Raw genomic sequence first — 115094 nt, 5'->3', positions numbered from 1 at the left:
CATTGCGCGTCGGGAATGCCTCCCGCCAAGGCTTTTGCATCGTCGACGGTCGTTACCGCATCCTCATGTCCGGCGATAACCAGCGTCGGAACGCGGATGCCTGCCAGCTCGGCGCGTAAATCGGCGGTCGCCAGCGCGTCGCAGCAAGCGGCATAGCCCTCGGGATCGCAGGCGGTGAGCTGTTGCACGACGGTTTGCACCTTGACGGGGGCGGATTGGCAAAATGCCGGGGTGAACCAGCGCGCTGCCGCGCCATCGCTGACGGCGGACATGCCGCACTGGCGCACCCGCGCGGCGCGTTCTCGCCAATGCTCCGTCACCCCGATTTTCGCGGCGCTATTGGCGATCGTCAGCGTCAGCAAGCGATCGGCATGAAAGCGCGCCAGCCATAACCCCGTCAGCCCCCCCATGGAGATGCCGCAGAAATGCACCCGATCAATCGCCAGAGTGTCCAGCAGGGACAGCACCTGTTCGCCCAGTCGCGCCAGCGAGCCGGGCTGTTCATCGGGCGCAGAGTCGCCGTGGCCGGCAACGTCGTAGCGCAGAATGCGATAGTGGGCGATGAACGCGTCGCGCTGCGGCTGCCACATTGATAATGAGGTGCCCAGCGAGTTGCCAAACAGAATAACCGGGGCGTTTTCAGGCCCCTCAAGGACATAATTCAACATGATTGCTCCCTCTCGGCCATCGCCAGGACTTGTTGAATGAAACGCTGCGTGCTGCCGGTGGCATTGGCCGGATCGAGCAAGGTTTCCAGGGTTTCCCGGCTGAGTCGGGAAGAGACTTCCGCATCGGCGCACAGAAGGGTTAACAGGGGTTGCTGGGTGGCCAGGGCTTGCCGGCAGCACCGTTCTATATGATGGTGAGCCTGTTGACGGCCGAGGGTGGGGGCTAAGGCCAGGGTAACCGATTCAGCCATGATCAGCCCCTGCATCAGCGCCAGATTGCGCCTCATCGCCGCTTCATGCACCTCCAGACCGTTAATGAGATCCAGGCTTTGCGCCAATGCCGCCCCGCTCAGCACCAGGAGCTGCGGCAGGCTTTGCCACTCGGCCTGCCAGCCGCCCAGCGCGCGTTCGTGCTCCTGCACCAGGCCAGCATACAATCCCGACATCAATGCAGGCAGACGGTTGGCCGCGCTGAGGATGGCGGCGCAGAGTACCGGATTTCGCTTATGCGGCATCGTGGAAGAGCCGCCGCGTCCGGGGGCCGACGGCTCGCTGATTTCAGCGACTTCGGTCTGCATCAACAAAGACATGTCGCGCGCCAGCTTGCCGAGCGAGCCCGTCAGGCCGGCATACCAACTCGCCAGCTCCAACAACCGATCGCGTTGGGTATGCCACGGCGTGGCGCTGCGCGGCAGGGCCAGCGCTTGCGCCAGCGCCCGCTCAACGCGCTCACCCTGTTCGCCGAGCGAGGCGAGCGTGCCGGCCGCGCCGCCGAATTGCAACGCGAGCACGCGTGGCCGCATTTCAGCCAGACGAGCCCGATAGCGCAGCAAGGCGTCCAGCGTGCCGGCCAGCTTCAGCCCCAGCGTCGTTGGCAAAGCGTGTTGCAGCCAGGTGCGGCCCACCATTAACGTTGCGCTATGGCGTCGGCATTGCGCCGTCAGCGCCGCAATCAGCTGATTGAGCAGCGCGTCGGTTTTATCGAGCGCGCTGCGCAGTTGCAGCATCAGCCCGCTGTCAATCGCATCCTGACTGGTCGCCCCCCAGTGAACGAAACGCGCCGCTTCCGGTGAGGTTTGCGCCACCAACGCCGTCAATTGTTTGACGAGGGGAATGGCTAAATTGCCCGCCAATCCGGCGGACTGCGTCAGCGCGGCGGCGTCGAGCTTTTCCGCCTGGCAGTGGCTGCGTATGATCCGCGCGGACGCGTCATCGATAATCCCTGCAGACGCCAGGGCCTGCGCCAGACCGGCTTCGAAATCAAGCATGCCCTGCAGCAGCGCCGTGTCGCTGAAGCAGGGCGTTAATGGCGAAGCCATAAACATTGCGCTATAGAGAGACATTCGTTATATCCGTTCCAGAATCAAGGCGACACCTTGCCCGACACCGACGCACATGGTGCACAGGGCAAAACGCCCGCCGGTGCGCCGCAGTTGATAAGCGGCGGTCATGGCCAACCTGCCGCCGGATGCCCCCAGGGGATGCCCCAGCGCGATAGCGCCGCCGTTAGGGTTGACCTGTTCCGCGTCATCCGGCAGTCCCAGGGCGCGCGTCACGGCCAGCGCCTGGGCGGCAAAGGCTTCATTCAACTCGATGACGTCCATTTGCGCCAGGCTCAAACCGGTTTGCGCCAGCACTTTGCGGACTGCGGGAACCGGCCCGTAACCCATGATGCGCGGCTCTACGCCGCAGGCGGACATGCCGACCACACGCGCCAGCGGGGCGAGTCCATACTGCACCGCCGCGCGTTCGCTGGCAATGAGCAGGGCGCTGGCCCCGTCGTTGATGCCCGAGGCGTTGCCGGCGGTGACGCTCCCCTCGGGGCGCACGACGCCTTTCAGGGCGGACAGCGCGGCCAAAGAGGTGCTGCGGGGATGTTCGTCGCGAACCAGGCTGAGCGGCTCGCCTTTGCGTTGCGGAATGCTGACGGCGATCAGTTCCTCATCAAACAGGCCCAGCTCCTGAGCGCGGGCGGTGCGCTGTTGGCTGCGCAATGCAAAGGCGTCTTGATCGGCGCGGCTGACGGCGAAATCGCGAGCCACATTTTCGGCGGTTTCAGGCATGGTTTCGACACCGAACTGCGCGCGCATTTGCGGGTTGATAAAGCGCCATCCCATCGTCGTATCTTCCATTTTCAGCGATCGGCTGAAGGCGCTGTCCGCTTTGCCGGTGACAAAGGGCGCGCGCGACATGCTTTCCACGCCGCCCGCGATGATGACCTCCGCTTCGCCGCATTTAATGGCGCGCGCCGCCATGCCTACCGCGTCCAATCCCGAACCGCACAGGCGATTGAGGGTGGTGCCCGGCACGGTGTGGGGCAATCCGGCCAACAGCAGCGCCATTCGCGCCACGTTGCGGTTGTCTTCACCGGCCTGGTTGGCGCACCCCAGAATAACGTCATCAATGGCGTGGGGATCCAACTGCGGCAGTCGGGCAAGCAGCGCCTTCAGGGGCAGAGCGGCCAAATCGTCGGCGCGCAGCGCGGATAATGCGCCGCCGTAACGGCCGAATGGCGTACGAACGGCATCGCAGATAAAAGCCTGTTGCATGGCGATTTCCTCAAGCGGGGATCAAGTCAGATTGCAGTAAACGTATCGGGGTTAACGCTTGCAGCGCGTCAAAGGTGAGCCCCGGACACAGCTCCAGCACCTGCGGGCCGTCCGGGGTGATATCAATGATTGCCATATCCGAATAAATGCGGCTGACGCAGGCCAATCCGGTCAGCGGGTAGCTGCACTGTTCCACCAGCTTGCATTCGCCGGTCTTGGTCAGATAGTCCATCATCACATAGACTTTGCGCGCGCCGATGGCCAGATCCATGGCGCCGCCCACCGCCGGGATCGCGTCTTCGGCGCCGGTGCTCCAGTTGGCCAGATCGCCGGCAGCCGAGACCTGATACGCCCCCATCACGCAGATATCGAGGTGGCCGCCGCGCATCATGGTAAAAGAGTCGGCGTGATGGAAATAACTGCCGCCGGGCAGCAAGGTCACCCGTTCTTTACCGGCGTTGATGAGTTCCGGATCTTCTTCGCCCGGCGCGGGTGACGGCCCCATGCCGAGCAGGCCGTTTTCGCTGTGCAGAATCACCTCTTTGTCGGCGGGCAGGTAGTTAGCGATGCGGGTCGGCAGCCCAATCCCGAGGTTGACGTAGGCGCCTTCCGGAATATCGCGCGCTACCCGTTGGGCTAATTGGTCGCGGGTTAATTTTTGCATGTTATGACTCCTCAGGCAGAGAGGGAAAAGGTCGCGGGGTGCGCCACCGCCACCAGGCGCTGGACGAAGATGCCCGGCGTTATCACGTTTTCCGGATCCAGTGCGCCAAGCGGCACCAATTCAGCGACCTGCGCTATCGTCGTGGCGGCGGCCATCGCCATCACCGGGCCAAAATTACGCGCCGCTTTGCGGTAAACCAGATTGCCCCAGCGGTCACCCCGATGGGCCTTTATCAAGGCGAAATCCGCCTTTAAGGGCGTTTCAAACACGTAATGCCGTCCGTCGATTTCACGCGTTTCTTTGCCTTGCGCCAGCGGCGTGCCAAAGGCGGTTGGGGTGAAAATGCCGCCCAACCCGCTGCCGGCGGCCTGCATGCGGGCGGCAAGGTTGCCCTGAGGCACCAGTTCCAGTTCGATCGCGCCGCGGCGATAGAGGTCGTCAAAGACCCACGAATCGGCCTGGCGCGGGAAGGAGCAAATCATCTTTCGCACACAGCCGGTCTTGAGCAGCGCCGCGAGGCCGCTGTCGCCGTTGCCGGCGTTATTGCTGATTACCGTCAGCTCGCGGGCACCGCGTTCAATCAGCGCATCGATCAGTTCCAGCGGCTGTCCCGCGGGGCCAAAGCCGCCAATCATGATGCTCGCGCCGTCCGGAATGATGGACACGGCGTCTTCCAGGGTGGCCACACTTTTATCGATCATCTTTTGTTCCTTTCATTCGGCGCCCGCCGGGGGAGTGTTTATCGTCAATGGGAAAGTAGATCGTCCCTTTCAGGCAAACAATACCGATTATCGAAAAAGTGTGCGATTATCGGCTATTCTTTGAGAGGCATTCGCAGGTTGTGATCGTCGGCACACCGATATTTCAGGCAGACAGCGGGGTAACGAGAATGGAAAAAGAACAGGAAATTACGCGCAGCAGCACCGATCCCTGGAAGGGGGATCCCGACTTTATGGCCTCTTTGGCGCGAGGATTGGAGGTCCTGCAGGCTTTTACGCCGCAGCGGCGGCTGATGTCGGTGTCGCAGATTAGCCAGCGTACCGGCATTCCGCGCGCGGCGGTGCGCCGCTGCCTTTACACCCTGAGTAAGCTGGGCTTTGTGTACGCGGAAGACGGCAAGAATTATGAGCTGCGCCCGCGCGTCTTGTCGCTGGGTCACAACTGGCTGGGGGCTTCGCCGTTGGCCAACGCCGCGCAGCCGGTGTTGAGGCAACTCAGCCAGACGCTCAATGAGTCCTGTTCCATGGCCATATTGGACGGCGATGACATTCTTTATATCGCCCGCGCATCAACTTCGCGGATCATGACCATCGATTTGCACGTCGGCAGCCGCTTACCCGCCAGCACGACGTCGATGGGGCGGGTGCTGCTCAGCGGGCTCGCCAGTGAGACGTTGAATGACTATTTGGCGCGATTGACTCAACTGCGTTACACCAGCCATACCCTGGTGAGCGTCAGCGCATTGCGGGAAGAGCTGGCGCGCGTGCGTCAGCAGGGATATGCCATCAACGATCAGGAACTGGAGATTGGCCTGCGTTCACTGGCGGTGCCGCTCACCACGCCGGACGGCCGCATCGCCGCGGCGTTGAACGTCGGCGTGCATGCCGGTCAGGTTTCCGCAGAGCGTTTGCACCAGCACCACCTGCCTTTGTTGCGCTCGGCCGCCGAAGAGATATCGCTGTTGTTGCACGACTCACCTTGAGCGAGCGCGCAGGGGGCGTATGCGCCCGATTTTTCCGCATCTTGCGGCGCGATGCGGTGTTGTATTGTGGGCTGCGGGTAAGGTAATTTGCTGAGGGCATGATGACTGACGCGGGGGCCAACGGACATGAACGAAAGAATCGACTACCACATCGAGAAATACCATTTCGCGCCGCTGGATGAAGCCCCGCGGCTTGCGCGCCAGTGGAGCGAGGTGTTGAACGAGTGTCGCCAGACGCAGGCGGGCGCGGAAGAGCGCCTGCGCATTGCGTTGCTCAACGTGGACTATGTGACCAGTTTCGAATTGCCGTTTCGCTTATTGCTGGTGCGGGCGCCGCAGCTGATTGCCGGCCTGCGTGATGAGCTGTCGATCAGTCAAAAAAATGTGGTGTTCAACGGCAAGCGCTTTGGCTGCGTTTACAGCCTGAAGAGCGATTTAAGCGACGTGCCCGAGGCCTTCCAATACGGTCTGTCGACCCGCATTCACCGAACCTCGGCGTCGGGCGTGGACGCGCTGCCCTACCGTGAAATCGCCAAGGCGCTCAAGGCGCCGCGTGAGCGGCTTAAGCTGGCGCTGGAGCAGGGGCTGCGCGTCACGGCGCTGGACGGACTGTTCTGGTTCGGCATACAGCGCATCGCCGCCGAAGTGCGCAGGCTAAGAAAAACCGGCATGACGATCGTGACGGCGGAAACGGAGATTTTCGACACCCTGACCGGCACGACGCGCAAGGTACCGGTTTACCGGCTGGCCGACCGTTAATGGCCGTTATAGATAAAGAGGAGGCTCAGACCAGGAACCTCCTTATTGATAGTTGATAGCGTGGTTTATCGATAGGCTTCATTGCGCGCGATGGCATACTTCCCGCTGCCCAGCAGCAGTATGGCGACCCCACCCATAAAGAACACCAGTTCGTTTTCAATGCCCCAGGCGCCGACGTCGGTGACGGTGAAGACCTTGCCGGTGCCCACCATCAAAAACGCCACCACCAGCGTGAGGGCGTAAACCCCTGCGGCGGGGCGGGTGAACAGCCCCAAAACGATCAGTATCGGCGCCAGGATCTCCCCAATATATACGCCATAGGCGATGAAGGCGGGCAGCCCTTGTTGTTGTAACGCATCGGCGATCCAGCCGACGCCATGCTGAACTTTCGCGACGCCGTGAAACAGCATCAGCCCGCCGAAGGTTAGCCTGAGCGCCAATTTGCCTGCGTCCGGGTGGTCAAAAAAGCGAGTGAATGCCGCATTGAGTGACTTAACCATGGCTTTTTCTCCTGAATAGGAATGATTTTCAATCAATATATCAGTCGGATGAATGCGAAAGCTGTTCTGGATCAGGAAAACGGCGGGCTCGGCGTTAAATCGCCGGACGAGGCCGGCGATGCGGCCTGATTTTTAGGCGGAATAACCTGTGCGCACGGGCCGAACCGGGGATGAGAAAAGTCATCGGCAGGGTTGGCCCATCGCGTAGCCCATCTCTTTTCTGTATGTGTTGGCTACCTGATTTGCTTTTTCATCAATGATTGTCAAAGGACAGGCAACGTAAAGATTCATAAGGTTTTTTTGCAGCAATGAAAAGGTGCGCGTTTTCGCTTTAATAACCCAATAGAGTTACCTTTATTTTTATTTTGAACCGCTAAATCATTAACGCTTTTTTTCGGCCTTTTTATTGGGAATTATCTTGCTTATTTTGCCTTGCGAAAGTTGATCCTGTGGGACGCACGGCCAGTGGCGGGTTTTATTTTTATAGATTTTCTTATTTTTTGATGACAATTCAATGCCGAAGAGAATGAGTGAGATTGACTGAGGGGGTTATGAGTGGGTGTAAATTTCCATGAACTATTTTTCCTGGCGTAAAAGTAATCGATTCAGCGCTGTTTTAAGTTGTTGAATTGTTTGTTTTATGTATATTGATTTGTTATTTTTTTATTAAAAAAATAATATTTTTTCTTGATATTGGGTTTGCCTTTGCTAGTATCAAATTAGTGGTCTTATCAGTTAGGGAAACATTTCTTGTATATGGAACAGATCGCTGGTCTTAACACGGTTACTGTCGTTGCAGCGCTTACGTGGTTATTTTGCGGTTATAGTAAATGATATCTCTAATGCCACTTTAGTCTGCGAGACTCTTTACCGCAGTGGTGCTTTTGCCGCGATAAGCCGTATGAGAACACACATGAAGGGGAATTGAATCTTAAATTATTCTGATCATTACCCTGAGTTAACTATAAAAGAACGATGCTTTATCCACCAGGCTGTTTGTGTATCAATAGGTATTCGGTGCACCACGGCGGAATGTTAATCTGTGCTTTAGCTTTAAAATTAATAATCAAAACTCTCGCCAAATTGTTTATTTTCACACCAGGTTTCGCATGTGTAAGTACTGAGTGCTGGAAATGAAAGTCACACTGCCATCGTCTTCTATTGATCATTGCGTGCTACCCGCTTGCAAGAAACGACTGGCTGTCATGGTTTTATGAAAAAATTTCACTATTTACTGTGGTTATCATTTGCTAATTAAATTATTTGTATCCAGTGGTATTACTGGAATTATCCTACCAAGGATGAAACGTTGTTTTTAGGGCAGTTTTTGATTTTTTTCCTATTCTTAGCTTGCATAATTATTGTTTGCAATTTATTGATTTTAAAAGGAAAAAATAAATATGTAAATGTAAAATAGTTTAAACCGATCACTGCGATTCTATTGATAGGTTCAATCTATTATTGTTGTTAATATTAATACATCTAAACAATTTGCGAGCTTGGTGACGACTAACTTACGCTAAAAGGACTCTGGGAAAGACTGGCGAACGTAAAAGCCCGCTTTATTAGGCTTTATGTTTCTAGTGCTGATTGAAAAGGATATCAGGCCATGAATGAAGTCATCTCAACGGAAGTGAATGGCGTCGAATTTGATCCACGATACAGTGAAATTGAATTCACGCTTTCGGAATATGACAGCCAAACCGATCCGCTTAATGCCGTAGACAATGCGCGTGATATCAATTGGCACGCCATTCGCGAGCAGTCTGCCGCGTTGCTGGAACAGTGCTTCGATTTACATGTCGTGCTGTGGTTTATGCGTGCCAATCTTCATATCGACGGTTTTTCGGCCTTCTACCAGGGCATTAAGGATATTGACGCCAAATATGCCGAGGAGGGCGCCACCATTTTCCCTCAGGCGGATATGGAACCCTCATCGGACAGCTTTCATGCGGCCGCATTAGGGTGGCTCGCCACATCGTCCTGTCTGCACGAAATCAAGAACAGCAAGATTTTTCCCGACACGCCGTTAACCACCGACGAGCTGCTGAATATGCGGCTTGACGAGCAGGAAGGCAAAAGCCTGCATTTTTCGGAGGTGGTAAAGGTGCTGGGGCAAGCCGACAGTTATTTTGCCGGCAGAAATCTGCCTTCGCTGAAAGAGCAATTGGCGCTGGAAATCGATGCGCTGGAGCGCGTCGAGAATTACGCCAATCTGCAGGCCGAAGATTATCGTTTGGACTGCCGGCAGGTGCGCGACTATTTGAAACAGTTCAACCGCCAGCTGGCTTCACTGGAACAGCAGGAATTGCCGGCTGAACGGGATGACGCGGAGATTGACTCGCCGGATGCTGACGCGCCTGTCGCCATGCCCGGCAAATATATCCGTTCCCGGCAGGATGTCATCTTGCTGTTGGATCAGGTTTTGGACTATTTCCAAAACTATGAGCCCAGCCATCCGGCCCCCATTCTTATTCGACGTTCACAAAAAATGATCGGTATGGACTTCGCGACGATTGTTGAGGAGCTTTTGCCGGAATCTCTGGCCTCGTTAAATCAATTGTCCGGGAAGTAATTTTTATCACAAAGGAGTTTTCCAATGGCTAAGGACTCAAGCTCTCAGAAATTTATCGGTAAAAATAACGCGCCGCGCGTGCAAATTGAATATGACGTAGAGCTTTACGGTTCACAAAAGAAAGTGGAGTTGCCCTTTGTTACGGGGGTCATGTCCGATCTCTCTGGGCATCGGAAAAAGCCTTTGCTGCCGATCGAAGAGCGGAAATTCCTGACCTTTGATCAGGACAACTTCAACGATCGTATGCGCGCCATCAAGCCTCGTCTGCAATTTTACGTAGAGAACACCCTGAGCGAAGACGATGCGTTGCTGGACGTGGAATTGGAGTTTGAATCGATGGATGACTTCACGCCTGGCGCCATCGCCAAACGGGTTCCGCAGATGCAACGCCTGCTTGAAGCCCGGGAACATCTCACGGAGCTGATCACCTATATGGATGGTAAATCCAGCGCGGAAGAAGTGGTGAAGAATCTGCTGGAGAAACCCGATTTTCTGCATCGTTTGGTGACGGATGCGCGTAAAACGGTCGCGGATGCGGAACAGGATGTGCAGGATTCCGGCAATAAAGGAGATGAGGAATGAGAGCGAGGCAACGACGCTATTCGGCTAAGCAGCAGGCTACGGCAGTCGCTGAAGTTGAAACGCAGGAAACGGAAAATGAGCTTGACGGTTTGCTCAAGCGTTCATTCCGGCCCAGAACGAACGAGGCTTCGGAAGCGGTTCGTCGGGCTATCGGCACGCTGTCCGAATATGCCAATAAAGGCAAGGTCAAGGTCAGTCAGGATGTCGTATTGACCATTGAATCGTTGATTGCCCAGATCGACGAACAGCTTTCGCAACAGATGAACAATATCTTGCACCACAAGGAGTTCCAGAAGCTGGAGTCCGCCTGGCAAGGTTTGAGTTATCTGGTCGATAACACCAACGTCAGCGAAACGCTCAAGATCCGGGTGTTGAACATCAGTCAGGATGAGCTGACGCGCAATTTGCGCCGCTATCGGGGCTCCGCCTGGGATCAAAGCCCGGTGTTCAAACAGATTTACGAACAGGAATATGGTCAGTTCGGCGGCGAGCCGTTCGGTTGCATCATCGGCGATTTTGAATTCGATCACAGCCCGATGAGCGTTACGCTGCTGACCGAGTTGGCGAAAATTTCCGCGGCGTCGCACTGTCCGTTCATTTCCGCCGCGTCGCCGTCGCTGCTGCAGATGAGCAAGTGGAACGAACTGGGCAACCCGCGGGATATCGGCAAGATTTTCACCACGCCGGAATATGCGTCCTGGCGCCGCCTGCGCGAAAGCAACGACTCGCGTTACCTGGTGTTGACGATGCCGCGTTTCCTGTCGCGTTTGCCTTATGGGGCGAAAACCAACCCGATCGAAGAGTTCGCTTTCGAGGAGTCTGTCAGGCCAGATGTGGATGATGATTTTTCCTGGGCCAACTCGGCGTATGCGATGGGCGTCAACATCAACCGCGCGTTCCATGAGTACGGCTGGTGTTCGAAGATTCGCGGCATCGAATCCGGCGGCTCGGTGGAAGAACTGCCCGCCTACGCGTTTCCATCCGATGAGGGCGGATATGAACTGACGTGCCCGACGGAAGTGGCCATTTCCGATCGGCGCGAGCAAGAGCTTTCCGACGCCGGGTTCTTGCCCCTGGTCTATCGCAAGCATTCCGATTTCGCCGCTTTTATCGGTTCTTGCACCATGCACGCGCCGGCGAAATACGAGGATCCCGACGCGACGGCCAACGCCAAGCTGTCTTCGCGCTTGCCTTATATTTTCGCCACGTGCCGATTCGCGCACTATTTGAAATGCATCGTGCGCGACAAAATCGGTTCTTTTCGGTCCAGGGACGATATGCAGCTGTGGCTGAATGACTGGCTGATGAACTACGTCGATGGCGATCCTTCCGTCTCGACCGAGGCGACCAAGGCGCGTCGTCCATTAGCCGCCGCCGAGGTGCGCGTTGAGGATGTGGAAGACGATCCGGGTTATTACCGCGCGCATTTCTATTTGCGCCCGCATTACCAGTTGGAAGGCATGACCGTGTCCTTGCGACTTGTATCAAAACTTCCGTCAGCCAAAAAAGATGGGAGCAGATAAGTTACGGCTGGTCATTGGTTTGGATATTGCCGACGTTAATTATTAAATGGCGTTGGTGGGAATTGATATTTCATTGAAATTTAGTGGCGCTGTTTTTTACGCTATTGCTATTTATTAATGGCTAATGGGTTCTCATTGTCGCTATTTCAATGATCGCGTAGGCAATATAACGACTTATCTGAATAGACTTTTCAATTAACGAAGTAGACCTATCAGTCAAGGAGACAAAAAATGAGCACGAAAGCTTTAGTAGACTATTTTTTGAAAATTGAGGGTGTTGATGGTGAATCACCCGACCAAACCTACCCTGGCTGGATTCAGCTGCAAGCCTGGCAATGGGCGGAAGAAAACGCCGGCCGTTGGGGGTTCGGGAGCGGCGGTGGTTCAGGCAAAGTCGAGATGAAAGACTTTGAGTTTCGCATGGTGAGCAATAAGGCTTCGCCGAAACTGTTCCTGATGTGCGCCACCGGCGAGCATATTCCTCAGGCAAAACTTGTTTGCCGTAAATCAGGCCAGGGTCAGCAAGACTTCATTGCCGTGACCTTCAGCAACTGCCTGGTTTCCTCATTCAAGACCGTGGGTAATATGCCGCTGAATTCCACCATCGGTACTGAAATCGATACCGTGCTGCCAACCGACGTTATCAAGCTGAATTTCGCACGTATCGAAGTTGAGTACAAAGAGCAAAACAATGATGGCTCCATGGGTGCGGTAATTAAGACGGGGTATGACCTCAAGCTTAATGCCCGTATCTGATCATTGATGTCACAACACTAATTGCAGGCTGTCTGCCCGCAGCGATTGCGGGCAGACATAAGCCTTATCGCGAGGTGTTAAATGAAAGCGTCATTGCCCATGCTATTCGATAAGCTCAGCGTGAGACATCAAAGCGCCAGCGCCGATAATTGGCGGCGTGTTTTGGTGCGTGATATCGAATTTTTACTGAATGACGCATCGCGCAGCGCTGATTTGAAACTTCATGATTATGCGCACAGCGAAAGTTCGGTATTGAATTATGGCCTGCCGTCGCTGAGCCAACGCATACCGATTAATACCGATCCGTTAACGCTGGCGAGACATATACAAAGAATCATTACTTCGTTTGAGCCGCGTCTGGATCCGAAAACGATTCGTGTGGTGCCTGTAGTGAATGAACGCCAATCGTATGTGCTGGCGATTTTATTCGATATTTATGGCACCTGCTCATTACCGGGTGACGAAATGCTGGTTAATTTGCGCATCGCTCTTGATTATTCCTGTGGCGCCGTACACGTATTTGATTAATAGGGGTGACTATGTTCAGTGAGCGCTTTCTCCAATTATATAATGATGAGCTGCGTTATTTTCGCGAGGCCGGTCGTCAGTTCGCCTCTTCTCATCCCCAGGTCGCCCAGCATTTAGGCATGCATATCGACGGCGTGCTGGATCCTTTCGTTGAGCGTCTGTTGGAGGGCTCCGCGTTCCTTTGCACCCGCATCCAGGAAAAGCTGAACAATGAGCAGCCGGAATTTGCCCTGCAAATGCTCTCACGCCTGGCGCCGCTGTGGTATACGCCGGTTCCCGCGATCGCTACCGTCGCGATTAAGCCCGATCTCTCTTTTCCCCAGTGGCACAGCCAGGTTGACCTGCCGCGCGGGAGCCGCATGACCCTCAACGATATCTCGCTGAACAACAAACCCGCCACGTTCACCACGGCGCGGCATATTAAAGTGCAGCCCGTTGAGATTTCACTGGCGGAATGCGAGATTTTGCCGCCGCACCATTTGCCTGACGGCGCCGCCAGACACATGCAGGATTGCTCGGCCTACGTCAGGATATGCCTGACGACGCACGGCGTGCTTCCCGTCTCGGAGCTGGATCTCGAGCCGCTGCACCTGACGCTGGCGGAAGATACGGTGCGGGCCAATCAACTGCTGGCCGCGTTGCTTAATCGCACCTTGCGCATCGTGCTATGGGCGAAAAGCGACGACCGGCCAATCGTCAAAGTCTTGCAGCCGGACAGCTTGCGCTTGGGCGGCGTCAGCGATGAAGAAGCCTTGTTGCCCACCGTGGTGGGGGAACTGCCCGGCAACCGGCTGATGCGCGAATACTTCGCCGCGCCAAGCCGCTTCTTCAGCCTGGAGCTGCATGGCGTGCAGGATTTTCTGCGCCAATGTGAACGCGTTCACGAGTTCGAGATCTTGTTCGCGCTGGAGCAACGCCCACTCACTCTGATCGGTCGCGTCAACGCCAGGGATTTTCATCTTTTCGCGACCCCGGTCATCAACCTGTATCGCCGCCATTGCTCGCCGGTGCTGCTGACGGATGAGCGCACGGAGCACCAGCTGGTGGTCGATCGTTTGAACACCTCGCTGTATGAGATACACAGCGTAAAACAAGTGAAAGGCATGCTGCCCGACGGCAACCCGGTGATTTTCTCTTCGCTGCAGGCCGACGTGCAGTACGACTGCGAGCGGGAGCCGGCCGGTTATACGCTGCACCGTCGCCGGGAGCCGTCGCCCTCCAAGTACAACAATCCGCACCTGCCCAACGAAGATACTTTCATCGCCATCTCGCCGGGCAAAAGCGGCATCGACATCGACGACATCACGTCGCTCAGCGTCGAGGCGCTGGTATGCGAACGGCATCTGGTGCCGGCGCACCTTCAGCAGCCGCATTTCCAGCTGGAAACGGCGATGCCGATCCACCAGGTGGAGATCGTCCGCTACCCGAGCAACCCGGTCGCGGTGCCGAACATCAGCCAGGCGTGGCAGGCGATCCAGATGCTGGCCTCCAATCCTTTGCGCCATGCGCGCCCCGACGTTCAGGATTGTTCGGCGCTGTTGCGCGACTGGCTGTCGTTGTTCTGCCATCAGGATGACTCCAGCCAGCGCAAGCGCATCGCCAGCATCAAAAACGCCTGGGTGGAGCACCACTTCGAACGCAATCAGGGGCCGGGGCCGCTGGCCTGGATCCGCGGAGCCGAGATCGCCGTCAACTTAAGCGCCAACCATCATGCCGACCACGGCGCCTATCTGTTCGGCAAAATATTGCACCACGCGTTGAGCCAATACGGCGACCTGAACCAAACGTTAAGCATGAAGCTGTTGCTGGATGGGGAAACCCACGCCGACTGGGGGGCGCTCTACTATGGCTGATATGTCGTTGATGCGTGAAACGGCGCTCTCGTTGGAGCCGGCGCCGACGCCGGGGGCGCAAAGCGAAAGCGCGGGCCAGGCCGAAATACGCGGGCTGTCCAATCGACAGGATTTTTTCGAGCTGCTGCGGCGTATCGAACGCGCGCAGCCGGATGCGCCGCGGCTCGGCGTCTCCAACGATCGCAGCCGCGAAAGGCTCTGCATTACCCAGCCGGCGGATATGGCGTTCGCTTCGCGTGAAATCGCCTCTATCGTGCAGCGCCCTAAGCAAGTGCTGATTCAGGCGCGGCATTTCGGCATGTTCGCCCCCTACGGCCCGCTGCCGATCCATGTGACCGAGCACGCGCGCACCGAAGTCATCGCCAGACGCAACCAGGCGTTCCAGCAGTTCGTCGGCATCGTCAGCCAGCGCTTCGCCGTATTGCACTACCGGGCCTGGGCGCAGCTGAAGGCGATGATCGGCCATGAGCATGACGATGACAAAAACCCGTTCTTGCGCCATTTGCGCCAGACGGTGGGCGTCGATACGGCGCTGACGGTGAACCCGCATATCCAGCGCCTGCGCGAGGCGTACCCCGGCACTTATCTGCCCGGTCGCCGCTCGCTGCGGCAGCTCAACAAGATGTTGGCGGCCTATTTCGCCGTTCCCATCACGATTACGCCGCGCTACGCCAAGTGGATCGACGACGGCAAGCAAAGCGGCAGCCAAAAGCTGGGCAAGTTGGGCAGCACGCGCATCGGCAGCCGCTTTTTCGATGCCCAGTACGGCGCGCATATTCAGATCGGCCCGCTGGGGGCCCCGCAGTATCAGCAGTATCAGCGCGGCAGCAGGCGGCTGCAGGCGTTGGTGAGCATCTGTCATGACTTTACGAGCCATCAGCTGATGCTGGATGTCAGCCTGCTGATTGCCACGGAGCCGGGCATGGCGGCGCAGCTGGGCGGCAAGTCGCTGAGTAAAGACAGCTGGCTGAAACCTAAGACAGGGACGTTTAGGCAGCTGGTTTATCAATCAACAACTTAATATAAGGAAATTTAAGGTGTATCAACGAGAACGTCTTTTTTCGCGATTGGGCCACTTTGCCTATCAGTCGTTCGTCGAAGCGACCAAGCTGTGCCGAACCTTCAGGCACGAATACGTGGAGCTGGAACACTGGCTGAAAGTCCTGGTGGACAAGGAACGCGGCGACTTGCCGATGATCCTGGCGCACTACGCCATCAACAGTCAGCGCATCAGCGATGCGTTGGATCGCATTCTTCATACCTTGCCTAACCGGACGAATGCGGTGGTGGACCTGTCGACGCAACTGGAAACGGTGGTGGAAAGAGGGCTGCTGATGAGCCAGCTCGCCGAAACGCCGTCCGGCGGGGTGCGCACCATTCATATCTTGGTCGGCATTCTGCAGGATCCCACGTTGCAGCGCAGCCTGTACCGGCTGAGCGACGAGTTCAAAAAACTGCCGATCCCGCAGCTGTTCGACGATTATCCGGCGATTCTGGCGGAGTCCGTCGAGCATGAGGAAGAGGAAGAAGAGGTCTACAGCGCCCACGGCGATGCGCCGGAGGCGTCCGAGACGGTCGATATTCTCGATAAATGGTGCGCCGATCTGACCCGCCAGGCGCGCGACGGTGAAATCGACCCGGTGATTGGCCGCGAAGCGGAGCTGCGCCAGGTGATCGACATCTTGCTGCGTCGCCGGCAGAACAACCCGATTTTGGTGGGCGAAGCCGGGGTCGGCAAAACGGCGGTGGCGGAAGCGCTGGCCTGCAAGATAGCCCAGGGGCAGGTGCCGCCGCTGCTGCAGGGCGCCCGGCTGCTGTCTTTGGATCTGGGGCGCATGCAGGCCGGGGCGAGCATGAGGGGCGAATTCGAATCGCGCCTGAAAGCGCTGATCGACGCCATCGCGCATTCGGCGGTGCCGGTGATCCTGTTTTGCGACGAGGCGCATACGCTGGTGGGCGCCGGCGGGCAGGCCGGCACCGGCGACGCCGTCAACCTGTTGAAACCGATGTTGGCCAGGGGGGCGCTGCGCATGGTGGCGGCGACGACCTGGTCGGAATACAAACAGTTCATCGAGCCGGACGCCGCGCTGACGCGCCGTTTCCAGTACGTGTTGGTTTCTGAACCCGACGAAGAGAATGCGGTGAACATGATGCGCGCCATCGCCCCGCATTTTGCGCAGCACCACAGCGTCAAGATCCGTGAGTCGGCGCTGCAGGCGGCGGTGCATTTGTCGCTGCGCCATCTGCCGTCGCGGCAACTGCCGGATAAAGCCATCAGCTTGCTGGACACCGCCTGCGCGCGGGTGGCGCTGAGCCAGCATGCGCTGCCTGAAAAAATCGAGTCGCTCGAGGCCGGGTTGGCGGTGAAGCGCACCGAAATGAACGGCCTGCAGGAGGAAAGCAAATTCGACGATCTGGCGCTCACCCGCATCACTGAATTGCAGCAGACCCTCAGCGATATGGAAGGTGAACTGGATGCGCTGCGTCAGCGGCAGGCGCAGGAGCAACAGGCGGTCACCACCTTGCTCGACGCGGAGCGGCAGTCGCCGGAGCGCTTGCCGCAGTTGGCCTCCGAGCTGGGAGCCTTGCAAGACGGCGGCCTGCCGTTGGTGTATCCGTGGGTGGACGACCGCGTCGTGGCGGAGGTGTTGTCGGATTGGACCGGCATCCCCACCGGCCGCATGCTGCAAAGCGATCTGGACAATGCGCTCAATCTCAACCAACTGCTGAGCCGCCAGATATTCGGCCAGCAGACGGCGATCGATGAAATCGCGCAGGCAGTGCGCATCTCCCGCGCCGGCATTCAGGCGCACGATCGGCCATTGGGCGTTTTCATGCTGTCCGGCCCGAGCGGCGTCGGCAAAACGGAGACCGCGTTTGCGCTGGCGGAGGCGATGTACGGCGGCGCGCATAACCTGATCGTCTTCAATATGAGCGAGTTTCAGGAATCGCATACCGTTTCCACCCTGAAAGGGGCGCCGCCGGGCTATGTCGGCTACGGCAAGGGCGGCAAGTTGACGGAGGCGGTGCGCCGCAAACCTTATTCCATCGTCTTGCTCGACGAATTCGACAAGGCGCATCCCGATATCCACGAGGCGTTTTATCAAGTCTTCGACAAGGGCGTGATGGAAGACGGTGAGGGCCGCATGATCAGCTTCCGCCAGTGTTTCATTTTAATGACGAGCAATATCGGCGCCGGCGAAATAGAAGCGACGCTGGCGGAAACGCCGGATCTGAAAACCGAAGCGCTGCGGCCGATGCTGCATGACGTGCTGGCGCGCTTCTTCCCGGCGGCGCTGTTGGCGCGCATGAACGTCATTCCCTACGTGCCGCTTTCTACCGAAGCGATAACCCATATCGCCACCAAACAGATTTCGCGTTTACAACAGCGTTTGCACAAAGAAGTGGGCGTGTCGCTGGTGCTGGAAGGCGACATTCCAGGCTGGATAGCCAAACGCATCAGCGCCCATCCTTCGCGCGGCAGAGCGGTCGAGTCGCTGCTGCAGCAGGCGATTTTGCCGCCCATCAGCAATGAAGTGCTGCAGCGCAAACGGACGGGACAGGAACTGCAGAATATCCAACTCATGGTCGAGAACGATAGTTTAAGTGTTTATTTCGACTGATTTTTAATTTGCCGCCGGCCCGCAAACGCGGGGCGGGGTTCGATATCGGATCAGAGAGGTTGTTATGCCTTTAATCGAAATTGATAACCCGGTGTTAGCCGAATTAAATGCGTTTCCACTCAGCTTCACCACCAAAGAAGGGTTGTCGAGCAACTCGCAATATACGCTCGAATTCGAATGTGAACAGGCGGACGTTGATTATGAATCTCTGCTGGGTCAAGGGATCAGCATTCAAATAGAAAGGCCGGATTTCGGCGCGCGGCCGTTTTACGCTTACGTGATCGGCGCCTCCGATTCGGGGCAGCATCAGGATAAGTTCGTTTATAAGCTGGAGCTGAGCACCTGGCTGTGGTTTTTGATGCAGAACCGCAACAGCCGCATTTTCCAGGATTTGAACGTGCTCGACATCATCGAGCAAATCTTCTCGCGCTACGGTTTTGCCGACTACCGTCTGGATATTCAAGGCACTTATCCGACGCGTGAATATTGCGTGCAGTTTTCCGAAACGGATTTCGCGTTTATCAGCCGCCTGCTTGAAGACGAAGGCATCTGGTATTACTTCGATCACGCCGAGGATAAACACACGCTGGTGATCACCGACCGGCAGAATTTCGACGATCTGGATTTCGGTTACGCCGTGTTGCCGTTCATGCCGGACAGCGAAGAAAACCGCGCCATCCGCGAAGGGATCCAGCGCATCCAGCGTTCACGCAAAGTGCGCCCAAATGAAATCGTGCTGCGCGACTTTGACTTCCAGAACCCGCGCAAGAACCTGCAAACCAAGGTGGAAGAGAGCCGCCTCGGCCTGCAGAACACCCCGTTGGAGTGGTATGACTACGCGGCGGGTTATGTGGATACCGAACGCGGTGAAAACCTGGCGCGGCTGCGCCTTGAAGAAATGCAAAGCGACGGCCATCTGCTGTTTGGCGAGAGCAACGCCGTCGGGCTGATGGCCGGCAAGGATTTCTCCTTGATTTTGCACCCGGACGCCAACCGCAACCGCCGCTTCAAGCTGACTCGCTGCGACTATGTGTTCGTGCAAGACGGCCCGGACAGCAGCAGCGACGGCCGCAACGTCACCTGCCGTTTCAATGCGTTGAACGACGACGTGCCGTTCCGCCCGCTGCGCGAAACGCCAAAGCCGCAGATGCCGGGCATCCAGAGCGCCACCGTGGTCGGCGCGCCCAACTCCGAAGTGCATACCGACAAATTTGCGCGCATCCGCGTGCATTTCCACTGGGATCGCTACAAAACCACCGAGGAAGACAGCTCTTGCTGGATCCGCGTGGTGCAGGCCTGGGCCGGGAAAGGCTGGGGCGTGATCGCCATGCCGCGCGTCGGTCAGGAAGTGCTGGTGACCTATGTCGACGGCGATCTCGATCGTCCGATGGTGACCGGGATTGTGTATAACGGCGACAACCCGCCGCCTTATCAGTTGCCTGAATACATCAACTACTCGGGCATGGTGTCGCGTTCGCTGCGCTTCGGCAAGCCGCAGCATGCCAGCCAGTTGACCTTCGATGACAACCGCAACAACGAACGCGTCATGCTGCATGCCGAACGCGATCTGCAAACCACGGTGGAGCGCAACCAGGCCACCGAGGTGGGAATGGACAAGTTCGACATCATCCGCCGCACCTTTACCGACTGGTTCACCAACCACGTCTCTTACAAGGATTACGTCTTCAGCATTACCGGGTTTGACGCCTCGATTAAAGGCGTCAGCGCGTCGATGACCGGCGTCAGCCTCACCGCCACCGGCGTGAGCACCTCGTTTACCGGCGTCAGCACCTCGTTCACCGGCGTGAGCACGTCATTTACCGGCGTGAGCACTTCGTTCACCGGGCTGAGCACCTCGTTCACCGGGCAGAGCACCAGCTGCACCGGCGTATCAAACTCGATGACCGGCGAAAGCAACTCCTTCACCAGCATCAGCAACAGCATGACCGGCGAAAGCAACAGCTACACCACGGTCAGCACCAGCCAGACCGGCAGCAGCACCAGCTTTACCGGCGTCAGCGTCAGCACCACCGGCTCGTCGACCAGCACCACCGGCTGCAGCATCAGCACCACCGGATCGTCGACCAGCACCACCGGCTGCAGCATCAGCACCACCGGCAGCAGCGTGAGCACCACCGGCAGCAGCGTCGGCACCACCGGCAGCAGCGTCAGCAGCACCGGCAGCAGCGTCAGCAATACCGGCAGCAGCGTCAGCAATACCGGCAGCAGCACCAGCACGACAGGGGTGTCGATCAGCTATACCGGCGCGTCACTGTCCGAGACCGGCGTCGATTTGAAAAAAGTCGGGATGCAAAGCAAAAACTAACGAGGCGCGGCAATGAGAATCATACGGCCACAGCAATTGGTGGCGATTAAAGGAAGTTACCAGATCGGGACAGACAGCCGGCTCGGCATCAGCGTCGTGGCCGGATGCTACCTGTCCCGGCCTGAGCACTTCGTGAACGAAGCCGAAATCTGGGAGGCGTGGAAGCGCGTGCCGCTCAGCCTGCCGATATTGGATGTTGCCGAGCCGAAGCCGTTCGCCGAATACCTGATCGCCGGCCATGCCGGCATCGGTCAGCCGGTGAAAACGCTGAATGTCAGCGCCGACATCGGCGGGCTGAAGCGCCGTTGGCGGGTCGAGGGCGAGGGACGGCGCGGCGCGATGGAGGTGGAACCCTTCCTCAGCGTGCCGCTGGATCACACCTCCGCCTGGGGCGGCAAAGACAACAAGGAGAACCCGTTTGGCCGCGGCTGCAATGACGGGCTGCGGCCGCTGCTGATGACGCTGTCCGCCGAGGGGACCGCGCAGGAGCGCTCTCCGCTGGCGGCGCCGGCGCCGGTGCCGCACGAGTTTGCGCTGCGCAAGGCGCACATCGATAAGGTGGCGGGCCAGATCGCCGGCAAAGCCTATCTCGAGACGGCATTCCCCGGGCTGCCGGCCAATATCGATCGGCGTTATTTCCAGATGGCGCCGCCGGCGCAGTGGTTGCCGGAAGCGGCGTGGCCGGATCGGGTGCCCTTCGAGCTGCAGGGCGTCGGCGCGCAAAGCGAGGCGATTCGCGGCGAGCTGCCGGCGGTGCGCGGACGGGCGTTCATCCGCCGTCACGATAGCGACAGCCTCGAGGAAATCGAGCTGCAGCGCAAAACGCTGTGGTTCCTGCCCGACAGCGACATCGCTTTGCTTATCTTCACCGGCAATGCGCCGTTGACGCATCTGCTGGACGAGTCCATCGAGTCCGTCATGCTGGCGTTGGATCGCTGCGATGCGCCGCGCTCGTTCGACTATTTCCAACAGGTATTCCGCAAGCGCAGCGACGATGACGCCTCGCCCTTTGAGTTTCTGTTCGATCCGGATCTGATGCCGGCGGAGATGGGATTGAACGTCATCCAGGCGGTGTCGGATCACCCCAGCGATTTGCGTTACGATCCGTCGCCCACCTCTCTGGGCGATTCCGCCGTGTTCTATCAACGCATCCGCGAGGCGATCGCCTTGCACCAGCAACAAGCGGCGGCGGAGCCCGCTTCCGTGACGTTGCCCGATTTGCCGGATCTTCCCGCTGAAGACGGCAATGACGCGTTTTTCCCCGATAGCGCGACCGTGGAAGGGAAGACTTTCACCGGTTTGCGCTGCGAGGCGCTGTCGGGCCGGCATTTTCTGCAGTGCCGCTTTGAGCGCTGCGATTTCTCGCAGGCTTCCCTCGACGGCTGCACCTTCGAAAACTGCGTTTTTGATGCGGTCAATTTGACGCAGGCGGCGCTGCGCCAGATCCGCATGATCTCGTGCACGCTGCAAAAGCCGTTGCTGGCGGAAAGCGTGTGGCAAGAGGCGGTCTTCGAACGGGTGACGCTGGCGGAGCCTCAGGGGCAAGGGCTGCGCGCCGACCACGTGAAGCTGGATAACTGCGTTTTCGAGCGGGGCGATTTCACCGCGAGCCGCTTTGAACACGCGGTGATCGGCAACGGCATGTTTAATGGCGCGACGCTGATCCGCGCGCAGTTTCTGCAAGGCGAGCTGGACGCGTGCGTGTTTAACCGCTGCCTCGCCGAAGAGGCGGTTGCGCTGGAGATGACGCTCACCAAAAACTCGTTCCTTGGCGGCAACTGGCGCGGCGTGCGCTTCGAGCGCTGCCGCGTCGAGAGCCTGACGGCGGGCATGCAGGCGAACTTTTCCCACGCCGTGTTCAGCGATAGCTGTTTCACCAAAGTGGGATTGAAAGCGGCGCGCATGGAGAGGTGCCAACTGCTGTACAGCGTTTTCACTGAATGCAACTTTGACGAGGCCGATCTGACGGCCTGCGCGATCGCCGGCTGCGATCTGGCCGGCGTGCGGTTTAAAGACAGCCTGTTGACGCACTCACGTTGGCAAAACAGCAGCGCTCAGCAAGGCCTGTTTTATAACGCCGATCTGCGCGATGCGGAATTTGACCAGTGCAATCTGGCGGCGGCGCATCTGGCGATGACCTGGCAGGACGCCGGCACGCGGTTCAGCGGTTGTCTGCTGGAGCGCGCGTGTTGGGTGCCGCGCAGAATCATTCATGGGGACTATGCGCATGAAAACTGAAAGCCGCGTGATTCAACAGGCGCTGCCTGACCGAGAGGCGATCGAACTGGAGGTCGCCCAGGCGGTGGCGCAGACGCCGCCCATGCCGCGGATCTTCAAGAAACGCCGGTTTCACGATCGCGAGCTGAAAGGGTTGACGCTGAGCGACTGCTTTTTCATCGACTGTCATTTCGAACGCGTCACGTTTGAAGGCTGTGATTTGCGGGCGGTGCGCTTTGAGGGCTGCACCCTGCAGCAGGTCAACGTGGTCGGCGGCAGCCTGATGCGCCTGTCGTTCAACGAATGCCGGTTTGAGAACCTGACGCTGCAACAGGGGCTGCTGTGCAATTTGGCGTGCAACGACACCACGCTGCAGGGGTGTTACGTCGGCGATTGTCTGCTGGATGACTGCGGTTTGATCCGGTGCGAGGTCAACGGCGCGGAAATTGAACGCAGCAGCCTGGGGCATCTGGCCGTGCAGTCCAGCACCCTGACCAACCTGATGTTTCACCAGGACGTGATACAGGACGCCAACTGGTACGCCTGTCAGCTCACGCAGTGCCTGTGGCAGGCGTCGACCCTCGAGCGCCACATCATGGGGAGCTGCCGGCTGGAGACGTGCAGCTGGCAGACGATCGCGGGGCAGGCGCGCATCTGGTTCACCTGCCGCCTGTCGGGCTGCACTTTGGCTCAGCTACAGCTGCAGGGCGCCAGTTTTCACCGCAGCGAGCTGGAGGGGTGTTCGTTCGCCGACAGCGATCTGACCTCGGCGATCTTCGCTGAAGCGCAGGCGCTGCGCTGCGATTTCGAGCGCGCGACGCTGATCCTGGCGCAGGGGCAGAAGGCCCGGTTCAGCGAATGTGCGATGGGCGGCGCCAACTGGGGGCGCGCCATCTTGCCGCAAGCGGAATTCAGGGCGTGCGATCTGGCGTTAGCCAATCTTGAGCAGGCCGAACTGCGGGAAGCGAACCTGATCGAACAGCCGTTGACCGCCGCTCAGCAACAGAGCGCTCGCCTGCATGGCGCGCAGCGTCATCGCGCCGAAAACGTGCCGCTTACCGCCGATCCGTTCTTGAGCGCGATCGACGCCTGGTATGCGCATCAACAACCGGGGCCGCGGCAACCGTCGTATCAACGGCCAACAGGAGTAAGCAGATATGTATAAATCCAGAAGAGAGCATCAGAAGGTCTATGCCAACGCCAGGGTGACGCCTTTGCAGTTGGTGCGCAGCGCTCCGCTTCCCGAACAAGGGGGGCGCAAGGTGGTGACGCTGGCGGCCGACGCCAACGGCGGTCTGTATGTCGATGGCATGCGCGCGCATTGTCTGGCGGTCGCCACCAGCTGCCTGGTTCAGCCGCTGGCGGGCGATCGCGTTTGCGTCATCGCCGACGGCGACAAGTTGGTCATCACCGAGATCCTGTCGCGGCAACAGGCGAACGCCGTTATGACGCTGGACAGCCGCTGCGCCAACTTGCGCATCGTGGCGCCCGAGATAGAGCTGCAGGGCGGCAAGCGGCTGACGCTGCGCAGCCCGCACTTCACGCTGCTGACGCGCAGCAGCCGTTGGGTTGCCGAAACGCTGCACCAAATCTCTCAACGCCTGTTTGTGCGCAGCAAGCACGCGAGCCGGCGGGTGGAGGAAACCGACGAGGTGCTGGCCAAGCACATCATTCAGGATGCGCGGCAATCCCTCGTCATCAACAGTGAAATTGGTTCCCTGAAGTCTTCGGCGGTGCTGAAGATCGACGGTGGCCAGATACATATGGGGTAAACCACCATGACTGCAGCCAATACCAACATGGGCGGGATCGGCTTTGCCGGCTGCGACCCGATGATACCGGCGCCGGGCCCGAACACCTCGCCCAACAACACCGGCATACCGAACGTGCCTAACATTTTCATTTCCGGCGGCAATGAACAAAACCTCGGCACCACTCGTGTGGCCACCGCCGATTCGGGCGGAGTGATCGGCGCTGCCTCGGGGACGCATTCGGCCCAGGCGCAGCCGGTGCAGGGATCGGGTAAGTATTTCTCCGGCGGCATGCCGGTCACGCGGCTAGGTGATTCCAGCACGACGAACAACAACAACATGGTCTGCACTCAGGTCGCGCCGAGCCAGACCAAATGTTTCGTTAATGCATAGGAGTTCAGCATGGTGAAAACGCTCCGGGGGATTGCGACAGGGGGACTGTTGGCGGTGGGGATGCTCGGCGGATGCAGCTGGTTTTCTCACGATGAGGCTGCGGATGCGGGGCGTCGGTTGCGGTTTATCGACGTCGAGGTGACCGCCAACGACAACGTGAACCCGAATGCCGCCGGGGAGGCGCAGCCGGTCAAGGTGTGCGTGATAGAAACCAATCGCTCGGGGTGGATGCCTGAGGGAATTGGCGACGGCGCCCCTTGCCGCGAGACGGCGCCGTCGGAAGGGGCGCTGAGCCGGCACCAGAGCATTTTGCAACCGAGGGAGACGTTGCGTTATCGCTTCGAGGTGCCGGCGGGGCAAGAGCGATGGGTCGTCGTCGGGGCGGAGTTTCAGCAAATCAGCGGCGTGCTGCCGCTCGCCGAGCAAAAGTCCCCTGCGCAGGCTGATTCGCAAATGAAGGTGATGGTGGGGATGACGTCACTCAGCATAGTGACTAACGACAAAATGGATGAATGACATGTTACCTAAACAACGCGTCGCCTGGGTAGAAGGCATGTTGATGGAACCGCAGCATTTCCAGCAGCAGGAACGTTTTTTCGAGCACTTGATTGAAGCGCGCTTGCGCAGCGTCGAAACCTTCACCTGGGGGTTCCTGACGCTGGAGATCGACAACGGGCTATTGGAACAGGGCAAGTTTGCGCTGAAGAAAGCCAAGGGCGTTTTCCCCGACGGCACGGCGTTCAGCATGCCTGAGGATATTCCGCTGCCGCCGCCGCTGGTGCTGGGAGAAGGCTGCCAGGGGAAAGTGGTGTGCCTGTCCGTGCTGATGGATATCGCCGGCAACGCCCAGATCGATCTTATCCAGGATGCGCGAAAAAGCAGCCGTTTTCGCACCATGGACGCCGAGGTGCCGGATCGCAACCACGGCGTCAGCCTGGAAGGGACCCCGCGCGTGTGCACGATGCAACTGGGCAGCCTGGTGACGCGGCTAAGCCTGGAGGACGCGGTCAGCAGCGCGGAAAGCGTGCTGCCGGTCGGTTTCGTGCGCGAGCTGACCAGCGATCGTCGGGTGCTGCTGGATGAGCGCGCCTTGCCGCCGATGCTGGATTTCCGCGCCATCGGCTGGCTGCCCGCTTTCACCACCGAATTGCTTGGGCTGATCAGCCAGCGTCTGGAGTCGGTTTTCCGCCCGGACGTGCATATGACGATCGGCGGGCTTTCCGAGCTGCTGGAACTGCTGCTGCTGCAAACCTTGAGCGAGTTCAATTTGCGCATCAGCCAACTGCTGGCCAGCCCGCAGGTACATCCTGAAACCCTGTTCGACACGTTGCTGAGCCTGCTGGGGCGGCTCAGCATCATTCCCGGCGGCGAACGCCTCTGGGATCGGGCCGATTTGGTGTATCTGCACGATGAACCGCACAACTGCTACTTCCAGCTGTTCGCCTCGATTCGCCGCGCGCTGTCGCTGGTGATCGAAGCGCCGGCGGTGGCGTTGCCGTTTATCGATCGCGGCGACAGCATTTATCTGTGCCCGAACGACTCGCAGCTGCGCCTGGAAAAACTGGTGTTCGCCGTCAGCTGCGGTTTGTCCATCGAGCATCTGCGCTCGTATTTCCCCGCGCAGGTCAAACTGGGGCCGGTCGAGAAAATCATTCAGCTGATCGATCTGCAATTACCGGGCGCTCGCTTGCTGCCGATGGCTTCGCCGCCGCGGCACATACCGTATTACCCGAACAGCATCTATTTCGAGGTTGATCATGCCGACCCGATTTATAAGGAAATGATGGCCGGCTCGGCGATGGCGCTCAGCATCGTGGGTGATTTCCCCGACCTGCGTTTTGACGTCTGGGGATTAAGGCAAGGGAGGGTGGGATGAACGAATTCGAGAGAAAAATACGCGAGGCGATGGCGGTAACGCGCAACAACGCGACACCGCGCCTTCCCGCGTCCGGCTCGGTGGGCAAAACGACGGCGGAGATCGCCGCGCTGTCCTTCGGCGCGCGGGCGCTGGCCGCCAAGCTGCGGCCGGGAAGCGCCGGGGTGGCGACGCCCCCCGAACCCAAGCCTTATGAAGCGGAAAGCGTTGCGCCGGAAAGCAGCGAGCCCGCGCCGGGCGAGCGCCCGGCCGAGGCGGCGCCGACCTCGAGCGGGCTGTTCGGCCGCGCCGCGCTGAGCAAGCCCGGCGTGATGATGGGCCATTGGGACAACCCGCTGATCGCCGCCGCTATCCCGGTCCTGCTGCAGGTGGAGCGGGTGCGCGATCAGAAACAGCTGAATCCGGGCGCGGTGCGCGCGCAGATCGTGCGTGAGATCCAACAGTTTCAGCAGACGCTGCTGGCGGATCACATCGCGCCGAGCGATGTGGACAAGCTGGCCTATCTGCTGTGCTCCTACGTGGATGAGTGCTGCATGAGCACGCTCGAATCCGGCGAACTGAATCTCAGCCTGCTGGTGGAGTTTTATCGCGACGCCTGGGGCGGGGAAAAGTGCTTCGAGCACCTGCAGGCCTATCTGGCCGCCTCGCCGCGCAACAAGGAGATCCTGGCGTTTTACGATCTGATCCTGTCGCTGGGCTTCGAAGGGCAATACCACGTAATGGAACGCGGCGCGGTGCTGTTGGCCGACGTGCGCAACCGTCTTGACGGCTATCTGTACAGCCAGAACCCGACGCAGACGCTGGCCGATGCCGAGCCGAGCAACGTGGTGCGCAAGGCGACCCGCATCACGCCGCTGAAGCTGCTGTGCTACGGCCTGGCCATCGCGCTGCTGGCGTACGCCTCGGCCGCCTGGTATCTGCACGATCAGTCCCGCGCGCTGCGCAACGCCATTTTGGCCTGGACGCCGCCGCAGCCGCGCAAAATCAACATCATGGAGACGCTGCCGCAGCCGCTGCCGCAAATCCTCAGCGAAGGGTGGCTGGAGGTGCGCGCCGATCCGCGCGGCTGGCTGTTGATCTTCACCTCCGACGGCGCGTTCGCCACCGGGCAGTCGAAGCTGTCGGAAGAGTTTAAAAAGAAACGCAACATTGAGCGTTTGGGGGAAGCGCTGGCGCCGTGGCCGGGCGATCTGGAGGTCATCGGGCATACCGACAACAAACCGTATCGCAACACCTCCAACAACTCCAACCTGAAACTGTCCGAGGCTCGCGCGCAGACGGTCGCCGACAAGCTGCGCGAATCCTTGGCCAACAGTAAATACAACCGCACCGTGACATCGGTCGGCAAGGGCGATCAGGAGCCGCTGGACGACAACGCGACGGAAGAAGGGCGCCGCCGCAACCGCCGCGTGGACATCCTTTGGAAAATCGGCGAGAGGGAGATGGCTTCACCGTCTGCAACGTTAAATCAGGCAGGGGTAGCCGCCGAGGTCCCCGAGGATAACTAAGACATCCGCCGGCGTAGAGATAATAAGGAAATTATATGATACGTAGATCATTCATATTGGTGATTGCCTTGCTGCTGTGTGCGGTGGTGTGGTGGATTGGGCCGTTGATCGCCATCGGCACCTATCGGCCGCTGCTGTCGGTCTGGGTCAGGGGCATCATCATCGCGCTGATCCTGTGCTGGGCGCTGTGGCCGTTCGTGGCGACGTTCTTATCCTGGGTGTTCCGCCACGCGCGAGCGCCGGCCCCGGCCAAACGCAAGACCGCCCAGCGAGACCGCGTGACCTCGCGCTTTTACGACGCCTTGCGCACCTTGCAGTACGTCGGCACGGCGAAGCAGCGCACCCCTTGGCAGCGCTTCAAATACCGCCTGACGCGCCGTTATGTCAGCGAAAAGCCGTGGTTTCTGGTCGTCGGGCCGCCGGGCAGCGGCAAAACCTCGCTGATCGGCGAAAGCGGCGAACGCTTCTTGCTGGCCGAGCACTATGGCCTGCAGCAGACGGTGGACGTCGGGCCGACCCAGGATTGCAACTGGTGGCTGGCGGAGAATTCGGTGTATGTCGACACCTCCGGCGAATGGCTGCAGTTGAACGGCCTGGGGGAAGAGGGCGCCAGGGCGCGCGACACTCTGTTCAAACTGATCCGCCGCCATCGCCGCCATCCGGGCATCGACGGCATCATGCTGTGTCTGGATGCGCGTTGGTTGCTGCACGCCTCGCTGACGGAGAGAAAGTCGGTCGCCGACGCGCTGCGCGTGCGCCTGCTGGAGATGGCCTCGTGGTTCCGCAGCGAGCTGCCGGTCTATCTCACCATCAGCCACCTCGATCAACTGGTCGGCGGCGAGACCTTCCTGTCCATGCTGGGCGACGATCTGTTGCAAAAAGGCATGGGTTTCAGCCTGAACCGCGCCGAACAGGGAGAAACCCCCTTCGAGCAGTATGAAACCCTCTATCGGGAGATGGTGGCGCGCGTCAGCCATCACGTGCTCGAACTGTTGCACGATGCGCCGGACGGCCAAAACCGCCAACAGCTGCTGTTCTTCACTGAATCGCTGGGGTCGCTGGGCAACCCGCTGTATTCCCTGTTAGAGCAGATCTTCCCGCAAACGCCGGTGGGCTACGCCTGCCATCTGCAGCAGGTGTGGCTGGGCAGCACCATCGCCTTGCCGCCGCAGGGGGCGATCTACAACGCGGAAGCGGCGGATATCTATGAAGCTCGCCCGACCGGGCGCATTTATCACCCGGAGCTGGATTATGCCCGGCAAGAACGCGGGGTGATGCAGCAGTCTTCGCACGCCAGGCCGCTCGGCAGCCGCATGAGCTCCCTGGGCCGCTATGTGTTGGTGCTCATTCTGTTGGCGGTCTCGTTTAACCTGCTGGCGATGCGTTACCTGTGGGAGAGCGATTACATCTCCTACATTGCGGCGCGCTTCGATGAGACAAAGCGCATCGTGCGCGAAATTCCGGTGACTAACCGCGTCAGCGACGATGTCATTTCCGCCTATGAGCAGCTGGGGTACATGAACGCGCAATTGGGCGGCGAAGTGTCGCCGGTGCCGAATCCCTATTTCGAGCACAAGCTGATCAACAGCGCGGCGCAAAAAACCTACCAACGCCATTTGCTGCAGATCTTCTGGCCGGCGGTGGAAAACTATATCGCGGACGAACTCAAGAATGACGTCTCGGCGTCCAACAAGGACGTCTACGGCACCCTGAAAGTGTACCTGATGATGGGCGAACCTTCGCACCGCTCCGCCGAAGCCTTGGTCGACTGGTTCATGGCGCGCTGGGAAACCTTTATGCCGCAGGGTTACACCGACATGAACAAAGGCATCTTTGCTTACCATCTGCGGGAGATGTTCTCTTTGCCGGACGCGCCGGTCATGAAGATGAACGGCGATCTGCTGCGCCTGGCGCGGGTGAAAGCGATGAACATTCCGATGCAGGTGCGGGTGGTGCGCCGCATCGAAGAGAAACCGTTGCCGGCGGCGATCAACGATATTTCGTTAGCCGACGCCGCCGGGCCGAACGTCTCCTTGATGCTGCGCCGCAAGAGCCAGGCGACGGTCACCGATACCGCCGTGCCGGGGTTCTATACCCGCGCCAGCTATCGCGACGTTTTCCTGGCGCAGCTCGATGACGCCGCCAAGGACATGATCGAAGAAGAGTCCTGGGTGCTGCGCGACAGCGCGGAAGGGAAAAACGCGGTGAACTCGCTGGCCTCGGCGCAGAAGCTGGCCGACGAGGCGAGGAAGCTATACCTCATCGAGTATGCCGACAAATGGGATGCTTTCATGCGCGACGTGCGCGCCCGGCCGGTCAACGGGCTTGAGGATGCGGCGATCCTGGCGCGTCAACTGTCCGACCCTTCTTCCCCGCTGGCTAATCTGGTGCGCTTCGCCGCGCGCGAAACCAGCATGACCGGCACCAACCAGGGCGATGCGGCAAGCTGGTTCGATCGCCAGCGCAATCGCATCGAGCAGCAGCGGCGCGACATCCTCGGCGAGATTTCCGGCGAGCGCGCGCGTTTTCGTCTCACGCCGGAACGCGCGGTGGAAGATCGCTTCGAGCTGCTGCGCCGTCTGGGCTATCAGCTGTTACAGACCACCAACGCCAGCAACGATCCGCTGAGCCGCAGTTTCGAAGCGCTGTACAGCCAGTTGACCACCTTGTCCACCTCGCTGCGCGGCGGCCAGGTGGTGCCCGCCGGAGGCACGCTGAAGCGTCTGCAGTTGGATGCGGCGCGCCAGCCGGAACCGGTGCGCAGCGTGATGATGGATCTGTTGCAGGTCGGGGACAGCCAGACGATTCAGCAGAGCCAAAAGAACCTGAGCAAAGGCGCTTCGTCGCTGGCCTCCGGCTTGTGCAAGAGCAGCATCAGCGGGCGTTATCCGTTCTCGCGCAACGCCAGAGCGGAGGTCGGCATCGAGGACTTCTCGCGCATGTTTGGCCAAAGCGGCGCGATGCAGCAGTTCTTCGATGAGAACCTGGCCCCTTATGTGGACGTCAACGCGCAGAAATGGAATGCCAAACCGGGTTCAGAGGGGATCGTCAATGCCAGCACGCTGGGCGCGTTTGAAAATGCCCGCCTGATCCGCGATACCTTCTTCACCGCCGGCGACAAGCTGTCCTTCTCCATGTTCATCAGGCCGTTGTCCCTGACGCCGACCATTACGGAGGCGACCCTGGATATCGATGGGCAGGTGATTAACTACAGCCATGGCTTCAGCCAGCCTACCCGTATCGATTGGCCGGGCCCGAAAGGCGGCAGCTATGTTCGACTCACCTTCCGCACCGGCACCGGCCAGATCCAGGTCGCCAGTTTCGACGGGCCCTGGGCCTTGTTCCGGATGTTCGACGCCAGCAATCCCGTGCCGCTCGCCAGCGACAGGCGAGAGCTGACGATGTCGATGTCGTCGGTGGTGGGCGTGCTCAAACTGGAATTGCGCTCGACGATGAAAGATTTCCCACTTTGGTCACGGGCGTTGCGAGGATTCTCGTGCCCGAAAGCGATGTAAACACAACCGTAAAGAGGTGATAAACATGTTAGATCCAGCCAAAATTTTAGAAACCATGAAGGCCGGCGGCAATTTGGGCACCAATTCCCAATCGTCGCTGAGTCAACCGTTTATGCAAGGCGTCAGCAATATTCAAATGTCGGGGCCGGATGCGGCCAAGTCGGTCATGAGTAATGTGACAAAATCTTGCGATGATATGTTCGGCAATATGAAGGGCATTTTTAATGGTTTGCAATCGAATGTGAACGCACACCAAAAAATGCAAACGAGCGAGCAGCCGAAAGATTTTAATGTTTCCATGGACGATCTTCGTCCGGCGATTGCGAAAGGGTTCCCGCACGAAATGGCGGACTTCTTTTCCAAAGTGCCGAAACTGTAATCAAAAACTCGATGGATAAAATACCGGGAGGCGGAAATGCCTCCTGGTATTCACAAGGAGTGTTGCGATGATCTATGACTGGATGCTCAAAAACGCCAATAAACGCATGGGTTTTTTTATCATGGTGATACCCAGCCTGTTTTTTTGGATATTGGTTTTTCTGACCTTATCTATTTTTTGATTCTTTGATGTAAAAAAAAGCACCCGCGAAGGTGCTTAAAATGAAGCGAATTAAAAAATAGGAAGGGATGATTATGAGTTGTTATTACAGTTTAGAGATGATCTGCAATCCGCTGGAAATCAGCGCATCGACGGCCAGACCAATACCTTTACCGATGGTGCCGACAACGGTTTTGGCATCCGGGTTAACACCGGCAATCGCGGAAATGGTATCAATACCTGTACCTACCGCACTGCCAATCAGTGTGCCTACGTCACCAAAAAAACCAGCACCGTTAACTTGTTCAATTTCTACTGCGGATAGTTCTTTCATGATTGAAACTCCTTTTTCAGTTAGCCCTTTACTTCAGGCAATTTAATTATTGCAAATCAGGTCATTTTTTCAATAAAACTCGCGCTGTTTTTTTATACTATTGTGTTTTTTGTTAGATTGATTTTGCATCGTTAGATTATATATTGCCGAAGCCTGGGTTTTTATATCTCACTCGCCTTGAACGGTGGCGGTTTTATGAGGTTATTATTTTAAATCGGAATGATATATACCAGAAGGGAGACCTTATGAAGGTATTGACGACGCCGGAAAGACCTTTCCGGTATGATGAGCTTGCGGATAAAATCATCCGGGAGGCCAGGAGCCGATTGGGCTGCGCCGTTCTGCGGTTTTTAGACTGCATGATCCTGGGTTATGGCCCGCCGGTGATAGTCTTTGATATCTATAATAATCACGGTAAGTTGCAAACGTTCAAAGTCATTCTTCCTCTTGGGAGCGACAAGCAGCTAAAAAAAGATCACCTCGGATTGGTTTCCTGCCTGGAGGCTAAAAAATTGATGAGGATAAAAAAAATATAAATCATCCCGCTCGTCAACGATGCCGCGTTATCTTTCTGCGCTGCGCATCACTCCTGAAAAATCGTTACTCCTACCAGGCATTTCTTGCGCGGGCGGCCGATGGGTTCGCCTTCTTCTTTTTTGTTGCCGTCGATATGAAAGGGCGGGAATCACTTACTGCCATAAAGTGTAGCTTTTTTTTATGCAATTTTTTTACAATAAAATGAATATGGTTATACTCTGTTTAATAGGGTCTGCGATGACCCCGCCGCCTCGTGCGAAAAAAGCATTATCCTGCCTTTATCATAAGTAAATTCCTAATGCATAAACGGATTCTCTTAACAATCAATGTCGCGCAATGTTATGTTCTATATTATGTGTTTTTTCGATATTTATCTGGATATATTGCGCTCTTGGAGTAAAATTAACGTATCAGAGAAAAATCTTAGCACCGTGATGCTGATGGCAATGATGCCTTATAAATATATCTTACGATAACAATTTCCCTTGCGAAGCGCGGCCGCTTACCGCGTCTTGCTTTTGTATGCTCTCCAGGGCAGATGATTTATATAACCCTATATATAAAATGCACTTTTGCGAGGCAAGGTCTTTTTTGCTTCGCCTATAACGCTTTTTTATTAAAAAGCACGTTAAAACAAAAAATAATCACAGCAATGATATTGCAGTAAGGAGAGTGAGCAAGCGTAGTCAAAAGGGAGGTTTGTTAATGGAGCGCGTCAATATCGCTATTGTGGATAAAAATCAATTCTTCAAGCTGGGGTTGAGTCTTGCCTTGCAAGAAGGTTTTCTCACGAATGGCATTAAGGCCAAGATCACGGGAGAAGAACGTGCCAACATCATATTCAGGGCGCCGGACAAGCGGGTGTCCATAAATTTTTGTCATACCCAGCTTTTGCAGGGCAACTTTTCTTCTATTCCGCTCTATTTTTCAATATTGGAGCATAAAAAGACATTCCCTAAAATTCATTGCAATTTGGAAGCCGGAAGTATTACGCGCAAAGACAGCGTGGCGGCGATCGTGGACAAGGTCATGTTCTGCTATCGCAAGAAAAATAGTTTGGTTTCAAGCTATTGCCCGCGTTGTCGTACCCAGTTGACCTTTAGCGAGGGGAAAGTGTGCCGTTTAATCCATCTGGGCTATTCACAAAACCAAACGGCGATGTTGCTCGGCATCAGCCCGAAAACGGTGAGTATTCATAAACGTTCGGCTATGAGAAAACTGAACATCGATAATAATATTGAATTCTTGCGCTGGTTAAAAATGCACAGCGACTCTTGTTAATCAGGGAAAGGACGCGAACGGTCCGGCGCCGTATTATCAGCGGCGCTGAGCGGTCATCTTTTATTGATTTCCGCCCGGCATGGAATCGGTTTTATAGGGAGATAAAACATGGCTGTCTTTGTGAGAGAAGCGGTTTCTCATAATCATTTCAAATTATTGCAGGAGCTTTATGGCAGAGATTTGGGCGGGGAGCGTTTCCTGCACTGGAAGCATTTGCTCGATCCGCATTGTGGGGCGCCGATGGAAAAAACAGGCATATTTTACAAGGATCAAGAACGTTATCTCGGGATGTTTGTATCCAGTTTTTATCCTTTTAAAATCAATGAATTGTCTTTTGATGTCAATATGCTTGGCGATCTTGGGATCCACCGTCAGGTCAAATCTTCCACCGTCTTGAAAGATTTTTTCCTGCAGGCCAGGCGTTCGGATGTGGCGGCGGATATCTGCTTTTCCGATGACAGGAAGATCAGGGTTTATGAAAAGATTTTTAGAAAGTATTTAACGACCAATACGCAAATCTATCCCTTCGTCGAATTAACCTTAAAGCCTGATAAGTTTATGGCCTTTCGTTTTACCGAGGGCGACCAAGCGCGGCAGGCCAGCTTTATCAATAATCTGGGGCGAGAAAAAGATCATCGCGCATTTGAATATATTGAAAAACATCCTCTGTATCATAAAATTCATTATATCAATAAAGGCAATCTCTACGCTGTGATTGGCTGTTCCAGTGAGTGTGCCGAACTTTTGGATATTTCCAATCCTTCCAGGGAGTGTTTTTCCTGGGCCATCGGCGTTTGTCGGCACCTGCATAGCCGTTGCAAAGTGATGATCCCTATTGGTTTTTACAAGTCGATTTGCGCTCAGGCGGCGGAGGTCATTGCAGAAAAGCGCATCAACATGCTGATCGGTTATTACTCAGAAAAGATAAGCGAGCTGATGCCGAAAGAGGTTTGGGTATGCCGCATGGATCGCCGTTAAGCAGGGCACGTGTATTCTAAATGGAGTGTTTGTCATGGAAGAGATTCCTGTATCACCCTATTCAAAAGTTTTTATCGATGAATATGACCGCCATCCAGAGGGCTGTAATTACAACGTATTGGTGCTGCAGCGTATTGAGGGCGCGCTGGATCCCATCAGATTACAAGCTGCGCTGAATGCGCTGGTGCAAGATCATGTCCTGCTGAACAGCCATATTCATGAACGGAATGGCGAACTGTATTGGCGTCGCAATGACGCAATCCATCCTTTGCAGCATTACACGGACCGCACGCTGCTGACCCAAGTGATTCGCCAGCCCTTCGACATTTACCGCGGGCCGCTTTATCGTTGGGCGCTTTTCGCCGAGGGGCCGGGGCGCTATACCCTGGCGCTGGTGGGCCATCATCTGGTGATCGACGGCGCGTCTTCCGACGAGTTTTTCTCATTGGTGAGCCAGTACTATGGTCAACAGCGGCTATCGACCCGCCTCGAGGCGGCCGAGATTGCCGCCATCAACCGGCAGCTGCAGCGCGAGGTGGAACAACTGGCCGCCGATGGAGCGCTGGCGCACTGGCGGGCCGAAGCGGCAAATTTGGGCGCGATAGACGTGCCCTTTGAGAAAAGCGGCGCCGTGCGAAACGATGAGGCGGCCGAGCTGCGTTTCCAGGTGCCCAAAGCGCAATGGAAAGCGCTGAAGCAGAGCGCGGGAATACGGCGAATGAATGACTTTCTGGCGTTGCTGGTGCTGTGGGGCATCTTGATGGCGCGCAGCGGCAATCAGGAAACGGTCTATATCAGCTATCCGGTGTCGATAAAAAAGGGGCAAAGATTTGCGCTTGGCGGGCATGTCAACACCAGCGTGATGCCCCTCGCGCTGCGTGACGGCGAAGGCTTCGCCGCCGTTTATCAACGCGCGCTGGCGTTTATTACCGCCGCGGCGCCGCACTCGCGCCAACGGTTTAACCAACTGCCCACGCAACAGGTGGTGCAGGCGCTGGGTATCCGCGCGATGCCGATTTCCTTTGCCCAAACCAACCTGCGTGATGCGGCATTGGCGCTGGCCGATTGCGCCACTTCGCCGTTGTTTGAAGCCAACCACGATATGGCCAGCGCGTCGCTTTCCCTGGAATATGAGGATCGGGCCGACAGCGATGCCTTGCAGTTCCGGCTGCGTTTTCGTCAGGACATGTTTGACGAAGATGACATGCGCGACTGCGCGGAACATTTCATGCGTTTGATGCAAGCGGCGATGCGCGCGCCTGACGCGCCTTTACGCCACCTCGCCTTTTATCCCGCCGCCGACATGCCGCCAGATGACGACGCGGTCCCGTCGTTGCCGAGAGAAACCCTCAGCGCCCGGTTTGAGGCGATCGCGCTGCGTTATCCGGATAAGATTGCGCTGGAGTTTGAGGGGCTGCATGTCAGCTACCGTGAGCTGAACGGCATGGCGAATAGCCTGGCGCGCGAAATTACGCTCCGCTACCAAGCGCTGACCGGGGGCGCCCCTCAGGCGGACACGCTGATTGCGCTGTACAGCGAGAAAAGCCTGGAAATGGTGGTGGCGCTGCTGGCGGTGCTCAAAACCGGTGCGGCCTATGTGCCGCTCTCCTGCAATTATCCTCAGGCGCGCATTCGGCATATTCTCGAAGAAACGCGCGCGCCGGTGCTCATCGCCGGGGAAAGCCTGCAGTCGGCCGCCGAGGCGCTGGCGGCGATGATGCCGCACGCCGTGTCCGTCCTCACGCTGGGCGATCTGAACCGCCTGCCACACGAGCGGCAGAATCTGCCGGCCATCACCGGCGCCGACCGGCTCGGCGCGGTGATCTATACCTCGGGATCGACGGGGATCCCGAAAGGCGTGATGCTCGAGCAACACGCGATGTGCGGGTTGGCGACCGCATCCGGCATCGCTGTCACGCCCGATGACGTGTTGCTCTTCCTCTCGAGCCCGGCGTTCGATGCGGCGACGTTCGAGGTGTGGGGCGCATTGCTCAACGGCGCCAAATTGGTCGTCGTGCGCGACACGGAGGATATCGCCGGCGATGTGCCGCAGCTGGAGGCCTTGCTGCGTCGGCAGCAGGTATCGATTCTGTGGGCGACGCGCAGCCTGTTCGATCATCTTTACCTCAGTCACCCCGACCTGTTCGCCGGGCTGCGCTGTCTGCTGGTGGGCGGGGAGGCGCTGACCGCCACGCTGATGCAGCGCCTGGTGCGGCAAGCCAACCGCCCGCAGCAGGTCATCAATGGCTATGGCCCGACGGAATGCACCACGTTCACCACGATGTACGCCATCGCGGCGGACGAAACCCGCAGCAGCATCCCGATTGGGCGAGCCATACCGGGGCGCGAACTTCATGTGCTGGATCGCTGGCTGCAGCCGTTGCCGCCAGGGCTGGCCGGCGAGCTGTATATCGGCGGAGACGCGCTGGCGCGCGGCTATCTCAACCAGCCGCAGCAGACGCAAGAGCGTTTCATTACGCTGAACGGGCGACGCTTGTATAAAAGCGGCGATCGGGTGCGAGAGTTGCGCGACGGCAATCTGGAGTATCTCGGCAGAAACGATTGCCAGGTGAAAATCCGCGGTTTCAGAATTGAACTCAGCGAAATAGAAAATACGATCAATGCGCTGGAGGGCGTCGAGAAATGCGTCGTGGTGGATGTCGTCCATCGCGATAGCAAGCGCCTTGCCGCTTATGTGCTGATGGCGCGGGGCGAGCCGCTGGATCCTGCCGATTTGCGCGCCCGGCTGGAGCGGATCCTGCCGGATTACATGGTGCCGTCCAGCTATGTCGCGCTCGACGAGATACCGCTGACGGTGAACGGCAAGCTGGATCGCACGGCGCTGCCCGCTCCGCAATTCGCGCAAAGCGAGCGATATGCCGCGCCGCAGAATGCGCTGGAGGCGTTGATTTGCGCCCTGTGGGCGGAGATCCTCGGCGTTGAACGGGTTGGGGTGGATGACGACTTCTTTCGTCTGGGCGGCGATTCGATCCAAAGCATCGTGTTCACCAGCGAATTGAGCAAGTCGGGCTATCACAGCAATTCGCGTGCGGTGTTCGAAACCCGGAATGCGCGGGCGCTGGCCAAGCGTATTTTGCAGCAACGGGACGCGATTGCGCCGCTCAATGAACAGGGCGAGCTGCAGGGCGAATTCGAATTGTTGCCGATTCAGCGCTGGTACAACGAGCAGCCGCCGCAACATCGCGCCTTCTTCAACCAGACTTTTTTGGTGCGGGTGCCGCCGATGTCCGCCGAGCGCGTGGCCGATCTGGTCAACGGGCTGGCGTCGCGCCATGACATGCTGCGCGCGCGGTTTAGCGCCGACGATGCCGGCGCGCTGGTCGCGCAGCGCTATCTGTCGGTGGCCGACGGCGGCCCTTCATGGGGATACTATGACCTGGCGCTTTGTCGCCAAAGCCGCGCCGAACTTCTGCATCAATGGCAATCGGGGTTTGATCCGGTAGAAGGGCCGCTGTGCCGCTTCGTCTACATTTTCGACAGCAGCGCGCCCGGCTACGCGTTGATGTTCTGCGCATTCCATCATCTGATCATCGACGTGGTGTCCTGGCGCATCATCGTCAGAGACATGCGACGGTTGCATCAGGGCGAATCGCTGTCGGCGAAAGGCACCAGCTACCGGCAGTGGGGCGAGACGTTAAGGCACTACGCGGCGAGCCGGCATGACCAATGCGCTTACTGGTTGGCGATGATCGCCGGGCAACCCGATTACGCCACGCTCAGCGAGGGGGCGCAGAGTCCGGCGTTTTGCCGCTTAGAGTGCGACGCGGCGTTGACGACGCTGTTGATGGACACCTGTCATCAGGCCTACCGTACCTCGACCCGCGAGGTGTTGCTGGCGGCGCTGGCGCCGGTGCTGCAGGCCTGGCATGGCCGTGCGGACAGTTACCTGACGCTCGAACACCATGGCCGCGATATCAATGACGATAAGATCCAGCTCGACGACACCGTCGGCTGGTTCACCGCCTTACTGCCTTTGCGCATCACCGCGCATCAGAGCCCAAAACACACGCTGCGCGCCATCAAGGACACATTAAGAAAGATGCCGGATCACGGCATCGGCTATTCGGCGCTGAAATACGGTTCAGCGTCGGACGACGAAGCGATAGCCTGTCTGCGGCGCCACCGCTTGCCGGCCATTTCATTCAACTATCTCGGCGTCTTTAACGAACAGACTGACGACGCCCTGTGGGCCTTGATCGACCAAACGGCGGATCTGGAAAACGGCGCGCTGCCGGCGAGCGACAATGTGCTGGATCTGGTGCTCTACGTGCACGGCGACCGGCTGAGCATCGTGATGTCGGGCTTATTGCCGCAGGCGACGCTGGCCCGGCTCGGTTCGCACTATAGGGCGAGCGTGTCGGCGCTGGTCGAACACTGTTGCCACGAGGCGAGCCAGGGCGTTCGCCTCGCCAGCCCGGGGGACTTCCCCCATGCCGACGTCAGCCTCGCCGAGTTGGACCACTGGCAGCAACGTCATCGCATCGCCGCCGTTTTCGAGGCTACGGTCACGCAGCGGGAACTGATGTATTTCAACCGGCTTAACCACGAGTATCAGATCGATCAGGCCGTTTATGAGGTGGCCGGCCCACTGCAGCCGGAGGTGTTGAACCAGGCCTGGTCGCTGGCGCTGCAGCGCTTTGAAATGCTGCGCGCCGGGTTTGGCGATCAAACCCGCCGTGGGCGGCCCAACGTCTTCATCTGCGAGACGCTGCAGGCGCCGATCGCGATCGAGGATTGGACCGATGCGCCGCCGTCCTCGCTGGAAGAAAGGATGGAAGCGCTGTTGGCCCGGGAACGAGAAACCTCGTTTGAGCTGGATGCGCCGCCGTTGATCCGCTGGCGCCTGATCAAGTTGAACGCCGATGAGCACTATTTGGTGCAGACCTTTAACCATATCTTGTTCGACGGTTGGTCCCTCGGCGTTCTGTTCGAACACTGGTTCAACGACTACCTCACCTTGCTGGAAGGGGGCGCGCCGGCGCTGGAAATTAACCGATTTGAGCCGTTCGCCGCTTATGTGCGCGCGCACGGCGACGATCCCGAAGCGCAGGCGTTCTGGACGGACTATTTGCGCGGAGCGCCGGTCAACCAACGTTTGCCGTTGAGCGCTGCGCCGGATGCCGCGCCGCAGGGGCGACGTATGCGGCAATATGGCGCGGAATTCACCGCGGAACAGGTGGCAAGCCTCACCGCGTTTTGCCGGCGCCAGGGGATCACGGTCAATCAACTGACGCAGCTGGCCTGGATGCTGGCGCTGGCCGAAGCGCTGGCCTGTGACGATATCGCGATCGGCACGACCATGAGCGAGCGCCCGGCGGACATTGAGCAGGTGCAGACGCTGTTTGGCCTGTGTGTCGCCAGCCCGGTGCTGCGCCTGCAGGCGATTCGCCGCCGGCCCATTTATGCGTTGCTGGCCGATATCGCGGATTCCCAGACGCTGAGGCAGAAGTACGCCTTTTCCGAACTGAACCGCTACGACGAACAATGGGTGCCCACTTCGCCGTTCGGCAGCCTGTTTGTGTTTGAAAACATGCCGCAACCGCAGAAGGATCCGCGCTTGCCGTTTACGTTCCGGGTGACGGATATCGTCAGCGGCAGCAACCACCAGACGGTGCTGTGCTTGTTCCCCGAAGCGGAACGGCTCGCCATTTCACTGTTTTATGATTCTCATGAGATAGCTCAGGAGAGCATCGTTGCGGTAGGACGCCGTTTTCAGGCCATTGCGCTCGCGATCGCCCACCTTCCGCCCGACAGTGAAATCCGCACCGAAGACGGGATTATCCAGGCGGAGGAGGCGTGATATGTGGCTTGCTATCGACGGCAAAATAAAATACCGGGCGATCGTGAGCGATCTTGACGGAACCTTGCTGGATCCTGCCGGGAATCTGTCTGATCTGACGGTGGAAACGCTCAATATCCTGCATGCCCGCGGGCTGGAAATCGTCATCGCGACAGGCCGTTGCGATGCGGATGCGCGCGGGATTGTGGATGGCTTGGGGTTCTCGCCGGCGATCGTCTCCTGCAATGGCGCGATGGTCAATATCGAGGGGCGGCCGGTGGCGGATAAACGCTATTTCCTGCCTCGCGACAGCCAAATGATGTTGATGGATTACCTCTTCGCCTGTCCGCTCCACGTGACGTTGTTCACCCAGGAAGGATGGATGATGGCCGAAGAGAATCCGCATTTTGCCGACTATATCAAAACCTCGGGCGTCGCTTGCCGCTATGTCGAGCCGGAGGCGATGAAACGGCAACCGATCCTGAAAGTGCTGCTGCAGGGTGAAGCGGCGCTGATCGAGCGGTTTTACGACGAGGTCAGTCAGGCTTTCGGAAAAACGCTGTCCATCTGTAAGTCCTCTGCGGAAACGATAGACATCATGGATAAGCATATTTCCAAGGCCAGAAGCGTGGCCGACTATCTGAGCGCCAAACAGATAGCGATGCGCGATTGCCTCTCTTTCGGCGATGCGATGAACGATTTGGACATGCTGCGCTGGGCCGGAACGGGGGTGGTGATGGGCAATGCCATGGGCGAATTGAAGCGCGCGCTGCCGTTTAACCCGATTGCGCTGCCCAACAGCCGCAATGGCGTCGCCGATTATCTCTGCCGTGAGTTCGGCCTGTTCTGACATTGTCACCGCCGCGCGGGTGAACGCATTGGCAACAGGGTCTTTCGTGGGCAGTTAACAAGGAGGTGAACAAACAGTGAGGGTTTCATTTTTTCATTACTAAACATGTCGATAAATACAAAGGAGACAGTATGAAAGAACTGACTGAAGCAGAAGTCATGGCGGTTTCCGGCGCAGGCATCGCTTCCGATGCCGGCAAAATCCTGGGCAATGGCATTGGCGCCATCGTAGATGCCGGTGCCGGTCTATTCGGGATCCACGCGGATGCGGCGGGCGCCGGCGCCAAACTCGGTGAGGGCATTGGCGCCGTCATCGATGCCGGGATTAGCGCCTTCTCGCAGCTGTTTGGCCGTAAATCGTCATAAGCCCGGCCCTTAATGAAAAGTGCCCGCAAGGGCACTTTTACTTCGCTCATGTCGGGAGCCGGAAGAACGGCAAAGGGAGAGTTCATGGCGAATAAAATCATCTTGATCATGGTCATCAATCTGTTCGTGGCGGTGGCGTTGGCGGTGTTTAACTTTATCTATATCCAAAAGAAGGTGGATATACGCGCCCCCAATGACGCCACGCCCTTTCAGGTGACCGAGAAAGCGCAGGGCAGGATCGTCTCCATGCAGCAGACCTCGGTATTTCTGAACAACAATCCTGTGGTGGCGTTTACCTTGGAAATCAACGCCAGGCGCAAACAGTTTACGATCGCTGACCATCGGGAGGTGGTGCTGTATATCGCCATGAGCCGTTATGAGGAAAACGGCGTTTACAGCCTATTGCTGGGCGAGAACGACAGAGACGTGGCGTTCGAAAAGGACAGCTTTGGCTATCCGATACGCTTTCATCAGGTGCTCTAGGCGCGCGGAAGGTTTCCTGCCGCCAGGCGGCGTAAAAGGGATTTGCCACGGACAAAGGGGGGAGGAAAAAATGCTGAAACGCATCGGATACATCGCGCTGATTTGCCTGGCCTTAATCGGCGGGCGGCAGGCCATGGCGGCAGAGGAAGATCGCTGCTTTGCGGACGAACATCCCGCCTTGCACACCGTTATTCCTTGTTATAACAATCAGTTGGCCATATTGCCTCTGTCATATTCGTTAAAGGGCGTGGATAACGGCCATGACGTGTCGATACGCCATTATCGGTTGATGTCGCAATCCTGGTCGCCGCAAGACGCCATCCGGCCGACGCAATGGTGGCACGATGTGGATATTTATATCCCCAACGGGGCGCTTGCCCGTAAAGCGTTGGTGCTGATGAGCGATGACTGCGCTTGCGCCGCCGCAGGGGCGAGCGGGCCAGGCAAGCAAAATGCGGCGTTTTCCGTCGCTACGCCGGCGGCCTTGGCGGCGGAAAGTCACACCATCGTGATTGTCGTCAACCGGCTGCCTTATCCGTACCTGGAATATCAAAATGAGGGGCGGCGTCGTGCGGGGGAGGACAGCCAGGCCCGAGGCTGGCGATTGTTCCTGGACGATGCGGATGAGTACTTGATGATGCCGCTGGCGATCCCCATGACGGCGGCCTTGTCGCAAACCATGACGCTGGCGCAGCGCGAATTGAGCCGATGGGGGATAGATAAATTCATCGTGGCGGGCGCGGCGAGCGGCGCAACCGCGGCGTGGCTGGCGTCATTGTCGGATGAGCGCATCGATGCCGTCGTCGCCATGTTCCCGGATGGGGTCGCGGCGCGGCAGGTCTTGAAGCATACCTATCGTACGTATGGCGGCCGTTGGCCGTTGGCGTTTCATCCTTATTACCAACTCGGCATCGATCGGCGCATAGAGACGCCGGCGTTCGACAAACTGATGCAAATAGCGGATCCCACCGCTTATCCGCCGCCGACGGCGGGAGAGCGGCCAGCGGCGGCGAAATATGTCATCATCGCCAGCGGCGACGAACGTTATCCGCCGGACAGCACGCGATTCTATTTCAGCGCCTCACCGGGAGAGGCTTCGCTGCGCGCTATTGCCGATGGGGATCGCGCGGCAAGCCGGCCGGCCGCCGAACGCGCCATACTGGCGATGATCAAGCGCCGCCAGCGCGATATCGCGTTGCCGACGATCGAGGTGCAAGGCAGCGCCGCGGATGCTGCGGTGCGCACGCTGCGTTTTTCCGAACCGCCGGCCACCGTGCGGCGTTGGAGCGCGCACAACCGCACGGCCCGAGATTTTCGTTATTCGTGCGGCGTACGCTTTACCCCGGAGCCGTTGGCCGCAGCGGAGGCCGATCGCGGCGAGTTTCGTCTGGCCGCCCCGGCGCAAGGCTGGGAGGCCACCTTTATCGAGGCGGTGTTCAACGATGGGTTTATCGCGACCACGCCGGTCTTTATCACGCCTGACGATAACTATCCGTCCGCCGTTCCCGCGGGCGATGGCCTGGCGTGTGAAACCCTACCCGGCAGAGGGCTGGGGGAAGATTATCGCCATGACGATTAATTAGCGGCGCCGAAAAACAATAAGGCGGCAATGCGTTATTCTGCGCGACAGAGCGCATTGTTGCCTTGTTTTCGAAATAGTGAACGGCGCCAGACAGAATATTTCTGCGTAACGCCATTTTCTCGTTGTCACATGACCGCGCCGGTTTCAAGAACGGCGAATGCTTTATTCTCCCTCCTGTTCGATAAACCGTTATCGCCATGCTTTTCCTATTCCTCTGCTCCTCTCGCTGCCGCCGCGTCGTGATGCCTTTCGTAATATAAATGTCATTTATTTCAGGGCGAGTTTTATCGCCCGGCTTTCATTTTACGGCGATGTCGCCCGATTTCCGGCTGAGGGGGAAATGAGGAGGATCTGGCGAAAGCGCCTTCGAATAGCGCGAGAATAAATTCCCTGGCGGCCAGAGGATTGAATCAAGAAACGCCGATTTGGCGGTTTTTTCAAAATAAAATTAAGAATGATGCCAATTCTATTTGGGGTAATTATCTTTTCTCATCTTTACATTGATTTTATGTATTGCTAAAGGGGGAAAGCTAAGCATAATTAACTGTGAAAGGAGCGGAGCTCCTATTCTCCCTGTCCGGGTTCTCCGTGGCGGGGATATTTTGAAGTCTGTCTAATCAAAAGGAGAAGTACCCATGATGGAAAAAAAAGTGATTATGTTGGCATTTGTCGCGGCAGCGTGTTCAAGCGCTTTACCTGCTCTGGCAGCAGATGGTCAGGTTAATTTTACCGGGAATATTGTCGATGCTGCGTGCAAGGTCACGAATGACTTGAGTAATCCATTAAATGTTGTTTTGGGTGATGTGGCCCGAACGGCATTTGCGGGTGGCAAGGGATCAACGTCCAGCGCGACAAAATTCACGCTGGAAGTCACCGATTGTCCGGATACGGTAAAAAGCGCCACCGTTAAGTTCGACGGCGCGGCCGATAACGGCGACAGCAACGTATTGCAGCTGACCCAGGAAACGGATGTCGCTACCGGCGTCGGTATCCAACTGTCTGATATTTCTAACAGTGTTCTGCCGCTTTACACGGCGTCGACGGCTTATCCGTTGGCTTCCGGCAGCGGCGTGAAAAATAACCTCGATTTTACCGCCCGCTATATTTCCACGCAGGCAGATGTTACCGCCGGTAAAGCCAATAGCGTCGCCACCTTTACGCTGAATTATAACTGATAATATTTTCTTGCCCGCTGGTTCACAGCGGGCTGTATTGCCTCGGAGATAATATTATGCGTTTTAATCGCTACGGCGCCTTAGCGGCTTTCATTATTTTATTGTTTGCGTCTACGGTTCACGCTGGCGTGGTGATTGGCGGGACGCGGGTGATATTCAACGGCGAAAAAAAAGAAGCGTCAATCAGCGTGGAGAATCCGGATAAAGAACCGTATTTGATTCAGTCCTGGCTGGAGAATCAACAAAGCGGGGTGGATAAAATCGCGTTTATCGTTACGCCGCCTTTATTTCGGCTGGACGGCAACCAGGAAAATATGCTGCGCATCGTGAAAGTGGGCGGTGACTTACCGAAAGATAAAGAAAGCTTGTATTGGATGAATATTAAATCCATTCCTTCAACAACCCAGGCGGGTAAATCGAATACGCTGCAAATAGCGGTCAAGACCCGCATTAAATTGATTTATCGGCCGGCGCCGCTGCTCCGCCAGGTGCCCGAAGAAGTGACGCAGCAGCTGAAATGGCAGCGTGTCGGTTCAGAATTAAAACTCACCAACCCAACGCCTTATTATATGAACTTTCATTATGTCCGCATCGGGGGGCGGGAAATGAAAGAGGTGGCGTATATCGCGCCGATGAGCAGCGAAATGTTTGCATTGCCCGTGGCGGGCGCAACGTCGGTAAGCTGGAAATTAATTAATGATTATGGCGGCACAGGGAAAGAACATCAGTCAGGTATTTAATCTGTAAGGGAAGGCAGACAGAGGGATAAAACATTTCAATAATGGAGCTAATGAATGATAACTCAAAAGCGTATATTAGCGAAGCGGGATGCTTGGCTGAAACGCATAGCCTTATTCACGGCAACAACGGCGGTATGCGGCAACATGGCTAATCCCGCCTTCTCTCGTGACTATTTTAATCCGGCGTTGCTGGAAACCGGGCGCTCAGGTCAGCAGCACGTCGATCTGTCGATTTTTGAAAATGGCCAGCAGGTTCCCGGCACGTATCGGGTCGATATTTGGGTGAACGACATGCTGCTGGAAACGCGCGAGGTGTCGTTCGCTCTGCGGGCCGGCAGCGACGAGAAGGCCGATCTGCAGCCTTGTCTGACGCGGGAAGATCTGAAACGGCTTGGGGTGAAAGTTGAGCTGTTTCCCGGTTTGGCCGGTGCCGATCGCTGCGCGAATTTGGCCGCGATCCCGCAGGCCTCGGCGCAATTTCAATTTAACCGCCAACGCCTGATGCTGAGTATCCCCCAGGCGGCGTTGGAAAATAAGGTGCGCGGATACGTTCCGCCGGAACAATGGGATGAAGGCCTGCCGGCGATGCTGCTGAACTATGGCTTCACCGGCAGCAACAGCAAGGGGCGCGATCGATTCACCCAGAGCGCAAGCAGTTATTACCTTAACCTGCGGCCGGGCTTCAACCTGGGCGCCTGGCGAGTGCGGAACTACACCACCTGGAGCTACAACAGCGCCGGCGGCGGGCGAGCGTCGGAGGATCGTTGGGACTCCGTCTATACCTACGCCCAGCGCAATATCATCCGCCTGAAAAGCTTGCTGACGCTCGGCGAAAGCAGCAGCCCGTCCGATGTGTTTGACAGCGTATCGTTTCGCGGCGCGCAGCTGGCTTCCGATGACGACATGTTGCCGGAAAGCCTGCGCGGTTATGCGCCGGTGGTGCGCGGCATCGCGCGCAGCAATGCGCAAGTGGTCATTCGCCAAAACGGCTATGTCATCTACCAGAGTTACGTTGCGCCGGGCGCGTTTGAAATTTCGGACATGTACCCGACCGGCGGCAGCGGCGATTTGGAGGTGACTATCAAGGAGGCGGACGGCAGCGAACAGCACCTGACCGTTCCCTTCGCCAGCCTGCCGGTGCTGCAACGCGAAGGGCGGCTGAAATATGCGCTGACCTCGGGGCAATACCGCACTTACGATCACAGCGTAGATAAAAAGATCTTCTCGCAGGCCAGCCTGATTTATGGCTTGCCCGCCGGTTTCACCCTGTATGGCGGCGGCCAATTCGCCGGGCCGTATCAATCGCTGGCATTGGGTCTGGGCAAGAACCTGGGCGAGTTCGGCGCCCTGTCGGCCGACGTCACCCAGGCGTGGGCAAAGCAGGAGCATCAACCGAAAAGCGATGGTCAGTCATGGCGCGTGCGGTACAGCAAAAATATCGTCGAGACGGGGACGAACTTCGCCATCGCCGGCTACCGCTATTCGACCAGCGGCTACTATGGGCTGCAGGAAGTGCTGGACACCTATCGCAGCGGCAACCGTTACGCCCCGATAGACCGCCGCAAAAATCGCGGCGAAATCACGCTGAACCAGAATTTATGGGAAGGGGCGGGGTCGCTTTCACTCAGCGCGGTCTCCGAAGACTATTGGGGCTCCGAGCGCAATATGCAGTCGCTGAGCGCGGGTTACAACAATAGCTGGAATGGCATCAGCTACGGTTTTAACTACAGCTACAGCCGGAATTCACAGGCTATTTACGGCGATTCGAACCGCGGGCGCATTTACGATCGCGATCAGATCTTCGCTTTCAACATCAGCGTGCCATTAGAGAAATGGCTGAGCAACACCTACGCCACCTACAACCTCAACACCAGCAAAAAAGGCAATACCAGCCATACGGCGGGCCTCAACGGCACGGCGCTGGCCGGCGGCAACCTCAGCTGGAGCGTACAGGAAGGGTATGGCAGCCAGGGCCAGGGCAACAGCGGCAACGCCAACGCCGACTGGCGCGCGACGTACGGCGAACTCACGGCGGGCTATGCCTACGATCGCAGTCAACAGCGCGTCAACTACGGGGTGAAGGGCGGGGTGATCGCCCATGAAGACGGTGTGACCTTCGGTCAACCGTTCGGCGAAACCGTCGCCCTGGTACAGGCGGCCGGCGCGAGCGATGTGGCGGTCGGCAATCAGGTCGGGGTGAAAACCGACTGGCGCGGCTACGCGATCGTTCCTTACGCCACGCCTTATCGCAACAATTCGATTCGCCTCGATGTCGACAGCTTGCCGGATGATGTCGATCTCGAGTTGACGAACCAGTCGGTCACGCCGACTCGCGGCGCGGTGAGCCGGGCGAATTTCAAAGCCAACGTCGGCAGACGGATTTTGATGAAGGTGACGGACTCGCAGGGGGCACCCCTGCCGCTGGGCGCCAGCCTGCGTCTTGCCGAGGGGGCGACTCAGCCGTTCCTGGTCGGCGGCGACGGCGTGGTTTATCTGACCGGCATGGCGGAAAAGGGTCTGCTCATCGCGCAGTGGGGCAGGAATGGCGAGAACCAATGCCGCATCCGTTACCAGTTGCCGGCGGAGCCGCCGTCAGCGGGTCTCCAAACCCTAAACGGCGTTTGCCAATAGATCTCGCTCTATTTCCATCATGACTTTTAAGTGAGAGTGAAAATGAACGTTTTTCTCAGGATATTCGGTTACGGCGCCCTGGTGTGGCTGGCGACGCTCACGACGGCGGTTTATGCCGGCACCTGTACCACCAACGCGAAAACCGCCCGTATGGGGTTGCTGACGCTGGCCGTGGATCCGCGCATTGAAGTCGGCGAGCAGTTGGCTGTTCGAACGGAGAACAGCATTAACGGCACGACGTTTTCTTTTCTTTGTTCCGGTTCGGTCGCCTATCGCTCCATGTCGCCGCTGACGCCGAGCGCGCTGCCCGGCGTATTTGAAACGGGCATCGAGGGCGTGGGGGTGACGATTTCAGACTTATGGCAGAGCAATAAGAACGTGCCCGTCAACACGGCGATTTCGCCCAACTTGCTGACGCCGTGGATCAATCGAAACGATGTTCGGCTGACGTTTATTAAAACCGGCCCGATCAAAACCGGCGGCGATATGGGCGGGAAAATTATCGCCAGATATTATCTGGATTCGACCTCCATTTTGGATATCAGTATTTCCGGCATGAAGGTCATTCAGAAAAGTTGCCTGGTTGATTTGAACTATAAAAATCAAACGGTAAATCTGGGCAGCCCTAAACGCAGCGAGTTTAACGGCGTCGGCAGCACGGCGGCGTCTTCCGAACGCAATTTTTCCGTGGTTCTGCAATGTCAGGAGGACAATATTCCGGTTCAGGTCACGTTCGAGGCGGCCGGAAATTCGCCAGGCGTGGGAATGATTGATATCGCCGACGGCGCCGATGCGGCGAAGGGCGTCGCCGTGGAAGTGTTGGATGAGAACCGTAATCCATTAACGTTTTCCAGACCGATCAATTACCACACCGCGGCTGAAAAAGAGATCAGGATCCCCTTGATGGCGCGCTATAAGCAAACGGGAGCCATTAGCCCCGGACAGGCCGACGCGGTGATGACATTCACCATTACGCAGAATTAAAGAGACCCCTATTAAAAATATAATGTCGTCTGTTCGCGCGACATTATTGGTGGCATCAGGCGCTGCAGGCCGATGCCAATGCAATGACAACACGCATGTATGGCAGTGTTTGTCCGTTTAAATATGGAGATTAACCAATGAAAGAACTGTCTGTTATCGAAATGAATGAAGTGTCAGGCGCTTATTCCTGGGATATGAGCAATGGACTGTCGGGGCTGATTGGCAGCGCCGTCTCCAATGCCGCGGAAGCCGTTTCATCCATCGCTCTGGGCGCCTCCGTGGGCAGTATGGCGGGCGCCGTCATCGGCGGTAAGCACGGTGGCGACGGCGGCGGCCTGCTGGGCGTCGGCTCGATTGGCCAGGGCGTCGGCATGGTCGCCGGCGGCATCCTGGGCGGCGTAGCCAGCGGCGTGGCCGCAGCCGTTATTGGCTGGGACACCACGCTGGAATACTCCAAAAAAGGCCTCGATGGGCTGATTAACGGCACCATCAGCTAAATCCATACGCGGTCCAAAGCCGCAGCGTTCTCGCTGCGGCTGTCTCCCGGTCAGGCAAGCGCAGGTTCTTCCTATGAGTGATAATAAGAGCAGGAATATTTTCCGCCAGGAGGCGGTCAATTATCAACGTCAAAGATGGACCGGCAGGGCGCTGTTAATTTCCGGCGCGTCGAGCCATGTGATTGCCGCCACCTGTTTCACTTTTATTCTGATCCTGGCGGGCGCACTCTATTTTTGCGAGTACACGCGCCGGGTCGATGTTGAAGGCGAGGTGATCAGCATCCCGCATTCCACCAATGTGTTTTCCTCCCAATACGGTTACGTGAGCCAGGCATTCCATAAAGCCGGTGACGTCGTGGAAAAGGACGAACCGCTGTATGTGATTGATGTCTCGAGAAGCACCACGTCCGGCAATGTCAGCCATATCGCGGCCAGCGAAATAAGCAAACAGATTAGCAATCTGGATTCGATAATCAGCAAGCTGAATAAAAATAAAACCGCCATGCTGGATAATTTGCGCAAACAGATCAATAGCTATGAAAACGCCTATAAAGAAACCGAGAAACTGAACCTCAGCGCCAAAGAGGGGATGGATAAAATGCGCGATAGCCTGAAAAATTACGAACACTATTTGACGAAAGGCCTGATCACCAAAGATCAGTTAAATTATCAGCGCTCGCTCTTTCAACAACAGCAAAGCTCGTATCAGGCGCTCTACAGCCAAAAGATCCAGCAAAATATTCAACTGTCGCAGTTGCGCAGCGATTTGCTGATTCGCGCCGCCGATTACGACAATCAGATATCGCAAAGCGAATCGCAACGCAGTGATTTACAACGCCAGCTGGCGGAGTCCAATGCCGGCGGCCAGGTCATTATCAAAGCGCCGCTCAAGGGGAAAATCGAGTCGCTGAGCGTGACCGCCGGGCAGGTGGTCGAGAGCGGCAGCAGTCTGGCGCAAATCAAACCGATTGATAACATCAAATATTATCTGGTTTTATGGCTGCCGAATAACAGTTTGCCCTACGTGAAAATCGGCGATGGCATCAACATTCGCTATGAAGCCTTCCCGTCGGATAAATTCGGTCAGTTTCCGGGAAAAATAGAATCCATCTCGTCGGTCCCCGCCTCCCCACAGGAAATGTCGGAATACAGCAGCGGAAATAAAAGGGAAAGGAACGCCTACTACAAAGTGCTGGCGTCCATCAGCGACACGCAATTCAGCGATAAAGGCAAATATCTCGAAATCAGCAGCGGGCTGCAGGCCAGGGTCATCGTCTTCCTGGATAAGAAACCGCTTTATCAGTGGGCGATCGCGCCTTTGTATGACATAAAAAACAGCGTCGTGGGGCGAGTCGATGAAGGACAATAATCTCTTTGAACGGATCAACGAGAAGTTAACATTCTCACTGCGCAAGCGGGTGCCGAGCATCTTGCAGTCGGAGTCATCGGAATGCGGCCTGGCGTGCCTCGCCATGATCGCCTCCTATTACGGGTTTAATGTGGATATGCTGAGCCTGCGGCAGCGATTCGGCATTTCCACCCAGGGCGCGACCCTGGGGACGATCTCTCAAATCGCGTCGCAAATCCAGCTGAAGACGCGCGCCTTGTCCTTGGACATCGACGAAATCAATCAGCTGAAAACGCCCTGCATACTGCACTGGAATATGAATCACTTCGTGGTGTTGGTTAAGGTGCAGCGCGCCGGTTTTGTCATTCACGATCCGGCCTTCGGGCGCAGAGTGATCGGGCTGCAGGAGATGTCGAATCACTTTACCGGCATCGCGTTGGAGCTGTGGCCCGACAGGGCCTTTCAAAAAGAGACCCTCAAGACCCGTTTGCGCCTGCTGGATTTGATGAAAAACATCGAGGGCCTGCCGGGGACGCTGCTCAAGATCTTTGCGTTATCGATAGTCATCGAATCGGTCAACCTGCTGCTGCCGGTGGGAACGCAACTGGTGACCGACCATGTCATTCAGGCGCATGACTACAGCCTGCTGACGGTCATCTGTTTGGGGCTGATCTTCTTCACCTTGTTCCGCGCGGTGGTCAGTATCGCCAGGGCCTGGATCTCCATCGTGCTCGGGACGCTGACCGATATTCAGTGGAAGACGACGCTGTTTGAACACCTGATGAAGCTGCCGCTGGATTTTTTCGAGAAACGGCACCTGGGGGACATTCAATCGCGCTTTTCCTCGCTGGATGCGATCAGAACCACCTTTACCAATAATATCGTCAGCGGGATCATCGACGGCATCATGACGGTCGGGCTGTTCGCGATGATGATGGTCTACGGCGGCTGGCTGGTCTGGGTCGTGGCGGGCTTCACTCTGATCTACATCCTCATCAGGATGATGACTTACAGAACCTACCGTCAATTCTCGGAGGAGCAGATCGTCAAGGCGGCCAAGGCCAACTCGCATTTCATGGAGACGCTGTACGGCATCTCGACCGTCAAGGCGCTGGGCATCAAGGAAACGCGCTCCAGCTATTGGCTCAATCTGAACGTCGACGCCGCCAATACCAATATCAAAATCACCCGATTCAATATGATGTTCGGCGGGATCAATACCTTTATCACGACGCTCGATCAGGTGGCGATCCTGTGGCTTGGCGCCATGATGGTCATCGACAATTCCATGACACTCGGCATGTTCATGGCGTTCAATGCCTATCGCGGCCAGTTCTCTCAGCGGGCCTCGAGCCTGATCGACCTGGCGATCGGCTTGCGCATGCTGTCGCTGCACAATGAGAGGATATCCGACATCGTCTTTACCGATGCGGAGACGGAGTCCGCGCCGCGACAGGTTTTCCCCTCGGGCACGGGGATTGCCATTGAGGTAAAAAATCTTACGTATCAATATGACGCGCTGTCGCGGCCGATCTTCAAAGACCTGAACATGCGCATTGCGGCCGGCGAAAGCGTGGCCGTCGTGGGCGCCTCCGGCGCGGGCAAGACCACCTTGCTGAAGGTGATGTGCGGTTTGCTCAGCCCCACTTCCGGCCAGGTTTTGGCCGACGCGATGGATATCCATAAAGTCGGGGTGAATAACTACCGTAACGCGATCGCCTGCGTGCTGCAGGACGACCGGCTGTTCTCCGGGTCCATTGCGGAAAACATCAGCGGGTTTGAGGTCAATGCCAATAAAGAGCTGATCATGGCCTGCGCGATACACAGCAATATCCACGATGAAATCATGCAGATGCCGATGGGCTACGAAACCCTGATCGGCGAGTTGGGCAACGGCATCTCCGGCGGGCAAAAGCAACGTTTGTTTATCGCGCGCGCCCTCTATCGCCGCCCGAGCGTGCTGTTTATGGATGAAGCGACCAGCCATCTGGACGTTGAGAATGAGTCGGCGATCAACCGGGCGATATCTTCGCTGAATATTACGCGCGTGATCGTCGCCCACAGAAAGTCGACCATCGACTCGGCCGACAGGGTAGTGGTGCTGGGGGCCGAGAGCGGCGCGCCGGCAGGCGGCGGTGAATAAAGGGCGCTTGCCGGCGCCGGGGCGAAGCCGGCAATGCAGGCTGTCCCCACGGCGAAAATCGCGGTAAAATGCAGCAGTTGACCCTATCGCATTCCATCAGGCCGTCGAACCCGCTATGAAAACGCGCAAACCGCGCCGCCCGCCCGGGCGGTGGATCTATTACATCCTGCATGAAGACATGCTGTGGCCTTGCCCGGTCAAATGGGAGTGGGAGAGCGGCTATAACGCCTGGCTGCCGTTTTACTATTCCCCCACGCTGGAATTCGTCGCCGGCAACCCCGCCCGCGCCACCAAGGTCAGCAGCGGCCGACGTTAAGCGGGCCGCGCGTGCTGCTCGCCTTGCCGCCCGACGTCCGCTCACCTAAGATCATCTCATCACCCACAGGTTTTCCCGGAGCCCCCATGTTGACTCTGTTTCGCACGTCTCTTTGCGGCGCGCTGGCATTGCTGCTGCTCGCCGGTTGTCAGCAGACGGCGCATAAACCGGCGCCGCCGCTGCAGGCGCAGCTGGATCACATCGCTTCGATGCTGGCCGGCGGACACTTCCTGCGCGTGGACTGCGGGCGCAGCGAGATACCGGACGACGTGAAGCTGCAGCGCACCGCAATGCGCGCGGCGCAGCGCCGCGGCTGGGACACGCAGGCGGCAGGGTATCGGCAGTTGCCGGCGCTTACCCAGGCGCGTTACCTGACCCTGCAACAGGACAATCAGCTGCTGACGGAAAAATGCGCTGCGCTCAGCCGCAGTACTGCCCGCTTTATCGCGGCGGCGCAGGCCGATCAGGAAGATTACATGGAGTAGCGCGCCGGCATGCCTTTCGGGCGCGCTTCATGGGCGCCCCAAAATTCTTTGCAGGATAACGATTTATCGATCATCATTTGAAATGATGTTTCACTTTTACCCATCGAGCCCATCTTGAACCTGTATGCCGCACTGCGTCAGCGCGTGGAAAATACGCGCTGGTACGCCAAACGGAAAAGCTACCGCGTGCTGTTCTGGCGCGAGATCACGCCACTGGCGGTGCCCATCTTTCTGGAGAACGCCTGTGTCCTGCTGATGGGGGTGCTGAGCACCTTTCTGGTGAGCTGGCTCGGCAAAGAGGCGATGGCTGGGGTGGGGCTGGCGGACAGTTTCAACATGGTGATCATCGCCTTTTTCGCCGCGGTGGTTCTCGGCACCACCGTGGTGGTGGCCTTCAGCCTCGGCAAGCGCGATCGCCGGCGGGCGCGAGCGGCGGCGCGTCAGTCGCTGGTGCTGATGACCGGCGTGGCGCTGCTGTTGGCGGCGGGCATTCACCTGGCGGGCGAGCCTATCATTGATGTGATCGCCGGCGCGGCCTCGCCGGAGGTGAAAGCGCTGGCGCTCTCTTACCTGCAAACCACGGTGTGGAGCTACCCGGCGGCGGCGATTGCGTTGATCGGCAGCGGCGCCCTGCGCGGCGCGGGCAACACCAAGATCCCGCTGCTTATCAATGGCGGCATGAATATCCTCAATATCATCATCAGCAGCATCCTGATTTACGGCATGCTGGGCTGGCATGGCCTGGGGTTCGTCGGCGCCGGGCTGGGGCTGACGATTTCCCGCTATATCGGCGCCATCGCCATACTCTACGTGCTGGCGATCGGCTTTAATCCGGCGCTGCACATCACGTTGAAAAGCTATTTCACGCCGCTCAAGATGAGCATCCTGTGGGAAGTGTTGGGGATCGGCATTCCCGCCAGCGTCGAGTCGGTACTGTTTAACGGCGGCAAGCTGTTGACGCAGATGTTTGTCGCCGGCATGGGCACCAACGTGATCGCCGGCAACTTTATCGCTTTCTCCATCGCTTCGTTGATCAACCTGCCGGGCAACGCGTTGGGATCGGCCTCGACCATTATCGTCGGCCGGCGGCTCGGCAAAGGCGAGATCGGCCAGGCGGAGCGGCAGCTGCGCCATATTTTCTGGCTGTCGACCCTTGGGCTGACCGCCATCGCCTGGGGCACCGCGCCGCTGGCCGGGGTGTTCGCCGCGTTTTATACCTCGCAGGATGATGTGAAAACGGTGGTGAAAACCCTGATCTGGCTCAACGCCGCCTTTATGCCGATCTGGGCCGCTTCCTGGGTCTTGCCCGCCGGGTTGAAAGGCGCGCGCGACGCCCGCTTCGCCATGTGGGTGACGATGCTCGGCATGTGGGGGTGCCGCGTGGTGGCCGGCTACGCGTTGGGCATCGAACTGGGCATGGGCGTGGTGGGCGTCTGGTTGGGGATGTTCCTCGATTGGGCGGTGCGCGGCGCCTTATTCTACTGGCGCATGGTCAGCGGGCGCTGGCTGTGGAAATATCCGCGGGCCAGGCGCTCGGACGCCGAATAAGCTCGCCTGCGCGCAGCCTGCCGGCGGCCTGAGAGGCACCGGCAGGAAGAAGCTCTATTCAGAGGGAAGGGTACCAACGCAATGACTTCTTGACCGGCCCCGGTGTGACCAACACCTTACCTCGGCCGACCAGATTCAACAGCAGATTGCGCGCCTGATAGATCGTGATGTCGTTAGACTCCGCCAACTGGCGGGTCGTGGGCCACTCGCCGGGAGGAGGAGGTGCCGTGCCGTTGGCCGAAGGGCAGAGGCGGTGCAGCGTCGTTAATAAATGCTGCTGCAGGTTTTGTAATTCTTGTTGTTTTGACGTGCGTTTTATCATGTCAGCCTCCCTTAAACTTCAGCCGAATTTTGATATAACGATAAGCGTCGCCCGGAAAATAATGCCCTGTCCCGGCAATACTCTTCCTGAACCGGTAGCGAACACTTGCCTGAACCCGATATTTCCACTGCAATAAACCAGCGGCGTTCACGGATCGGGAGCGGTAATGAGGTGGCCAAATTTTCAGCCTGCTGTGCGTAATGGCTGTACTTCATCGTTTTTCTCCATGGTTTACTGCCCGGTGCTGGTTTTTACCAGACCGAATTGATAAGCCTCCCTTTTCTTTTCCAAATCATTATACCGCAAATAGAAAAAAGGCGATCAATAATGTCGTGTGATATATATTTTACGAGATAATCTACTATCGTTATTAATTTTACGATCTGTTGTCTCGAAAAAATATAGTTGTCTTGTGGTTTTTGGGCTTATATCTCGTATTTATTACTTTTGCTTTGAATGACTTTTCAAATTACAACGATTTTTGTAACAATATTTGGGCCAAAACAAGCGGTAAGTTGAATCTTAGTGTAATTCCCATGGCAAGGGTTAAAATCTTGCGGGAATTTACTGGTTCGGTTGTTTTCTTTCTCATCAGTGTGGTTTTCGTTGAATACCTAAAATGGGTGATGATGAAATAAAGGTCGCGATTTAATTATCGTGAGGGTTTGCTTTGGCTGCGGGTAATACCGTTTTCATTCTGGATTGTATAAATAACCGTTAAAGGAACGGGAGCGATCCTGCGCTTTTTACATAAATTAAAGGAATAAGTGAATTATGAAACTGAACAAAATCATGCTGACAGCAGTTCTGGCGTTTGGCGTTTCTTCTCTGGCGCATGCCGCCGACCAAGGGCATGGCAAAGTGACGTTTACCGGTTCCATTATTGATGCGCCTTGCTCCATTTCTCCTGAGACCGTGGACCAGACCGTGGATATGGGCCAAGTATCCAACGTTGCGTTGAAAAATGGCGGTAAATCAGCGCCGCGTCAGTTCGATATCAAACTGGAACAGTGCGACAACTCGACGCTGAAAACCGTCACCACCACCTTCGAAGGCAAAGCCTCTACCGCCAATAAGGATCTGCTGGGCATCGTCGGGACCGCCAGCGGCGCCAGCATCGCCATCACCGACACCGCCAGCAACCCGATCAAACTGGGCACCGCAACGGCCCCACAGAACCTGGGCACCGGCACCAACACGCTGCGCTTCGCGGCTTACCTGCAGGGTGACGGCGCTTCCGCCACCGTCGTTCCGGGTGATTTCACCGCCGTTGCCGATTTCAAGCTGGCATACCAGTAAGCCTGCGCCATTGGCGTGACGTTTTGCATGCGGGGCTTCCCCGCATGCTTTTTCCCAGATGGAAGGTCTGTGTCAGGAGGTTCAATGCGCCGGTTTATTCACCCTTTAGTGTCTCCTTGCATATTGACGGCTACGCTGATGAGCCCGGCCGCGCCGGCGGCATCCGGTTCTCAGGGCTGGGGACGCGTAAATATGCAAGGAGCCATTATTGATACCGCTTGCGCTATTGCCGCCGGCAGCCGCGAGCAGACTATCGATATGGCCGTGATGCCGACGGGAAATATCATGCGTGATGGCTTAGGCAATACGCATCCGTTCACCATCGAATTAATCAACTGCACGCTTGAACGCCCGAAACCGAATTTGCCGGACTGGCGACAATTTCAGGTGGTTTTCGATGGCGATGCCGATGGCGACTTATTCGGCGTGCACGGGGAGGCGAAAGGCATCGCGCTGCAAATATCCGATGATATGGGGAATATCGCCGCGCCCGGTCGTCCGTTGCCGCTGGGGGATATAACGCCAGGCAGCATGTCGCTTAATTACTCCATTAAATTGGTTGCCAATAATCAACCGATGCGTGCGGGGGACTATTTTTCCGCCGTGCGGTTCAAGCTGGATTATTACTGAGCGCTGTTATTGCGGCAAGCCGCAACGCCAGAATTATACGATATAAGGTTAGGGATATGATGTTGTCGCCTGCTGGGAAGCTATTTCGTTTTCAGGTACTGGGGTTATGTATCACGCTGGCGGTGGGAAGTTCATCAACGTGGGTATATGCCGAAGACGGTATTCAATTTAATGCCGACATTTTGGACGTGAACGATCGCAAAAATATCGACCTAAGCCAATTTTCCCGCAGTGGATACATTATGCCGGGAAGTTACGGCATGGTGGTCCATCTCAATAAAAGCGAGTTGCCCGAACAGAAGATCCCTTTTTATCCGCCGGACAACGATCCTGACGGCAGCCGCGCCTGCGTGGGCAAAGCGCTGGTCGAGCAGTTGGGATTGAAGCCGTCGGCATTGCAAGCGCTGACCTGGTGGCATCAGGGGGAATGTCTGGATGAGTCCAGCCTGAAAGGCATGGTGTCGCGTGGCGATCTGGCGACGGGCTCGCTGTATCTGAGCGTCCCGCAGGCTTATCTGGAATACAGCTCCGACGACTGGGATCCGCCGTCGCGCTGGGATGAAGGCATCCCGGGCTTGCTGTTCGATTACAACGTCAACGCCCAGAGTCGGCAGCAGCAGCAGGGCGGCACGCGCGGGTACAGCGTCAGTGGCAACGGCACCGCCGGCGCCAACCTGGGCGCCTGGCGTCTGCGTGCCGACTGGCAGGGGCAGATCAATCACCAGACCGGCAGCGGGCAATCCACCGACAAACGCCTGGACTGGAGCCGTTACTACGCCTATCGGGCCATTTCTGCGCTGCGCTCGCGCCTGACGCTGGGTGAAGACTATCTGGATTCGGGGATTTTCGACAGCTTCCGTTTTTCCGGCGCGAGCCTGGTATCGGACGACAACATGCTGCCGCCGAACCTGCGCGGCTATGCGCCTGAGGTGGTCGGGATCGCCAAGACCAACGCCAAGGTGACGATCAGCCAGCAGGGGAGGGTGATCTATGAAACCCAGGTGGCGGCGGGGCCGTTTCGCATTCAGGACATCAACGATGCCATCACTGGCGAACTGGATGTGCGGGTCGAGGAGCAGGACGGCAGCGTACAGGCGTTCAAGGTCAACACCGCCAGCATTCCGTACCTGACGCGGCCCGGATCGTGGCGCTTCAAGCTGGCCGCCGGTAAACCGTCGGATTGGCAGCACCATTCGCGCGGGCCGCTGTTCGGCACCGGAGAGTTCTCCTGGGGCGTCAGCAACGGTTGGTCGCTGTATGGCGGCGCACTGCTGGGCGGTGACTATAACGCGCTGTCGCTGGGGATAGGCCGCGATCTGATGATGTTCGGCGCGCTCTCGTTCGACGCCACCCAATCGCGGGCGCGGTTGCCGCAGCGGGAGGAGACGCTCAGCGGCGGCTCTTATCGGGTGAGCTATTCGAAGACGTTCGATGAACTGGACAGCCAGGTCACCTTTGCCGGCTATCGCTTCTCGGAAGAGGACTTCATGAGCATGAGCGAATATCTCGACGCGCGTTATTACGGCAGCCGGGTCGGCAACAACAAGGAGATGTACACCATCACCTTCAACAAACAGTTCCGCGACTGGGGCCTGAGCAGCTATCTCAACTACAGCCACCAGACCTATTGGGATCGCCCGTCCAACGACCGTTACAACCTGACGGTGTCGCGCTATTTCGATCTCGGCAAAATAAAAAACCTGAACCTGTCGTTGTCGGCTTATCGCAACCGTTACAACGATTCCAACGATGACGGCATGTACCTGTCGCTGTCGATGCCGTGGGGCAACGGCGCCACGCTCAGCTACAACAGCACGGTGAACCGCAACGACACCACGAACCGGGTGGGGTACTACCAGCGAATCGATGAACACAACAACTACCAACTGAGCGCCGGCAGCGCCCGCCGCGGCGCTAACCTGAGCGGCTACTACAACCACGAGGGCGATGCGGCGCGCCTGAGCGCCAACGCCAGCTATCAGGAAGGGCGCTACAGCGCCGTGGGGCTGTCCGCGCAGGGCGGCATGACGCTGACGCCGGAAGGCGGCGCGTTGCACCGCGTCGGCATGATCGGCGGTACGCGCCTGTTGGTGGACACCAACGGCGTGGCCGGTGTGCCGGTGCGCGGCTACGGCAGCACCGTCAGCACCAACCGCTTCGGCAAGGCGGTGGTGGCGGACGTCAATAGCTACTACCGCAACAAGGCCAGCATCGATCTGGACAAACTGGGCGACAACGCCGAAGCCACCCGTTCGGTGGTGCAGGCCACCCTGACCGAAGGGGCGATTGGCTACCGTCAGTTTGACGTTATCGCGGGCGAAAAAGCGATGGCGATCGTCAAACTGGCGGACGGCAGTACACCGCCGTTCGGCGCCACGGTGCTGAACGCCCGCAAACAAGAAACCGGCATCGTCAACGATGGCGGCAGCGTGTACCTGAGCGGCATCAACGCCGGGGAGATCATGACGCTGCACTGGAGCGGCGCGGCACAGTGTCAGGTGCAGCTGCCCAAAACGCTGCCGGCCGACATGCTGACGCGTACGCTGCTGCTGCCGTGTCGGCCGATCGCCGCGGCGCCATCGGCCCCGGTTGAATAAACCCATCACCCTGAATTTGGAGTTATCGACAACATGCAAACTTTTTCTCTTAAAACCGCCGCGGCGCTCGCGCTGTTGGGCGCCACGGCGGCGCAGCACGCGCAGGCGGCAATCGCGCTCGATCGCACCCGGGTGATCTTCGACGGCGGCCAGAACTCGGTCAGCCTGAATCTCAGCAACCAGAACAAGCAGCTGCCGTATCTGGCGCAGGGCTGGCTGGAGGACGAGCAGGGCAACAAGATCCAGAGCCCGCTGGTGGTGTTGCCGCCGGTGCAGCGCATCGAGCCGGGCAAGCCGAGCCAGATCAAGATTCAGGCGCTGCCGGCGGCCAAACAGCTGCCGCAGGATCGGGAGACGTTGTACTACTTCAACCTGCGCGAGATACCGCCGAAGAGCAACAAGCCCAATACGTTGCAGATCGCGCTGCAGACGCGCATCAAGCTGTTCTATCGCCCGGCGGCGATCGTGCCGAACCGCACCGATATGGCGACGCCATGGCAAGAGCAGCTGACGTTGACGCGGCAAGGGGAGAGCTATCAGGTCAATAACCCGACGCCGTACTACATCACGATCGTCGATGCGGGCAGCAAAAAAGGGGGGGAGGGTGTAAAGGGATTTGAGCCTTTCATGATCGCACCGAAGAGCCAGGCGCGCCTGACCGTGGGCGCAGCGGGGCTGGGCGGTAGCCCGGTGCTGACCTACATCAACGATTACGGCGGCCGGCCGCAGCTGAGCTTCAGCTGCAGCGGCGTGAGCTGCAAGGTGGTGCCGGAGAAACGGACGGCGTCATAACCCGCCGCAGGCGGTGCCGACGGGAGAGCCATTCAGGGGGAAAGGATGAAACGAGAACGGAAAAAGGCCGGCGGGAGCGCGTTGATGCTGGCGCTCAGCCTGGGTGTGATAGCGATGCCGCCGGCGAAGGCCGACGTGGTGGACAACTGGCAGGTGGAGGGCGCCAATGGCGTACTGCAGGTATATGGCGCGCTGACGGAAAGCGCCTGCCGGCTGGAGATGAGCAGCGCGCGGCAGGAAATCTGGCTGGGTGAGACCGGCACCGCGCGCTTGCGTCAGGCCGGCGATCGCGGGCAGCCGGTGGCGTTCGAGCTGCGTTTGCAGGATTGCCTGCGCACGCCGGGGGGCCAGCGAGATGCGCGTACCGGCGCGTTGGTCTGGGCGCCGAATCAACCGGCGGTGACGGTCAGCTTCGGTTCGACGGCGGACAGCGACAATCCGCAGCTGGTGAAAGCGCAGGGCACTTCAGGGCTGGGGTTGCGCCTGCTGGACGGCCGCGGTCGCGACGTTCGGTTGGGCAGCCGCGGCGAGCCGCTGCTGCTGACGCCAGGGCAAGAGGCGTTGAGCTACAGCGTGGCACCGGAGCGAACCGTGGCGCCGCTGATGGCCGGCGCGTATCGGGCGACGGTGGATTTTAGGCTGAATTATGACTGAGGCGAGGCGATGGTACCGAGGATAAGACGCGGCCGGGTGCCTTTCTGGCTGGCGGGAGTGCTGGCGCTAGGCCAACTGCCGGCGCAGGCGACCACGGTGAACGTACGGGTCACCGTGCTTTCTCCCCCCTGCATCATCAACGGCGGACGCCCGATCGAGGTGGACTTTGGCGATGAAGTGATGACCACCCGCATTGATGGCGCCAACTATCGGCGGGCGGTGAGTTACACGCTGACGTGCAGCGGGCAGAGCAGCAACGGGCTCAAACTGCAGGTGCAGGGGGCGGCGAGCGGCTTCGACGGCCAACTGCTGCGCACCAGCAAAGACGGCTTGGGCATTGCGTTGCTGAACGGCGGCCGCCGTTGGCCGATCAACCAGTGGTTGAGCTTTACCTATCCGGCCGCGCCGACGCTTGAGGCGGTACCGGTGAAATCGGCCACCGCCAGGCTGGCGGCGGGTGAATTCACCGCGGGCGCCACCATGAAGGTGGATTATCAGTAACGCGGGAGCGAGAGCATGAAACAACGTTTTACGGCGAGCGTGCTGCTGTGCGCAGGGATGGCATGCCATCTCGCCTGGGCGGAGAAAACGGTCGACATGCAGTTTCGCGGCACGTTGATCGAGCCGCCGCCCTGCACCATCAACGATGACGGGATCATTGACGTGAACTTCGGCGATCGTGTCGGCATTAACAAGGTCGATGGTGCGAACTATCGGCAAAGCATCGGCTACCGCATTCGCTGCGAGCCGGGGATCGGCAAATGGGACATGTTGCTGAGTCTGACCGGCAACGCCGCAACGTTTGACGAAGCGGCGGTGCAAACCAACCGGCGCTATCTCGGCATCCGCATTTACCAGAACGCACAGCCGTTCAAAGTGGGCAGCGCGCTGCCTATCGATCCGGCCAAACCGCCGGTGCTGGAAGCGGTGCCGGTCGGCAAATCGGGCGAAACCCTGACGGAAGGCGCGTTCGAGGCCACGGCGACGCTGCGGGCCGACTATCAATGAAGGAGGAGGCGAGCGTGAAAACAACACAAGGCGGCTGGGGCGTTATCGGCCTGTTGCTGTTGGCGCTGGGCGTGAACGGCGCAGCGCAAGCCGCGGACAATCTGCGCATGCGCGGGGCGCTGGTGGCGGAACCTTGCGTCATTCAGCCGGGCGACGAGAGCATCGCGCTGGATTTCGGCACGCTGGTCGACAAGTACCTGTACCTGAACCAGCGCACGCAGGGGCAACCGTTCGAGTTGCGGCTGGCGGAGTGCGATCTCAGCCTGGGCAAGACGGTGTCGATCACCTTCAAAGGGACGGAGAATGCGCAGCTGCCGGGGCTTTTGGCTTTGGCGGCGAGCAGCCAGGCGCGCGGGATCGCCATCGGCATGGAGACGCTGCAGGGGCAGCCTTTACCGCTCAACAGCGCAGGCGGCAAGTACCCGTTGCAGGACGGCGGCACGGTGATTGGGGTGCAGGCCTATGTGCGCGGCGAACCGGAAGCGCTGGCAAAGCGAACCATCGGTCGCGGTGCTTTCAGCGCCATTGCGACGTTCAGCCTGGACTACCAATGAGCGCCGGGCTTCGGCAAAACAGAATAAGGATATGACGCGATGCAGCGTTTTCACTTCAGAGGGATGTATTTACTGCTCGGCCTGCTGCCGGGGCTGTGCTCGGCGCAAATTTATTCCTATGTGACCAAGAGTACCGGCTCTCCCAGCAATGCGGCTTATGAGTATGTGCTTGAGAGCTGGGATAAGGATGACTCATCGCCTAATCCTTGCTATCAGCAAAGCATGTGCGCTGTGGGGATCAACCACCGGCACACCAGCGCCAATACGGGCGGCAGCACGGCCGTGACGCCTTCGGCCTCTATCGTCGGGTCGGGGCGCTACCCGCAGATTACCCAACTGCGGACGATGGGTGAACTCAGCCGCTTCTACCAGAGCATTTATCCGTTGCCGATCGTCGGTGCGACTTCTCATGTGGGGGATGCCATCACTCAGGAGTGTGTCGGGCTGTTTTATACCACCTCGTCCTCCTCCGCCGTTGAAGGCAACAGCGCACGGTTGATGCCGAGCAGCGTCTGCGGCATCGCGCCGCCGCCGGTCGGGGTCTGCGGCATCGATGAGCAACAGCTCGATCTGAACCACGGCGTGTTGCCGGATACCGACCTGGTAGGCAATACGGCGCGCGGCAGCCTGCGCGTAGTGTGCTCGCAGAAGATGAACATCGTCATGTATATCCGCGTCGGCAGCAATGGCCGCCTGGATCTGGGGAATTCCGGCGTCTACAGCACGCTGCGCATCAACGGCGCCCTGGGCAACCTGGGTTATCAGTTCACCGCGGATACGCGCGGGGTCACGGTGCCGATCACTTCCACCCTTGGCGTGACGGGAACGATCAAGGCTGGCAATTACTCGGGGCAATCGGTCGCCATTCTGGCGTTGCCGTAGCCGCATTACCCGCGCCGCGCGCCGTTGCATTATGCCGTTGAGTCACCCGCCATCAGGGGGGGGAATCGCGCTCGGCGGCGACCGGGAAGGATGATTTCAAAGGGAGCGTGCCGATGGAAACTACCATCACTCTGGCGTTTATCGATAATGACCGTTTCTTTATTGAAGGATTGCAGCAGCTGCTGCTGGCGTATTTTGCGCGCCGCGGCATGCGGGTTCAGGTGCTCGACGCCACACAGGCGCATCGGGCGGATGTGGTGTTCCAGTCCGTAGAGCGTGATTGGCAGGCGCGTTTCTGCCTGCGTTCAGTGAGCGGTGGCCAACCGCTCAACTTTGCGCTGCGTGAACCCGGCGATACCCGCTGGCGCGATAACCCGCGTTGCATCAGTGAGGCGGGCGTTATTTTCCGCAACGACTCGCCGGACAGCGTATTAAGCCAGCTGGAGCGGGCATTGGCGGCGCGGACGAACCGCGACGCAGAGCACCGGTGCTATTGGTGTGAACGGCAGCGCATTACCCGCCGTGAGCAGGATGTCATGCGCTACCTGGCCTGTGAATTGCCGCAGACCGCCATCGCGCGCAACCTGCATCTGAGCGTGAAAACCGTCAGCAATCACAAACAGGCGGCGATGCGAAAACTGGGATTTAAACGCAATGCGGATCTCTACCATTGGTTGCGGTTGGGCGGGTTGAAAACCGTAGAGCGGGCGCGCGGATGAGAGGGCGGCTCAGGCGCTCAATTTGGCGCCTGAGGGGCAGGAAGCGTCAATACAGCAGCGTCATCGCGCTGAAGAACAACAGCGTCAAGGCGATGATGATGAGGTTTTGCGTGGCTTTGCGCACCAGTTTGCTGGCGCTCAGGCGGCTGTCGATGACGTAGAGCAGCGGCACCATCAGCAGCACATAGGCGAACATCAGCATGGCGGTAAAGGGCTGCAGGTTCATTCATGTTCCTCCTGGGCGTCATCATGGCCGATCAGGTGTATCAGCACGGCTTGCGTCTGGCGGTGCTGGCCGATAAAGGGCGACGTGGCTGGCGATGCCGGCGCGAACGTCAGGCCGGCGCGTCGCGTTTTCACCGCCGCTTGCAGAATCTTCTTTCGATGCTTCCGAGTATGGTCGACCATGCGCCTCCGAATAGGGCCGCCCGAAGGCGGCCGATCGTTGTATTGCCCATTAAGCTGGAGAGGATCGCAGCCGCTGCCGGGGCCGCAGAGGTATAATATTGCGAATGATAACCATTATCAATAATGGAGATGAAAAAATTAAGGGTATTGCGAGGGGGCAGCCGGCGGGGCGGGAAAAGAAAAAGCACGCCTTGCGGCGTGCTTTGCGGGGTACTAACGGCGGTGGTTACTTCTGATCGGGCAGGGCGTAAGCGACCACGTAGTCGCCCAGCTTGGTGCCGAAGGAACCGTGGCCGCCGGCGTAGATCAGCACGTACTGCTTGCCGTTGACCTCATAGGTCATCGGCGTCGCCTGGCCGCCGGCCGGCAAGCGCGCTTCCCACAGTTTTTCACCGTTGGTCACGCTGAAGGCGCGCAGGTAGTTGTCCGCGGTGGCGCCGATGAAGAACACGTTACCGGCGGTGGTCACCGGGCCGCCCAGCATCGGCATGCCCATTTTGAACGGCAGCGGCAACGGTGAGCTGTCGCGCACGGTGCCGATGCGTTTTTTCCACACGATGTCGTTGGTTTTCAGATCCACGGCGGAAATGTAACCCCAGGCCGGCTGTTTGCACGGCAGGCCGAACGGCGACAGGAACGGGTTCAGGGTGACGCCGAACGGCACGCCATACTGCGGTTGTACGCCAGACTCGGTACCGCTGCCGCCTTTGTCGCCTTCCGGCGGCTCAATCGGGTTGCCTGGGCCGCGCGGGATCAGTTTGGAGACGAACGGCAGCGCGATCGGGTTGGCGATGGCGATTTCGCGATCGGTATCGACGGCCAGGCCGCCCCATTCGAACATGCCCAGGTTACCCGGGAACACCAGCGTGCCCTGCTCGGAAGGCGGGGTGAAGGTGCCTTCATAACGCAGGCTGTGGAACATCACGCGGCAGACCAGCTGATCATAGATGGTCGCGCCCCACATGTCGGCGCCGGTCAGTTTCTTCTCAGGACGGAAGGTCAACTCGGAGAACGGCTGGGTCGGTGACAGGCGATCGCCCTTGGCCGGGCCTTGCGGTACCGGTTTCTCCGGTGCCGGCACCACCAGTTCGCCGTTGGTACGGTTCAGCACGAAGATGTTGCCGGTTTTGGTCGGCACATAGATGACCGGCACTTTTTTACCGCTCTTGTCGGTAATGTCCGCCAGGGTCGGCTGCGCCGGCACGTCCATATCCCACAGGTCATGGTGGACCGTCTGATAGAACCAGGCCAGTTTGCCGGTGGAGGCGTTCAGCGCCAACAGGCCGCTGGCGTAGCGTTCCATTTCCGGGGTGCGATCGCCGCCCCAGATGTCCGGAGTGGAAACGCCCATCGGCAGGTAAACGATATCCAGCTTGGCGTCATAGGCGGCAGGCGCCCAGGAGTTCGGCGAGTTCGGCACGAAGTGGTGCTCGTCCGCCGGGATGGCGTTCGGATCTTTCGCGCCCGGATCGAAGGCCCACAGCAGCTTGCCGCTGTTGACGTCGAAGCCGCGGATCACGCCGGAAGGCTCGCGGTTGGAGTAGTTGTCGGTCACGGCACCGGCGACGACGATCACTTTATCGGTGATCACCGGCGGCGAGGTCGGCTCGTAGTGGCCCGGCGTCGCATACGGCATATTGCTCTGCAGGTTCAGCTCACCATTGTTGGCGAAGTCCGGGCAGGGTTTGCCGGTTTCGGCGTCCAGTGCGAACAGACGGCCGTCGTTGACCGGCAGAATGATGCGGCGTGCGCACATCGCCGGAGCGGCGTCGCCGGCGGCGCCTGCGGCTGCGGCGGTTTCGTGGTAAGACACGCCGCGACAGGTGATGTGCTGGAAGGTTGGGTTGTATTTCAGCTGCGGATCAAACTTCCATTTTTCTTTACCGGTGGCGGCATCCAGCGCGAACAGCTTCTGGTGCGGCGTACACATGTAAAGGGTATCGCGGATTTTGATCGGCGTGACTTCGTTGGTGATCTCACCCGGATCGTTGGCGGTCTTCAGATCGCCGGTCTGGAAACGCCAAACCTCTTGCAGCTGGCCAACGTTTTTGTCGTTGATCTGGCTCAGCGGCGAGTAACGGGTGCCTTCCTGGGTGCGGCCATAGGCCGGCCAGTCGGCGCCGGTGGCGTCTTTCGGTTGTACCTGGGCGGCGTCGAGGGTGCCGTTAATCTCTTGCGGATCGTTGAACACGGCATAGGCCAGCGCGATGACGGTGATCGCCAGCGCCGCGCTCAGCGCGCCGTAGGCGAATTTGCCGTTGGCCACCAGCTTGCGGTAGATAAACGGCAACACCAGCCACAGGCCGAAGAAGAAGGTGACGTCCAGGCGCGGCGTCAGCGCCCAGAAGTCCGGGCCCACTTCCCACAGGGCCCAAATCGTGGTGCCCAGCAGGAATACCGCGTACAGCAGCAGCGCGGTGGCGCGGCGGCGGAACAGCAGCCAGGAGGTCGCCAGCAGCACCAGCCCGGCGATGATGTAATACAGCGAACCGCCCAACTTGGCCAGCCAGATGCCGCCGCCGAGCAGATAAAGCCCGCTCAGCGCGGCAAACAGCGCCGTTATGACGATAAGCGGCGATAGTGACGCTTTATTTTGCATAGCAATACCCTTACCAAAAATGAAAGTCCCCGATTTAGAGATTAAGCCAAATCGGAAAAAACACGCGGTTTCTCCCTATTATTTCAGCGAGAAGCCGCTAGGGTGACGTAAAACCCATCCCGTTTTTTAACCTTAAGGTGCTTTGCCTTATTCAAAGCGATAAGACAAGGTGGCGCCGCCACCCCAGTTGCGCCCCGGCGCCGGCTCGAAGTAGCGGCCGTTGCCTTCGTTGACGATCACCGAACCGACGTATCGGCGATCGAAAACATTGTCCACCCGGCTGAACACGTCCAGCGCCCAGCGGTTCCAGGTAAAGCGATAACCGGCGTTTACGCCGGCCACGGTGTAAGAGGGAGCCTGCGCGCTGTTGGCGTCATTGGCCTGAATGTCGCTCATGTAGCGCAGTTCCGCGCCGGCGTGCCAGCCTTCCGGCGGGGCATAGGCCAGCGAGGCGTAGCCCATGTTGCGGGCGATGCCCGGCAGGCGATTGCCGGCGGGAATGGTTTGGGCCGGGGTACAAACGGCTTTGCCGCACATCTCGCTGCGGTAGGTGGCGTCCAGCAGCGTCCAGGCCATATGCAGGCGCCAGTCCAGCGCGAACTCTTGATCCAGCGCCAGTTCCAGGCCGCGCCGCCGGGTTTTGCCGGCGTTGGCGTAGCTGGTGCGCCCACCGCTGCTTTCCGCCACCACCAGCTCGTTGTCGGTATCGGTCTGGAACAGGGCGGCGCTCACCAGGCCGTTGCCGAGGCGCAGTTTGCTGCCCAGCTCGACGGTGTCGCTGGTGGACGGCTGCAGACCGATGTTCAGGCCGGCCTGGCCGTTGGGGCGATAGGAGAGTTCGTTGATGGTCGGGGTTTCAAAGCCGCGGCCGGCTGAGAGATAAACGTTCCACGCCGGATTGATTTTATAGTTGAGCGAGCCCATCGGCAGCCACTGGTGGTAGCGTTTGCTGCCGCTGTCGTCGCCGTTGCGCGGCGTGATGTAGTAGTCGGTCGAGTCGAAGCTAACCGTGCTGTAGCGCAGGCCGGCGTCCAGCGTCCAGTGCGGCGTCAGTTGCCAGGAGGTTTGCAGGTAAGGATCCAGGTTCCAGATGCGGTTTTTCTCGTTGCGCCGCTGGTCGCCTTTCTCGCCGTAGTCCACTGTGCCGTCTCGCAGAATAAAGTTTTCAAACCCCTGCCGGCGTTCGGTCATGGTTTCATAATCCAGACCGCCGATCAGTGTTACCGGTAACGAGGCGAGAGTATCCTCATGCTTCCAGCGAGTGTCAATGCCCTGATATTTTCTTTCCAGCACGATCACCCCGCCGGCGTGGGTAGGGTTAAGCTGCGGCCCGCGTGGAATGGATTGGTACTGCGTGGTGTGGCGCTCGCCGTGGTAGGCGGTCAGCGTCAGTTCGTCGCGCTCGCTCATCTGGCGCTGATAGCGCAGGCCGGCCTGAGTCTGATCGAGCGACTTGCGGGTGTTGTATTGATCCGCGCGCGGCGCCTGGCGCGGGTTTTCCTTCCATTCCGCTTCGGTCAGGCCGCCCGGATCGCCGGCGTCAATGGAGACGCTGTTGAACATCAGCGTCAGGGTACTGACGTCGTCCAACCGCACGCCGAGCTTGCCGTTGCCGAGGTTTTTCCGCGCGGCGCTGTGATCGCGATAGCCCTGAGTGGTGAAGCGGGTGCCGGAGATAGCGTAGTTGACGTCGCCGGCCTGGGTGCCGTCGCCGGTGGCGCCGGTCGCTTTCACCCCGTAGCGCCAGGTGTTGTCGCTGCCGAAATAGCTGCCGGCCTCCAGCGTTGGCGGCTGGGCGCCGGTCTGTGTGTCAACGTTGATCACCCCGCCCGAAGCGTTGCCATACAGCGCGGAATAGGGGCCGCGCAGCACCTCGATGCGCTCGACGGAGTTGATGTCGATGTTGGAGGTTTGTCCCTGGCCGTCGGGCATGGTGGCGGGGATGCCGTCGACGTACATGCGCACCCCGCGCACGCCGAACATCGATCGGCTGCCGAATCCGCGTATCGACAGCTGCAGATCCTGCGCATAGTTTTGTCGGTTTTGAAGTTGCAGGCCCGGCACGCTGCCAAGGTTTTCCGACAGGTTAATCTGCGGTGCGGCGTTGCGCAGGTCCTGGCCGTCGATCACGCTGACGGACACCGGCGATCCCAGCTCGGTCAATCCGATGGGTTGCGCCATTACCACCAGCGTATCGCTGTCTTTCTGATCCGCCGCCAGGGCCGAACCGATGCAGACCGGCTGCAGCAATAACAGGGTTGCCGGGGTCAAGACGGGACGTTTTTTATTCATCAGATAATTCTGCCAATAATGCTGAAAAAATTGCCCGCAAGTGGGCGAAAATAGCCATTTGTGACTCCCTGTACTGGCATTCAATGGGAGGGAAACTGCATCCTGCAACGAGTATAGGATATTCCGACACCGTACACTTTGGAATAGCGCAACTGAAAGATGCGGGTTTTCATTTAAGAAGATTCTCTTTTTTATCGCTTTTCCTGCGATGCCTTTAAATTAAATTTATTTATATTAAATATATTCCTATCTTTGTTTTTAATTTATTTACAATAGTTATTTTATTTATGAATGAAAATCCGTGAATCATTTTAAAATGACAAATTATTTTTTATGTCATTGTTTTTGTTGGTTTTAGTTTATTTGTGTTTTTGTGGCTTTATTTTTTATAAAAATAAAATAATATTCGCTCTTATGTTTTTTAAGTTTTCGCCTAACAGCTCAATCGCATAACCATCACGGTATTTATGCCATGCATAAATATCTATTCATATATTATTGGAATATATTAAAAGGGAATTGATTCATGGGCGCGATCATCGCTTCACCCTATACCCACACGTTTTGGAATGAATACGTCCTCAATCCACACTCCTGCGAGTACAACCTGGTGCTGGATCAGACCATTGAGGGGGCGCTGGACGTCGATCGACTGCGCGCGGCGGTCGAGGGCGTGTGCCGGGACTATATTCTGTTTCACCATGTCCTCGACGACAGCTCGCCGCAATTACGCTGGGTAAAGACGGAGAAGAAAATTGCGTTGGAAACGCTTGATGCCGATTGCGATGCCGGTAAATTAATCAATACGCCGTTCGATCTCCGGGAGGGGCCGCTGTGCCGCTTCTACCTGATTGAGTTGGCGCCGCAGCGCTATAATTTGATCATTGTCGTTCATCATATCCTGATCGACGGCCTGTCCGGCCAGGAGTTCTACAACGCCGTTTCCGCCTATTACAATCGCGGGGCGGCCGTGGCGCCGCCGCAGGCGAATGAAACGGACATTTGTCGATTGTACCGGCGCTATGAGGCGGATATCGCGGCGTTGAAGCAGGACTTCGCTTCCGCGTCATTCTGGGGCGACCGGTTGGCCGAATGCGCCCCGCGCGTAGCGTTGCCTTATCTCCCCGGTGAAGCCCCCGAAGCACCCGGCGCCGGCGAAGTGCGCTTTACGTTGCCGTTCGCCGAGTGGCAGGCGCTGAAGTCTGGCGTCAGATATGCCAACCCATTCCTGATATTCAAAACGCTGTGGGCGTTGCTGATCGCCCGGCAATCCGCGCAGGACACGGTGCATATCGGTTATCCCGTCGCGCCGGACGGCGGCGAGCCGCTGTTTTTCGGCGCCCAGGTCAACACCGCGGTGTTTCCCTTAACGCTCGCCCCGCAAGCCACGTTCAACCAGCTGTACCGCGCGACGCTGGCCTACAGCAAAGCGCTCAAGGTGACGGGCAAGCTGCGGCACAGCCAATTGCCGGTTTATGACATGCTGAACCTCAGCCCGGTGCGCGAGCTGAACGTCAATTTCACTCAGGCTTACCTGAAAGATGCGCCGCTGGCGCTTGACGGTTGCCGCATCGGCGTCAATCACCGTTACAACGTCGATCTGGCCGGTTCGGAACTGCTGCTGGAGTATCAGCCGACCGAGCAGGCCTTTGAGTTTCGCCTGCGTTATCGGCCCGATCTGTTCGACGCCACGCAAATGGCGGAGATGGCGGAGCAGTATCTCGGGCTATTGCAGCGTGCGCTAGCCGAACCGGACGCGCCGATAGCCGCGTGGCCGCAGCTCACGGCGCAGCAGGTTTTACGCTGCCGCGACGCCTGGGAGAGCGAGCCGGACACGGCCGACCCAGGAGCGACACTGCTCGACGGCGTGGCTCGCCAGGTGCGCCGTCATCCGGAACGCATCGCCGTAACCGATGCCAACGGTTCGCTCAGCTACCGCCAACTGGCGCAGCGCAGCGATCGCCTGGCAATACGGCTGAGGGAAGAATATCGCCGGTTGCGCGGCGCCGCCATGCCGCCAGAGACGCTGATCCCGCTGTATCTGCAGCGCAGCGCGGAAGCGGTGGTGGCGATGCTGGCCATCATGAAGGCGGGCGGTGCCTATGTGCCGCTGGATCCCGCGGCGCCGGCGCAGCGCCTGGAATATATTCTGCAAGAGGTGAACAGCCCCATCGTCCTGACGGAAAGCGCATTGCAAGGGGAGGCGCGGCGTCTGGCGCCGGACGGCGTTTGCCTGGCGGCGGATGAATCGCTTGCCGATGCGGATGCCGCGAGCCTGCCGAATGTCGAAGCCCGGCAATTGGCCTACGTGATTTACACCTCCGGCACCAGCGGGCGGCCGAAAGGCACGCTGTGCGAACACCGGGGCGCGGCCAACATGGTGCGGGGTCATACGCAGCTTTTGCTGCGCAATGAATCGGGCGCGCTCAACTGCCTGCAGTTCGCGTCGCTGGCCTTTGACGCGCACGTGTTTGAAGTGTTCATGGCCCTGAGCAACGGCCACCGGCTGTTCATCGCGGGCGAGGCGCAGCGGCGCGATCCGGCGCTGTTGTGCGGCCAAATGGCGGCCTGGGGCATCGAAGCCTGTTTCCTGCCGCCGGCGCTGCTTGGCACCTTGCCAGACCTGCCGGCTTCGGTGCGCTATCTCGCGACCGGCGGCGAGGCGACCGCGCAGGAGGCGCTCGACCATTACCTGGCCTGCGGCATGCAGGTTGCCAATCTGTACGGCCCGACCGAGGCTTCGGTCAGCGCCAGTCTGAATATCTATCGCCGCAACGGCGCGCGCAATATCGGCCACGCCATCGCCAATATGCGTTGTTATGTGGTTGACGAGCATGACAATCTAATGCCGCTGGGGGCGGAGGGCGAGCTGTGTCTGGCCGGCGCCGGCCTGGCGCGCGGATACCTGAACCTGCCGGCGCTGACGGAAGCCGCATTCGTCGCCAATCCTTTTGAACTGCGCGAGCCTTACCGGCGCCTGTATCGCACCGGCGACCGGGTACGGCGCTTGGCCGACGGCAGCCTGGACTATCTCGGACGACACGACCAGCAGATCAAGATCAACGGCTATCGCATCGAGTTGGGCGAGATCGAAATGCAGCTGCGCGCGCTGCCCGAGGTGGCCGAGGCGGTGGTGACCCTGCGCCCCGGCACGACGGACCAACTGGCGGCCTGGTATGTGCCGAAGCCCGGCGCGACGCCGCAGGCCGGCGACCTCTTGCAACGCCTGGCGGCGCAGCTGCCGCATTATATGTTGCCGTCGGCGCTGTCGGCGCTGTCAGCGCTGCCGCTGACGGTGAGCTGCAAGGTCGATTACCGGGCATTGCCGGAACCGCTGCCGGTGGAGCGGCAAACGGCGTTTCGCCAACCGGGCACGCCGCTGGAGACTCAGCTTTCTGCACTGTTCAATCGGCTGCTGGGCGGCCATGTCGGCATGGACGACAACTTCTTCCGCCTCGGCGGCAACTCCATTATGGCCATCAGGCTGTGTCACGAAGTGAATAAATTGCCGGGGGCGAAGATCTCGGTGCTGACGTTGAATCAGCATCCGACGGTGGCCGCACTGAGCGAGCATATCGCCGCTCAACGGCAGGCGCCGTCGGATGAGCCGCCCATCCTCGCCGGCGGGCTGCGGGAGGGGCCGCTGTCGCTTCAGCAGTCGCGATTGTGGTTTGTTCAGCAACTGTCGGCGGACGCCACGCACTATCTGTCGCCGGTGCTGCTGCGGCTGGCGCCGGACATCGATGACCAACGTTTTGCGGACTGTCTGCAGGCGATCGTCGAGCGCCACCAGATCCTGCGTAGCCTGATTCGCCAGAATGAGCGGGGCGAAGCCAGCCAGTGGGTCAGCGACGCCGTGCTGCCGGTGCCTTTGCTGACGGTGAGCAGCGCTGAGTTTGACATGGCGCTGGCGCAGGCCTGCAGCCGGCCGATGGATTTGACGCGCGAGCTGCCGCTGCGCGCCACGCGCTATCGTTACCGCGATGCGGCGGGCGGGGAAACGGCCGTTTGTCTGTTGGTGTTCCATCACATCGTCTTTGACGGTTGGTCGCTTGAGGTGGTGCTGCAGGAGCTGGACGCGCGCTATCGGGGAACGTGGCGTAAAGCGACAGAGCCGGCGCTGCAATACCTCGACTATGCCTGCTGGCAACACGCGCCGGAAAATGTGCAGCGCCGGGCCGACGAATTGGCCTTTTGGCAACGAGAGCTGGCGGGCTGGCAGCCGCTCTCGCTGCCGGTGGATTTTTTGCGGCCGGCGGTCTTCGACGTACGCGGCGACAACAGCGAAGTGCCGCTGCCGGCGGCGCTGGTGAAGGCGCTGGAGGCGTTGGCGCGCCGAGAGGGCGTGACGCTGCATGCCGTGATGCTGGCGGGGTTCATGCTGTTGCTTGCCCGCTACAGCGGTCAGAACGATGTCATGGTGGGTACGCCGCTGGCGAACCGCAATCGCCCTGAGCTGGGGAATCTGATCGGGTTCTTTGTCAATACGCTGCCTTTACGCCGGCAGATCGACCCCCGTCAGGGCGTTGCCGAGTTTGTGCGAGAGGTTGCGGCCACGACGCTGCGGGCGCAGCAGCATCAGACGCTGTCGCTGGAGGCGCTGGTGGACGCTCTGGCGCTGCCGCGCGACTTTTCGCGGCACCCGCTGTTCCAGGTCATGTTCGCGCTGGAGGGCGAGAGCGGCGCACCGGCGCGTCCGGACTGGCTGTCGGTGGTCGATCTGAGCGCGGATGAGCGCACCGCCAAGTTCGATCTGACGCTCACGCTGACGCCGCAGGGGGAGCAGATGCGCGCGCGCTTCAACTTCGCGTCGGCGCTGTTCAGCAAAGCGTCGATGGATCGGTTGGCCGGCTACTATCTCGCCCTATTGCAACAGATGGCGCGTCACGATGACTGGCCGCTGGAAAATATTCGTCTGCAGCCGCAGAGCCCGGCGCTGCCTGCGGCGCCGGCCTTTAGCTATGCGTTTGAACGCTGCCTGCAACAGGATTTCGTGCGGCATGCGCAGCGCAATCCGCAGGCCGTCGCGGTGATCGACGCGCAGGGGGAAATGACGTACGGCGAACTGCACGAGGCGGCGTTAACGCTGGCCACTCAACTGCGTGTGCAGGGCAAGATGACCGGCGACGCCATCGCCGTCGTCGCCGACAAGGGGCGCCGGCAGCCGATCGCCCTGTTGGCGGCGCTGATGTGCGGCAAGGCGTTTTTGCCGATGGAGGCGACATGGCCGCCGCAGCGGCGGCTGAAGGTGATGGCGCAGGCCGGCATCAATACGTTGCTCAGCGATGCGCCCTGGGCCTGCGACGAGATCAACCTGGTCGAACTGAATGCCGGCGGGCTGGCGGCGCAGTTGCCGCTGCCGGAGAGGCGTCTGCCGGTGGTGGAGGCCGGTCCTGACAGCCTGGCCTATATCATTTTCACTTCGGGCTCGACCGGCACGCCCAAGGGCGTGGCGATCGAACATCGCAGCGCGGTGAACATGCTGGAAGGCGTTCGGCGGTATTTCGGGTTCAACGAGCGGGATCGCAGCCTGGCGCTCAGCGCGTTGAGCTTCGATCTGGCGATCTTCGATATTTTCAGCCCGTTGAGCGCGGGCGGCGCGGTTGTGATGCCGGCCGAGCGAGATCGGGTCAATCCGCAAGCCTGGTATCAGCTGATGATGACACATCGAGTGACGCAATGGTTGAGCGCACCGGCCCTGATGGAGCTGTTGCTGGACTATGTAAACGGCGCGGGGCTGGCGGCCGGGCCTGCGCCGGCGCTGCGGGCGGTGATGGTGGGGGGCGACTGGATCGCCACCTCGCTGCCGGAACGCTGCCTGGCCTGGGCGCCGCACGTCCGCTTCTGCAGCGCCGGCGGCGCTACGGAGGCGGCGATCTTCACCATGCTGTATGAGGTGCCGCGAGGCGAGAAAATTCGCTCGGTCAGCATCCCTTACGGTAAACCGTTGCCGCACCAGCGTTGCTACATTCTGGATGCCGGACGACGGCCCGCGGCGCCGGGCGTGCGCGGGGAGATCTATCTGGCCGGTGAAGGGTTGGCGCGCGAGTATTACGGCGATCCGCAACGCACCGCCGAGAGTTTCTTCTGGCATGAGGAGCTGCAGGAGCGGGTGTATCGCACCGGCGACGCGGGCCGGTGGCTCGAGGACGGCAATGTGGAGTTCCTGGGGCGTCTCGATCAGCAGGTCAAGCTGAACGGCTACCGCATCGAGCTGGGTGAAATAGAGCATGCCGCGCTTGCCTATCCGGGGGTGACCGCCTGTTGTTGCGTGCTCGTCACCGACCCTCAGCCCTGTCTGGCCGCTTACTTCGTTGCCGATGAGGCGATCGCCCCGCAGGATTTGGCGCAGCATTTGAGCAGCCAACTGCCTCCTTACATGGTGCCGCAGGCTCTGATGCAGCTGGCACAGCTGCCGCTGACCGAAAACGGCAAGATAGCCCGACAGGCGTTGCCGCCGCCGAAAAGGACGGCGCGCGAGTTTGTCGCGGCGCAGAACGAGCGGGAGAACGCTTGCCTGGCGGTGTGGCGCGATCTGTTGCAGCGGCAGGATATCGGCGTGGAGGACAATTTCTTCTCGCTGGGCGGCAATTCCCTTCTGGCGATCCAGGCCTGTTACCAGCTCGGTCAACGGTTGGGGATCGAGGTGACGTTGAGCGAGCTGGGCCGGTTCCCGACGATCCGTTCATTGTGCCGTGCGTTGCTGCGGCAGGGGGAGGGCGCCGCGCCGATGTCGATCCCGCCGCTGCGGCAACGCGAGTATCCGCTCTCCGCTTCACAGCTGCAGCTGTGGTTTATCGAGAACCTGAACGGCGGCGGCAATCTTTATCATGTGCCGATGCTGTTCCGTCTCGGCGACGATGTCTGTCTGACGGCTTACGAGCGCAGTCTGCAGGCGGTCGTCGCCCGGCATCAGGTGTTGCACAGCCTGATTGCCCAGAAGCCGTCCCAAATTGCCGTCGCCCGGGCCTGTGAACAAACGCTATCGCTGGAGCGCGTGGCGCTGGAGGCGGCGCGCTGGCCGGACAGACTGCGGCAGGATATCGATCGGCCGTTTGCCCTGGAGGCGGAGTTGCCGATCAGAGCGAGCGTTTACCAGGTGGCGCAGCCTGATGGCGGGCGGGTGACTTACAGCCTGATCCTGGTGCACCACCTGGCGTTTGACGGCTGGTCGCAGCCGGTGCTGCTGCAGGAGTTGGATGCGCTGTATCAGGCGCAGCGGCAAGGGCGGGAGGCTGAGCTGGCGGCGTTGCCGTTGCAATATGGCGACTATGCCGTCTGGCAGCGGTGCTGGCTGGACTCCGCGCTGGCGGATGAGGCGAAAGCGTATTGGCGACAAGCGCTGGATGGGTGGCAGGCGCTGGAGATGCCGCTCGATTTCGTGCGGCCGGCGCGCTTCGATCATCGCGGCGCCAATCACGTCATCGCGCTGCCGGAGGCCCTGACGATGCAGGCGGCGCAGTTCGCCCGGCGGCAAGGCGTCACGCCGTTTGCGCTGTATCTTGCGGCCTTTAATCTGCTGCTCGGTTACTTCAGCGGCCAGCAAGACATTCTGGTCGGCACGCCGGTCGCTAACCGGCCGGTGGCGGAGACCCGCTCGGCGATCGGATTCTTCGTCAATACGCTGCCGTTGCGCTCGCAAATAGACGATGCAGCGTCGCTGAACGATTATGTGCATCGGGTCTTTGATGGCGTGCTGCAGGCGCAGCGGCATCAGAATTTACCGTTGGATCAGTTGATTGAGCTGCTGCAGGTGCCGCGCGATCTGTCGCGCCATCCGCTGTTTCAGACGCTGTTCGCGCTGGAAGAGGCGGGTGAAGCGCCGGCCTGGCTGGCGCCGCAGGATCTGTTGACACACTATCAGGCGGCCAAATTCGATTTGACGCTGAGCATACAGTCGGCGCCGCAAGGCGGCAGGGCGATCTTCAACTATGCCACCGCCCTGTTTGCACCGGCCACACTGGTGCTGTTGGGTGAGTATTATCTGACGATCCTCACGCAGATCGTCAATCACGGGGAGCAGCGCGTCAGTCAGTTGGCGCTGGTATCGGCGAGTGAAACGGCGCGGCAGCGCGCCTTCCGTCAATCCTGTCCGCCGGCCTACGATTTCGAACGCGCCATCCATCATGATTTTATCCGTCAGGCCGAGCGCGATCCGCAGCGGGTGGCGATCGTCGATGAATGGGGTGAGCTGAACTACGGTGAACTGTATCGGCGTGCGTTGGCGCTGTCGTTGCAGCTGCGCGAGCATGCGGATATGCGCGCCGACACCATCGCGGTGATGGTGGACAAAGGGCGGGCGCAAATCATTGCGGTGCTGGCGATCCTGATGGCCGGCAAGGCCTATTTGCCGCTGGACGGCGCCTGGCCGGAACGCCGCCGCCTCGATATCGTCGCGCAGTCGCAGACCCGGGTGATTTTGAGCAGCCGGGAGTGGGGGGCCAGCGGCGAGGCCAGGCTGTTGACGATCGATCCGCAGGGGGCCGTCATGGAGTTGCCGCCGGCTCCGCCGGGCGAGGCTGTTTTGCCGGCACCTTCCGCGCTGGCCTATGTGATCTTCACCTCCGGCTCTACCGGCGCGCCGAAAGGGGTGGCGATAGAACATCGCGGCGCGGTGAACAGCATCATCGATACCTTGCACCAGCTGGAACTCGGTGCGGACGATCGCGGGTTGGCGCTCAGCGCGCTGAGCTTCGACATTTCGGTGTTCGATATTTTCGGCCTGCTGTCGGTGGGCGGTGCCATCGTGATGCCGTCCGAAACCGAACGCTATCAGCCGGAGGCGTGGCATCGGTTGTTGATGACTCAGGGGGTGACCTTCTGGAATTCCGCGCCTTCGGTGATGACGCTGCTGGTGGAGCAGCTGGAGTCCGCCGCGTCGCAGGCGCAGTGGCCGCATTTGCGCAACGTGGTGCTGGTGGGCGAGGTGATCTCGCGTTCACTGCCGGCGCGCATTCGCCAATGGCGGCCAGGGTGCCGGGTCGTCAGCGCCGGGGGCGCGACCGAAAGCTCCATTTGGTCGATTTTGTACGACATTCCGGAAACGCCGATCCTGGCGCCCAGCGTGCCTTATGGCCAGGCGATGGCTCATCAGCGTTTCTATGTGCTGGATCGCCATCTGCGCGTGTTGCCGCCTTGCTTACCGGGGGAGCAGTACATCGGTGGCGCTGGCGTAGCGCGCGGCTATTACCGCAATCCGTCGCTGACCGAGGAAAAGTTCATCTACCATCCGGAATTGGGGGAGCGGCTTTATCGAACCGGCGATGCCGGGCGCTATTTGCCGGACGGCAATCTGGAGTTCCTCGGCCGTATGGATTTTCAGGTGAAAATCAATGGCTACCGCGTCGAGCTGGGGGAGGTCGAGCAATGTGCGCTGGCGTTCGGCGCGATCAAATCCTGCTGCGCCGTGGTGCTGTCAGAGGCGCATCGGCAGCGTCTGGCGCTGTATTACGTCAGTGAGGCGCCGCTGGAGGAGTCGGCGCTGCTGGCCTTTATGAGCGGGCAATTGCCGCTATACATGCTGCCTGCGGCGCTGGTGCGGCTGGAAGCGTTGCCGTACAACTCCAGCGGCAAGCTGGATCGCAAGGCGTTGCCGGCGCCGACGGCGAATGAGCCGCAGGCCTATGTCGCTCCCGCGAACGCGCTGGAGCAGCAGTTGTGCGCATTGTGGCAGGAGGCGCTGCAGTGCGAGCAGGTCGGCATGACGGACGATTTCTTCCTGCTGGGCGGCACCTCGATCAAGGCGATCTCCCTGTGCGTCGGCATGGGCGAACTGATGGCCGCGCCGGTGCCGGTGGTGCAGCTATTGCAAAGCCGCACCCTGAAAAATCTGCTGGCCGCCAACGAGCGCCGTTTGGTCATGCCGCTTAACCGCCGGACAGACGGCGTGCCCGCGGTGTGGATGATCCACCCGGCGCTGGTGGGCGCGGAGGCGTTTCATGCTTTCGCTCAGCCGTTGCAAGGGCGACTCAATTGCTATGGCGTCGATAACCATAATCTTTACCATCAACCGACCATCGACTCGCTCGGCGAGCTGGCCGAACGGTATTTGAACGACATGATTGCCGCCGGCCTGCTGCAAGACGCCGGGCCGGTGCGCATTCTCGGGTGGTCGCTGGGGGGCATCATCGCGCTGGAGATCGCCGCTCGCCTGGAGGCGCGCGGCTGCCGTAACGTGCAGCTGTATCTGCTGGACAGCTTCTATCTGCAGACCACGGCGGAGCTGCCGCTGGAGCAACTGCTGCCTGCGCTGGGCATCGAGGGGGAGGCGGCGACACGCGCCATGGCCGCCGGGCAGGCGGAGCGGCGGCTGTCTGAGGGAAGGCTGAGCCGCCGATTGCAGACCACGAAAGTGACGCTGTTTAAGGCGACGGAGGGTAACCCGCAGTTGCCGGAGGCGGTAACGGCGCCGCTGCTGGCGCTGGAAGATAATGGGCTGGGCGCGGTTTGCGCGCAGCTCAAGATTATCCCGCTGGCTTGTCACCACCATAATATCTTGCAGTGTGAGGAGGCGATCGGACAAGCGCTCAACGATGACGTTTGATTTATGAGCCTGGCTCATAAGCTCAAGCGTATTTCGCCCCATAGTCATGGCGGCAGTCGCGTTTTACAGTCATCACACCGGAACGGCTCCGCGTCAGGCGGGGCCGGTATCAATCAGTGGGGGAGTGAAGATGCAAACACGCAAATTGGGGCGCGAAGGGCTGGAAGTCTCGGCGTTGGGGTTGGGCTGTATGGGACTGAGCTTTGGTTACGGCCCGGCCACCGACAAACGGCAGGCGGTCGATCTGATCCGTGCCGCGGTTGACGAGGGCGTGACGTTCTTCGATACCGCCGAGATTTATGGTCCGTTCACGAACGAGGAATTGTTGGGCGAAGCGCTGGCGCCGGTGCGCGATCGGGTCGTCATCGCCACCAAGTTCGGTTTCGATCTGCCGCAGCCGGCGGGGCAGCAGGTGTTGAACAGCCGTCCGGAGCATATTCGCCAGGCGGTGGAAGGCTCGTTGAAGCGCCTGCGGATAGAGACGATCGATTTGCTGTATCAGCACCGTGTCGATCCTGAGGTGCCTATCGAGGAGGTGGCCGGTACGGTGCAGCAACTGATTCGCGAAGGGAAAGTGAAGTATTTCGGCCTGTCGGAAGCCGGTGCGCAAACCATTCGGCGAGCTCACGCGGTGCAGCCGGTCACGGCGCTGCAAAGCGAATATTCGCTGTGGTGGCGCGAACCGGAGCGTGAAATCTTGCCGACGCTGGCAGAGCTGGGCATCGGTCTGGTGCCGTTCAGCCCGCTCGGCAAGGGCTTTCTCACCGGCGCCATTACCGAGGACACCACCTTTGACGGCGGCGATTTTCGCAACGTGGTGCCGCGCTTCAGCGCCGAAGCGCGCCGGGCCAATCAGGCGCTGGTGAGCGTGCTGGGGCAGATAGCGCAGCGCAAAGGTGTGACGCCGGCGCAGATCGCCCTGGCCTGGCTGCTGGCCCAGCAGCCGTGGATCGTGCCGATCCCGGGAACCACCAAGCGTCACCGGCTGGAAGAAAACCTTGCGGCGGCGTCGGTGGTGTTGGCGGCGGACGAAATGGGCGAGATCGAGCGTGCGCTCTCCGCTATCGATGTGATCGGCGATCGTTACCCGGCGCATCTGCAGAAGAACGTCGGGCGTTAAGCCCCGGGTCGCAGCGCCTCAATCAGCAGCGCAAAGGCGGTAGTGTGTTGCCTGCGGCTTGGATAATAGAGGTAATAACCGGGAAACGGCGGGCACCAATCGTCCAGCGCCATCAGCAAGCGACCGTCGGCCAGCGGCTCGGCGACGGTATCTTCCGGCACAAAGGCGATGCCGAGGCCGAGCTGCGCGGCGTCGATTCGCTGGCGCAGGCTGTTGAAGGTCAGTTGCCCCTCTACCCGCACTTTAATCTCCCGGCCATCGCGGGCAAATTCCCAGGCGTACAGCCCGCCGAGGGTGGGCAGGCGCATGTTGATGCAGCGATGGTTTTGCAGCGCTTGCGGCGTAGCGGGGAGGCCGTAACGGGCGAAATAGTCAGGGGAGGCGACGGGCACCATGCGCATGTCCGGCCCGATGCGCACCGCGACCATGTCCTTCGCCACCTGTTCCCCCAGCCGAATGCCGGCGTCGAATCGCCCGGCGACGATGTCGGTCAGGCTGTTGTCGACGGTGATTTCCACGTTGATATCCGGGTAATCGACGAGAAAAGTGCGCAGCACCGGCCATAGCACCGCATCCACCGCGTGTTCGCCGGCGGTGATGCGGATGTTGCCGGCGGGCCGATCGCGCATTTCACCCAGCGCGTTCAGCTCGCTTTCAATCTCCGCCAAGCGCGGGCCAATGCTGTTGAGCAGCCGCTCACCGGCCTCGGTGGGGGCGACGCTGCGAGTGGTGCGCGTGAGCAAACGCAGCGCCAGGCGTTCTTCCAGGCCGCGAATAGCGTGGCTGAGTGCCGATTGGGAAACGCCAAGCTGCGCCGCCGCTTTGGTGAAGCTGCGTTCCCTGGCGACCATCAGGAAAGCGATCAGATCGTTAAAGTTTTCTTTCAACATACCGGCACCGGAGAGCAAGGTTGGGGCGCTGTCGCGCGTAGATTTATGAATTGAGCTCATAGCTCCTTGCGCATTTTACCCGCTAGTCACCGGAAAAACACGGCGCTATCTTGGCATCACTGACTCATAACTATCAGCGTAGGTTGGAAAGCCGACGTGGAGGACACGACAGATGAAAATACAACGCAGCGGTTCTATCCCATCACAGCGCGGTTCGGCGGATTATTTTACCGGGCAGGTACGCATCGACGCGCCGTTCGCCGGTGACGCGCCGGCCAGGGTAGGCGGCGCGACCGTCACCTTCGAACCCGGCGCCCGCACGGCATGGCATACGCATCCGCTCGGCCAGACGCTGATCGTCACTCAGGGGCGCGGGTGGATCCAGATGTGGGGCGAGAAGACGCAGGAGATGCACCCCGGCGATATCGTTTGGATACCGGCCGACGTCAAACACTGGCACGGTGCGACACCGGACACCGCCATGACCCATATCGCCATCGCCGAAGCGGTGGACGGCAGCCCGGTGACCTGGCTGGAGCCGGTCAGCGAGGCGGACTACCGACCATAACGCCGATCAGGCCGGGGGGCTCTGTTCGCAAAACCGCAGGCGGTTGCCGAACGGATCGGTGAGGTTGAGCTCTTTGCCCCAGTCGACAACCTCCAGCCCCGGCCTGGCATAGCGATAGTTTTTGGCCGTGAGCTCCTGGTGCAGCGCGTCGATATCGTGCACCGGGATGAAAATGGCGGCGCCGGGCGTGCTGTCGCCATAGTGTTCGCTCAGGTGCAGCGTCAGCTCTGAGCGGGCGATCTGCATGTACAGCGGCAGATCTTCGCTGAAACGGTGCTCCCACTCCAGCGTGAAGCCGAGAAAGTCCAGATAAAACTCTTTGGCCTTATCGACCGCAAAAATGCGCAGGATCGGAATGGCGGGGGAGAAGGTGATCATCGTCGATCTCACTGTTACGTTAGCGGCAGCCGATATGGATATCGACCGCCTCGAGGCCGGTATAGGCTTCGAAGTCGGTCAGGAAGCGACGTTCGATTTCCGGGTGTTGCTCGAAGTAGGCCCAGATGGCTTGCCAGCCTGCGATAACCGCCGCCGGCATGGCGCCACGGGCCTGGAACACCAGATAGCGGCCGGGTTGGATGTGCAAACCGCTCTCTGCCGCGCTGCCGGCGGTGACGTCAAACGGCCCGCTGGCGTCGGAGGCGTAATTGGAGTAGACCCCGTAAACCGGCATGGCGGGCGACGTGGCGAAAAAGTCTGACCACAGCGCCGGGATTTTAGCCGTCTCGGGCTGGGTTTCGTCCTGATTGGTGGTTCTGATTGTCAGGCCGACGACGTAAAAACCGGGCAGGTGTACCGAGAGAGGCTGCATAGAGGCAATTCCTTTTAACCGCTGAAAAGATGCCTAAAGGTAGCAAAGGCTCCCCAAAACCGCCAGACAGGGCCCCCGCAGACGCGGGGACCCTCGCATCAGGCGTCCAAACCGCCGAGGCACAGGTATTTGATCTCGAGATAGTCTTCGATGCCGTATTTTGAGCCTTCACGGCCCAAACCGGAGTGTTTCATGCCGCCGAACGGCGCCACTTCGGTGGAGATCAGCCCTTCGTTGATGCCGACAATGCCGTACTCCAGCGCTTCGGCCACGCGCATCACCCGGCCGATGTCGCGGCTGTAGAAGTAAGCGGCCAGGCCGAACGGCGTGTCGTTAGCCAGTTCGACGGCGTCGGCTTCCTGGCTGAAGCGGATCAGGGGTGCCACCGGGCCGAACGTCTCCTCGCGGAAGATTTTCGCCGTGCGCGGCACGTCGGTCAGGATGGTCGGGCTGAAGAAATTGCCGCCCAGCGCGTCAGGCTTGCCGCCCAGCAGCACCGAGGCGCCGTGCTCGACGGCGTCGGCGATGTGCTCGCGCACTTTCTCCACCGCGTCCGGGTTAATCAACGGGCCGATGGTGACGCCGTCATCCAGGCCGTTGCCGACTTTCAGCTTGGCGACGGCGGCTTTCAGTTTGGCGGCGAAGGCATCGTATACGCCGTCTTGCACCAGAAAACGGTTGGTGCAGACGCAGGTCTGGCCGGCGTTGCGGTATTTCGAGGCGACCGCGCCGGCCACGGCGGCGTCCAGATCGGCGTCGTCAAACACGATAAACGGCGCGTTGCCGCCCAGCTCCATGCTGGTTTTCTTGATGGTGGGCGCACACTGGGCCAGCAGCTGCGCCCCCACTTCGGTGCTGCCGGTGAAGGAGAGTTTACGCACGTCCGGGTTGGCGGTGAGTTCGCCGCCGATGCCTTTGCTGGGGCCGGTTATCACGTTGCACACCCCGGCGGGCAACCCGGCGCGCTCCGCCAGCACGGCGATCGCCAGCGCCGAGAACGGCGTTTGGCTGGCGGGGCGGATCACCCCGGTGCAGCCGGCGGCCCAGCCGGGGCCGGCTTTACGGGTGATCATCGCCGCCGGGAAGTTCCACGGGGTGATGGCGGCGAACACGCCGATCGGCTCTTTTTGCACGATAATGCGGCGACCGGCCTGCGGCTGTGGAATGGTGTCGCCATACACCCGCTTGCCTTCCTCGGCGAACCATTCGATAAAGGAGGCGGCATAGGTGATTTCACCGCGGCTTTCGGCCAACGGTTTGCCCTGTTCCGCCGTCATGATGCGCGCCAGATCTTCCTGATTTTCCATCATCAGCTCAAAAAGTCGCCGCAGCTTGCCGGCGCGCTCTTTGGCGGTCAGCGCGCGCCAGGCGGGCAGCGCTTTTTTGGCGGCGGCGATGGCGCGCGCGGTTTCTTCGGCGCCGAAGGCCGGCACATGGCCGATCCGCTCGCCGTTGGCGGGGTTATGAATGGCGATCGTGCGGCCTTCCTGGGCCGGCAACCATTGCCCGTCGATGTAATTGGCCTCGCGGAACAGCGTGGGATCCTTGAGGGTGGCGCGGATACTGATGCTCATGAGTCTCTTCCTTTGCTGAGTTCAACGGAGTGGTCTATTCCATACGGCTCCCCTTTACCCTAGCAAACTTTGCCGCCGCCGTTTGCCAACGCGACGGCAAGATGGCCGTTTTCTCACTGCGCATCTTCTGTACAAAAAATATCCGCCGTCGGGTCGATACTGAAAGAGCAGGCATATGACCCTTTTCGATGTGATTAAAAGGAGTGTGCGAATGATGAAATCAGTGGACAGACATCTCGCGGCCTACGGCAGCGAAATGGATTTTTTGGCGTCGAGCATCGCCCTGATGGAATGGCAAGGGCGGCAGATTGACGCCGGGCAGGTGGCCGGCAATATGTCGGAGCAGCAAAGCCGCCTGTTCTTTGCGCGGTTGAATTATTTTCGTCAGCTTTATCAGGCCGCATCGGCGGCCGAACACAGCCTGTAATTTCCGATCCAGCCCCGCCGCCGCGGGGCTTTTCATTTCAGCTCAGCGGCGCCACACCCCGGTCGCCAGCGTCGCCGGCGAATACTCCAGATTGCGCCCTCGCCACGGCAGCGCCGCCGCAAAACGCCAGGCGCGGCGCACGTCAAACCGCCAATAGCGTTCCGCTCCTTCGACGCCGGGATCCCCTTCCGCCTGCCAGAGGATTTGCGTTTCCCCCTGCAGATGCAGCACGTCGCCGCGATCGAAATCGATGAACAGCAGCGCCGCCCGCGGTTCGGCCAGCAGATTGCCCAGCGTGTTCATGTAGCGGTTGCCGCGAAAGTCCGGCATCCACAGCGTGTCACCTTCCAGGTGGATAAAGCCGGGGCGGCCGCCGCGATGGGAAATATCCACGCCGCCCTGCGGCAGTGTCAGGTGCGCGCAGCTGGCGACGAAGCAGGTGTCCGCGGCGCGGATCAGCGCCTGCGCCGCCGCATCCAGCACGGCCAAATGCTCAACCGGCTGCGGCCGGCTGTCCACCGGGTAGAGTTCGCGGCGCTGAATGTACTGCGGGCAGTTGCCGAAGCTTTGCTGAACGAGGATTTCCACCCGGTTTTTGTCGGTGCGGCCGATGGCGCCGTTGGCGCGGTTGCGCCGCCGGTTGCTGAAATCCAGCCCCAGCGCGCCGACCGGCTTGCCGGGCAGCAACAGCGCCTGGGCGGGATCGTCGCCGCGGCGCGGCGCGCTGATGCGTAAATGCGTGTCGTCCGGCGTGCGTAAAAATCCGGGCGGGCCGGTGAACAGGGTGGCGATGGGCCAGCCTTGTTCATCCAGCGTGGCGACAAACAGGTAGGGCAGCGCGGCGAAAAACGCGCGGTGCTGATCCGGCATCGCGGGGTAGATGCCGCCGCCTACGCCGCCAAACCCGGCCAGCGTCTGTGCGCGCAGCTCATCGGGATGGAACAGTTGCGGGATCATGGCGTCAGCTCCCCGCCGGTTCCGGCAGGGCCGGCATGGCAAAGTAGCCGGGCAGTACAGCGATGCGCGCCGCCCAGCGACGTATCGCAGGGTAAGGCGACAGCGAAATGCCGCCTTCAGCCGCGACCGCCACGTAGCTGTGGCAGGCCAGATCGGCGATGGTGGGGTGTTCGGTGGCCAGGTAGTCCCGCTCGCTCAGATGCTGTTCCATCTGCGGCAGGAAACGATCGCTGACCGCCCGCGCCGCCTGATAGTCCTCCGGCACGGCGAATTGGGCGATCAGTCGGCAGGCCGCCGGGCCGTAGCGGACTTCACCGGCGGCTTTGGAAAGCCAGGCCTGCACTCGCGCCGCCGCGGCCGGCTGTTCCGGCAGCCAGTGGCTGTCCGGCGCATAGCGCTTCACCAGATAGACCAGAATGGCGTTGCTGTCGGCCAGCGTCAGATCGCCATCCTGCAAGACCGGGATCTGGCCGAACGGGTTGAGCCGGCGGAAGGCTGCGCTCTGCCGTACGTCCGCCGAGGCTTCGACCCATGCATAGGGCAGCGCCAGCATGCGCAGCAGCAACGCCACGCGATGAACGTGGCCGGAAAGCGGGGTGCCGTAGAGTGTGATGGTGGACATGGCGTTTCTCCTCAGTGCTTTTTGTCAGCATACTCTTGCGTTGAACGAGCGAAATCCGGCAATGTGGAAATTGATAATTTCAATTTTCGGAAGAATCTATGGATCGGTTAGACGAGTTGGCGATTTTCGTGGCGGTGGTGCAGCAAGGCAGCCTGGCGGCGGCCGGGCGCAAACTGCGGCGTTCGGCGCCGGCGATCACCCGGGCCATCGCCGCGCTGGAACAGCGTTTCGGCACCCGATTGGTGGAGCGCACGACCCGGCGGCTGGCGCCCACCGAGGCGGGTGCGCGGCTGTTGGAGCGCGCGCAACAGCTGCTGCAGGATTATCAGGCGGTGGTGCAGGATACCGCCGAAGCGCAGCTGAGCGGCTTGCTGCGCGTTACCTCGCCGGTGCAGTTCGGCCGCCGGTACGTGGCGCCGGTGGTGATGGCATTTCTCGATGATTACCCGCAGATGCAGATAGAAATGGTATTGAACGATCGCAATCTCGATCTGATTGACGAAGGGTTGGATATCGCGGTGCGCATCGGTCATCTGCAGGACTCTTCCCGCGTGGCGCGGCGGCTGGGGCAGGTCAGCCGGGTGACGGTCGCCAGCCCGGATTACCTGGCGCGCTGCGGTGAACCGCGATCGCCGGCGCAGCTGGCGGAGCACGCCACCATCGTCGGCACCCAGCGGCCGTCGCTGCGCGAATGGCGCTTCGGCCCGCAGGAAAACGGCGAGCGCGTGCGATTGACGCCCCGGCTGTTGCTCAACGACGTGGAAGCGCAACTGCTGGCGGTGCGCGCCGGCAAGGGCGTCGCCCGGTTGCTCTCGTATCAGGTGGCGGACGATTTGGCCGCCGGTACGCTGGTGCGGCTGTTGACGGATCATGAGCCGTTGCCGATGCCGGTACAGCTGGTGGCGCAGCATGCGCAGCACATGCCGCTGAAGGTGCGCGCCTTTTGGGATTATGCATTTGAACGGCTCAGCGCCTTGCCGCAAATTCAGCTGGACGGGCGGGGGAAATAAACGCAAAAAGTTTCATGGGTTAAACTTTTTCATTATTCATCAGGTTTTATTTTACCGGGCGCGCATTGCTGATGCGCCCGTCTTGACAATAATGTTGTCGGTGCTAATAGTTAATTCACATCTTAAATAATAAACGAAGTTTAATATATGAAACCACTTGCGGGGAGTTATGACAACGGCGCCACGGTGGATAATGAAGCGGCTATTTTGACTTCATTTCAAACCCGCAGCGCGGCTGTTTATAAACAGACGCGCCATGAAAATAATATTGCTTATGGCAACGGCGAACGCGAAACATTTGATTGGCTCTATTCTGCAAAGCAGCATCAGGGGACGTTAATTTTTATTCACGGCGGCTATTGGCAATTTTGCGATAAGGCGGATTTCGCCTTTATCGCCGCCGGGCCGCTGGCGTTGGGTTTTGACGTGGTGTTGGTGGAATATGCGCTCGCACCGGCGGTGGATCTCGACGAAATATGCCGACAGATCGGAATGGCACTGGATGCCATTCAGCGCCGCCTGCCGCCGCACTACGCCCATCCGGTTTATCTGTGCGGCCATTCCGCCGGCGGGCAGCTGGCGGCGCTCTGGCAGCAGCATGCGTTGGTGGATGCCGTCTTTCCCATTAGCGGCCTGTTCGAGCTGGCGCCGCTGCAACAAAGTTATGTCAATCGGGCGCTGCAGTTGACCACGCGGCAAATTGAAACGCTCAGCCCGGCGCGCCGCCTGCCGACGCGCGGCAAGCCGCTTACGCTGTATTACGGCGCATTGGAGCTGCCGGAACTGAGAGGTCAGTCGCAACACTATCATGCGGCGCTGCGCCAACGCGGGCTGCCGGCTGAACTGGTCGCGGTGCCAGGCGCCAACCATTTCACCATCCTGGATGCGTTGTTCGCCGCCGACGGCGCGCTGCTTCGCCAACTTGACCACCACGGGAACCACTGACATGCGCGAGATTGTAGAGACCGGGCTGCCGGATATCGGCCAGCCTTTTTCCTGGGCCACCCGGGGCGGCGGCATGCTGTTTACCGCCCATGGCCCGGTGCGGGCGGACGGCAGCATCGACACCGGCGCGCCGGAGCGACAGATTGCGCTGACCTTCGATAACCTGGCGCAGACGCTGAAGGTGGCGGGCAGCCACAGCGATAAGGTGCTGCAGGTGATCGTGTATCTTACCGACGTTAACGACGTTAAATGGCTCGATGATATTTACCGGAAATACTTTAATTATCCTTATCCCAATCGCTCCACGGTTATCGTCGAGAAATTGGTGGTGCCCGGAATGAAAATAGAAATTACCGTCAGCGCCATCGCCTGATTTAATTTCTCCTTAAGCCTGTCTTCATATTAATTCAATAACGAGTTAAGGATGCGTCATGTTTAAACAGATTGCACCTTCCGCCGCCGATCCTATTATGTCGCTGATGGAAGCCTATTTGCAGGATCCCAATCCGAAAAAAGTGAATTTAGGCATTGGGCTGTATTACGATCGGCAGGGGAATATTCCGCTGATGCAGGCGGTTGAGGCGGCCGAGCAGCGGTTGCTGGCGCTGCGCCGCCCGCACGGTTATCCGCCGATCGAAGGTTCGCCGCAGTTCGCCCGCCAGGTGCAGGCGCTGCTGTTCGGTGAGCAACAGGCGGCCGAGATCGCCACGGTGCAGACCGTCGGCGGCTCCGGCGCGTTGAAGCTGGCGGCGGATTTTTTGCGCCACTTTCTGGCGCGCGGTGAAATCTGGGTGTCCGATCCTACCTGGGCCAATCACTGGGCGATTTTCGAAGGCGCCGGGCTGCGGGTGAATACCTATCCCTACTTTGATGAAGCGGCGGGCGGCCTGCGTTTCGCCGCCATGCTCGACGCGTTGGACAGCCTGCCGCCCGGCAGCGTGGTCTTGCTGCACCCTTGTTGCCATAACCCGACCGGCACCGATCTGACGGCGGAGCAGTGGCGCGCCACGCTCGCCGTGCTGCAGCGACGCAGCCTGCTGCCGTTGTTCGATATCGCCTATCAGGGCTTCGGCGACGGGCTGGAGGAGGACTGCTTTGTATTGCGCGAAGCGCTGAAAACCGATCTGCCGTTTTTGGTCTGCAATTCGTTTTCCAAAAACGTCGCGCTGTACGGCCAGCGTCTGGGCGCGCTATCGGTGCGCTGCGCCGACGCGGAAAATGCCGCCAACGTCAAAGGGGCGTTAAAAACGCTGATCCGCCGCAGCTACTCCTGCCCGCCGACGCACGGCAGCCAGATCGTGGAAACCCTGCTCGGCGACGCTGAACTCGGCGAGCTTTGGCGCAATGAGCTGGCAGAAATGCGCTCGCGCATCAAGCAAATGCGTGAACAGCTGGCCGCCGGGCTGGCGCAGGGTGGCTCTTCGCTGGATCACCGGCGCATACGCGATCAGCGCGGCATGTTCAGCTATACCGGCCTGAACGAAGCGCAGCTGCAGACCCTGCGGCAGCGCTATGCCATCTATCTGGTCTCGCCCGGCCGCATGTGTCTGCCGGGGCTTAACCCCGGCAACATCGACTATGTGACCGCCGCGATCCTCGACGTCACCCGCACCGCCTAACTCCGCTCGGGAACCCAGCCATGCCACAGATGAATGATTTTGAGCATATCGCTCGCCGCCAGGGCGGGTTGAACAAGCATCTTACCGCCGGGCAGATGTCAATGCTGGCGATCGGCGGCGCCATCGGCACCGGGCTGTTTCTCGGCAGCGCCTACGCCATTCAGATGGCGGGGCCGTCGGTATTGCTGAGCTACCTGATCGGTGGCGTCATTGCGCTGCTGCTGATGGGCAGCCTGGCGGAAATGACCTCCGAACACCCGACGCCCGGCTCGTTCGGCGACTACGCCGAATTCTATCTCGGCCCGCTGTTCGGTTTTCTGGTGCGTTACTCTTACTGGTCTTGCGTGGTGCTGGCGGTGGGCACCGAAGTCACCGCCATCGGCATGTACATGCAGTTCTGGTTCCCGGCGACGCCGACCTGGCCGCGGGTGCTGCTGTTCTCGGCGGCGGTGATCGTTGTCAACGTGATCGGCGTGAAATCGTTCGGCCAGGTGGAATACGCGCTGTCCACCGTCAAAGTGACGGCGATCGTGGCGTTTATTCTGATCGGCATCGGCATTCTGGCGTTCTCGGGCAACCCGGCCTATGGTCTGCGCAACCTGACCGCCGGCGGCTTTATGCCGTTTGGCGTCAAGGGCATGTGGTTCGCGGTGATCGTGTCCATCTTCAGCTACCTGAGCATTGAAATGATCGCGGTGGCCGCCGGCGAGGCGAAGAATCCGGTGATTGCGGTGAAGGCGGCGTTCAAGGGCACCATCGTGCGGCTGTTCATCTTCTACATGCTGTCGATCGCCCTGATGCTGGCCATCGTGCCCTGGCGCCAGTCCGGCACCGGCGAAAGCCCGTTCCTGATGGCGATGAACGTGATCCATCTGCCCGCCGCCGCCGGTATTTTCAACTTTATCGTGCTGGTGGCGGCGCTGTCGGCAATGAACAGCCAGCTGTATATCACCACTCGCATGATGTTCTCGCTGTCGCGCGCCGGGCAGGCGCCGGCGGCGTTGGGGCGCGTCAGCCGGCGCGGTATTCCGGTCAATGCGCTGGCGATGTCGTGCATCGGTATCGTGGTGTCTATCGTGCTGAGCCTGGTGGCGCCGGAAACCTCGTTCGCCGCCATGATGTCTATCTCGGTGTATGGCGCCTGCTTTACCTGGCTGATGATTTTCGTCACCCACCTGTTCTTCCGCCGCCGGCATCGGCAGACCCACCTGAAATTTCGCATGTGGGGCTTTCCCTATACCACCTTGCTCGGCGCCGGGCTGATGGCGGCGTTGATGATCTCGACGGCGTTTACCGAATTCTTCCGCATGACGCTGTGGTTCGGTATTCCGTTCACCTTGCTGCTGATGGTGGCTTATCACTTCCAGAGCCGCCGCGCGGCTACGCCGTCGCCGTTCAAGGCGCCGGAGGTGGAGTAATAAGGGGAGGGGCTGAGGCGCATCTCAGCCCCGGGGATTAAAGCTGGCTTTTCGGGATCAGGTGGTCGCCGAAGCTCAGGCGCCGGCGGCCCGGTTCGATTTCGGTCAGCGGCGCCACTTCGTGCAGCGAGGATTTGCAGCGCTGCACCAAATCCTGATACTCGCGGGTGCCGGCGATCTTCCAGGCCAGCTCCTGTTCGGTCAGATCGCGCAGCACGCGCGCCGGGCTGCCGACCACCAGCTTGTTGGCTTCGATCACCGCCGCGGCTTTGACGAACGCCATCGCGCCGACGATGGTGTTCTCGCCGATCTCCGCACCGTCCATCACCACCGCGTTCATGCCCACCATCGCGTTGCGGCGAATGCGGCAGCCGTGCAGGATGGCGCCGTGGCCGATATGGCCGTCTTCTTCCACCACCGTGTCCTGCTGCGGGAAGCCGTGCATCACGCAGTTGTCCTGAATGTTGGCGCCGTCGCAGATCACCAGGCGGCCAAAATCGCCGCGCAGGCTGGCGTTCGGGCCGATATACACGTGTTTGCCGACGATCACGTCGCCAATCAGCACCGCCGTCGGGTGCACGTAACTGCTGGGGTCAACGACCGGCGTCAGGCCGTCAATCTGATACACAGGCATAGCGTGAGTTCCTTAACATGTAGGGTCGCGCGGCAGGCCGCCGAAGCGCCGATAGTAGCCGGCGGCCGGCGCGGGCAGGGCGCCGATGGTGGTCTCCGCCAGCGCGCTGACGTAGTCCGTCGCGGCGCGATCGACCTGCTGATAGAGATTGATGCACAGATTGCGGGCGATCTGGCCCTCCCACTGGGCGGGCAGCAGCGCGTCCGGCAGCAGCGGATCTTTCAACACCACGCGACGGAAGAAGTGAATCAATAATAGCTTAATCTGGAAACAGCGCAGCGGCGTCAGCGCCGCCGGGTCGACTTCGCGCAGCAGCGCCATCAGCGGCCGGAAAGAGACGATAAACTCATGATAACCGGCCGCTACCTCGCTCAATGACCAGCAGTCGGCCACCAGTTTCTGCAGCGTTTGCTCGGAGCGATTGTAGGGGTAATCGGCGCGGAAGTAGATCACCTGCTCGCTGGCGTTCAATTCGCCGAGCAGCGCCGTCACGTCGGTTTGCGCATGGGTGGGGGCGGCCATCAGGTTGTTGGCGATCTGCCCGAACCCGAGCCAGCCCAGCTCTTTTTTCAGCCGCGCGCGCGCGTTTTTTTCGGCGCATTCCAGTAGCAACAGCTCCCATTTGCCGTCCCAGGCGGGCTGCTCGCGCAGATAGATCTTCGATTCGGCGTGGCGGAACTGGCGCATGCCCTGCTCGGTCACGCGGTAGAAGCTGCGGCGGCCGATTTTCTCCACCGCCAGCCACCCCTCTTTCTGCAGGCGGAACACCGAGGTGCGCACGAAGCGATCGCCGAAACCGAAGGCCTCCAGCAGCGCGCTCAGGCTGCCGAGCCACACTTCGCCGCCGCGGTGGCTGAGCGCGTCGCCGTACAGCGAAATGATCAGCGACGTGCCGCTGATCGGCTGGGCGTCGACGGCATGGCGAATGAACTCATCCAGTTTATGTTCCATATTTTTCCATGGGTTAGCCTTCGATGAGCCACAACATTAACATAATTTGGGGCGGCGTCATCCGTGACGCCGTGCGCCTTAGCGCGGCCGCAGATCGACCACGCGCTGCGCCTTGCCTTCCGAGCGCGGAATATCGCCGCAGTTGGCGATGCTGACGTCGGTGCTGACGCCCACGATCGATTTGATGTGGTGGCGCAGCTGGTGGCAGATATCGCAACGCTGCTGATGGCTGAGGCTGAGCGCCGATTCTTTCAGCTCGACGCGCACCGCCAGCGTGTCCAGATGCCCGCTGCGGCTGACCTGCAGTTGATAGTGCGGCGACAGCTGCTCGAACTGCATGATCTGTTCTTCCACCTGCGACGGGAAGACGTTGACGCCGCGGATGATCAGCATGTCGTCGGAGCGGCCGGTGATCTTGCCCATGCGGCGCATCTGGCGTGCGTCGCCCGGCAGCAGCCGGGTGAGATCGCGGGTGCGGTAGCGGATCACCGGCAGCGCCTCTTTGGTCAGGGTGGTGAACACCAGTTCGCCGTGCTCGCCGTCCGGCAGGGCGATACCGGTCTCCGGGCAGATGATCTCCGGCAGGAAGTGGTCTTCCCAAATGGTGGGGCCGCCGCCGCTTTCCAGACATTCCATCGCCACGCCCGGCCCCATCACCTCCGATAGGCCGTAAATATCCAGCGCCTTGATGCCCATGCGGGTTTCGATTTCGTGGCGCAGGGCTTCGGTCCAGGGTTCGGCGCCGAACACGCCGAGCCGCAGCGAGCAGCCGCGCGCGTCGCCGCCCATTTTGCGCTCCAGTTCATCGATCAGCGTCAGGCAATAGGACGGCGTCACCATGATGATGTCGGGTTTGAAATCGAGGATCAGCTGCGCCTGGCGTTCCGTCTGGCCGCCGGACATCGGGATCACCGTGGCGCCGAGCCGCTCCGCGCCGTAGTGCGCCCCCAGGCCGCCGGTAAACAGGCCGTAACCGTAGGCGACGTGCACCTTGTCTTTGGCGGTGGCGCCGCCGGCGCGCAGGCAGCGGGCGACGATATCGGCCCAGTTATCGATGTCGCGCTGGGTGTAGCCCACCACCGTCGGGCGGCCGGTGGTGCCTGAGGAGGCGTGGATGCGCACCACCTGTTCCATCGGCACCGCGAAGGTGTCGAACGGGTAGTTGTCGCGCAGATCCTGCTTGGTGGTGTAGGGGAAGCGCGCCAGATCGCTCAGCTGCTTAAGATCGTCGGGGTGTACGCCCGCCTGATCGAACTTGCGCTTGTACATCGGCACATTGTCGTAGGCGTGGTGCAGCGTCCACTTCAAACGCGCCAACTGCAACGCTTCAATCTCATCGCGCGAGGCGAATTCGATCGTTTCGAGGGGCTGTGGATTTATTGTCATGGTTAGCCTCAGGGGTCAGACACGCTCAATGATCATGGCGATGCCTTGGCCCACGCCGATGCACATGGTGCACAGAGCGTAGCGGCCGGCTCGCCGTTCCAGTTCAAACAGGGCGGCCAGCGCCAGGCGCGCGCCGCTCATGCCCAGCGGGTGCCCCAGAGCGATCGCGCCGCCGTTGGGGTTGACCTGCGGGGCATCGTCCGGCAGGCCAAGCTGGCGCATCACCGCCAACGCCTGGGCGGCGAACGCTTCGTTCAGTTCGATGACGTCCATCTGCGCCAGGCTCAGCCCGGCGATCTCCAGCACCTTGCGGGTGGCCGGCAGCGGGCCGATGCCCATCAGCCGCGGCTCCACGCCGCAGGTGGCGGTGGCAAGGATGCGCGCGCGCGGCGTCAGGCCCTGGCGCGCCGCCATCGCTTCGGAGGCGACGATCAGCGCGGCCGCGCCGTCGTTCAGCCCCGAGGCGTTGCCGGCGGTGACGCTGCCGGGCTGACGGAACGGGGTTTTCAGCGCCTGCAGCTGATCGAAGGTGGTGTCGGCGCGCGGGTGTTCATCCTGGCTGAACAGGGTGACTGCGCCTTTTTTACCGGTGAGGCTGACCGGCGCTATCTCCTGCGCCAGGTGGCCCAGCGCCTGCGCCCGGGCGGCGCGCTGCTGGCTGCGCAGCGCAAAGGCGTCCTGATCGGCACGGCTGATGTTGAACTGCGCCGCGACGTTTTCGGCGGTCTCCGGCATCGAATCGGTACCGAACTCGGCCTGCATGCGCGGGTTGACGAAGCGCCAGCCGAGGGTGGTGTCGTACAGCTGCGCCTGGCGGCTGAAGGCGCTGTCGGCCTTGCCCATCACCAGCGGCGCGCGGGTCATCGATTCCGCGCCGCCCGCCAGCAGCAGCCCGGCGTCGCCGGCCTTGATGCTGCGCGCCGCCATCGCCAGCGCATCCAGGCCCGAACCGCACAGGCGGTTCACCGTGGTGCCGGAAACGCCGACCGGTAGCCCGGCCAGCAGCAATGCCATACGCGCCAGGTTGCGGTTGTCTTCCCCGGCCTGGTTGGCGCAGCCGAGGATCACATCGTCCAGCTGCGCCCAATCCACCTGTGGATAGCGCTCCAGCAGCACGCGCAGCGGCAGGGCGGCGAGATCGTCGGCCCTCACCTGGGCCAGCGCGCCGCCATAGCGGCCGATCGGGGTGCGCACGCCGTCGCAGATAAATGCCTGATTCATGCCTGATCTCCTAAAATGCTGTGACCGAGGCGGTGCGCGCGGCCGCGAAACCAGGCGACGGTTTTGCCCTGTTGATTGACGATTTCGACGTCATACAGCCCGGTGGCTTTGCCCTGATGGCGCATCTGCGCGCTGGCGGTGAGGCGATCGCCGGCCAGCGCCGGGCGGACGAAGTCGATGCTGCAGCCGGAAGCCACCGCCGCCAGCCCCTGGCTGTTACAGGCGTAGGCGAAGGCGGTATCCGCCAGGCTGAACAGCTGGCCGCCATGGCAAGTCTGGTGGCCATTGAGCATCTGCGGGCCGACGGTCATGCTGACCTGCGCGTACCCTACGTCGACGGCATCGATGTGCATCCCCATCGCCTGAGCGCAGGTATCTTGCTGGAACATCTGTTCGGCGCAGCGCTGAGCCAGCGCGCGCGGCGTATTGGCGTTCATTGTTCGGCTCCTGAGAAAGAGGCGGGGGAAGCGTAGCGGCGCAGCAGCGGCATCGGGCGATAGCGGGCCTCGCCGTAATAGCGTTGCAGGTTTTCCAGCGTCGTCAGGATGTGGCGCCAGCCGAGCGCGGCGCCCCAGGCGAGCGGGCCGCGCGGATAGTTGACCCCGCGCAGCATCGCCAGATCGGTATCCTCGGCGCTGGCGACGCCTTTGTTCACCACGTCGAGCGCTTCGTTGGCCAGCATGGCCAGGGTGCGCATCGTTAGCAGGCCGGGGTAATCCGGCAACGGGATGACGCGTTTGCCGAGGGACTGCAGCAGACGGATCGCTTTGGCATTGTGTTGTGCGCCGTTTTGCGCCGCGCAGCTGATGGCGATGGCGGAGGCATGCGCATAGTCGGCACAGAGATCGAACAGCACCACGGGCATTCCACGTTCGTCGGCCAGTTGGCCGGCGGTTTTACCATTGGTTAACATCAGTGTAACGTCGTCGATCGTGACGTGCGGGCTGGTCTGGCCAGGTTGTTTAATCGCCCCCGCATTTTCGCTTAACAGCTGCGCCAAATCGGCCAGCGAAGACCAGTCGCCGTGCAGCGTAACGCGCTGCGGCAGCGCGGCCTGCGCCGGTGGCGCAAAGGCGATCATCTCTGCGGTGGGGCGTTGCGCGTCGTAGCGGTAGAAGCCGCGGCCGGATTTGCGGCCGAGGCGCCCGGCGGCCACCAGCTCCTGCTGCACCAGCGAGGGGGTGAAGCGCGGATCCTGGTAGAAGGCCTGATACACCGAGTCGGTCACGGCGTAATTGACGTCCTGGCCGATCAGATCGGTCAACTGCAGCGGGCCCATGGCGAAACCGCCGGCGTCGCGCATTACCGCATCCAGGGTGGCGGCGTCGGCCACCCGTTCTTCCAGCGCGCGCAAGCTTTCGGCGTAGAACGGCCGCGCCACGCGGTTGACGATGAATCCCGGCGTCGAACGACACACGACGCTCTGCTTACCCCAGCGCTGCGCCAGGGCTTGCAGCGCGGCGAGGGTCTCGGCCCCGGTCTCCAGACCGCTGACGATCTCCACCAGCTTCATCAGCGGTGCCGGGTTGAAGAAGTGCAGCCCGGCCATGCGCTGCGGGTGTTGCAAGGCGCCGGCGATGGCGGTGATCGACAGCGAGGAAGTATTGCTGGCGAACAGCGCCGTGGGCGAGCAGACCGCTTCCAGATCGCGGAACAGGCTCTGCTTGATCGCCAGATTTTCCGCCACCGCTTCAATCACCAGCGCGCTGTCGGCCAGTTGCTCGAGCGAATCGGCGCGTTCGAGACGCGCCAGCAGCGCCTCGGTGGTGTTTGCGTCGGCCTTGCCGCCGTCGACCCGCTGCCGCAGGCGGCGAGCGAGTTCGTCGATCGCGCGCTGGGCGGCGGCGGGGGCGATATCGAACAGCCGCACCGGGTGACCGGCGGCGGCGGCCACCTGCGCAATGCCGATGCCCATGGTGCCGGCGCCGATCACCGCCACCTGGCCGTTAAGAAGGGGCGCGTTCATGGCTATTTCCCGCTGAAGTTTGGCGTGCGTTTGGCGAAGAACGCGCTGACGCCTTCGCGGTAGTCGTCGCTGCGGCCGCCCAATCGCTGCAGATCGCGCTCCAGATCGAGTTGTTGATCGAGGCTGTTGGTGGCCGAACTGTAGATGGCTTTCTTGATTAGCCCCAGACCGTAAGTCGGCTGGGTGGCCAGATGGCGCGCCAGCGTTTGCGTGCGGTCGGCCAATTCATCCGCCGGCACCACCTGCCAGATCATGCCCCACTCCAGCGCCTGTTGGGCGCTGATTTTGTCGCCCAGCATGGCCATGCCCATCGCGCGGGCGTGGCCGGCCAGCCGCGGCAGGAACCAGCTGCCGCCGGAATCCGGCACCAGACCCAGGCGGCAGAACGACTGAATAAAGCCGGCGTTGTCGGCGGCGATGACGATGTCGCACGCCAGAGCCAGCGCGGCGCCGGCGCCGGCCGCCACGCCGTTGACCGCGCACACCACCGGTTTGGGCAGGGCGGTCAGGCGACGGATCAGGGGGTTGTAGAAACGTTCGACCGACAGGCCGAGGTCCGGCGCCTGTTGATCGGCGCTGACGTTGCGATCGTTGAGATCCTGCCCGGCGCAGAAACCGCGGCCGGCGCCGGCGATCAGCAGGCAGCGCACGTTGTCGTCGCGTTCGGCTTGCGTCAGCGCTTCGCTCAGTTGGCGATGCATTTCGTCGTTAAAGCTGTTGAGCCGATCCGGCCGGTTGAGGGTCAGCGTCAACACGCCGGCCTCGAGATGACTGAGAATCAATGCGTTATCCATAAATCAGCGCCCCTGATAGTTTGGCGTACGTTTTTCGAAAAAGGCGGCGATGCCTTCGCGGCGATCGTCGGTGGCGGCCAGGGTGACGAACTGCTGACGTTCCATCGCCAGCCCCTGGCTAAGGCCGGTTTCCTCGGCCTGTTTCAGCGCCTGCTTGGCGGCGCGCAGCGCCAGCGGCGCCTGACGGCTGATGCGATCGGCAATCTGCTGCGTGCGCTCCAGCGTCAGGGCATCGACGCACACTTCGCTGATAAGGCCAGCCTGCAGCGCGGTGCGGGCGTCGATGGCTTCGCCGGTCAGCACCATCTGGCTGGCGCGCGACTTGCCGACGCAGCGGATCAGGCGCTGGGTGCCTCCGGCCCCCGGCATCAGGCCGAGGGTGATCTCCGGCAGGCCGAAGCGGGCGCTTTCGCCGCCGATAACGATGTCGCAGGCCAGCGCCAACTCGCAGCCGGCGCCCAGGGCATAGCCGTTCACCGCCGCCAGCAGCGGCTTGCTGAACTGCGCCAGCCGCTGCCACAGCTGCGGACGGCGATCCGCCAGCGCGGCCGGCAGATCCTGCCGTTGCAGCTCGTGCAGATCGGCCCCGGCGGCGAAGAAACGCGCCGCGCCGGCGATCACCACGGCGCCCACGCCGCTGTCGGCATCGGCCTGATCCAGCAGAAACACCAGCTGCTCCAGGCAAGGGGTGCTCAGGGCGTTGCGCGCCTCCGGGCGGTGCAGCGTCAGCGTGACCACGCGGTGCTGCTGCTGGTGCAAAATAAAGGGGGTATCCATCGCGGCTCCTAGACGTCGAAGTCCAATACCACGCCGTCGCCTTTCGGCCACGACTGGCAGCTCAATACATAGCCCGCCGCCAACTGATCCGGCTCCAGGCTGTAGTTGACGCCCATCTCCACCTGGCCGGCCTTCAGACGGCATTTGCAGGTGGCGCATACGCCGCCTTTGCAGGCGTAGGGCAGGTCGGCGCCCTGGCGCAGCGCAGCGTCGAGAATGCTGTCGTCCTGTTCGCCGAGCTCGATATCCAACCGGCGGCCGTCGAGCAGGATTGTCACCTTGGCGGCGTTGCGATCGCCGCTGTGGCGCGGGCGGGCGACCAGGCCGCTGGTGTTGAAACGTTCGCTGTGGATGTGGTTGGCCGGAACGCCGGCCTGTTCCAGCACGGTCTGCGCGTCGTCCATCATCGATTCCGGCCCGCAGATGAAGGCGTGGTCATAGTCGCGGAAATCCAGCAGCGCGCCGCCGATCGCCGTCAGGCGTTCACGATCGATGCGGCCGCTGAGCAGCGGGCTGTCGAGGCTCTCCTGGCTGAACAGGTACAGCGGCTGAAAACGCTGCGGGTAGCGGTTTTTCAGATCCGACAGCGCTTCTTTGAACATCATCGAACGGCTGTTGCGGTTGCCGTAGATCAGGGTAAAACTGCTGCCCGGTTCGAGCTGCAGCGTCGCTTTGATGATCGACAGCATCGGCGTGATGCCGGAGCCGGCGGCGATCGCCAGGTAATTGCCGCGGCGCTCCGCCTGCGGCTGATAGCCGAAGCGCCCCTGCGGCACCATCACTTCCAGCGCATCGCCGACTTTCAGCATGCGGTTGACGAAGCCGGAGAAACGGCCCTGATCAATTGCTTTTACGCCGATCTGCAGCAGGCCTTCCTGCGGTGAACTGCAGATGGAATAGCAACGCCGCAGCTCTTCGCCGTTGACCCGCGCCTTGAGCGTCAGGTGCTGGCCGGGGGTGTAGCGGTATTGGTTTTGCAGCTCTTCGGGCACCCGCAGGGTGATGGCTACGGCGTTCGGCGTTTCGCGCTCGATGGCGGCGACGTTCAGGCGATGAAAGACCGTCATGGTGTCAGCGCTCCTATATGCATTTGAAGTAGTCGAACGGTTCCCGGCAGTCGCAGCAGCGGTACAGCGCTTTACAGGCGGTGGAGCCGAACTCGCTGATCTTCTCGCTGTGGGTGCTGCCGCAGCGCGGGCAGGCGACCGGGCCGTGGGCGTGCGGCCGATCGCAGGTGTGGCCCTGCGGGGGCGCTACGCCGTATTGCCGCAGCCGCTCGCGGGCGTCGGCGTTCATCCAGTCGGTGGTCCAGGCCGGGCTGAGGCGAATGTCCACCCGCACCGGGCTGAAGCCGGCGGCCGTCAGCCGCTGCTCGATGGCGTTGAGTAAAAATTCGGTGGCCGGGCAGCCGGAATAGGTTGGGGTGAAGGTCACGCGCCAGCCGCTGCCGTCGCGCACCACGTCGCGCACCATGCCCAAATCGGTGATCGACAGCACCGGCAGTTCGGGATCGCTGATCTGCTGCAGGCAGTGCCAAATCTGCGGGATTTCGGCGGGTTGCAAACGAGTGACGTTCATCGCGGCCTCCTACCACTGACTGTTTGGATAGGCGCGCTGCAGGAACTGCATCTCCGCCAGCAGCGGGCCGAGGTGTTCACTGTGTCGGCCTTGTTTGCCGCCGTGCCGGAACGCCTGCTCGGCGGGCAGCGTCAACGTCGCCTGGCGCAGCGTCTCCTCCACCTGCGCTTGCCAGGGAGCCTGCAGCTGGCGCGGATCGACGGCGATGCCCTGTTCCGCCAGCTCAAGCTCCAGCGCGTCGGCGTGGAACAGCTCAGCGGTGAAGCGCCACAGGTTATCCAGCGACTGCTGGATCTTGCGGTGGCTGATGTCGTTGCCGTCGCCGAGGCGGATCATCCAGCCGCGGCTGAAGCGCAGGTGGTAATCGGCCTCCTTCAATGACTTGGCGGCGATGGCGGCGATCTGCGCATCGCGGCTGCGGCTCAACGCCTGATGCAGCTGCACGTGGTAGACGTCGAGCAGGAACTGGCGCACCAACGTGTCGTTGAAACCGCCGTTCGGCTGTTCCGCCAGCAGCAGGTTATGAAACTGGCGTTCGTCGCGGCCGAAGGCCAGGCTGTCTTCGCTGCAGGGCGGCCCGGCCAGTTCGGCGGCGTAGCTCAGGAAGTTGCGCGCCTGGCCGAGCAGATCGAGCCCGATGTTGGCCAACGCCAGATCGATTTCCAGCTCGGGCGCGTGGCCGCACCAGGCGCACAGACGCTGGGCGAGGATCAAAGGCGTGTCGCCCTGGCGGAGCAAATAGCTGATGCGCGGATCGTTAACCGTCATGGTCGCCTCTACATGTTCTTGATGCCGTCGGGAATGGTGTAAAACGTCGGATGACGGTAGATCTTGTCTTCGGACGGATCGAAGAACGCGCCGCGATCTTCCGGCTGCGAGGCGATCAGATGGCGGGATTGCACCACCCAAATCGAGCAGCCTTCGTTGCGGCGCGTGTAGGCGTCGCGGGCGTTTTCCAGCGCCATTTGGTCGTCTGCGGCGTGCAGGCTGCCGACGTGGCGATGCGCCAACCCTTGTTTGCTGCGGATAAACACTTCATACAGCGGCCATTCAACGTGGCTCATGATCTCGGTTCCTTATGTTGGCTATGCGGCGGAAGCGGCGTTTTTCGCGGCGTGGGCCATGGCGCCGTCACGCACCCAGGCGCCGTCTTCCCAGGCGCGGCGTTTGGCCTGCAGGCGTTCGTGGTTGCATTGGCCACGCCCTTTGATCACCTCATGCAGCTCGCTCCAGTCGATCTCGCCGAAGCGATAGTGGCCGGCGGCGGCATCCCAGTGCAGATCCGGATCCGGCGCCGTCATGCCCAGCGCTTCCAGCTGCGGTACGGTGTTGTCGACGAACTTCTGCCGCAGCTCATCGTTGCTGTGGCGTTTGATCTTCCACGCCATGCTCTGGGCGCTGTGGGGGGAGTCGGCGTCGCTCGGGCCGAACATCATCAGCACCGGCCACCAGAAGCGATCGATGGCGTCCTGCAGCATGGCGCGCTGCGTGTCGCTGCCGTGGGCCATCGCCATCACCGCCTCGTAGCCCTGGCGCTGGTGGAAGCTTTCCTCTTTGCAGATTTTCACCATCGCCCGCGCGTAGGGGCCGAAGGACGCGCGGCACAGCGCCACCTGGTTGACGATGGCGGCGCCGTCGACCAGCCAGCCGATCACGCCGATATCCGCCCAGTTGAGCGTGGGGTAATTGAAGATCGAGGAGTACTTCATTTTGCCGTCGAGCATCTTTTGGTAGATGTCCTGGCGCGAACAGCCGAGGGTTTCGGCGGCGCTGTAGAGGTACAGGCCGTGGCCGGCCTCATCCTGCACTTTGGCCAGCAGCACCGCTTTGCGGCGCAGCGTGGGGGCGCGCGTCAACCAGTTGGCTTCCGGCAGCATGCCGATGACTTCCGAATGGGCGTGTTGGCCGATCTGCCGAATCAGGTTCTGACGGTAAGCGTCCGGCATCCAGTCTTTGGCTTCGATAGCGATATCCGCCGCGATCTTGGCGTCGAAATGCTGCTGATACTGTGCTTCAGTTGTCATGCTCGCCTCTTGGTGATTCGTATTTTTCACATTGAATATAAAAATGTGAATCACTTTAACTAACCATAAGGCTACAAACTGATAACAAAAAGATCAAACGAGATTCATGTGGTTTTGCGAGCGCATTCACAAGTTAATTGTTTATATTATTGATTTAATTTGATAAATAAAATCAATGACTCTGTGTTAACGACAGGGAAAGCGGCTTGAACGCGCTTCTTGTTCTCTTTTTGTTAAAATTGAGTTTGGCGTAAACTGGCATTTATGTGATACGTAATTAAGCTGTAGGGTGAAAATTTATGAATTTTGGAGGGCACATGCAGCAGTTACACAGTTATCTTTCTGGCGCCTGGGTGTATGGGCAGGGAGAGAGCCGCGAGATCCGCCACGCCGTGACCGGCGAGGCGCTGTACCAGGTCTGCTCCGACGGCCTGCCGTTAGCGGCGAGCCTGAGCTATGCCCGCCGCCACGGGGGGCCGGCGCTGGCGCAAATGACGTTCCAGCAGCGCGCCCAGATGCTCAAAGCGGTGGCGAAACACCTGCTGGCGCACAAAGAGGCGCTGTATCAGATTTCCTATCAAACCGGGGCGACGCGCAGCGACGGCTGGGTCGATATCGAAGGCGGCATCGCCACGCTGTTCGCCTATGCCGGCATGGCCGGCCGCGATCTGCCGGATGATACCCTGTGGCCGGAGGATGAGCTGACCCCGTTGTCGAAACAGGCGCAGTTCGCCGCTCGCCACGTATTGACCTCGCGCCCGGGCGTGGCGCTGCATATCAACGCCTTCAACTTCCCTTGCTGGGGCATGCTGGAAAAACTGGCGCCGACCTGGCTGGCGGGCATGCCGGCCATCATCAAGCCGGCCACCGCCACCGCGCAGCTGACGCAGGCGATGGTCAGGCTGATCGTCGACAGCGGGCTGGTGCCGGAAGGGGCGCTGCAGTTGGTATGCGGTGGCGTCGGCGACATGTTTGCGCACCTGGATTATCAGGATGCGGTGACGTTCACCGGTTCGGCGCAGACCGGGCAGCGGCTGCGCGCGCACCCGCGGCTGTTGGAGAAATCGATCGCCTTCACCATGGAGGCGGATTCGCTCAACTGCTGCGTGCTGGCGGAAGACGTAACGCCGGAGATGCCGGAGTTTGCGCTGTTTATCAAAGAGGTGTGCCGTGAAATGACCGCCAAGGCGGGGCAGAAATGCACGGCGATCCGCCGCATCATCGTGCCGGCGGCGCAGGTGGTTGCGGTGCGTCAGGCCTTGTTGCAGCGCCTGGCTGGGGTGACGGTGGGCGACCCGCAGCTGGAGCAGGTGCGCATGGGGGCGTTGGTCAGCCACGAGCAGCGTGATGATGTGCAAAGCAAGGTGGAGTTCCTGCTGCGCAACGGCTGCGAACCGCTGTGCGGCGCGTCGCTGGATAAGCTGGAAATCCTGGGCGACGGCGCGCGCGGCGGGGCGTTTTATCCGCCGACCTTGCTGTATTGCGCCGATCCGTTCACCCATCAGGCAGTGCACGGCACCGAGGCCTTCGGCCCGGTGGCGACGCTGATGCCGTATGCGGATACCGAGCAGGCGATCGCGTTGGCGTTGCTGGGGCAGGGCAGCCTGGCGGGCTCTCTGGTGACCGCCGACCCGGCGCTGGCCAAGCGCTTCATTCGCGCGGCGGCCTGCGCCCACGGCCGCATGTTGATTCTGGATGAACAGGCGGCGGCGGAGTCCACCGGCCACGGGTCGCCGCTGCCGATGTTGGTGCACGGCGGCCCGGGGCGCGCGGGCGGCGGGGAAGAGCTGGGCGGATTGCGCGCGGTGAAGCACTATATGCAGCGCACGGCGATCCAGGGCAGCCCGGCGATGCTGGCGGCCATCGGCGGCGAATGGGTGCGCGGCGCGCCGGTCGCCGAGCACCCGGTACATCCGTTCCGGAAATACTTCGAGCAGCTGCAGTTGGGCGACAGCCTGTTGACCGCGCGCCGTACCGTGACCGAAGCGGATATCGTCAACTTCGCCTGCCTGAGCGGCGATCATTTCTACGCGCACATGGACAAGATCGGCGCCGCCGATTCGCTGTTCGGCGAGCGGGTGGCGCACGGTTACTTTGTGGTGTCCGCCGCGGCCGGGCTGTTTGTCGATGCCGCCGTCGGGCCGGTGATCGCCAACTACGGCATGGAGAATCTGCGCTTTATCGAACCGGTGAAGATCGGCGACACCATTCAGGTGCGGTTGACCTGCAAGAAGAAGATCCGCAAGCCGCAGAAAACCGCCGAAGATCGGCCGCACGGCGTGGTGGTGTGGGATGTGCAAGTATTGAATCAGGAACAGCAGCCGGTGGCGCTGTACAGCATCCTGACGTTGGTGGCGCGCCAACAGGGGGACTTCGAGGCGTGATGCGCGCTTGCCGCCGCCGGAGCTGCCGGCGGCGGCAATCTATTCAGATCAGCGGCTGACCGCGCAGCTGTTCCAGCACTTTCAGCGGCGAGCGCTGCGGATCCTGCATCTTGTTCACCGGCAGCAAGAAGGTCTGTTCCAGCATAAACTGGCCGCCCATCGCGGCGTGCGGCGTTTGATCCGAGAAGCAAATCCAGCTGCTGCCCGGCGGAAACGCCAGCGCCAGCTGCGGCCCCTGTTGTTGATAATCGCCGTCGGCCTTCATGGCGTCATGCAACTGCAGCATCAGGTGGTCATAATGGCTGCGGCGGGTTTTGGTGATGCGTACCCGGTGCTGCAGCCAACTGCTGAAGGCGGAGTAGCGCGCCAGACGCGGCATGAAGCGTTGCGCCAGCTCAGGGAACGGTTCGCCGACGCGCCATTGGCGATGTTCACCGTGCGGATTGATGTTGGTGAAAATGCGCAGAATGCGTTCGCCGTAGTTCGGGCGCGACGGGAAAGCATCGACGTGCAGCCGGCTGTCATCTTTGCGCCAGGAGCTGCTTGCGCGCCAGGCCGAAACCGGATGCAAACGCAGGCTGCCGGTCGGATGGTGCAGCGCCTCCTGATACTCGGGCAACAGCCCGGCGATCAGCTGGCGGCAAGATTGGTAATAACGTTCCAGCAGTTGCTGAACCTGCTGCCGGCGCTCCGCGACGGCGACGCCGGTCAGCTTGCCGGACAGCGGTTGATAGCTGATGTTTTTGCGCTTCGGATCGACCAGCGCCGGATCCAGCAGTGGCATTTCCTGCTCAGACAGGGTGAAGGCCAGTTCGGGCAGAAACAGCACCTTGCCCTGTTCCAGTTCGCTGACCGCGCTGGATGCTTCCGTTGCCGCCCATTGTCGCAACGGCAGCGTCAGGACGGCCTCTTCACGCATAATATCGCCAGTAGGCATGAGATCTCCTCGCAAATCTATATCGCTTTATTCCCGCCTTTCAGGTTGCCGCGTGGTTGGCTGCACTGGCTTGCGCCGTGGCTGGCTGGAGCGACGCCAAAAGTCTTTGCGTCGGTCGCCCAAATGCAACGTGAAATTTATGGGTTCTATTATGGATGTATCAGCAGGGCGCAGTGCGCCGAAGCGTGCGATGGCTTCCTGATATATAGAATAGTCCTGCTAAGGGTATCACCGGCAATGCCAATGAAAAGTAAACGGAGGCTAAACGAGGTTCGGTGTAGGCACGAATAATCAAAAATGGCACGAATTGTCCGCTGAATAGCGAGTTTTTTATCTTATTGAATTGTAATGGAAATAAATATGCTGCTTATTTATTGGCGTTATTTCATTCGAGAGCGGGGCAAATTGGGGAAATAATGTTTCGGTAGGAAATTATTTCATTTTTGTCGTGGGAATAAATCGGGCCGCCCAATTTTGGTGGCCCGATGAGTGATTAAGCGCCGTAAATGCAGTTTTTGCCTTTTTTCTTGGCCTGATACAGCGCGCTGTCCGCCTCATTGATAAAGCTGATCGGCGTATCGTTATACATATGCGGCACTTTGGCGCAGATGCCGATGCTGATGGTGACGATGCCGTGCGGGTTGCCCTGATGCGGGATCTTCAGATCGCGCACCGCCTGGATGACGCGTTCGGCGAAAATCAGCGCGCCCTGCACGTCGGTATCCGGCAGGATAATCCCCATCTCTTCGCCGCCGTAGCGCGCCAGAATATCGTTGCTGCGGCACGCCAACCCTTTCAGCGTCTGGCCGATCTGCTGCAGGCACTGGTCGCCGGCGACGTGGCCGTAGCTGTCGTTGTACTGCTTGAAGTAGTCGATATCCAGCATCAGCAGCGCCACGCTGCGGTAGTTGCGCGAGGCGCGCGCCAGCTCGTTCTTCAGCGCGATGTCAAACTGGCGGCGGTTGGCCAGGCCGGTCAGGCTGTCCAGCAGTGCCAGTTCTTCCAGCATCTGGTTGATGCTGGTCAGCTGATCGCGGGTACGCATCAGCTCGGCTTCGGTTTGCATGCTGTGCTTGATTTGCCGCAGCAGCACCGTGCCCATCGCCAGCAGGATCATCAGCAGAGAGAGGCCGCCGGCGGCGAACAGGCCGGCGTCGGTGCGCCAGTCCGCCAGTGCGTCGCGTTTCGACAGCCCGGCGGCGATCACCAGCGGAAAGCGGTTGACCCGCGAATAGCCGTAGATGCGCTCCACTTTGTCGTACAGCGAGGTGATGGTGGCGTTGCCGAATTCCGAATGCGGCAATATTTCGCTGAACAACACGCCCTTGGCGATATTTTTACCGATCGAGGCCGCCGAGTAAGGGCGGCGGTAGAGGATGGTGCCGTCCGCCAGCAGCAGATTTAGCGAGGCGTCGGTGTTGAGGGCGAAACTGTCGTAAAACTGGCGAAAATAATCGACGTACAACGTCGCCAGCACCACGCCGCCAAAGCTGCCGTCCGGGTTGTTGAAGCGCCGCGAAACGGGGATGATCAGATCGCCGGTGGTGCGGCTGCGGATCACCTCGCCGATGTACAGACCGCCGCCATCGCGGTTTTGGTGATATTTGAAGTAATCGCGATCGGCGTTGTTGGCGTTCTTGATGAATTTGCCCGAGGAGGTCGCCAGCCAGCGGCCGCTCGCATCGTAGATAAACATCCCGTGCAGCTGCGGCAGGTTGCCGACCTGGGTTTGCATCACCCGTTGCAGCCGGGTCAATTGCGAGGGCCCCAGTCCGTCGTTCTGGAGACGTTCGGTCAGATCGAGCAGATTGCCGTCTACCTGCATGAAGGTATCGTCGGCATGCTGCGCCAGCGAACGGGCTAGGTTGGCGGATTCATGCTCGGCGCTGCGCAGATCCCGCTGGTGCGCGTTCCAGATTTGCCAGCTGTTAAAGAGGATCAGCGTGGCGGCAACGATGATGACAAACACGCCGGCCTGAAATAATAATGGGGAGCTTTTAACGCTGCGCGGCGCCGCGGCATCCTGTATGGGTTGCTGCTGAGTCATGTCACCCTTGTTGTTTGATTACTATTCAATTTGAGTTAAGAGCAATCTTATATTTTATGCATAAATGCGCCAGACCTCTAGCCCTTAACGTGGCGATAGGGAGAAAGGCGCCTCGCACCCCGCATTTGCGGCGGTGTGAACGCGAAGGAGTAAAAGAGCCATGTCGGATTACATCATTATCGCTTTACTGACGCTGGCGGTGTATTACCCCCTCACGCTGGGGGCGCTGGCGGTGATGATGTTCTTCGCCTGGCGGCGGCGACGGTCGCCTTACTGGCGGTTGGGGCTGGCGCTGTTGACGGTGTTGTTCGCGCTGTTCGCCAAAGCGGCGTATGACTGGCACCGCTACAGCTAGCGGCGCCATGCGGGGTTATTCGACGTTGATCATCCAGTTGACGCCGAATTTGTCGGTCAGCATGCCGAAGCCTTTGGCCCAGAAGGTGGCTTGATAAGGCATCGTCACCTGGCCGCCCTGCGCCAGCTTATCGAACAGTTTGCGTCCTTGTTCCGCGTCGCTGGGGTTCAGCGACAGCGAGAAGCCTTTGTGGGAAGCGCCGCCGCTGTCATCCTGCGGACAGCCGTCGGAGGCCATCAGCACGCCGTCGCCAATCAGCAGACGCGCATGCATGATCGCTTCAGGATTGACGTCCTGCGGCCCGCCTTGGCGGGCTTCTTCGGGCATGTCTTTAAAGCGCATGACCATTTCAATTTTGGCATTCAACTGCTGTACATAGAAGTTAATCGCTTGCTCACAGTTACCGCTGAAGAACAAATAGGGTTGTACCAGCATGACATTGACCTCGGTTGTGGCCCGACAGGCAACGACCGGCCCTCGGGCGGGAAGAAATGATTGCTGGCGGCAATAATTGCCGTCGGTGACTTATTAGTGTAGTCCCCCTGACGTAGAATGCTCGTGCGAGGTGAGCGCCTTCGCCGCCGGCAGGGCGGGCGAAGGCACGAAGGCGGTTAATACAGCGAAGGTTCGCCGGGGGGGCGGGTTTTAAAGCGGCGGTGCAACCACATGTATTGATCGGGCGCCAGCAGCACCTGTTCTTCCACCACGCGGTTCATCATGGCCGCTGCGCGCGTTTCATCGTCCAGCGGGAAGTCCGTCAGCGGCGGCTGCACGATCAGCTCGTAGCCGCGGGCATTCGGCAGGCGGCGCGGCACGAATGGCACGATCGACGGCCGCCCCATGCGCGCCAGGATATAGGTGCCGGTCGTCGTGGCGGCGTTTTCCACGGCGAAGAACGGCGCGAACACGCTGCTTTGCGGGCCGTAATCGTGGTCCGGCGCGTACCACAGGATTTCACCCTGCTTCAGGTTGCGGATCATGCCTTTGATATCTTTACGATCGATCATGAATTTATTCGAGCGCAGCCGGCCCCAGGTCTGCACCCATTCCATCAGCTTGTTATTGTGCGGGCGGTGTACGCCGATGCCGGGGTTTTGCATGCCGAAGATGCGCGCGCCCAGCTCCAGAGTGAGGAAATGCAGGCCGATCAGCAGCACGCCTTTCCCGTTCTGACGCGCCAGCTGCATGTTTTCCATGCCGCTCACCTTAAACCAACGGGCGATGCGCCAGTCAGGCCAGAACCAGGCCATGCCGACTTCGAACAGGCCCATGCCGACGGACTCAAAATTTTTGACAATCAGCGCCTCTCGTTCGGCGGCGGGCATCTCAGGGAAACAGAGTTCTAAATTACGGCGCGCTATTTTTACCCGGCGTTTCATCAGGGGCATGGCGATTCTGCCAAGGCCGTGTCCAAGCCGATAAATGAGCGGATAGGGCAATAACACCAATAGATAGAGTATTCCCAGCCCTATCCACAGCAACCAATAACGAGGGCGCAAGAATTCGCGCTCAAAGCGTTGGTTTAAAATCATTTTTTCTGTTCTTCCTTTAATTTCGCAATGGGACCTTAACCCAAATTGTTATGGGCGAAATGATAGAGCATTTTTTGTGAGACCGGGTTTTCCATTCATGCTTTTTTTTTTACGCTTTATTTAAGCGCAGACGGAAAACGGAACGAAATGAGATTTTTACCGAGGGAAGGGCGGATATTCACCGCTATTTCAACCGGCTGGCGACATTGAAAAATAAGGACACAATTCAGCGCATCGCAAAAGTGACAACCACTATGTAACCTTAGAGAAACAGCAGCGCGGCGGAACCGTCCCAAACGGCCGCCAGCGCATACAGCAGCGCGAGAATCAGGACAAAAGGGGCATTGAACATCGGCGTTTCCTCCAGGAGGCTGTGTTTAAAGTTTAGCCTGCCCAGATGACAATGGGATGAAATGCGATCGCTTTTGACGCGGTGAAATTCAGACGGACGGAAATGGGTAAACCGCTGATTTTTTACTATAGTCATAGTGTGATGTTGTGCGTTTGTCGCCGTACGCCCCGTCTTGAACGGCTGTGGGCAGAGTGTCCAGAGCAAGATCGCGGAACGGGCAGCGCCGGACGTGAAACAGGTGACGAAGTTCTCAGAGGGCGGGTCTGTAAGGATTTGACATGTCATATGAAAATGACGATCTAAGCGGTGTTGAGCAACCGAGCGACTACGTTAAAACCACCGCCTGCGAAGTGCGCAGCGGCGTAAAGGCAGCGCTCGAGCAATCATGTGCCTGCATCAAGGATAACCCTTGGGCAGGGGTAGGCGCCGGCGCCGTCGTGGGCCTGGTAATAGGATTTCTGTTAGGCAAAAGGCAATAGGGAGAGTAAAAATGGGCATCATTTCCTGGATCATTTTTGGTTTAATCGCCGGTATCCTGGCTAAATGGATTATGCCGGGCAAAGACGGCGGCGGCTTTATTGTTACCGTTATACTGGGGATCGTGGGCGCCGTCGTCGGCGGCTATATCAGCACCTTCTTCGGTATGGGGCGCGTTGACGGTTTTAACCTGGGCAGCTTCGTGGTGGCGGTCATCGGTGCCCTGGTGGTGCTTTTTGTCTACAGGAAGATCAAAGGCTAAGCAGCCGTTGCTCAACAGGGTCGCCGCGGCGGCCCTTTTTCGTGAAATCAATCCGGCTGTGCGGCACGGGCCGCAGCGGCTGAAAGGGGAATATCATGGGTCTGTTCGATAGCGTATTGGGTAACATTCTGGGCGGCGGCGCCAACGGCAAAGGCATCGACTACATCGCCATTATGCAGTGGGTCGAGCAACAAGGCGGCCTGCAGGCCATTTTGGACAAGTTCCGCCAGGGGCAGTTCGGCGATATCGTCGGTTCCTGGCTCGGTAACGGCGAAAACCAGCCGATTACAGGCGATCATGTGCAGCAGGCGTTGGGCAGCGATGCGATCAATCAATTGGCTGAAAAGCTGGGCGTCGATCCGGCCCAGGCGTCCAGCACCATTGCACAGTTCTTGCCGACGGTAGCGGATGCCGCTTCGCCAAACGGTGAAGTGCAGCAAGACAGCAATGAACTGGGCGACATGGTCGGCAAACTGTTCAAATAATGATTATGCTCCCGGCGTCTGGCCGGGGGCATTCACTCCGCTAATTCCCTCGATCGCCGTCAACGCCTGTTGCAAATGCGCCACCCAGGCGCGCACTTTCTGCGGAATAAAACGTAAAGCGGGATAGACCGCATGCAGCGCCATGGGCGGGTAGCGGTATTCCGGCAAGACGGGAACCAGCGCCCCCGTCGCCAGCTGTTCGCCGATCAGCGGCCGCTGAGCGCCACCGATGCCGGCCCCGGCCTCGATGGCCGCCAGCAGCGATAAGGTATTGTTGGCGCGAAACGTGGGCCGCAGCGCGACCATCTCGGCGCCGTGGGGGCCGAGCAGGGTGAGCGTATCGCCGTCGTTTAGGCCGCTGTAGCGAATGTGCGCATGTTTCACCAGATCCGCCGGCGAACGAGGGGCGCCATGCCTGGCCAGATAGGCCGGCGACGCGACCAGCAGGCGTTGCAGCTCACCCAACCGTTTCGCCACCATGCCGGGCGCATGCAATTCGCCGAAGCGCAGCGCCACGTCGATGCCTTCGCCGATGACGTCGGCGCGGCGATCGTCCAGCAGCAGCTCGATGGTGAGATCCGGATGACGTTTTTGGAACGCGATGGCCAAAGGGGTGATATGCCGTTGTCCGAATCCGGTCGGCGCATGCAGGCGCAAATTGCCCTGCAGCTGGTGGTGCTGGCCGTGCAATGCCTCTTCCGCTTCGTCGACCGCCGCCATAATCGGTTTGAGGCGCTGATAGTAATCATTGCCGGCCTCCGTCAGGGTGACCGCACGCGTGCTGCGAAACAGCAGCTGCGCCCCCAACTGCTGTTCCAGACCGGCGATTTGCTGACTGACCGCCGGCTGCGTCAAACGCAGATCGCGCGCGGCGGCCGACAGGCTGCCCAGCTCCGCCACCCGCATAAAGGTTTTCATTGCGTTCAGCTTATCCATGTCGATTTTGCCTATAGATATTTCTTATTAGTGTTAGTGGAAACCCTCATCTACCGCAAGTATCGCTAATCAATAACACTCAGGGTATCGATAATCCGAGGGGTGACAAAATGAACGCAAAGCGACAGGCGCTGGTGATCGGCGCCAATGGCGTGATTGGGCGCCGATTGATTGAGGAGCTGATTGACCAAGGTTGGCAAGTGGTGGGCGTCTCGCGCCGGGGCGGCGAACCGGCGCCTGGGGTGCGCCACCT

General features: G+C 59.9%; 99 protein-coding genes and 1 pseudogene (2 of these 100 running past the window's edge). 63 read left to right on the top strand and 37 right to left on the bottom strand.

Annotation, left to right across the window (positions count from 1 at the left end; translation table 11 throughout):
* The 5 genes and pseudogenes from pcaD to ACP3TA_RS21640 all read right to left on the bottom strand — a co-directional run.
* Positions 1–671: pseudogene (gene pcaD, locus ACP3TA_RS21660) on the bottom strand (3-oxoadipate enol-lactonase) (its annotated part extends 73 nt beyond the left edge of the window); the annotation flags it as partial.
* Entirely contained in the window at positions 662–2011 is a 1350-nt protein-coding gene (locus ACP3TA_RS21655) for a 3-carboxy-cis,cis-muconate cycloisomerase (protein ID WP_426784428.1), read from the bottom strand. The gene ACP3TA_RS21655 and the pseudogene pcaD, both read right to left, overlap by 10 nt.
* A gap of 3 nt (positions 2012–2014) precedes the next feature.
* Positions 2015–3217 carry a 3-oxoadipyl-CoA thiolase gene (gene pcaF / locus ACP3TA_RS21650; RefSeq protein WP_016927163.1) on the bottom strand — a complete coding sequence of 401 codons (1203 nt, stop codon included), beginning with the start codon at positions 3215–3217 and terminating at the stop codon, positions 2015–2017.
* A 10-nt stretch (positions 3218–3227) separates the two neighbouring features.
* Entirely contained in the window at positions 3228–3881 is a 654-nt protein-coding gene (locus ACP3TA_RS21645) for a 3-oxoacid CoA-transferase subunit B (RefSeq protein ID WP_046687390.1), read from the bottom strand.
* A gap of 11 nt (positions 3882–3892) precedes the next feature.
* On the bottom strand, positions 3893–4582 hold the full coding sequence (locus ACP3TA_RS21640) for a 3-oxoacid CoA-transferase subunit A (RefSeq protein ID WP_016927165.1): 690 nt from the start codon (positions 4580–4582) through the stop codon (positions 3893–3895).
* 188 nt (positions 4583–4770) lie between these two features.
* On the opposite strand from ACP3TA_RS21640, the gene ACP3TA_RS21635 reads away from it, so the two are divergent.
* Both ACP3TA_RS21635 and ACP3TA_RS21630 read left to right on the top strand, forming a co-directional pair.
* Positions 4771–5583 (top strand): IclR family transcriptional regulator domain-containing protein, encoded by an 813-nt coding sequence (locus tag ACP3TA_RS21635; protein ID WP_033643667.1) that lies wholly within the window; start codon positions 4771–4773, stop codon positions 5581–5583.
* A gap of 126 nt (positions 5584–5709) precedes the next feature.
* The gene (locus tag ACP3TA_RS21630; RefSeq protein WP_033643666.1) at positions 5710–6342 is read left to right on the top strand and encodes a helix-turn-helix domain-containing protein; all 633 of its coding nucleotides are present in this window, start codon (positions 5710–5712) and stop codon (positions 6340–6342) included.
* 65 nt (positions 6343–6407) lie between these two features.
* On the opposite strand, the gene ACP3TA_RS21625 is transcribed toward ACP3TA_RS21630, so the two are convergent.
* Positions 6408–6842, bottom strand: a complete 435-nt coding sequence (locus tag ACP3TA_RS21625; protein WP_033651807.1) for a DoxX family protein — start codon at positions 6840–6842, stop codon at positions 6408–6410.
* 1609 nt (positions 6843–8451) lie between these two features.
* On the opposite strand from ACP3TA_RS21625, the gene ACP3TA_RS21620 reads away from it, so the two are divergent.
* From ACP3TA_RS21620 to ACP3TA_RS21535, 18 genes are all read left to right on the top strand, one after another.
* Positions 8452–9417, top strand: coding sequence for an ImpA family type VI secretion system protein (locus ACP3TA_RS21620; protein ID WP_033643664.1), 966 nt, complete (start codon positions 8452–8454; stop codon positions 9415–9417).
* Between the two features lie 24 nt (positions 9418–9441).
* Positions 9442–9999, top strand: a complete 558-nt coding sequence (gene tssB / locus ACP3TA_RS21615) for a type VI secretion system contractile sheath small subunit (protein ID WP_033643663.1) — start codon at positions 9442–9444, stop codon at positions 9997–9999.
* Positions 9996–11522 carry a type VI secretion system contractile sheath large subunit gene (tssC, locus tag ACP3TA_RS21610; protein WP_033643662.1) on the top strand — a complete coding sequence of 509 codons (1527 nt, stop codon included), beginning with the start codon at positions 9996–9998 and terminating at the stop codon, positions 11520–11522. Before tssB ends, tssC begins: the two co-directional genes overlap by 4 nt.
* 231 nt (positions 11523–11753) lie before the next feature.
* Positions 11754–12278 carry an Hcp family type VI secretion system effector gene (locus ACP3TA_RS21605; RefSeq protein ID WP_004935369.1) on the top strand — a complete coding sequence of 175 codons (525 nt, stop codon included), beginning with the start codon at positions 11754–11756 and terminating at the stop codon, positions 12276–12278.
* Between the two features lie 81 nt (positions 12279–12359).
* Positions 12360–12806, top strand: a complete 447-nt coding sequence (locus ACP3TA_RS21600; protein ID WP_015378391.1) for a type VI secretion system baseplate subunit TssE — start codon at positions 12360–12362, stop codon at positions 12804–12806.
* Between the two features lie 11 nt (positions 12807–12817).
* Positions 12818–14659 carry a type VI secretion system baseplate subunit TssF gene (gene tssF, locus ACP3TA_RS21595; protein WP_033643661.1) on the top strand — a complete coding sequence of 614 codons (1842 nt, stop codon included), beginning with the start codon at positions 12818–12820 and terminating at the stop codon, positions 14657–14659.
* The gene (tssG, locus tag ACP3TA_RS21590) at positions 14652–15680 is read left to right on the top strand and encodes a type VI secretion system baseplate subunit TssG (protein ID WP_046687388.1); all 1029 of its coding nucleotides are present in this window, start codon (positions 14652–14654) and stop codon (positions 15678–15680) included. Before tssF ends, tssG begins: the two co-directional genes overlap by 8 nt.
* A gap of 16 nt (positions 15681–15696) precedes the next feature.
* A complete protein-coding gene (gene tssH, locus ACP3TA_RS21585) occupies positions 15697–18282 on the top strand; it encodes a type VI secretion system ATPase TssH (RefSeq protein ID WP_033643660.1) in 2586 nt (861 codons plus the stop codon).
* A 64-nt stretch (positions 18283–18346) separates the two neighbouring features.
* On the top strand, positions 18347–20608 hold the full coding sequence (gene vgrG, locus ACP3TA_RS21580; RefSeq protein ID WP_004935351.1) for a type VI secretion system tip protein VgrG: 2262 nt from the start codon (positions 18347–18349) through the stop codon (positions 20606–20608).
* Between the two features lie 12 nt (positions 20609–20620).
* The gene (locus tag ACP3TA_RS21575; protein ID WP_197816244.1) at positions 20621–22846 is read left to right on the top strand and encodes a DUF2169 family type VI secretion system accessory protein; all 2226 of its coding nucleotides are present in this window, start codon (positions 20621–20623) and stop codon (positions 22844–22846) included.
* Positions 22836–23990 carry a pentapeptide repeat-containing protein gene (locus tag ACP3TA_RS21570; protein ID WP_228287357.1) on the top strand — a complete coding sequence of 385 codons (1155 nt, stop codon included), beginning with the start codon at positions 22836–22838 and terminating at the stop codon, positions 23988–23990. The genes ACP3TA_RS21575 and ACP3TA_RS21570 overlap by 11 nt, the downstream gene beginning before the upstream one ends.
* Positions 23983–24597, top strand: a complete 615-nt coding sequence (locus ACP3TA_RS21565; RefSeq protein WP_033643657.1) for a DUF3540 domain-containing protein — start codon at positions 23983–23985, stop codon at positions 24595–24597. The genes ACP3TA_RS21570 and ACP3TA_RS21565 overlap by 8 nt, the downstream gene beginning before the upstream one ends.
* A 6-nt stretch (positions 24598–24603) precedes the next feature.
* Positions 24604–24969 carry a PAAR-like domain-containing protein gene (locus ACP3TA_RS21560; protein ID WP_033643656.1) on the top strand — a complete coding sequence of 122 codons (366 nt, stop codon included), beginning with the start codon at positions 24604–24606 and terminating at the stop codon, positions 24967–24969.
* A 9-nt stretch (positions 24970–24978) separates the two neighbouring features.
* Positions 24979–25485 (top strand): type VI secretion lipoprotein TssJ, encoded by a 507-nt coding sequence (locus tag ACP3TA_RS21555; RefSeq protein WP_033643655.1) that lies wholly within the window; start codon positions 24979–24981, stop codon positions 25483–25485.
* 1 nt (position 25486) lies between these two features.
* Positions 25487–26845 (top strand): type VI secretion system baseplate subunit TssK, encoded by a 1359-nt coding sequence (gene tssK, locus ACP3TA_RS21550; RefSeq protein WP_021505816.1) that lies wholly within the window; start codon positions 25487–25489, stop codon positions 26843–26845.
* Positions 26842–28353, top strand: coding sequence for a type IVB secretion system protein IcmH/DotU (gene icmH / locus ACP3TA_RS21545; protein ID WP_033643654.1), 1512 nt, complete (start codon positions 26842–26844; stop codon positions 28351–28353). Before tssK ends, icmH begins: the two co-directional genes overlap by 4 nt.
* A 35-nt stretch (positions 28354–28388) precedes the next feature.
* On the top strand, positions 28389–31868 hold the full coding sequence (gene tssM, locus ACP3TA_RS21540) for a type VI secretion system membrane subunit TssM (RefSeq protein ID WP_046687386.1): 3480 nt from the start codon (positions 28389–28391) through the stop codon (positions 31866–31868).
* Positions 31869–31893: 25 nt separating this feature from the next.
* Positions 31894–32247 (top strand): DUF6277 family protein, encoded by a 354-nt coding sequence (locus tag ACP3TA_RS21535; RefSeq protein WP_033632662.1) that lies wholly within the window; start codon positions 31894–31896, stop codon positions 32245–32247.
* Between the two features lie 265 nt (positions 32248–32512).
* On the opposite strand, the gene ACP3TA_RS21530 is transcribed toward ACP3TA_RS21535, so the two are convergent.
* Positions 32513–32740 (bottom strand): hypothetical protein, encoded by a 228-nt coding sequence (locus ACP3TA_RS21530; RefSeq protein WP_004935320.1) that lies wholly within the window; start codon positions 32738–32740, stop codon positions 32513–32515.
* 245 nt (positions 32741–32985) lie between these two features.
* On the opposite strand from ACP3TA_RS21530, the gene ACP3TA_RS21525 reads away from it, so the two are divergent.
* The 18 genes from ACP3TA_RS21525 (at position 32986) to ACP3TA_RS21440 (ending at position 56483) form a co-directional block, all read left to right on the top strand.
* A complete protein-coding gene (locus tag ACP3TA_RS21525; protein WP_004935318.1) occupies positions 32986–33276 on the top strand; it encodes a hypothetical protein in 291 nt (96 codons plus the stop codon).
* Between the two features lie 706 nt (positions 33277–33982).
* On the top strand, positions 33983–34558 hold the full coding sequence (locus ACP3TA_RS21520) for a helix-turn-helix transcriptional regulator (RefSeq protein WP_004935315.1): 576 nt from the start codon (positions 33983–33985) through the stop codon (positions 34556–34558).
* 108 nt (positions 34559–34666) lie between these two features.
* Positions 34667–35536: a hypothetical protein gene (locus tag ACP3TA_RS21515; RefSeq protein WP_046687385.1), complete on the top strand. Its 870-nt coding sequence runs from the start codon at positions 34667–34669 to the stop codon at positions 35534–35536.
* A 34-nt stretch (positions 35537–35570) separates the two neighbouring features.
* Positions 35571–41357: an amino acid adenylation domain-containing protein gene (locus tag ACP3TA_RS21510; RefSeq protein WP_426784427.1), complete on the top strand. Its 5787-nt coding sequence runs from the start codon at positions 35571–35573 to the stop codon at positions 41355–41357.
* Position 41358: 1 nt separating this feature from the next.
* Entirely contained in the window at positions 41359–42186 is an 828-nt protein-coding gene (locus tag ACP3TA_RS21505) for a Cof-type HAD-IIB family hydrolase (RefSeq protein ID WP_033643650.1), read from the top strand.
* A 131-nt stretch (positions 42187–42317) separates the two neighbouring features.
* Positions 42318–42551 carry a hypothetical protein gene (locus ACP3TA_RS21500; RefSeq protein WP_122003964.1) on the top strand — a complete coding sequence of 78 codons (234 nt, stop codon included), beginning with the start codon at positions 42318–42320 and terminating at the stop codon, positions 42549–42551.
* 84 nt (positions 42552–42635) lie between these two features.
* Positions 42636–43034 carry a hypothetical protein gene (locus ACP3TA_RS21495; RefSeq protein ID WP_042784953.1) on the top strand — a complete coding sequence of 133 codons (399 nt, stop codon included), beginning with the start codon at positions 42636–42638 and terminating at the stop codon, positions 43032–43034.
* A gap of 70 nt (positions 43035–43104) precedes the next feature.
* Positions 43105–44613 carry a PhoPQ-activated protein PqaA family protein gene (locus tag ACP3TA_RS21490; protein WP_108681381.1) on the top strand — a complete coding sequence of 503 codons (1509 nt, stop codon included), beginning with the start codon at positions 43105–43107 and terminating at the stop codon, positions 44611–44613.
* A gap of 638 nt (positions 44614–45251) precedes the next feature.
* Positions 45252–45791, top strand: a complete 540-nt coding sequence (locus ACP3TA_RS21485; RefSeq protein WP_004935293.1) for a fimbrial protein — start codon at positions 45252–45254, stop codon at positions 45789–45791.
* Between the two features lie 56 nt (positions 45792–45847).
* Complete coding sequence (locus tag ACP3TA_RS21480; RefSeq protein WP_089194915.1) at positions 45848–46531, top strand: fimbrial biogenesis chaperone; 684 nt, start codon at positions 45848–45850, stop codon at positions 46529–46531.
* A gap of 54 nt (positions 46532–46585) precedes the next feature.
* Positions 46586–49162, top strand: a complete 2577-nt coding sequence (locus ACP3TA_RS21475; protein WP_033643646.1) for a fimbria/pilus outer membrane usher protein — start codon at positions 46586–46588, stop codon at positions 49160–49162.
* A 42-nt stretch (positions 49163–49204) separates the two neighbouring features.
* Positions 49205–50146: a fimbrial protein gene (locus ACP3TA_RS21470; protein WP_033643645.1), complete on the top strand. Its 942-nt coding sequence runs from the start codon at positions 49205–49207 to the stop codon at positions 50144–50146.
* Between the two features lie 137 nt (positions 50147–50283).
* Positions 50284–50643 carry a hypothetical protein gene (locus ACP3TA_RS21465; protein ID WP_004935280.1) on the top strand — a complete coding sequence of 120 codons (360 nt, stop codon included), beginning with the start codon at positions 50284–50286 and terminating at the stop codon, positions 50641–50643.
* 73 nt (positions 50644–50716) lie between these two features.
* Positions 50717–52012 carry an HlyD family secretion protein gene (locus tag ACP3TA_RS21460; RefSeq protein ID WP_004935276.1) on the top strand — a complete coding sequence of 432 codons (1296 nt, stop codon included), beginning with the start codon at positions 50717–50719 and terminating at the stop codon, positions 52010–52012.
* The gene (locus ACP3TA_RS21455) at positions 51999–54134 is read left to right on the top strand and encodes a peptidase domain-containing ABC transporter (RefSeq protein ID WP_004935271.1); all 2136 of its coding nucleotides are present in this window, start codon (positions 51999–52001) and stop codon (positions 54132–54134) included. The genes ACP3TA_RS21460 and ACP3TA_RS21455 overlap by 14 nt, the downstream gene beginning before the upstream one ends.
* A 115-nt stretch (positions 54135–54249) precedes the next feature.
* Positions 54250–54450 carry a hypothetical protein gene (locus ACP3TA_RS21450; RefSeq protein ID WP_015378375.1) on the top strand — a complete coding sequence of 67 codons (201 nt, stop codon included), beginning with the start codon at positions 54250–54252 and terminating at the stop codon, positions 54448–54450.
* 86 nt (positions 54451–54536) lie between these two features.
* Positions 54537–54935, top strand: coding sequence for a type II secretion system pilot lipoprotein GspS (gene gspS / locus ACP3TA_RS21445; protein WP_033643644.1), 399 nt, complete (start codon positions 54537–54539; stop codon positions 54933–54935).
* Positions 54936–55049: 114 nt separating this feature from the next.
* Positions 55050–56483, top strand: coding sequence for an EmmdR/YeeO family multidrug/toxin efflux MATE transporter (locus tag ACP3TA_RS21440; RefSeq protein ID WP_426784426.1), 1434 nt, complete (start codon positions 55050–55052; stop codon positions 56481–56483).
* Positions 56484–56541: 58 nt separating this feature from the next.
* On the opposite strand, the gene ACP3TA_RS21435 is transcribed toward ACP3TA_RS21440, so the two are convergent.
* Entirely contained in the window at positions 56542–56805 is a 264-nt protein-coding gene (locus tag ACP3TA_RS21435) for a FaeA/PapI family transcriptional regulator (protein ID WP_042784947.1), read from the bottom strand.
* Positions 56806–56816: 11 nt separating this feature from the next.
* Positions 56817–57020, bottom strand: a complete 204-nt coding sequence (locus ACP3TA_RS21430; protein WP_129992881.1) for a hypothetical protein — start codon at positions 57018–57020, stop codon at positions 56817–56819.
* A 559-nt stretch (positions 57021–57579) separates the two neighbouring features.
* Here ACP3TA_RS21430 and ACP3TA_RS21425 point away from each other — a divergent pair.
* From ACP3TA_RS21425 to ACP3TA_RS21380, 10 genes are all read left to right on the top strand, one after another.
* Complete coding sequence (locus tag ACP3TA_RS21425; RefSeq protein ID WP_033643642.1) at positions 57580–58104, top strand: fimbrial protein; 525 nt, start codon at positions 57580–57582, stop codon at positions 58102–58104.
* An 84-nt stretch (positions 58105–58188) separates the two neighbouring features.
* Positions 58189–58734 (top strand): fimbrial protein, encoded by a 546-nt coding sequence (locus ACP3TA_RS21420; protein ID WP_042784946.1) that lies wholly within the window; start codon positions 58189–58191, stop codon positions 58732–58734.
* A 56-nt stretch (positions 58735–58790) separates the two neighbouring features.
* Positions 58791–61331: an outer membrane usher protein gene (locus tag ACP3TA_RS21415; RefSeq protein ID WP_033643640.1), complete on the top strand. Its 2541-nt coding sequence runs from the start codon at positions 58791–58793 to the stop codon at positions 61329–61331.
* 33 nt (positions 61332–61364) lie between these two features.
* Positions 61365–62123, top strand: a complete 759-nt coding sequence (locus ACP3TA_RS21410; RefSeq protein WP_033643639.1) for a fimbria/pilus periplasmic chaperone — start codon at positions 61365–61367, stop codon at positions 62121–62123.
* 84 nt (positions 62124–62207) lie between these two features.
* Complete coding sequence (locus ACP3TA_RS21405; RefSeq protein ID WP_033644312.1) at positions 62208–62777, top strand: fimbrial protein; 570 nt, start codon at positions 62208–62210, stop codon at positions 62775–62777.
* 9 nt (positions 62778–62786) lie between these two features.
* Positions 62787–63278 (top strand): fimbrial protein, encoded by a 492-nt coding sequence (locus ACP3TA_RS21400; RefSeq protein WP_050594428.1) that lies wholly within the window; start codon positions 62787–62789, stop codon positions 63276–63278.
* Between the two features lie 15 nt (positions 63279–63293).
* Positions 63294–63785, top strand: coding sequence for a fimbrial protein (locus tag ACP3TA_RS21395; RefSeq protein WP_042784943.1), 492 nt, complete (start codon positions 63294–63296; stop codon positions 63783–63785).
* Complete coding sequence (locus ACP3TA_RS21390; protein ID WP_049866692.1) at positions 63782–64339, top strand: fimbrial protein; 558 nt, start codon at positions 63782–63784, stop codon at positions 64337–64339. Before ACP3TA_RS21395 ends, ACP3TA_RS21390 begins: the two co-directional genes overlap by 4 nt.
* A gap of 39 nt (positions 64340–64378) precedes the next feature.
* Positions 64379–65221 carry a hypothetical protein gene (locus ACP3TA_RS21385; RefSeq protein ID WP_033643637.1) on the top strand — a complete coding sequence of 281 codons (843 nt, stop codon included), beginning with the start codon at positions 64379–64381 and terminating at the stop codon, positions 65219–65221.
* Positions 65222–65334: 113 nt separating this feature from the next.
* Positions 65335–65940: a helix-turn-helix transcriptional regulator gene (locus ACP3TA_RS21380; protein WP_033643636.1), complete on the top strand. Its 606-nt coding sequence runs from the start codon at positions 65335–65337 to the stop codon at positions 65938–65940.
* Positions 65941–65986: 46 nt separating this feature from the next.
* Here ACP3TA_RS21380 and ACP3TA_RS21375 read toward each other — a convergent pair whose 3' ends face one another.
* The 4 genes from ACP3TA_RS21375 to pqqU all read right to left on the bottom strand — a co-directional run bounded on the left by ACP3TA_RS21375 (position 65987) and on the right by pqqU (position 71239).
* Positions 65987–66166 (bottom strand): hypothetical protein, encoded by a 180-nt coding sequence (locus ACP3TA_RS21375; protein WP_015378373.1) that lies wholly within the window; start codon positions 66164–66166, stop codon positions 65987–65989.
* Entirely contained in the window at positions 66163–66348 is a 186-nt protein-coding gene (locus ACP3TA_RS21370; protein ID WP_033643635.1) for a hypothetical protein, read from the bottom strand. Before ACP3TA_RS21370 ends, ACP3TA_RS21375 begins: the two co-directional genes overlap by 4 nt.
* A 226-nt stretch (positions 66349–66574) precedes the next feature.
* On the bottom strand, positions 66575–68947 hold the full coding sequence (locus ACP3TA_RS21365) for a glucose/quinate/shikimate family membrane-bound PQQ-dependent dehydrogenase (RefSeq protein ID WP_033650791.1): 2373 nt from the start codon (positions 68945–68947) through the stop codon (positions 66575–66577).
* A gap of 147 nt (positions 68948–69094) precedes the next feature.
* Positions 69095–71239, bottom strand: coding sequence for a TonB-dependent receptor PqqU (pqqU, locus tag ACP3TA_RS21360; RefSeq protein ID WP_033643633.1), 2145 nt, complete (start codon positions 71237–71239; stop codon positions 69095–69097).
* A 526-nt stretch (positions 71240–71765) separates the two neighbouring features.
* Between pqqU and ACP3TA_RS21355 the strand changes: the two genes are divergently transcribed.
* Both ACP3TA_RS21355 and ACP3TA_RS21350 read left to right on the top strand, forming a co-directional pair.
* On the top strand, positions 71766–81782 hold the full coding sequence (locus tag ACP3TA_RS21355; RefSeq protein WP_426784425.1) for an amino acid adenylation domain-containing protein: 10017 nt from the start codon (positions 71766–71768) through the stop codon (positions 81780–81782).
* A gap of 130 nt (positions 81783–81912) precedes the next feature.
* Positions 81913–82902, top strand: coding sequence for an aldo/keto reductase (locus tag ACP3TA_RS21350; RefSeq protein WP_206196307.1), 990 nt, complete (start codon positions 81913–81915; stop codon positions 82900–82902).
* Here the strand turns inward: ACP3TA_RS21350 and ACP3TA_RS21345 are convergent.
* Entirely contained in the window at positions 82899–83792 is an 894-nt protein-coding gene (locus ACP3TA_RS21345) for a LysR family transcriptional regulator (protein ID WP_142003286.1), read from the bottom strand. The two genes, ACP3TA_RS21350 and ACP3TA_RS21345, sit on opposite strands and share 4 nt — an antisense overlap.
* Positions 83793–83964: 172 nt before the next feature.
* On the opposite strand from ACP3TA_RS21345, the gene ACP3TA_RS21340 reads away from it, so the two are divergent.
* A complete protein-coding gene (locus ACP3TA_RS21340; protein WP_033643630.1) occupies positions 83965–84360 on the top strand; it encodes a (R)-mandelonitrile lyase in 396 nt (131 codons plus the stop codon).
* Positions 84361–84366: 6 nt separating this feature from the next.
* On the opposite strand, the gene ACP3TA_RS21335 is transcribed toward ACP3TA_RS21340, so the two are convergent.
* The 3 genes from ACP3TA_RS21335 to gabD all read right to left on the bottom strand — a co-directional run bounded on the left by ACP3TA_RS21335 (position 84367) and on the right by gabD (position 86745).
* The gene (locus tag ACP3TA_RS21335; RefSeq protein ID WP_162997208.1) at positions 84367–84735 is read right to left on the bottom strand and encodes a glyoxalase superfamily protein; all 369 of its coding nucleotides are present in this window, start codon (positions 84733–84735) and stop codon (positions 84367–84369) included.
* A gap of 22 nt (positions 84736–84757) precedes the next feature.
* Complete coding sequence (locus tag ACP3TA_RS21330) at positions 84758–85171, bottom strand: GyrI-like domain-containing protein (protein WP_122016267.1); 414 nt, start codon at positions 85169–85171, stop codon at positions 84758–84760.
* A 98-nt stretch (positions 85172–85269) separates the two neighbouring features.
* The gene (gene gabD / locus ACP3TA_RS21325; protein WP_122016268.1) at positions 85270–86745 is read right to left on the bottom strand and encodes an NADP-dependent succinate-semialdehyde dehydrogenase; all 1476 of its coding nucleotides are present in this window, start codon (positions 86743–86745) and stop codon (positions 85270–85272) included.
* A 211-nt stretch (positions 86746–86956) separates the two neighbouring features.
* Here gabD and ACP3TA_RS21320 point away from each other — a divergent pair, with 211 nt between their 5' ends.
* On the top strand, positions 86957–87172 hold the full coding sequence (locus ACP3TA_RS21320) for a glycogen synthase (protein ID WP_004935234.1): 216 nt from the start codon (positions 86957–86959) through the stop codon (positions 87170–87172).
* Between the two features lie 42 nt (positions 87173–87214).
* Here ACP3TA_RS21320 and ACP3TA_RS21315 read toward each other — a convergent pair whose 3' ends face one another.
* Together ACP3TA_RS21315 and ACP3TA_RS21310 are read right to left on the bottom strand one after the other, a co-directional pair.
* Positions 87215–88129, bottom strand: a complete 915-nt coding sequence (locus ACP3TA_RS21315; RefSeq protein WP_033650796.1) for a pyridoxamine 5'-phosphate oxidase family protein — start codon at positions 88127–88129, stop codon at positions 87215–87217.
* Between the two features lie 4 nt (positions 88130–88133).
* Positions 88134–88751: a glutathione S-transferase family protein gene (locus tag ACP3TA_RS21310; protein ID WP_060660543.1), complete on the bottom strand. Its 618-nt coding sequence runs from the start codon at positions 88749–88751 to the stop codon at positions 88134–88136.
* A 98-nt stretch (positions 88752–88849) separates the two neighbouring features.
* Between ACP3TA_RS21310 and ACP3TA_RS21305 the strand changes: the two genes are divergently transcribed.
* The 5 genes from ACP3TA_RS21305 to ACP3TA_RS21285 all read left to right on the top strand — a co-directional run bounded on the left by ACP3TA_RS21305 (position 88850) and on the right by ACP3TA_RS21285 (position 93743).
* Positions 88850–89761 carry a LysR family transcriptional regulator gene (locus ACP3TA_RS21305; protein WP_122016269.1) on the top strand — a complete coding sequence of 304 codons (912 nt, stop codon included), beginning with the start codon at positions 88850–88852 and terminating at the stop codon, positions 89759–89761.
* A 147-nt stretch (positions 89762–89908) separates the two neighbouring features.
* Positions 89909–90706 (top strand): alpha/beta hydrolase, encoded by a 798-nt coding sequence (locus ACP3TA_RS21300; RefSeq protein WP_060660544.1) that lies wholly within the window; start codon positions 89909–89911, stop codon positions 90704–90706.
* Between the two features lies 1 nt (position 90707).
* Positions 90708–91079, top strand: coding sequence for a RidA family protein (locus tag ACP3TA_RS21295; protein WP_046687377.1), 372 nt, complete (start codon positions 90708–90710; stop codon positions 91077–91079).
* Positions 91080–91137: 58 nt separating this feature from the next.
* Positions 91138–92325, top strand: coding sequence for an aromatic amino acid transaminase (locus ACP3TA_RS21290; RefSeq protein ID WP_122016271.1), 1188 nt, complete (start codon positions 91138–91140; stop codon positions 92323–92325).
* 20 nt (positions 92326–92345) lie between these two features.
* Complete coding sequence (locus ACP3TA_RS21285) at positions 92346–93743, top strand: amino acid permease (protein WP_426784424.1); 1398 nt, start codon at positions 92346–92348, stop codon at positions 93741–93743.
* 37 nt (positions 93744–93780) lie between these two features.
* Here ACP3TA_RS21285 and paaY read toward each other — a convergent pair whose 3' ends face one another.
* The 13 genes from paaY to paaA all read right to left on the bottom strand — a co-directional run bounded on the left by paaY (position 93781) and on the right by paaA (position 105074).
* Positions 93781–94377: a phenylacetic acid degradation protein PaaY gene (gene paaY / locus ACP3TA_RS21280; protein ID WP_033643617.1), complete on the bottom strand. Its 597-nt coding sequence runs from the start codon at positions 94375–94377 to the stop codon at positions 93781–93783.
* A 12-nt stretch (positions 94378–94389) separates the two neighbouring features.
* The gene (gene paaX / locus ACP3TA_RS21275) at positions 94390–95328 is read right to left on the bottom strand and encodes a phenylacetic acid degradation operon negative regulatory protein PaaX (RefSeq protein ID WP_046687375.1); all 939 of its coding nucleotides are present in this window, start codon (positions 95326–95328) and stop codon (positions 94390–94392) included.
* 78 nt (positions 95329–95406) lie between these two features.
* On the bottom strand, positions 95407–96714 hold the full coding sequence (paaK, locus tag ACP3TA_RS21270; RefSeq protein WP_016927188.1) for a phenylacetate--CoA ligase PaaK: 1308 nt from the start codon (positions 96712–96714) through the stop codon (positions 95407–95409).
* Positions 96715–96729: 15 nt separating this feature from the next.
* Positions 96730–97935, bottom strand: a complete 1206-nt coding sequence (gene pcaF / locus ACP3TA_RS21265) for a 3-oxoadipyl-CoA thiolase (RefSeq protein ID WP_089194910.1) — start codon at positions 97933–97935, stop codon at positions 96730–96732.
* Positions 97932–98372, bottom strand: a complete 441-nt coding sequence (paaI, locus tag ACP3TA_RS21260; protein ID WP_033643614.1) for a hydroxyphenylacetyl-CoA thioesterase PaaI — start codon at positions 98370–98372, stop codon at positions 97932–97934. The genes pcaF (ACP3TA_RS21265) and paaI overlap by 4 nt, the downstream gene beginning before the upstream one ends.
* Entirely contained in the window at positions 98369–99901 is a 1533-nt protein-coding gene (locus tag ACP3TA_RS21255) for a 3-hydroxyacyl-CoA dehydrogenase (RefSeq protein ID WP_046687373.1), read from the bottom strand. The genes paaI and ACP3TA_RS21255 overlap by 4 nt, the downstream gene beginning before the upstream one ends.
* Positions 99902–99903: 2 nt before the next feature.
* Positions 99904–100695 (bottom strand): 2-(1,2-epoxy-1,2-dihydrophenyl)acetyl-CoA isomerase PaaG, encoded by a 792-nt coding sequence (gene paaG, locus ACP3TA_RS21250; protein WP_047025413.1) that lies wholly within the window; start codon positions 100693–100695, stop codon positions 99904–99906.
* A gap of 3 nt (positions 100696–100698) precedes the next feature.
* The gene (paaF, locus tag ACP3TA_RS21245; RefSeq protein WP_342170948.1) at positions 100699–101472 is read right to left on the bottom strand and encodes a 2,3-dehydroadipyl-CoA hydratase PaaF; all 774 of its coding nucleotides are present in this window, start codon (positions 101470–101472) and stop codon (positions 100699–100701) included.
* A gap of 8 nt (positions 101473–101480) precedes the next feature.
* Complete coding sequence (gene paaE, locus ACP3TA_RS21240) at positions 101481–102539, bottom strand: 1,2-phenylacetyl-CoA epoxidase subunit PaaE (protein ID WP_426784423.1); 1059 nt, start codon at positions 102537–102539, stop codon at positions 101481–101483.
* 13 nt (positions 102540–102552) lie between these two features.
* The gene (gene paaD / locus ACP3TA_RS21235) at positions 102553–103050 is read right to left on the bottom strand and encodes a 1,2-phenylacetyl-CoA epoxidase subunit PaaD (protein ID WP_033643609.1); all 498 of its coding nucleotides are present in this window, start codon (positions 103048–103050) and stop codon (positions 102553–102555) included.
* Between the two features lie 9 nt (positions 103051–103059).
* Complete coding sequence (gene paaC / locus ACP3TA_RS21230; protein WP_089194909.1) at positions 103060–103818, bottom strand: 1,2-phenylacetyl-CoA epoxidase subunit PaaC; 759 nt, start codon at positions 103816–103818, stop codon at positions 103060–103062.
* Positions 103819–103826: 8 nt separating this feature from the next.
* A complete protein-coding gene (gene paaB / locus ACP3TA_RS21225) occupies positions 103827–104114 on the bottom strand; it encodes a 1,2-phenylacetyl-CoA epoxidase subunit PaaB (protein ID WP_004935173.1) in 288 nt (95 codons plus the stop codon).
* A 21-nt stretch (positions 104115–104135) separates the two neighbouring features.
* Positions 104136–105074 carry a 1,2-phenylacetyl-CoA epoxidase subunit PaaA gene (gene paaA / locus ACP3TA_RS21220; RefSeq protein WP_187307506.1) on the bottom strand — a complete coding sequence of 313 codons (939 nt, stop codon included), beginning with the start codon at positions 105072–105074 and terminating at the stop codon, positions 104136–104138.
* A gap of 317 nt (positions 105075–105391) precedes the next feature.
* On the opposite strand from paaA, the gene paaZ reads away from it, so the two are divergent.
* The gene (gene paaZ, locus ACP3TA_RS21215) at positions 105392–107458 is read left to right on the top strand and encodes a phenylacetic acid degradation bifunctional protein PaaZ (RefSeq protein ID WP_164120120.1); all 2067 of its coding nucleotides are present in this window, start codon (positions 105392–105394) and stop codon (positions 107456–107458) included.
* Between the two features lie 43 nt (positions 107459–107501).
* Here the strand turns inward: paaZ and ACP3TA_RS21210 are convergent, their stop codons facing one another.
* Together ACP3TA_RS21210 and ACP3TA_RS21205 are read right to left on the bottom strand one after the other, a co-directional pair.
* Positions 107502–108395: a Kdo hydroxylase family protein gene (locus ACP3TA_RS21210; RefSeq protein WP_164120121.1), complete on the bottom strand. Its 894-nt coding sequence runs from the start codon at positions 108393–108395 to the stop codon at positions 107502–107504.
* Between the two features lie 493 nt (positions 108396–108888).
* Positions 108889–110442, bottom strand: coding sequence for a sensor domain-containing diguanylate cyclase (locus ACP3TA_RS21205; protein WP_033643603.1), 1554 nt, complete (start codon positions 110440–110442; stop codon positions 108889–108891).
* A 160-nt stretch (positions 110443–110602) separates the two neighbouring features.
* On the opposite strand from ACP3TA_RS21205, the gene ACP3TA_RS21200 reads away from it, so the two are divergent.
* Positions 110603–110797, top strand: a complete 195-nt coding sequence (locus ACP3TA_RS21200) for a hypothetical protein (protein WP_033643602.1) — start codon at positions 110603–110605, stop codon at positions 110795–110797.
* Positions 110798–110812: 15 nt separating this feature from the next.
* Here ACP3TA_RS21200 and ACP3TA_RS21195 read toward each other — a convergent pair whose 3' ends face one another.
* On the bottom strand, positions 110813–111232 hold the full coding sequence (locus ACP3TA_RS21195; protein ID WP_033643601.1) for a VOC family protein: 420 nt from the start codon (positions 111230–111232) through the stop codon (positions 110813–110815).
* 176 nt (positions 111233–111408) lie between these two features.
* The gene (locus ACP3TA_RS21190) at positions 111409–112329 is read right to left on the bottom strand and encodes a Kdo(2)-lipid IV(A) acyltransferase (RefSeq protein WP_046687368.1); all 921 of its coding nucleotides are present in this window, start codon (positions 112327–112329) and stop codon (positions 111409–111411) included.
* Positions 112330–112959: 630 nt separating this feature from the next.
* Here ACP3TA_RS21190 and ACP3TA_RS21185 point away from each other — a divergent pair.
* The 3 genes from ACP3TA_RS21185 to ACP3TA_RS21175 all read left to right on the top strand — a co-directional run bounded on the left by ACP3TA_RS21185 (position 112960) and on the right by ACP3TA_RS21175 (position 113905).
* The gene (locus tag ACP3TA_RS21185) at positions 112960–113160 is read left to right on the top strand and encodes a glycine zipper domain-containing protein (RefSeq protein WP_033643599.1); all 201 of its coding nucleotides are present in this window, start codon (positions 112960–112962) and stop codon (positions 113158–113160) included.
* An 11-nt stretch (positions 113161–113171) separates the two neighbouring features.
* The gene (locus ACP3TA_RS21180) at positions 113172–113420 is read left to right on the top strand and encodes a GlsB/YeaQ/YmgE family stress response membrane protein (RefSeq protein ID WP_004935146.1); all 249 of its coding nucleotides are present in this window, start codon (positions 113172–113174) and stop codon (positions 113418–113420) included.
* Between the two features lie 95 nt (positions 113421–113515).
* Positions 113516–113905: a YidB family protein gene (locus ACP3TA_RS21175; protein ID WP_019453502.1), complete on the top strand. Its 390-nt coding sequence runs from the start codon at positions 113516–113518 to the stop codon at positions 113903–113905.
* Between the two features lie 3 nt (positions 113906–113908).
* Here the strand turns inward: ACP3TA_RS21175 and ACP3TA_RS21170 are convergent, their stop codons facing one another.
* Positions 113909–114841, bottom strand: a complete 933-nt coding sequence (locus tag ACP3TA_RS21170; protein WP_033650815.1) for a LysR family transcriptional regulator — start codon at positions 114839–114841, stop codon at positions 113909–113911.
* Between the two features lie 110 nt (positions 114842–114951).
* Here ACP3TA_RS21170 and ACP3TA_RS21165 point away from each other — a divergent pair, with 110 nt between their 5' ends.
* Positions 114952–115094, top strand: partial view of an SDR family oxidoreductase gene (locus ACP3TA_RS21165; RefSeq protein ID WP_426784422.1) — the 5' end (the start) only. It continues 910 nt past the right edge of the window; the window shows 143 of its 1053 coding nt (coding positions 1–143); the start codon lies at positions 114952–114954; its stop codon lies off the right edge, out of view.

The organism is Serratia sp. 2C06 (assembly GCF_050037615.1).
Classification (GTDB): domain Bacteria; phylum Pseudomonadota; class Gammaproteobacteria; order Enterobacterales; family Enterobacteriaceae; genus Serratia; species Serratia ureilytica.
Note: the sequence above shows the minus strand (reverse complement) of the source record. Positions and strands in the feature narration are given on the sequence as shown.

Coding starts and splice junctions, on each gene's coding strand:
- ACP3TA_RS21645 (WP_046687390.1), bottom strand. CDS start 3,881: ATGCAAAAATTAACCCGCGACCAATTAGCCCAACGGGTAGCGCGCGAT.
- ACP3TA_RS21625 (WP_033651807.1), bottom strand. CDS start 6,842: ATGGTTAAGTCACTCAATGCGGCATTCACTCGCTTTTTTGACCACCCG.
- ACP3TA_RS21315 (WP_033650796.1), bottom strand. CDS start 88,129: ATGATCCCGCAACTGTTCCATCCCGATGAGCTGCGCGCACAGACGCTG.
- ACP3TA_RS21420 (WP_042784946.1), top strand. CDS start 58,189: ATGCGCCGGTTTATTCACCCTTTAGTGTCTCCTTGCATATTGACGGCT.
- ACP3TA_RS21525 (WP_004935318.1), top strand. CDS start 32,986: ATGAAGGTATTGACGACGCCGGAAAGACCTTTCCGGTATGATGAGCTT.
- ACP3TA_RS21390 (WP_049866692.1), top strand. CDS start 63,782: ATGAAGGAGGAGGCGAGCGTGAAAACAACACAAGGCGGCTGGGGCGTT.
- ACP3TA_RS21520 (WP_004935315.1), top strand. CDS start 33,983: ATGGAGCGCGTCAATATCGCTATTGTGGATAAAAATCAATTCTTCAAG.
- ACP3TA_RS21415 (WP_033643640.1), top strand. CDS start 58,791: ATGATGTTGTCGCCTGCTGGGAAGCTATTTCGTTTTCAGGTACTGGGG.
- ACP3TA_RS21510 (WP_426784427.1), top strand. CDS start 35,571: ATGGAAGAGATTCCTGTATCACCCTATTCAAAAGTTTTTATCGATGAA.
- paaA (WP_187307506.1), bottom strand. CDS start 105,074: ATGACAACTGAAGCACAGTATCAGCAGCATTTCGACGCCAAGATCGCG.
- ACP3TA_RS21330 (WP_122016267.1), bottom strand. CDS start 85,171: ATGCAGCCTCTCTCGGTACACCTGCCCGGTTTTTACGTCGTCGGCCTG.
- ACP3TA_RS21605 (WP_004935369.1), top strand. CDS start 11,754: ATGAGCACGAAAGCTTTAGTAGACTATTTTTTGAAAATTGAGGGTGTT.
- paaD (WP_033643609.1), bottom strand. CDS start 103,050: ATGAACGTCACTCGTTTGCAACCCGCCGAAATCCCGCAGATTTGGCAC.
- tssM (WP_046687386.1), top strand. CDS start 28,389: ATGATACGTAGATCATTCATATTGGTGATTGCCTTGCTGCTGTGTGCG.
- ACP3TA_RS21640 (WP_016927165.1), bottom strand. CDS start 4,582: ATGATCGATAAAAGTGTGGCCACCCTGGAAGACGCCGTGTCCATCATT.
- ACP3TA_RS21320 (WP_004935234.1), top strand. CDS start 86,957: ATGATGAAATCAGTGGACAGACATCTCGCGGCCTACGGCAGCGAAATG.
- ACP3TA_RS21620 (WP_033643664.1), top strand. CDS start 8,452: ATGAATGAAGTCATCTCAACGGAAGTGAATGGCGTCGAATTTGATCCA.
- ACP3TA_RS21385 (WP_033643637.1), top strand. CDS start 64,379: ATGCAGCGTTTTCACTTCAGAGGGATGTATTTACTGCTCGGCCTGCTG.
- ACP3TA_RS21655 (WP_426784428.1), bottom strand. CDS start 2,011: ATGTCTCTCTATAGCGCAATGTTTATGGCTTCGCCATTAACGCCCTGC.
- tssK (WP_021505816.1), top strand. CDS start 25,487: ATGTTACCTAAACAACGCGTCGCCTGGGTAGAAGGCATGTTGATGGAA.
- ACP3TA_RS21375 (WP_015378373.1), bottom strand. CDS start 66,166: ATGAACCTGCAGCCCTTTACCGCCATGCTGATGTTCGCCTATGTGCTG.
- paaK (WP_016927188.1), bottom strand. CDS start 96,714: ATGACAATAAATCCACAGCCCCTCGAAACGATCGAATTCGCCTCGCGC.
- ACP3TA_RS21480 (WP_089194915.1), top strand. CDS start 45,848: ATGCGTTTTAATCGCTACGGCGCCTTAGCGGCTTTCATTATTTTATTG.
- ACP3TA_RS21190 (WP_046687368.1), bottom strand. CDS start 112,329: ATGATTTTAAACCAACGCTTTGAGCGCGAATTCTTGCGCCCTCGTTAT.
- ACP3TA_RS21380 (WP_033643636.1), top strand. CDS start 65,335: ATGGAAACTACCATCACTCTGGCGTTTATCGATAATGACCGTTTCTTT.
- ACP3TA_RS21205 (WP_033643603.1), bottom strand. CDS start 110,442: ATGACTCAGCAGCAACCCATACAGGATGCCGCGGCGCCGCGCAGCGTT.
- paaI (WP_033643614.1), bottom strand. CDS start 98,372: ATGAACGCCAATACGCCGCGCGCGCTGGCTCAGCGCTGCGCCGAACAG.
- ACP3TA_RS21255 (WP_046687373.1), bottom strand. CDS start 99,901: ATGAACGCGCCCCTTCTTAACGGCCAGGTGGCGGTGATCGGCGCCGGC.
- ACP3TA_RS21470 (WP_033643645.1), top strand. CDS start 49,205: ATGAACGTTTTTCTCAGGATATTCGGTTACGGCGCCCTGGTGTGGCTG.
- pcaF (WP_016927163.1), bottom strand. CDS start 3,217: ATGCAACAGGCTTTTATCTGCGATGCCGTTCGTACGCCATTCGGCCGT.
- ACP3TA_RS21300 (WP_060660544.1), top strand. CDS start 89,909: ATGAAACCACTTGCGGGGAGTTATGACAACGGCGCCACGGTGGATAAT.
- ACP3TA_RS21535 (WP_033632662.1), top strand. CDS start 31,894: ATGTTAGATCCAGCCAAAATTTTAGAAACCATGAAGGCCGGCGGCAAT.
- paaY (WP_033643617.1), bottom strand. CDS start 94,377: ATGCCTGTGTATCAGATTGACGGCCTGACGCCGGTCGTTGACCCCAGC.
- ACP3TA_RS21560 (WP_033643656.1), top strand. CDS start 24,604: ATGACTGCAGCCAATACCAACATGGGCGGGATCGGCTTTGCCGGCTGC.
- icmH (WP_033643654.1), top strand. CDS start 26,842: ATGAACGAATTCGAGAGAAAAATACGCGAGGCGATGGCGGTAACGCGC.
- ACP3TA_RS21425 (WP_033643642.1), top strand. CDS start 57,580: ATGAAACTGAACAAAATCATGCTGACAGCAGTTCTGGCGTTTGGCGTT.
- ACP3TA_RS21370 (WP_033643635.1), bottom strand. CDS start 66,348: ATGGTCGACCATACTCGGAAGCATCGAAAGAAGATTCTGCAAGCGGCG.
- ACP3TA_RS21530 (WP_004935320.1), bottom strand. CDS start 32,740: ATGAAAGAACTATCCGCAGTAGAAATTGAACAAGTTAACGGTGCTGGT.
- pqqU (WP_033643633.1), bottom strand. CDS start 71,239: ATGAATAAAAAACGTCCCGTCTTGACCCCGGCAACCCTGTTATTGCTG.
- tssC (WP_033643662.1), top strand. CDS start 9,996: ATGAGAGCGAGGCAACGACGCTATTCGGCTAAGCAGCAGGCTACGGCA.
- tssG (WP_046687388.1), top strand. CDS start 14,652: ATGGCTGATATGTCGTTGATGCGTGAAACGGCGCTCTCGTTGGAGCCG.
- ACP3TA_RS21350 (WP_206196307.1), top strand. CDS start 81,913: ATGCAAACACGCAAATTGGGGCGCGAAGGGCTGGAAGTCTCGGCGTTG.
- ACP3TA_RS21515 (WP_046687385.1), top strand. CDS start 34,667: ATGGCTGTCTTTGTGAGAGAAGCGGTTTCTCATAATCATTTCAAATTA.
- ACP3TA_RS21175 (WP_019453502.1), top strand. CDS start 113,516: ATGGGTCTGTTCGATAGCGTATTGGGTAACATTCTGGGCGGCGGCGCC.
- ACP3TA_RS21395 (WP_042784943.1), top strand. CDS start 63,294: ATGAAACAACGTTTTACGGCGAGCGTGCTGCTGTGCGCAGGGATGGCA.
- paaZ (WP_164120120.1), top strand. CDS start 105,392: ATGCAGCAGTTACACAGTTATCTTTCTGGCGCCTGGGTGTATGGGCAG.
- ACP3TA_RS21365 (WP_033650791.1), bottom strand. CDS start 68,947: ATGCAAAATAAAGCGTCACTATCGCCGCTTATCGTCATAACGGCGCTG.
- paaB (WP_004935173.1), bottom strand. CDS start 104,114: ATGAGCCACGTTGAATGGCCGCTGTATGAAGTGTTTATCCGCAGCAAA.
- ACP3TA_RS21185 (WP_033643599.1), top strand. CDS start 112,960: ATGTCATATGAAAATGACGATCTAAGCGGTGTTGAGCAACCGAGCGAC.
- ACP3TA_RS21495 (WP_042784953.1), top strand. CDS start 42,636: ATGGCGAATAAAATCATCTTGATCATGGTCATCAATCTGTTCGTGGCG.
- ACP3TA_RS21355 (WP_426784425.1), top strand. CDS start 71,766: ATGGGCGCGATCATCGCTTCACCCTATACCCACACGTTTTGGAATGAA.
- ACP3TA_RS21180 (WP_004935146.1), top strand. CDS start 113,172: ATGGGCATCATTTCCTGGATCATTTTTGGTTTAATCGCCGGTATCCTG.
- ACP3TA_RS21630 (WP_033643666.1), top strand. CDS start 5,710: ATGAACGAAAGAATCGACTACCACATCGAGAAATACCATTTCGCGCCG.
- ACP3TA_RS21475 (WP_033643646.1), top strand. CDS start 46,586: ATGATAACTCAAAAGCGTATATTAGCGAAGCGGGATGCTTGGCTGAAA.
- pcaF (WP_089194910.1), bottom strand. CDS start 97,935: ATGAATCAGGCATTTATCTGCGACGGCGTGCGCACCCCGATCGGCCGC.
- paaC (WP_089194909.1), bottom strand. CDS start 103,818: ATGACGGTTAACGATCCGCGCATCAGCTATTTGCTCCGCCAGGGCGAC.
- ACP3TA_RS21450 (WP_015378375.1), top strand. CDS start 54,250: ATGAAAACGCGCAAACCGCGCCGCCCGCCCGGGCGGTGGATCTATTAC.
- tssB (WP_033643663.1), top strand. CDS start 9,442: ATGGCTAAGGACTCAAGCTCTCAGAAATTTATCGGTAAAAATAACGCG.
- ACP3TA_RS21290 (WP_122016271.1), top strand. CDS start 91,138: ATGTTTAAACAGATTGCACCTTCCGCCGCCGATCCTATTATGTCGCTG.
- paaE (WP_426784423.1), bottom strand. CDS start 102,539: ATGACGGTCTTTCATCGCCTGAACGTCGCCGCCATCGAGCGCGAAACG.
- ACP3TA_RS21635 (WP_033643667.1), top strand. CDS start 4,771: ATGGAAAAAGAACAGGAAATTACGCGCAGCAGCACCGATCCCTGGAAG.
- ACP3TA_RS21500 (WP_122003964.1), top strand. CDS start 42,318: ATGAAAGAACTGACTGAAGCAGAAGTCATGGCGGTTTCCGGCGCAGGC.
- vgrG (WP_004935351.1), top strand. CDS start 18,347: ATGCCTTTAATCGAAATTGATAACCCGGTGTTAGCCGAATTAAATGCG.
- ACP3TA_RS21295 (WP_046687377.1), top strand. CDS start 90,708: ATGCGCGAGATTGTAGAGACCGGGCTGCCGGATATCGGCCAGCCTTTT.
- ACP3TA_RS21310 (WP_060660543.1), bottom strand. CDS start 88,751: ATGTCCACCATCACACTCTACGGCACCCCGCTTTCCGGCCACGTTCAT.
- ACP3TA_RS21565 (WP_033643657.1), top strand. CDS start 23,983: ATGTATAAATCCAGAAGAGAGCATCAGAAGGTCTATGCCAACGCCAGG.
- ACP3TA_RS21170 (WP_033650815.1), bottom strand. CDS start 114,841: ATGGATAAGCTGAACGCAATGAAAACCTTTATGCGGGTGGCGGAGCTG.
- ACP3TA_RS21465 (WP_004935280.1), top strand. CDS start 50,284: ATGAAAGAACTGTCTGTTATCGAAATGAATGAAGTGTCAGGCGCTTAT.
- ACP3TA_RS21430 (WP_129992881.1), bottom strand. CDS start 57,020: ATGAAGTACAGCCATTACGCACAGCAGGCTGAAAATTTGGCCACCTCA.
- gabD (WP_122016268.1), bottom strand. CDS start 86,745: ATGAGCATCAGTATCCGCGCCACCCTCAAGGATCCCACGCTGTTCCGC.
- paaX (WP_046687375.1), bottom strand. CDS start 95,328: ATGGAACATAAACTGGATGAGTTCATTCGCCATGCCGTCGACGCCCAG.
- ACP3TA_RS21555 (WP_033643655.1), top strand. CDS start 24,979: ATGGTGAAAACGCTCCGGGGGATTGCGACAGGGGGACTGTTGGCGGTG.
- ACP3TA_RS21210 (WP_164120121.1), bottom strand. CDS start 108,395: ATGCCTACTGGCGATATTATGCGTGAAGAGGCCGTCCTGACGCTGCCG.
- gspS (WP_033643644.1), top strand. CDS start 54,537: ATGTTGACTCTGTTTCGCACGTCTCTTTGCGGCGCGCTGGCATTGCTG.
- ACP3TA_RS21570 (WP_228287357.1), top strand. CDS start 22,836: ATGAAAACTGAAAGCCGCGTGATTCAACAGGCGCTGCCTGACCGAGAG.
- ACP3TA_RS21485 (WP_004935293.1), top strand. CDS start 45,252: ATGATGGAAAAAAAAGTGATTATGTTGGCATTTGTCGCGGCAGCGTGT.
- ACP3TA_RS21600 (WP_015378391.1), top strand. CDS start 12,360: ATGAAAGCGTCATTGCCCATGCTATTCGATAAGCTCAGCGTGAGACAT.
- ACP3TA_RS21195 (WP_033643601.1), bottom strand. CDS start 111,232: ATGCTGGTACAACCCTATTTGTTCTTCAGCGGTAACTGTGAGCAAGCG.
- ACP3TA_RS21405 (WP_033644312.1), top strand. CDS start 62,208: ATGCTGGCGCTCAGCCTGGGTGTGATAGCGATGCCGCCGGCGAAGGCC.
- tssF (WP_033643661.1), top strand. CDS start 12,818: ATGTTCAGTGAGCGCTTTCTCCAATTATATAATGATGAGCTGCGTTAT.
- ACP3TA_RS21305 (WP_122016269.1), top strand. CDS start 88,850: ATGGATCGGTTAGACGAGTTGGCGATTTTCGTGGCGGTGGTGCAGCAA.
- ACP3TA_RS21490 (WP_108681381.1), top strand. CDS start 43,105: ATGCTGAAACGCATCGGATACATCGCGCTGATTTGCCTGGCCTTAATC.
- ACP3TA_RS21505 (WP_033643650.1), top strand. CDS start 41,359: ATGTGGCTTGCTATCGACGGCAAAATAAAATACCGGGCGATCGTGAGC.
- ACP3TA_RS21455 (WP_004935271.1), top strand. CDS start 51,999: ATGAAGGACAATAATCTCTTTGAACGGATCAACGAGAAGTTAACATTC.
- ACP3TA_RS21575 (WP_197816244.1), top strand. CDS start 20,621: ATGAGAATCATACGGCCACAGCAATTGGTGGCGATTAAAGGAAGTTAC.
- ACP3TA_RS21285 (WP_426784424.1), top strand. CDS start 92,346: ATGCCACAGATGAATGATTTTGAGCATATCGCTCGCCGCCAGGGCGGG.
- paaF (WP_342170948.1), bottom strand. CDS start 101,472: ATGGATACCCCCTTTATTTTGCACCAGCAGCAGCACCGCGTGGTCACG.
- paaG (WP_047025413.1), bottom strand. CDS start 100,695: ATGGATAACGCATTGATTCTCAGTCATCTCGAGGCCGGCGTGTTGACG.
- ACP3TA_RS21340 (WP_033643630.1), top strand. CDS start 83,965: ATGAAAATACAACGCAGCGGTTCTATCCCATCACAGCGCGGTTCGGCG.
- ACP3TA_RS21460 (WP_004935276.1), top strand. CDS start 50,717: ATGAGTGATAATAAGAGCAGGAATATTTTCCGCCAGGAGGCGGTCAAT.
- ACP3TA_RS21345 (WP_142003286.1), bottom strand. CDS start 83,792: ATGTTGAAAGAAAACTTTAACGATCTGATCGCTTTCCTGATGGTCGCC.
- ACP3TA_RS21200 (WP_033643602.1), top strand. CDS start 110,603: ATGTCGGATTACATCATTATCGCTTTACTGACGCTGGCGGTGTATTAC.
- ACP3TA_RS21410 (WP_033643639.1), top strand. CDS start 61,365: ATGCAAACTTTTTCTCTTAAAACCGCCGCGGCGCTCGCGCTGTTGGGC.
- ACP3TA_RS21400 (WP_050594428.1), top strand. CDS start 62,787: ATGGTACCGAGGATAAGACGCGGCCGGGTGCCTTTCTGGCTGGCGGGA.
- ACP3TA_RS21435 (WP_042784947.1), bottom strand. CDS start 56,805: ATGATAAAACGCACGTCAAAACAACAAGAATTACAAAACCTGCAGCAG.